The sequence below is a fragment of the Pseudomonas sp. 18173 genome, from assembly GCF_050432945.1.
Lineage (GTDB): Bacteria > Pseudomonadota > Gammaproteobacteria > Pseudomonadales > Pseudomonadaceae > Aquipseudomonas.
This window is the reverse complement of the sequence record NZ_JBKFTN010000014.1, coordinates 1-89,263: the sequence shown is the minus strand read 5'-3', so window position 1 is coordinate 89,263 and position 89,263 is coordinate 1. Positions and strand designations below refer to the sequence as shown.

Genomic DNA, 89,263 nt, shown 5'->3' with positions numbered 1-89,263 from the left:
CTGGCGCCTCTTCCCGAGCCCTGGCCCATTCGGTCGCCCCTCATTCGGGGTAGGAGAGACGCCAGAGCGAGATGCCACATGCGCCATGCGCCATGCGCCTGCAAGGTAGACCTCCATGAAAATTCCACTCACCTCACAAGGGATCAAAGTCACCTTTTGCACTGTGTCGAGTTCACTCCTCTTGTGTTCCTCCATGGAAATGCAAGCCGCCTCAGCCGAGGAAGAAACAACACCGTGGTATCGCCAGGACATCCCGACACTCAGCCTGTCTGCCCTTGCAGTAACGTACCCCGGTCAATTCAGCGCTCATCCCGATCTACGCAGTGCCAACCTGACCACCGAGGACGCCGCGCCCACGGCCTGGGACCAACTCTATGGCCAACCTTCTCGCCAGGCACAAACCGATTTCCTTTCCCTGGGCCTGGCCGTTCCTGGCACCCACGAATTCAAAGGCCCGGCGATCCTCACCCTGCAAAGCGCCAGTGGCCATACGCAAAGGGTCGGCCTGGTCGGCGGCACGAACCAGTTTCATCTCAACAACAACGGCGCGCAGATCACCCCGGTAATGTCCAACCCCAATAGCGACACGCTCAACCTCCAGGGGCAAAGCCTCGGCGCCTATTGGAGCCTGACCGGACCACAAGGCTGGCACGTCGACCTGACCGCCAGCGGTGGCCGGGTCAGCGGCTTCAGCCGCAACGAGCAAGGGACCCGAAGAGCCACCGAGGGCAGCGCGGTCACGCTGTCGGTAGAAGGTGGCATTCCCATCGGCCTTGGCGAAAAATGGGTGATTGAACCCCAGGCACAGTTGATCAATCAGCGCATCACCCTGGACACCCCGTATGCCGGTTCGGGCAATGCGTCTTCCACTGACCTGACTTCGTGGAGCGGCCGGGTCGGGGCGCACTTGAAAGGCAGTTACGACATCAACGGCCTGCCAGTCGAACCTTACGTGCGCACCAACTTGTGGCACACGGTGTACACCGGCAACAGCGTGACCCTTGATCAGGTCGACAAGATCAGCAGCAGCCGCAACTCCACGACCGTCGAACTGGGCCTTGGCCTGGTCGCCAGAGTCACGCCGACCGTGAGTTTTTACGTCAGCGCCGACTACAGCAGTGACGTGGACGACAACGACCTGAACGGGTTGATCGGTAGCCTGGGTGTGCGGATGCGCTGGTGAAAACTGGTATTTCTTACAGTATCCACGGCTCTGCGGGTGATGCATTGTGATGGCGGATCACTCTGATCGAGACCACTACGAATGCCATTGAATTCTGCACACCGCGGCACACCGGTCCTTGCGGTTTCAGATCCGCGCGGCTTGGCGATCAGGGCCATTCAATACCATCGGCGGCTAGCGGCCGATCCGGTTGAGGCGCGGGTGACGCATCAACGGTTCGATGCCGCCGGCCGGGCGGTGGCCAGCCGTGATCCGTATCTGTTTGCCCTGGCGCAGAACGACGCGTCGGTGCCGGCGAACTTGAGCCAGGTGTACAACCTGTCTGGCGCACCCTTGTCGAGCGACAGCGTGGACGCGAGTTGGCGGGTGGCGTTGCACGGAGCGGCCGGGCAACGCGTCGAGGCTTGGGACGGCCGTGGCAGCCATTCCCGGACTGAGCTTGATGAACGGCTGCGGCCGGTGGCCGTGCATGAACGTGGTGAAAATGTCGCTGAGCACGTGCTTGAGCGTTTTACGTATGCGACAGTCAATGCCGACGCGGCCTCACACAATCTCTGCGGCCAATTGATTCGCCATGATGACCCCGCCGGCACCTTGCACCTGCGCGAACTCGGGATCGCAGGCGCGGTGCTGCAACAGACCCGGCATTTCTTGCGCGAGACCGCTCCAGTGAATTGGCCAGATGGCGTGCCTGCTCGCGATGCGTTGCTTGAGCCCAACGAGGGCGCCACCACCGCGCTGCACCATGCCGCCAGCGGTGAACTGCTCCGGCAAATCGATGCGCTGGGCAATCGTCAACGTTTGGCCTACACCGTCGCCGGCGAATTGAAGGGCACGCACCTGACCCTGGCCGGAGCAGGCCAGACAGAACGGACGCTGGTCAGCGATCTTCACTACAGCGCCTCCGCTCAGATCGAGTCGGAAACCGCCGGTAACGGCGTCGTCACCCGCCACTGCTACGATCCGGCGAATGCCCGCCTCATCGGCCTCAGCGCACACAAAGCCAACGGCACGCCGCTGCAAGACCTGAAATATAGCTACGATGCGGTCGGAAACGTATTGAGCCTCGATGACACCGCGCAACCGATCCGCTACTTCAACAACCAGCGCATTGAACCGATCAAGACCTATCGCTACGACACCCTCGATCAGTTGATCGAAGCCACGGGCTGGGAAGCCAGGACCGGCCATGGCGGCCCTGCCCTGCCCGACTTACAGCCCACGCCACTTGATCCTAATCAGGTTGCCAATTACACACAGACTTACCACTACGACGCTGGCGGTAATCTGCTGGATCTGACGCACATCGGGGCTCAGGCCCACAGCCGCACCCTGACCCGCCATAGGTACAGCAACCGCTGCCTGCCCGAACGCAACGGCCGGCCGCCGACTGAAGCTGAACTGGTCGCCGGTTTTGACGCCAACGGCAATTTGCGTGAGTTGCAAGCGGTCCAATCGCTTGACTGGGACCTGCGCAATCAACTGTCCACGGTGTGTCCGGTGGTCCGCGAAGACGGCAATGACGACTATGAACGCTACCTCTACGACGGCCGCGGGCAACGGATGCGCAAGCTGCGTTCAAGTCAGACCAACGCCCGCACCCTGATCAGCGAAGTACGCTACCTGCCCGGAGTGGAAATCCGCAGTCACGATGACACCGGTGAAATCCTTCATGTGATCAATGCCAGCGCCGGCAGCAACAGCGTGCAGTTGCTGCATTGGGTCACCCGGAAGCCGGATGACATCGCCAACAACCAGGTGCGTTACAGCCTCAATGACCACCTCAAATCCAGCGCACTGGAACTGGACCAGTACGCCGACCTGATCAGCCAGGAATGGTATTACCCGTTTGGGGGTACGGCTTGTTTCACGGCCCGGTCGGCCATAGAAGCCAGGTACAAAACGGTGCGCTATTCGGGCAAGGAGCGGGATGCGGCGGGGCTTTATTATTACGGGTTCCGCTATTACGCACCGTGGCTGCAGCGGTGGATTAATCCGGATCCGGCGGGAGCAATTGATGGCCTTAATTTATTTCGAATGGTGAGAAACAACCCTATTGCACTGTATGACAAAAATGGATTGTCGCCCGAGGGGAAGTTATTAAGATTAATGCTGAAAGAACCGGGCTTTCGCGAAGGATATGCAGAAGATCCAAAGATTGCGTTAAGGACACTGAAACGGCTTTTCAGAGACCAGCCCAAGGATATACTTAAACTCGCAATAAAGAGAGTTCAGGAGGAAATGGATGATTCATTAGAAACTGTGACCGACAAAATGAATAACCTGGCAATCACCGAACCACAAAAAAAACTTCAAAAACCCTCGCAAGAATATGCCTACATGAAGGAGTTCAAAGCCATCTATTCCACAAACCGTGGATCAACAGCAATCAATAGCGCCATGAGAGCAGGAGTCCAGATTTCCATTGATGGTAGAAAAATGCTACGTGAATTAACAGAGCGAGTTGGAGACCAGGAATTTTCTGGAAAAGAAGGTAAAGAAAGAGCAAGGTTCATCGAAATTATCGCCGGCGGCTTTAACTTTCATAACACAGAACAAATCAGCTACCAACTTTACAATCAAACCAACGCAACAATAACCACCTATTTTCGCGGTCAAGACATATCAGCTAAAGGCCTAGACGAACTTATCTCTGCAAAGGAAGAGGGAACTGTCTTTCATTCAACGAGTTTTCTTTCGGTATCCAAGGAAAAAAGCGTTGCTGAAGGATTCATGCATGGGACTACGCCACTCCTAATCGAGATAAAAGGGTTTAGCGCCGCAAACGTAATTTCACAATATTCGGTGCAAAGTGAAAAAGATCTAATATTTACGCCGCACGCAGATTTTATAGTGTCCGGAATCGGAACACGCGCGAGTAACAAGAACCAATACATTGTTAGCCTTAAAGAAATAAGAGGACACACTGGCACGCGCAGCGCTATGCCATATTAAGTTCTCTAATGCAGCGCTGGAGTGTGGCACAGGGTTGTAGGCCCACTCCAGAGCTTCTACTTCAGAACTAGATCACCCCTGCGGCCTTAACATCAACACCGCCAACGGCGGCAAATTCAACACCAGCGACAATGCCTGCCCATGGCTCGGCGTTTCCTCGGCTACCGCCCCGCCGCTATTGCCGTAATTGGAACCGGCATAAATCGACGAATCGCTGTTGAGCACCTCGTTCCACTGCCCGGCAAACGGTACCCCGACGCGATAAGCCTCGCGTGGCACCGGGGTGAAGTTGGCCACCACCAGCAGCGGCTTGCCGTCCTTGCTCCAGCGCAGCCACGCATAAACGCTGTTGATCGCGTCATCGCCGATCAGCCACTGGAAACCCTGCGGCACATCGTCCTGCTCATGCAGCGCCGGCTCTTCGCGGTACAGACGATTGAGGTCGGCCACCAGTTTCTGCACGCCCTTGTGCTCGGAGTATTGCAGCAGGTACCAGTCCAGTTGCTGGTCATGGTTCCACTCGCGCCACTGGCCGAACTCGCAGCCCATGAACAGCAGCTTCTTGCCCGGATGGGCCCACATGAAACTCAGGTAGGCCCGCAGGTTGGCAAATTTCTGCCAGCGGTCACCGGGCATCTTGTCGATCAGCGAGTGTTTGCCGTGTACCACTTCGTCGTGGGAGATCGGCAGGATGAAACGCTCGGACCAGGCGTACACCAGGCCGAAACTCAACTCGTTGTGATGATGCGCGCGGTAGACCGGGTCTTGCTGGATGTAATGCAGCGAATCGTGCATCCAGCCCATGTTCCATTTGTAGGCGAAGCCCAGGCCGCCCTGTTGCGTGCCCTGGCTGACGCCCGGCCATGCGGTGGACTCTTCGGCGATCACCAGTGCACCGGGCGCTTCCAGGGCCACCACATCGTTGAGGTGGCGCAGGAAGTCGATGGCTTCCAGGTTCTCCCGCCCGCCATGGCGGTTCGGCACCCACTCGCCGGCCTTGCGCGAGTAGTCGCGGTACAGCATCGAGGCCACCGCATCGACCCGCAGGCCGTCGACATGGAAATGCTTGAGCCAGTGCAACGCCGACGCCAGCATGTAGCCGTGCACCTCGGTGCGCCCCAGGTTGTAGATCAGCGTGTCCCAATCCTGGTGGAAGCCCTCCTGCGGGTTGCCGTACTCGTACAGCGCCGTGCCGTCGAACTGGGCCAGGCCGTGGGTGTCGGTGGGGAAATGCGCCGGCACCCAGTCGAGGATCACCCCGAGCCCGGCCACATGGCAGGCGTTGACGAAGGCAGCGAACTCGTCCGGCGTGCCATATCGCGCACTCGGCGCGAACTGCGACAACAGCTGATAACCCCACGAACCACCGAACGGGTGCTCCATGATCGGCATCAGTTCGATGTGGGTGAAGCCCAGGTCTTTTACGTAGGGAATCAGCCGCTCGGTCAGTTCAGGCCAGGTGTACTGGCGGGCCACTTCGCCCAGATCGTCCAGCTCGCATTGCCACGAGCCGGCGTGCAATTCGTAGATCGACAATGGCGCCGTCACCTGCTGGCGGTCGCTGCGGGCCATCATCCAGTCCTGATCCTGCCAGTCGACTTTCAAGGGTGAAGCGACTTTCGAGGCGGTGTCCGGTGGCAGGCTGGTTGCCAGCGCCATGGGGTCGGCCTTCAACGGCAGAATGCCGTGGGCGCCGAGAATCTCGTATTTGTAGGCGTCGCCCGCTTGCAGGCGCGGGATGAACAACTCCCAGACACCCGTGGGATGACGCAGGCGCATCGGATGCCGGCGCCCGTCCCAGACGTTGAAATCGCCGACCACCGACACTCGCCGGGCATTGGGCGCCCACACGGCGAAACGCACGCCATCGACGCCTTCCACCGTCTTGAGCTGTGCACCCAGGCACGCGCTGAGGTCGCGGTGATTGCCTTCGGCAAACAGGTACAAGTCCATTTCGCCCAGCAACGGGCCGAAGCTGTAGGGGTCCTCGGCCGTTTGCTCGCCGCAGGCCCAACGGGTGCGCAGCAAATACCCTTGCACGCGGTCGAAATGCCCGACAAACAACCCCGGTGTCTCTGTGGCTTGAAGACCTCCAAGCGCTTCGCCCGAGTCCCTGGCCAGCACTTCTACACTCAGGGCGCCCGGCAGATAAGCGCGAATGAACTGCCCGCCGACGCCATCACCATGGGGGCCGAGAATGGCGAAAGGATCGATATGTTCGGCGCGCACCAATGCGTCGATATCCCGCGCGCTCGGCAGTAGCGCTTCTTTGTGATGACCCTGTTCCTTGTTCGAGACACTCATGACTACTCTCCACCAAGATCGGAAAAGGGTTTAAGCCCACTCAATAATCCATATAAACCGTGCAACGGCACGGGCAACCAGGTGGGGCGATTTTCCGCCTCATAGGCCACTTCATACGCTGCCTTCTCCAGTCCGAACAACGCCAGCGCGGCGTCCTCGCCTTCGGGATCTTGCCATGCATGGGCAAGACTAGCTGCCGCCAGCCGATAAGCGTCGACAAATGCTCGCCGTGCCTCTCTCAGGTAGCGCTCGGTGACCCGCAAACGCGCAGCATCGGCGGCACCCGTGCTGTCGATGCCCTGCACATTGAGCGCCATCGCCGCCGCATAGTCGAAGGAACGCAGCACGCCGCTGACATCCTTGTACGGGCTGTGCTTGCCCCGTCTTTCGTGCAATGGCCGTGCCGGCTCACCTTCAAAATCGATCAGATAGGCATCGCCCTTGATCACCAGTACCTGCCCCAGATGCAGGTCGCCGTGCACACGAATGCGCAAGCCGCCCGCCGTCTTTTTGCCCAACGCTTGCACATGAGCAAGGATGGTTTTTTTGTTGTCCAGCAAATGGCTGACCAGCGTCTGGTCCGCCGTATCCAGTTGATGTTCATGTTGCTTGAGCAAGTTCAGCGCCTGCTCGATTTGCGCCGCGACATCCCTGGCCGAGGCCAGCGCCTCCTTCTGCGTGGTGACCTGCGGCAAGAAGTCCTTGTGGGTGCCCGGCACTGCCAGTAACTGATGCATTTCCCCCAGGCGCTGACCGAGCATAGCGGCGAAATCTTTCAGTTCGCCGAGCGCGTTGTAATGTTGTTCCTGCTCGGACACGGCGTCGGCCAGCTCATCGCGAAGTGCTCGTTCAAGGTTGTTCCGGGTCCACTCCCAGGCGTCCCCCTGATTGCTCAGGTAGCCTTGAGCAATCATCAGCAAGTTGTCTTGGCCCGCTGCATCCCGACGCACCACGGCACCCAGCAACGGCGAAATATTGCCGAACCCGGCTTGCGTCAGATAGGCGCTCATTTCAAGTTCAGGGTGCACCCCGGAGGCGACCTTGCGGATCAACTTCAGCACCAGGCTGTTGCCGATCACCACTGAGCTATTGGACTGTTCGGCAGACAGGTAACGTACCGGCGACTCGGCATTGAGGCCGAGTTTTTCAAGCTCCGCGGTGGACTCGAAACGGATGTCGCCATCGCTGCAGACCAACACCGTGCCGGCCTGAATGCCCTGCAACACGGCATGCACAAAAGTTTCCAGGCTGAAGGCATCGGTGATCAGGCCGACCTGGCGTCCACGCCGTACCCGCGACAGTGCCAATTGCTGCGGCAGCGGCGTACCGACCTGGTCTTCCGGGATAAAGCCGAACGGCAACTGGTAGCGGCTGCTCTGGTCAGCGCTGGTGACCTTGATCTCGCTGAACAGCACCGGATGCTGCGGATCGCCGAAACGCACGCCATAGACCAGATCGACCTGTTCGATGGCGGCGTCCTTGCCGGCGAACCAGCGGCGGTTCTGCAGCCAGTTCGGCAGGATGCTTTGCTCCAGCGTGGTCCTTGACGGCGCTTCAAGCAGTTCTTCCATGCGTTTTTTCAGCACCAGCGTGGTGAAGTCCGGCAGGCTTTGTGCGGGCTCCACGTGCCAGCTTGGCATCTGGTTTTCCGCGGCGAGGCCGAACCAGTAGAAGCCGTAAGGCGCCAGGGTCAGGAGGAAATTCAGTTGGCCGATGGGCGGGAATGCATTACCCCCGAGCATTTCCACCGGCACCATGCCGACGTAGGCCGACAAATCCAGCTCGGCGGCCTGGGCGCTGCGCGACACGTTGGCCACGCACAGAATGACTTCGTGCTTGCCGTCCACCCCGGTGTATTCACGGGTGTAGGCCAGAATCCGCCGGTTGCTGGGCGACAGCATCTTCAACGTACCGCGCCCGAAGGCCTTGGATTGCTTGCGCACGGCCAGCAGGCGCCGGGTCCAGTTGAGCAGCGAATGCGGGTCGCCGGCCTGGGTTTCGACGTTGACCGACTGATAACCGTATTGCGGGTCCATGATCGGCGGCAGCACCAGGCTGGCCGGGTTGGCGCGGGAGAAACCGCCGTTGCGGTCGATGGACCATTGCATCGGCGTGCGCACACCGTCGCGGTCGCCGAGGTAGATGTTGTCGCCCATGCCGATTTCGTCGCCGTAATACAGGGTCGGCGTGCCGGGCATGGACAGCAGCAGGCTGTTGAGCAGTTCGACCCGCCGGCGGTCGCGCTCCACCAATGGTGCCAGGCGACGGCGAATCCCCAGGTTGATCCGCGCGCGACGGTCGGCGGCATAGTAATTCCACAGGTAGTCGCGCTCCTTGTCGGTGACCATTTCCAGGGTCAGCTCATCGTGATTGCGCAGGAAGATCGCCCATTGGCAGTTGGCGGGAATATCCGGGGTCTGGCGCAGAATATCGGTGATCGGGAAGCGATCCTCCTGGGCCAGCGCCATGTACATGCGCGGCATCAGCGGGAAGTGAAAGGCCATGTGGCATTCGTCGCCGTTCAGGCCCTTTTTATCGGTTTCGCCGAAGTACAGCCGGGTGTCTTCCGGCCACTGATTGGCCTCGGCCAGCAACATGCGGTCGGGGTAATTGGCGTCGATTTCGGCGCGGATCCTTTTCAGGACGTCGTGGGTTTCCGGCAGGTTCTCGTTGTTGGTGCCGTCGCGTTCGATCAGGTAGGGAATCGCGTCCAGGCGCAAGCCGTCGATGCCCATGTCGAGCCAGTAGCGCATCACCGACAGCACCGCTTTCATGACTTGCGGATTATCGAAATTCAGGTCCGGCTGGTGGGAGTAGAAACGGTGCCAGAAGTATTGGCCGGCGACCGGGTCCCAGGTCCAGTTGGACTTTTCGGTGTCGAGGAAAATGATGCGGGTGCCGTCGTATTTCTGATCGTCATCGGACCACACGTAGAAGTCCCGCGCTGCCGAACCGGCCTTGGCCTTGCGTGCGCGCTGGAACCACGGGTGCTGGTCGGACGTGTGGTTGATGACCAGCTCGGTGATCACCCGCAGGCCGCGCTTGTGCGCCTCGGCAATGAAACGCCGGGCATCGGCCATGGTGCCGTAGTCACTGTGCACGCCGCGGTATTCGGCGATGTCATAACCGTCGTCACGCCGTGGCGAGGGATAGAACGGCAACAGCCAGATGGTGTTGACGCCCAGGTCGGCGATGTAGTCGAGCTTGGCGATGAGGCCGGGAAAGTCGCCGATCCCGTCGTTGTTGGAGTCGAAATACGATTTGACGTGAACTTGATAGATCACCGCGTCCTTGTACCAGAGCGGGTCGTTGATGAACGTGGCTGCCTTGGGTTTCTTCGCCATGTGAAACTCCTGGTCGATTCGACTTGGCCAAAGGGTGAGACGCTCTGTGGCGCGGGGCCTTTCTGGCCTATGCGGTGATTCTCCAGATCCCGAATGGCTGGTAAGCCGGGTCGATGCGCATGAACTGGTTTTTGCCGTGCCAGGTCCAGCGATGGCCGTTCATCAAGTCTTCGCCCCGGGTGCTGGCGTCATCGGGCAGGCCCAACTCCCATAATGGCAACTCGAAGTTCGCCTCCTGCACGTTGTGCGGATCGAGACTGACCGCGACCAGAATGAAGTTGCTGCCGTCAGAGCTGCGTTTACCGAAATACAGGATGTTGTCGTTCCAGGCGTTGTAGACCTTCAGGCCCAGATGCGTGTGCAACGCCGGGTTTTGCCGGCGGATGCGGTTGAGCTGGGCGATCTCGGCGATGATGTTGCCCGGCGCATTGAAGTCCCTGGGGCGGATTTCATACTTCTCGGAATCGAGGTATTCCTCCTTGCCCGGCACCGGAGCCGACTCGCACAACTCAAACCCCGAATACATGCCCCACAAGCCCGAGCCCATGGCCGCCAGCACGGCGCGAATGAGGAACCCGGGACGCCCGCAGTCATGGAGGAACGCCGGGTTGATGTCCGGTGTATTGACGAAAAAATTCGGCCGGTAGCACTCGCGCCAGGGCGATTCGTTGAGTTCGCTGAAGTAGCTCGCCAGTTCGGCCTTGGTGTTGCGCCAGGTGAAATAGGTGTAGCTCTGGGAGTAACCGACCTTGCCCAGGCGCGCCATCATTGCCGGGGTGGTAAAGGCTTCGGCGAGGAAGATCACCTCGGGGTACAACGCCCGTACATCGGCGATCAACCATTGCCAGAACGGCAACGGCTTGGTGTGCGGGTTATCGACGCGAAAGATCTTCACGCCCTCCTCGACCCAGCCCACCACGATATCGCGCAACTCCACCCACAGGCTCGGAATCGCCTCGGGGGTATAGAAGTCGACGTTGACGATGTCCTGGTACTTCTTCGGCGGGTTCTCGGCGTACTTGATCGTGCCGTCAGGCCGCCAGTTGAACCAGCCAGGGTGCTGCTTGAGCCAGGGATGGTCCTGGGAACACTGGATGGCGAAATCGAGGGCGATTTCCAGGCCATGGGCGGCGGCGGCGGCCACCAGTCGCCGGAAGTCGTCGCGGGTACCCAACTGCGAGTGAATCGCCTCGTGCCCGCCCTCCTCGCTGCCGATCGCATAGGGGCTGCCCGGATCATCGGGTCCCGCCGTCAGGGCATTGTTCGGCCCTTTGCGATAACTGCGCCCGATCGGATGGATAGGCGGGAAATACAGCACATCGAAACCCATGTCCTGGATCATCGCCAGCCGTGAATGCACGTCATTGAAAGTGCCATGGCGCGCCGGATCGTCGGTGATCGAACGCGGGAACAACTCGTACCAACTGGCGAACTGCGCCAGCTCGCGTTCCACATCCACCGGGTACTCCGGGCTCAGGCTCAAATACGCACGGTGTTCGACACGGGCCATGAGCTCGGCACTACGCTGGTGCAAAAACAGTGCGACCTGCTCGGCTTCAAGCAGTCCTGACAGTTCATGGTGCAAGGCCGCCAGTTGCTCGCTGAGTTGCCCTTCGCTGCGTTCGGCGGCCTGTTGCACGTGAATCCGCCCTTCCTGCAGTTCCAGGCTGACCGGAACGGCAGCCGCATGTTTCTTTTCCAGCTCATACCGAAAACTGGCGAACTGATCGATCCAGGCTTCGATACAGAACAGATAGCGGCCCTGACTGACGACACGGAACTGCCCCTGCCAACCGTTGTTGCCCAGGTCGAGCATGACCGCGCTTTGCCAGACGTCCTCGTCGTCGGCCCGCCAGCGCACGCGAACCGCCAGCTTGTCGTGCCCGTCGGCAAACACCTTGGCCGTCACCAGCACATCCTGCCCCACCACGGCCTTGACCGCGAACTGCCCGCCTTCAAGGGTCGGCATGATGTTTTCGATGACGATACGCGGCAGCAACAGCGCCTGCGACAGCGGCATGTGCGGGTTGTAGCTCAACTCAGTCGGTTTTTCAGCCGTCATCGAGCCTCTCTCCTTTACGCCCCATGGACGCGCTTGTGTCTGGTTGTCATCCACATCGGCAGATCCTTCGCCGAATGAACTCACTTAGGTTCCGAGCGATGGACATCGGCAAAGTTCAGCGTAATTGGCAGGAATCAAATCCCACACGCTGTGGTCAACCAACTTAAGCACGACTCACGCCATGTGCCACTGTCGACTGGACCAATGACCAATTCATTACCGGGAAAAGCTCCCTATCCGGAATTCGCCAATCCAACTCTGCTACCCACAGGATCCGGAACCGAAACAGGCCCCTAACGCAGTTCGGGGTCAACGAAAGGCTGGTTCCCCCTACAAGTCAAGAACCTCCAGTCAAGGTTATAGGCAACCTTGGCAATAAATTCAGGGTAGGCATCTTCATTGAAGGGGCGCTCCAGTTGATCAGTCTCATTATTTCGACTACCGCCTGTCGCCTTTTTTCAGAAAAATTTCCCCGCCACAAAAATTCTCGCATGTTTAGTCCTACAGACGAGTTTGCCTACCACAGACTCATACATGTGACATTTACAAAAACTAAAGCAAAGTTTTCTAATAGAAAATTCTAGACATCATTTAGCTGCGCCCTCTCTCAGAAATTAAACGACCAAAAGAAACATCCAAAAAGCTTGTAAGACCGTTCTTTGACACGCGAGCGACTATTCCTACATGCAATTTCTCGCAGACTTGCAGTACCGGCTACAACCTTCTAAATCTAACAACGCCACTCAATTCCGAGCGGCAACTACGACGAGTAAAAACAAATGAAAAACGAAAAACTTGGCGAAGTGCTTTTTAACTTCAAAAATGAATTTGGCTCAAACACCCATCCACAGATGGCTGGTGGATCTGGGGGACAAGGAGGTTGTGGTGGCAGTGGAGGGTGTGGCGGTGGTGGTGGTTGCAGTGGCGGGAGCGGTGGAGGTAATGGTGGTTGTGGAGGCGCGGGAGGGACAGGTGGTGGCGGAACAGGCGGCTGCAGGGCGATGTAATTCACCGTGATATTAAACCGTCTGTCTTTCAGGCAGAAAGGATCTTCCAAAAATGGAAGATCCTTCAGGAGAAAATTTAATGAATCTTATTTATTCAGAATTCGACATTATAAACCTTCCCAACGAGTCGCTAATCATATCAAGCTACGGAGTTTCCAAAACAGCCTCCACGAAATTATTAAGCGTCTTGCAAGAGTTAAAAAAACAGAATAAAACATCCATAACAGAGACACTACTCAACGATACAATCTCAAAACAAAAACTACAAAAAAAAGCGGCACACCTATTCTTACAAAGTGCGATAGGACTAAAGCCTGAACCTTCAGAAATATACTTCAAAAAAGCACTAATAGCACATGACTGCATAGAGAGCGAAGACTTAAAAACAATAATAAGCCAAGAGCTAACGTGCGAGCACATAATAAGCGAGAACATTGAAAGCCTGACAGAGCAAGCTAAGGGTAACTCGTATTTCATCATCATAATTTGTATGCAGTATGACTACATCAAGTTGAAGAAACTGTATTTCAGCCTGGCAGACGCGGCTCCATGTAGCGCAATCTCTCTGGCATATTTAAATGGGAATATTTTTCATATCGACCAGCCGTACGTTCCCAGCATAGGAAACCCCTGTCACTTTTGCATGATAGATCGACAATTAAACTACGAAAAATGCATCAACTCTCAAAACTCTTGGACGACGCTCTTGAGATTCTGCATAGAACGCAACGTCACTCTACCGTCGCAGAAACTAAGTGCATTGCAAAGAAGCATGGCGATTGGTGCAATAGTTAAAAAAATAAAACTTCACACTGAGCATGGCAGTGAATTCAGATACCAAGACAATGTATTCACTTCGACGACAGTAGACTTAATTAAAGGATCCATTACCGAGGAATCGAGCCCACATTGGCACTCCTGTAACTGCCTGAGATCAAAAAATGAAAAATATACCGCATGACCATTATATGAAATTTCTCGACCCGCGAGTGTACGAGGATACATTGGAATTCCATAACAAGGGTAATTTCACCATCCATGATTGCGTTAAAAATATTTCCCGTCTGCACAATTTACAATCAAAGCTACTTGCCAACTTGACAGGCAACGAACTACAACTATACCCAGATATGGATATTACAGTCGACGGACCACCGCTAGAAGTTCTTGACGTTACAAGCCAGCTACATAGAGAATCTTCATGCGATTTTTTTGATGGCGGCGCCGCCACATTTGAATCAATAAAGAAGCTTATAAGTCCGTTGTTAAGCAAGGATAAAAAAACCCATAAACGTGGCTACCCAAGCGCAGGCGCCCTGTACCCTGTAGAAGTTTTTATTTGCTCTTTATCGACGTCAAATATATGGCCAAGTCGCGAAAAAATATTGCATCTTCTTCCTAACTCGAGAAAGCTCGAAATACTGCAAGACAGCCATGACATCACCCCCCTGATAGAAGCAATATTGCCAACCGGAAACAATATAGGCAACCCTAGTCACGCCATAATTTACATGATGTATTTGCCGAAGACGTTATTCAAGTATCGCTATCGCGGCTACAGATTAGCCTTAATGGAAACCGGGTCAATGTATATGTTAATCGACCTTCAGTGTAAAACGTTAAAGCTAAAAACCCGTCAATGGTCAGGATACACCGACACTATGGTGTGCAAGGCAATGGGGGTGAACCCTACTCTTTTCTATCCTTCATGCGTACAACTGATAGGAGGCACAAAATGAATATCTTCAGTAAAGATACGAATTCGGCGCTGCCAAGAGAAATTTTTATTCAACCCCCCTGCGTATTTAATTTCCCTTTTTGTGTTGAGGTTGGAGATCAATGGCAAACCGTTGGGTCAGGAGTTGGTAATAGCTCAGAATCAATAACAACTGCCTTGGGAGAGTATTTTGAACGTCGTCATTTTTATTTGGAGGTATTACGTGATTGCTCATCCAGCCTGGAAAAATGCTTGAGACCTGCCGAGGTAAAAAAATTCATAAAAGCCTTTGACCAAACTGCCTCATCGGAAGCGAACCTGAGTAACCTGGCGTGCAGAAAATTTAATATGAGCTCTGTAGTTCGCATTTCTGACTTTTCAAAATGCGCCATACCCACCATCTGCATTTCACTGTCTCATCACGGCAATGAGGACGACAATAGTATCTATCCGAGTAGAGACACTTGTGGGTGTAGTTTTCATAAAAGCTACGAATCTGCCATTTTTGGCTCCATCAAAGAATTATTGGAGCGACAGTTTCTGACTCGGTTCTGGCTAACCAAACAATGCATTGGATTAGTAACTCCCAATCAAATATCAAAAATGATAAAGGCAACATCCGCATATGGCTTATATAACGCCCTCCTGAAGTCTGGAAAGCTCGCAATAATTGATATTTCCGACGACAGTTTTCCTGGCGTATGTTTACTCACCGTTTACGGCAGCGATAATCCGAGTAGAAATATTCATTATTGCGCAGGAATGTCCTATGCAATAAACCAAACCGCCGCGCTGGAAAAATCCATTTTAGAGTTGTGGCAAACGTTTAGATTCATGAACTTGTTCAGAGTTTTTCGACGAAACCCAGATTCTCTACAGGACCCATATATTCGTCACTTTATGAAATGTGATACTTACACAACATTTAAGGAAATAACATCAAACATAAAACCTTCGAACTCCACCCCCAATAAACAGACAGCTTTCGGGTTCGACACACAAGGATTGATACAGGCTTTAAAATCACAAAATATTGAAGCATATCTATATATTAAAACGACCAAAATAGGAAACACTGGCTATACATTTTGCAAATCCGTCTCCCCGTCTTTATTTATGCACATGGACAATTCAAAGAACATAAATCTGGCCAACGATTACTCGGCACGTTTTTCAACATCAATTGATAAAGCCCGAAAAGAACAAATGGTTCCATTCCCTTAAGGTTATCAATCATGAAAAATCATTTACATTCGAGAGTTTTCACCTTAACTGGCATCTTCATAAAAGAGCAATTCAAAGAACCTATTGCGTTGTTTTGGATAATGCTTTCCCCCTGCGCACTTTTCTATTTCTTCGCGACTACAAAGCAGGACGCGAACTATTTTCAAAGTGAGTATATTGAGGCATCAGCATGGTTTTATGCATACGTTTCATCAAGCGTAGCGCTATTTGGATTTACGCTTTATATAATCGGAAGAAGAGAAAGTGGATTCATTCGATCATTTATTTATTCAAAACAGTCAAAAATCATATTTTTATACTCGCACTTTTTTGCTTACTCATTAATTTCAATTGCGTACTGCTCCATTTTTTACCTGGCGACAAAGGTCCCGTTTGGCAGCTATGATCTCGAAGAATTACTGAGGATTACTTTACGCTTTTATACTTGCTTTATCATGTTTTGTAGCCTTGGCGTCGCATTTACGCTGCTTCCAATCAACTTTCAAAACTCAAATACACTACTGTCAATCTGTTCGTTTTTCATGCTTATCCTGGGAGTACTTGGGGCTAGCAAAACAAACGACATCGTGGACATCATAAACCTTGCAAACCCGCTGACAACTGCAACAAATTTAATGATAAATGACTTGAATCATAACAAGTCAGCGGTCGCCATAATAGCATTTTTCGCTATTGTATCGGCTTTAGCGCTGCTAAAGCACTTAAGAATCAACCCAATTTGGAGCAGATACTAATGCGTCGATTTAGTGCAAAATGCATTGATTTTTCCTATGACGACAAAGCGATTTTAACCCGAGCATCTCTTGAGATTCCTCAGGGCTCCATCGTAGGCATTTTAGGCCCGAACGGATCAGGAAAAACCACGTTTTTCGATATCGTCTGCGAACTGAAAAAAATAAAATCCGGTTATATTGAAAATGACTTCCACGATTTCTCTTACCTGTCTCAAATAATCACAACCCCTCCGACTCTGCGCATGCGTGATATCTTCAAAATGGTCATCGCACTATCCTCTGATAAAAAAATGACACAGTCACGAGCTCTGGAAAAGCTAAGTTACTGGAGCCCCTCTATCGTTAGTCGATACAAAGACATATGGAACAAAAAATCGTCATTGTGCAGCTATGGAGAGACACGCTGGTTCTTTGCCCTTTCTCTTCTATCAATTTCCACTGACTTCATTATTCTCGATGAGCCTACTGCCGGTGTAGACCCTGAATTTCGCCATTATATCTGGGAGTGCCTTCATGGCGCGGCTAATGATGGCATGGCGATCCTGGTGTCATCACATAACGTCGATGAAATAGTAAACAACTGTACTTATTTCTACATGATCAGTCAGCAACGCTTTCATCGTTTTGCCAGCGGGTCGGAGTTCATTCAGCGCTATCGAGCAAAAACGGTAGATGACGCATTTATCCGCGCTGTATCCGAGCCGATATTTGCGGAGCATCCTGGATGAATAAAGCTTGATGCGTAGCGCAGACAGTAACTGCTACATATATAAGCCTCCCACCCCACCGCCACAGAAAGAGCCACCGACGACTATGCCGCCGGTGATCGCCAATCCCTGATGCCCCGCCCCAGCCCGGTCGTAACCATTAATCGGTTGCACAGAACGATGACCGGCGGTCGCGGCCTGAAACTTCAGTTTCCACTGAAAAAGGATTCCGCCATGACCGTGCGCATCGAGAACCAGACCTGCTTTCTCACCTCCGCCAATGGCGAACAGATTCGTCTGTGTCCCGACGTGACCATCGTCACCGACGGTGCCAAGGCCATGTCGGCTGTGGCCATCGAAGGCCAGCGTATCTACATCACCGAAGCAGAGGCCGATGCCTTGACCGTCGCAGGCGCGGCGAATGGACGCCGGCACCTGAAGGCCACCAATAGTGATTCGGTGATTTGACCGGGATTGATCTGCACCTGTCGCTACTGTTTCGGTCAGTCCCTTTGACCCGGCCGCGGCGGGTGCTTCAAGTTGTCGCATGTCGTGCAAACACTGCCATCTGATCCGCTTTTTATCGCAATACCTGAGTCTGTTATGCAAACAGATCAGCGCTCATAGTGCTCATGCCTGATGGAGGCTGATGAGCGAAAGACCATGAGCGAAAGAATCCCCGTCCGAACCGTAGAAACATTCGAGCCTTCGCGTCCAAAGACGAAAGCCAAAACCAGTGACAACCTGATCCACACCCGCAGCTTCACCGGGCTGTTCCGCAACCTGCGCATCGGTGGCGCGGGTTTTCTGTTTCTGCTGTTCTTCGGCACCGTGTGGTTGAACTGGGGCGGTCGCCAGGCGGTGCTCTGGGATCTTTCGGAAAGCAAGTTCCATATCTTCGGTGCGACCTTCTGGCCGCAGGATTTCATCCTGCTGTCGGCGCTGTTGATCATTGCCGCGTTCGGTCTGTTTGCGATCACCGTGTTCGCGGGACGGGTCTGGTGCGGCTACACCTGCCCGCAAAGTTCGTGGACCTGGATCTTCATGTGGTGCGAGAGGATCACCGAAGGCGAACGCAACCAGCGGATCAAGTTGCAAGCCGCGCCCTGGGGCCTGAACAAACTGATGCGTCGAGCGGCCAAGCACACCTTGTGGCTGGCCATCAGCCTGCTGACCGGCCTGACCTTCGTCGGTTACTTCACACCGATCCGGCCGCTGGCCGAAGAGTTGCTGACCTTTCAAATGAGCGGCGTCAGCCTGTTCTGGGTGCTGTTCTTTACCGGCGCCACGTACATCAATGCCGGCTGGCTGCGTGAAGCGGTGTGCATGCACATGTGCCCCTACGCCCGGTTCCAGAGCGTGATGTTCGACAAGGACACCCTGACCATTTCCTACGATGTGGCCCGAGGTGAAAACCGTGGCCCGCGCAAACGCGAGGTCAAGCCCGCCGAAGTCGGCCTGGGCGACTGCATCGATTGCCAGCTGTGCGTACAGGTCTGCCCGACCGGCATCGACATTCGCGATGGCTTGCAGATGGAGTGCATCGGTTGCGCCGCCTGCATCGACGCCTGCGATTCGATCATGGACAAGATGGGCTACGCCCGCGGATTGATCAGCTACACCTCCGAGCACCAGTTGCAGGGTGGCAAGACACACCTGTTGCGCCCACGCCTGATCGGCTACACCGCCGTACTGCTGGTGATGATCGCTGCGCTGGTAGTGGCGCTGGTGGAACGGCCGATGGTCTCCCTCGACGTTAGCAAGGACCGGGGCCTGTTCCGCGAGAACAGCCAGGGGCAGATCGAAAACATCTACAGTCTGAAGGTGATCAACAAGACCCAGCAGCGTCAGGACTATCAATTGCAACTGGTCGATGCCGAGGGTTTCGAGTTGCAGGGCAAGACCTTGTTGAGCCTGGCACCGGGCGAGATCGTCGATGTGCCGGTGTCGGTGGTGATGCTCACGGAGCGCCCGGCCAGCAGTTCGCAGAGCCTCGGCTTCAAGGTGGTCGACAGCGATGAACCTGGCGTCTACAGCGTGGCGAAGAGCCGGTTTGTTGCGCCGATGAATCGCTAAGGCTTTAGACTGCGGTGCGCCATTCGCGAGCAGGCTCGCTCCCACAAAAAACAGCGCAGTGTCTGTAGGAGCGAGCCTGCTCGCGATGAAGTCACCTCGATTTCCTGTCAGACCTCAATCGGGCTATTGATGAAACGCTACGAAAAATTCGCCGACGACATCGCAGAACTGATCCGCTCCGGCGTCCTCGGCCCCGGCCAGCGTGTGCCATCGGTGCGCTACGCCAGCCAGACCTACGGCGTCAGCCCGTCGACAGTGTTCCAGGCCTACTACCTGCTGGAACGTCGCGGGCTGATCCGCGCCCGTCCGCGCTCTGGCTACTTCGTCAATGCCCATGCGCCACGGCCGTTTTCCGAACCGGAGATCAGCCATCAGGTCAACGAGTCCACCGAAGTCGACGTCAGCGAACTGGTGTTCTCGGTACTCGATTCCATCAAGGACCCGAACACCGTGCCCTTCGGCTCGGCGTTCCCCAGCCCGACGCTGTTTCCCCTGCAACGCCTGTCCCGCTCACTGGCCAGCGCCAGCCGCGAAATGGACCCACGCATGGTCGTCACCGACATGTCGCCGGGCAACCCGCAACTGCGCCGGCAGATCGCCCTGCGCTACATGGTCGGCGGGCTGATGCTGCCCATGGAAGAACTGCTGATCACCAACGGTGCGCTGGAAGCCCTCAACCTGTGCCTGCAAGCAGTGACACAGCCCGGTGATCTGGTGGCCATCGAAGCTCCGGCGTTCTACGCCTGTCTGCAAGTGCTTGAACGGCTGAAACTCAAAGCCGTGGAAATCCCCGTACACCCGCGCGACGGCATCGATCTGGGCGTGCTCGAACAAACCCTGGAGCGCCATCCGATCAAGGCCTGCTGGTGCATGACCAGCTTCCAGAACCCCATGGGCGCGACCCTGCCTGAGGCAAAGAAACAGGCGCTGGTGGAGCTATTGCGCCGCCATCAGGTGCCGCTGATCGAAGACGATGTCTACGCCGAACTGTATTACGGCCAACAGGCTCCGAAACCGGCCAAGGCCTTCGATACCGAAGGCCTGGTGATGCATTGCGGCTCGTTCGCCAAGAGCCTGGCCCCCGGTTACCGCATCGGCTGGGTCGCCGCCGGGCGTTATGCGCAGAAAATCGAACGGCTGAAACTCATGACCTCGCTGTGCGCGTCGATGCCGGCCCAGGCGGCTATCGCCGACTACCTGCAACACGGCGGCTACGACCGACACCTGCGCAAACTGCGCCACGCGCTGGAAGACCAGCAAAGCGCCATGCTTGCCGCCATCGCCCGTTATTTCCCGGCACAGACGCGGGTCAGCCAGCCGGCGGGTGGGTATTTCTTGTGGCTGGAGTTGCCGGAGCAGATGGATTCGCTGAAGTTGTTCCAGATGGCACTGGCGCAGGGGATCAGCATTGCACCGGGACCGATCTTTTCGCCGACGCAGCGGTTCAGGAATTGTATTCGGTTGAACTATGGCAGCCCTTGGACCGAAGACGCCGAAAAGGCAATGGAGACACTGGGGCGGATTGTGCGGTCGTTTTGAGGGTTAGATGTTGTCAGTGCTGACCTCTTCGCGGGCAAGCCCGCTCCCACAGGATTTGTGTCGTTCACAAGTTTTTTGATCAACACAGTTCATTGTGGGAGCGGGCTTGCCCGCGAAGGGGCCAGCCAGGACAACGAAAATTTTGAAAATTAACGCCCACCACCCAGATCAACAAACGTCCCCGTCGCATAAGACGCCTTGTCCGACAGCAACCAGACAATCGCCTCCGCCACTTCATCCGGCCGCCCTCCCCGCGCCATCGGGATCGCTGATTCCAGTTTGCTGACCCGATCCGGGTCACCGCTCAAGGCATGGAAATCGGTATGGATGTAGCCGGGGCGCACGGCGTTGACGCGAATCCCCTCGCCCGCCACTTCCTTGGACAGGCCAATGGTGAAGGTGTCCAGCGCGCCTTTGGAGGCGGCGTAGTCGACATACTCGTTGGGCGAGCCCAGACGCGCGGCCACCGAGGACACGTTGACGATGCTGCCGCCCTGCCCGCCGTGCTTGGGCGACATGCGCAGGATCGCGTGCTTGGCGCAGAGGATCGGCGCCAGGACGTTGGTTTTCATGATCTTGAGAATGCGGAACTCGGACATCTCGTCGACCCGGGACTTTTGCCCGACGGTACCGGCGTTGTTCACCAGCGCGGTGACCCGGCCCAGTTCACTGTCTACCCGATGGAACAGTGCGATGACTTCGTCTTCGATGCTGACGTCGGCCCGTACCGCAATGGCTTGCGCACCGAGGGCGCGGACCTGCTCCAGCACGCCGATTGCAGCCTGTTCATCGGCCTGGTAGTTGATGCAGATCCGATAGCCCTGCGCGGCGGCCAACAGTGCGGTGGCGGCGCCAATGCCGCGGCTGCCGCCGGTGATGACGATGACTTTGTCCATGCGAGCTTTCCCCCAATCAAAGCTTTAGCGATCGGGGGCAAGAATAACCGTCATTGGCAGTTTTTGCATGGCCTCACATCAGCTGTCACGTCAGCGACATCTCGCGCCCGGCACCGGCTTTCAATTGCTCGACCAATTGCTCGCCACGATGGATTTCCACCATGAAACCCGCGGCCGGCAGCGGATGCCCCAGCAGGTAGCCCTGCAACGAATCGCAACCGAGTTGAGTCAGGAAATCCTGCTGCACACCCGTTTCCACGCCTTCGGCGACGATGCGCAACCCCAGTGCCTGGCCGAGGGCCACGATGGCCGAAACGATGGCGGCGTCATCGCTGTCGCGCTCCAGGTCGCGGACAAAGCCGCGGTCGATCTTCAGCTCGTTGGCCGGCAGACGCTTGAGGTACATCAAACTCGAATAGCCAGTACCAAAATCGTCGATGGACAGGTCGACGCCCATTTCCGACAGTTCCTGAAGCACCGTCATGCTCGCATCGGCATCGCTCATGGCGGTGGTTTCAGTGATTTCCAGGGTCAGGCTGTTGGCCGGCAGATGATGAGTCGCCAGGGCCTTGGCGACGCTCTGGACCAGCCCGGAGTGACAGAACTGAATGGCTGAAAGGTTCACCGCGATGCGCCATTGGGTGTAGCCCAGCACGTACCACTCGCGCATCTGGCGGCACGCTTCGTTGAGCACCCACTCGCCGATCGGAATGATCAACCCGGTTTTTTCCGCCAGCTCGATGAACTTGTCCGGCAACAGCATCCCTTGCGTCGGGTGCTCCCAGCGCAACAAGGCTTCGGCGCCGACCGGCCGACCATTGGCGGCATCGAACTTGGGCTGGTAATGCAGGCTGAATTCGTGATGTTCCAGGGCATTGCGCAGGTCCTGCAGCAATTGCAGCTGTTTGCGGGCGTTGCTGTTCATCGAGGCATCGAAAAAGCTGTAGCCGTTTTTCCCCGCGCCCTTGGCGTGATACATCGCCGCGTCGGCGTTCATCAGCAATTCCTCGGCGGACTGTCCGTTACCCGGGTAGAGCGCGATGCCGACACTGGCGGAGATGTGCAAATCATGTTCGGCAACACGGAATGCACGCGCAATCAAGCCGACCTGGCGGGCCGCGAGGTTCAAGGCGTCGTTCTGTTCGGTCAATTGCACCAGCAACACGAACTCGTCGCCGCCGATCCGCGCCAGGGTGTCCTGGCTGCGCAGGTCTTCGCGCAGGCGCTGGGCCACTTCACGCAACAGCAAATCACCCATATGGTGGCCGAAGGCATCGTTGACCGGTTTGAAGCCGTCCAGATCGATGAACATCAGGGCAAAGCAGCCACCCTCCTCCCGGACCCGTGACATGGCCTGATCGATTCGATCGGCGAGCAACGTCCGGTTCGGCAACCCGGTGAGGGTGTCGTGCAGCGCCAGTTGGGTCAACTCACGGTTGGCCTCGGTCAGCGACTCGGCCAGGCTCGCGGTGCGGGCTTCCAGGCGTGCATCGAGGATCGAGGTCAGCAAGGCGATGCTCAGCACCGCCAGCGTGGTGATCAGCACCAGGTTGTCCAGGCCCTTGCCGTTCAGGCCATCGGCCGACGCCCCGCAAAAACTGCCATCGGCAAAGCGCGCGGCGGCCATCCCGGTGTAGTGCATGCCGACGATGGCGATGCCCATGATCACGGCGGCCCCGCCACGGATCAGACGGACATAAGGCGTATGCTGGCGTAAATGGAAAGCGATCCACAATGCCGCGCCCGATGCACCGACCGCGATCAGAAGCGAGGCGCCGAACAACGTCGGATCGTAGTCGATGCCCGGTTGCATGCGCATGGCGGCCATGCCGGTGTAGTGCATCGCGCTGATACCGGCGCCCATGACCAACGCGCCAAAGGCCAGTTGCCAGGCCGGCAATTGCGGTTGGCTGACCAGCCACAGCGCAAAACCGCTGGAGAGCACTCCGATCAGCAGCGACAACAGGGTGATCGCGCCGTCGTACCCCAGGTCGATCGGCAACTTGAAGGCGAGCATGCCGATAAAGTGCATCGACCAGATGCCGATGCCCATGGCAATGGCCCCGCCCGCGGTCCACAGATGCACGGCGCGGCCTTTGGCGGTGGCAATGCGTCCGGTGAGGTCGAGCGCGGTATAGGACGCGAGAATCGCTACGCAGAGCGAAATGACAACCAGGGTGGGGGAATAGCTACCGATGAGCATGGGGACTTCTCGCGAATGCCCCCTTTAATGGTATTGATTCTCGCTGGGGGGCAAATGCGGCGATTGTACTGATTCCAGATGAGAACGCACTCAGAAAATAAGCAAAAGGCCAGCAGTCCGATGAAACGCTTGTTTTAAGGTTTTACATTAACTGGTCTCTGGCCTGGAATTACCGAGCCAAAGCCTCTGTGGAAGTTATTACACCGCCCACTGTGGCGAGGGGGCTTGCCCCCGTTGGGTCGCGAAGCGGCCCTGGGTTCATGCGCCCACATTCCTGCAGAATGATCACGGTCGCATTTTTTGCGAGCGCTTCGCGCTCGAACGGGGGCAAGCCCCCTCGCCACAGTTAGCGCTCTGAGCCTCTGATCCGGGTTATCGGCTTTCGCTCACCTGAAGCTGCCCATCCCAGCCTCCCCCCAACGCGGCAATCAATTGCACGCTGGCAAGCAGGCGGCTTTGCAACAGGTCGAGGTTGCTGCGCTCATTGCTCAGCGCCGCCGCCTGGGTGACCACCACATCGATGTACGCGATCAAACCGGCCTTGTACTGGTTCTGGGTCAGGCGCAACGATTCACGGGCGGCGTCCAGTGCCTGCTGGCGCACGACGGCTTCATCCTGAAGCACCTTGAGCTGCACCAGGAAGTTTTCCACCTCGCGAAATCCATCCAGCACGGTCTGGCGATATTTGGCCACCGTTTCGTCATAGGCCGCCACACTGCGGTCGACCTCTGCCGAGCGCTGTCCGCCGTCGAACAGGGTCATGGCCAATTGCGGCCCGACCGACCAGAAACGGTTCGGCAGGCTGATCCAGTTGGCATAGGTGCTGCTGCTGTAACCGCCGTTCATGTTCAATGTCAGGTCGGGGTAATAGGCGGCCTTGGCCACGCCGATGTTGGCGTTGGCGGCCATCACCGAGCGCTCGGCGGAGGCAATGTCCGGGCGACGCTCCAGCAACTGCGAAGGCAGCGCCGGCGGCACTTGCGGCAACTGCGGGATGTTCTGGCTTTCCGCCAGGCTGAACTCCGCGGGCGGCAAGCCGATCAACACGGCGATGGCGTTCTCGAACTGGGCGCGTTGCCAGATCAGGTCGACCATATCCGCTTCGGTGCTCTTGAGCTGCGTCTGGGCCTGGGCCACGGCGTCCTTGCCGGATACGCCCGCACGGTACTGGTTCTCGGTCATCTTCAGCGATCGCTGATAAGCCTCGACCGTGTCCTGGAGCAGGCGCTTCTGGCCATCGATCACACGCAATTGCAGGTAGTTCTGCACCAGTTCCGACTGCTGGCTCAGGCGCATCGCCGCCAGATCGGCAAAGCTGGCCTGGGCATTCGCGGTATCGGCTTCAAGGCCGCGGCGCAGCTTGCCCCATACGTCGGCCTCCCAACTGACGCCGACCTGGGCGGAATAAGTGTTGCGAATACCGCTGGACGAACTGCTCAGGCTGGAGCTGCTGCTGCCGGTACCCTGGCTTGAACGGTTCTTGCTGACGTTCAGGTCGACCGTCGGGAAAAACGCCCCGCGTGCGCTGCGCACCAAGGCCTGGGCCTGACGATACTGGGCTTCGGACTGGGCAACGGTCTGGTTGGAGCTATTGAGTTTTTCGACCAGGTCATTGAGCTGCCGGTCGCCATACAACTCCCACCACGCGCCCCGCGCCAAGGCATCGCTCGGGTTGGCCTGGCGCCAGCCCTCTGCCGCCTTGTACTGCGCCGGCTCTGCAGTTTGCGGGCGCTGGTAATCCGGGCCGACGGCGCAGGCACTGAGCATCGCCACGCACAGTGACAGGCTCAACAGACGCGAGCCTCGAGCCGTGATCAGCGGTGCAGCCAGGTTGAAAAGCGAACGTTCAGTCATAGCGGAGTTTCCAGAGCAGCATCGGTACGCACCCCACGCCATTTATTGAAGCGATGGCGCAGTTTGTCGAGATAGAGGTAAACCACCGGGGTGGTGTAAAGCGTCAGCACCTGGCTGAAGATCAGCCCGCCAATGATGGTCAGGCCCAGCGGCTGACGCATTTCCGCCCCTTCGGCGCGGCTCAGCAACAACGGCAAGGCCCCGAGGATCGCCGCCAGGGTGGTCATCAGGATAGGTCGCAAACGTTGCAGGCAGGCGTTGCGAATCGACTCCAGCGGTGCCATGCCCTGGTGACGCTCCAGTTGCAGCGCCAGGTCGATCATCAGAATGGCGTTTTTCTTCACCACGCCGATCAACAGAAACAGCCCCAGCAAGGAAATCAGGCTGAACTCACCGCCCAGCGCATAGATCGACAGCAACGCGCCGACCCCGGCCGACGGCAGGGTGGACAGGATGGTCAGCGGATGAATGTAGCTTTCGTACAGCACCCCCAGCACCAGGTACACCGCCACCAGCGCGCCGAGTATCATGAACGGCTGGCTTTTCTGCGTGGCGGCAAAGGCATCGGCGGTGCCGGCCATTTTCACGATCACGTCTTCCGGCAAGCCTACCTTGGCAATCGCCCGTTCGATGGCGGCGGTGCCCTGCTCCACCGTCACGCCTTCGGCCATGTCAAAGGCAATGCTTTCCGAAGCAAACTGGCCTTCGTGGCTGACCCGATCGTTTTCCAGGCTGTTTTCGTAATGCGCGATGGTCGACAGCGGGATCCGCGCGCCGTCAGCGGTGATCACCTGGACCTGCTTGAGGGTGATCGGGTCCTGGGCATACTTCGGATTGACCTCCATCACCACCTGATACTGGTTGAGGCTGTCGTAGATGGTTGAAATCTGCCGCTGGCTGTAGGCGTTGTTCAGCACCGCTGTGACCATGTCCATGTCGACCCCCAGGCGCTTGGCCTGGTCACGGTCGACGATCAGGGTCACCTGCCGGGCGCCCCGGCCTTCCCGTGCATCGATCGCCGTCAGCTCCGGCAAGGCCCTGAGCGCGGTGACGACTTTCGGGTACCACTCGCGCAACGCCCCCAGGTCCCCGCTTTGCAGGATGTACGAGTATTGCGAGGTGGTCTGCTCACGGCCGCCACCGAATTGCAGGTCCTGGTCCGCCATGAGCATCAGTTGTGCGCCCGGCACCTTGGGCATTTCCTTGCGCAGGCGTTCGATGACTTTCTGCGCGGATATGTTGCGTTCCTTGATGGGCTTGAGGCGCACCAGCATGAACGCATTGTTGGTGCCGTTGGTGCCGCCGATGAACCCGGCGACGCTTTCGACCGCCTCATCCTTCAACACGGCCCGACGGAAAATCTCCATCTTCGGCTGCATCACACTGAAGGACAGGCCGTCGTCACCGCGCACGAAACCGATCAGTTGGCCGGTATCCTGTTGCGGCATAAACGTTTTAGGAACAACGACATACAACGCAATGTTCACCCCGATTGTCACGAACAGACTGAGCAAGGTCAGGCGCTTGTAACGCAGCACCCAGTCGAGGCTGGTGGCGTATTTGCCGACCATCCAGTCGTTGGTCCGCCGGCTCCAGCGTTGCAGGCGGTTCTCCTGCCCGGGCGTATGTGGCTTGAGCCAGCGCGCGCAGAGCATCGGGGTCAGGGTCAGGGAAACCACCAGCGAGACCACGATGGCCGCCGCCAGGGTGATGGAGAATTCGCGGAACAGGCTTTCAATGATCCCGCCCATGAACAGGATCGACAGGAACACCGCCACCAGCGACACGTTCATCGACAACAAGGTAAAACCGACTTCCTGGGCACCGAGGTACGCGGCCCGCATCGGCCGCACGCCTTCGTCGATGTGCCGAGAGATGTTCTCCAGCACCACGATGGCATCGTCCACCACCAGCCCGGTGGCCAGGATCAGCGCCATCAGCGACAGGTTGTTCAGCGAAAAACCGTAGAGGTACATCACGGCAAAGGTGCCGACCAGCGACACCGGCACCGCCAGGGTCGGGATCAACGAGGCACGGAAGTTACCAAGGAACAGGAACACCACCAGAATCACCAGCGCCACGGCGATCAGCAGGGTCATTTCCGCTTCGTGCAGCGTTGCCTTGATGACAGGCGAGCGGTCCATGGCCAGGTTCAGCTTGACGCTGGCCGGCAACACCGCCTGCAACGCCGGCAACTGGGCCTTGATCTCGTTGACCGTCTCGATGATGTTGGCGCCGGCCTGGCGGTTGATCACCAGCAGCACCGCCGCGTCGTCGTTGAAGAAACCGCTGTTGTAGCGGTCCTCGACGCCATCGCTGACCTTCGCCACATCCTTCAGGCGCAGGGCCGCGCCGCCGTTGTAGTGGATGATCAGCGATTCGTAGTCCTTGGCTTTTTCCAGCTGGTCATTGGCCTGGACCTGCCACAGCCGTTGATCGTCTTCCACCGAGCCCTTGGGCCGGCGCACGTTGGCATTGGCGATGGTGTTGCGCACATCGTCCAGGGCCACGCCGTACTGGTTCAGCGACTGCGGTTCGAGCTCGATACGGACCGCCGGCAGGGAGCTGCCGCCGATCTGCACCTCGCCGACGCCCTGCACCTGGGACAGGCTCTGGGACAGAATCGTCGAGGCGAGGTCATAGAGCTGGCCTTTTTCCAGCACATCCGACGTCAGCGACAGCACCATGATCGGCGCCTGGGACGGGTTGACCTTCTTGTAGGTCGGCATGCTGCGCATCCCGCTCGGCAGCAGGTTGCGCGAAGCGTTGATGGCCGCCTGCACTTCCCGCGCCGCACCATTGATGTCGCGGTCGAGGTCGAACTGCAGGATCACCCGGGTCGATCCCTGGCTGGACCGGCTGCTCATGGTGTTAACCCCGGCAATGGCGCCGAAGGAACGCTCCAGCGGCGTGGCCACCGTCGACGCCATCACCTCGGGGCTGGCCCCGGGCAGGCTGGCCTGGACCACGATCACCGGAAAGTCCATTTGCGGCAGCGGCGACACGGGCAACAGGCCAAAGCTCACGCCGCCCAGCAGCATGATGGCCAATGAAAGCAGCATGGTTGCCACGGGGCGCTTAATGAACGGACCGGAAAGGTTCATCGATGATTGCCCCCGGCACCAACCCACGAGCCCTGCTGCCCCCCTGTGGGAGCGGGCTTGCTCGCGAAGAGGGCCTTGCATTCAACATCCCTGTCGACTGACCGGACGCCTTCGCGAGCAAGCCCGCTCCCACAGGTTATGCACGCCGTCATACCGCCATCTCCTGAGCGCCGGTCTTGCCAAAGCGTCGACCGAGGCGGTCGAAGTACAGGTAGATCACTGGCGTGGTGAACAGTGTCAGAATCTGGCTCAGCAACAGGCCGCCGACCATCACCAGACCCAGCGGCTGGCGCAGTTCCGCGCCGGATCCGGTGGCCAGCATCAACGGCACGGCACCGAACAAGGCCGCCAGGGTGGTCATCAGGATCGGCCGGAAACGCAACAAGGCCGCCTGGTAGATCGCCGTCTGCGGGTCCATGCCCTGATTGCGTTCGGCGTCGAGGGCGAAGTCGATCATCATGATCGCGTTCTTCTTCACGATGCCGATCAACAGGATGATGCCGATGATCGCGATCATGCCCAGGTCATTGCCGCTGAGGATCAACGCCAGCAAGGCACCCACCGCCGCCGAAGGCAAGGTCGACAGAATGGTGATCGGGTGGATATAGCTCTCGTAGAGCACCCCCAGCACGATGTACATGGTCACCACCGCCGCCAGGATCAGCAGCAAAGTGCTCGACAACGAGGCCTGGAAGGCTTCGGCCGCGCCCTGGAACTGGGTCTGCACGCCAATCGGCATGCCGATGTCTTTCTGAACTTGCTCGATGATCTGCACCGCATGGCCCAGCGCCACGCCGGGGGCCAGGTTGAACGACATCATCACCGCCGGGAACTGGCCGATGTGGGTGATCGCCAGTTGCGCCTGGCGCTCTTCGATGTGCGCCAGGCTGGACAGGCGCACCTGACCGCCGTCGGTGGTCTTGACGTGAATCTGGTTCAACGCATCCGGGCCGATTTTCTCGCCGGACTGCGATTGCAGGACCACGCGGTACTGGCTGGCCTGGGTGTAGATGGTGGATATCTGCCGCTGGCCGAAGGCGTCGTACAAGGCATCGGTGATGTTCGACACCGACACCCCGACCCGCGACGCCGCATCGCGGTCGATCACCAGGTAGACCTGCAGGCCCTTGTCCTGCAAATCACTGGCTACGTCGGTCAGTTCCGGCCGGCCGGCCAAGGCTTCGACCAGACGCCCGCTCCACAGGCTCAGCAATTCCGAGTCCGGCGACGACATGCTGAACTGGTACTGCGTGCGGCTGACCCGGTCCTCAATGGTCAGGTCCTGCACCGGCTGCATGAACAGACGGATGCCCACCAGCTTGTCCAGCTCTGGTTGCAGGCGGGCAATCACCTGCGTTGCGCTGAGGTCGCGATCGTGATGCGACTTGAGGTTGATCAGCAACCGACCGCTGTTGAGGGTCGAATTGTCGCCATCCACGCCGATGTAGGAGGACAGGCTCTCGACAGCCGGATCGGCCAGGATGACCTTGGCCAGTTCCTGCTGACGTTCGCTCATGGCCGCGAAGGAAATCGACTGCGGCGCTTCGGAAATACCCTGGATGACGCCGGTGTCCTGCACCGGGAAGAAGCCCTTGGGCACCACCATGTACAGGAATACCGTCAGCGCCAAGGTGCCGATGGCGACCATCAGGGTCAGTGGCTGGTGCTTGAGCACCCACTGCAACTTGCGCCCGTAGGCGGCGATCATCCAGTCGATGAACGCACCGCTGGCCCGGTAGAAACGGCCCTGCTCGGCTTCCTTGGGTTCACGCTTGAGCAACCGCGCGCACATCATCGGCGTCAGGGTCAGGGAAACCACCAGGGAAATCAGGATCGCCACCGCCAGGGTGATGGCGAACTCGCGGAACAAGCGCCCGACCACATCCGCCATGAACAGCAGCGGGATCAGCACGGCGATCAGCGACAAGGTCAGGGAGATCAGGGTGAAACCGATCTGCCTGGCGCCTTTGAGTGCCGCGTTCAGCGGGCTGTCACCCTCCTCGATATAACGCGCAATGTTCTCCAGCATGACGATCGCATCGTCCACCACGAAACCGGTGGCGATGGTCAGGGCCATCAGGGTCAGGTTGTTGACCGAGAACCCTGCCAGGTACATCACGCCGAACGTACCGATCAGCGACAACGGCACGGCCACCGACGGAATGATCGTGGCGCTGGCGCGACGCAGGAACAGGAAGGTGACCATGACCACCAGGGCGATGGCGATCAGCAATTCGTGCTGCACGTCCTTGACCGAGGCGCGGATGGTCTGGGTGCGGTCGGTCAGCACGGTCACGTCGAGGCCGGCCGGCAGGTTATCGGTAATGCTCGGCAGCAGGGCCTTGATCCGGTCCACCACCTCGATCACGTTGGCGCCGGGCTGGCGCTGGATGTTCAGCAAGACCGCCTGGTTCTCGTTGGCCCACGCAGCGAGCCGCTCGTTCTCGGCGCCGTCGACGATTTCCGCCACGTCCTTGAGCCGCAACGGCGCGCCGTTGGCGTAGGCCAGGATCAGGTTGGCGTAGTCCTTGGGCGACGTCAGCTGATCGTTGGCATCGAGCATCGAGACCCGGGTCGGGCCGTCGAAGTTGCCCTTGGGCTGGTTGACGTTGGAGGCGCCTATCAGTGTGCGCACATCCGACAGGTTCAAGCCGTTGGCCGCCAGGGCCTCGGGGTTGACCTTGATCCGCACGGCCTGGCGCTGGCCGCCGGCAATACTGACCATGCCGACACCGCTGATCTGCGCGATTTTCTGCGCCATGCGCGTATCGACCAGATCGTTGAGCTTGGGCAGCAGCATGGTCTTGGAGGTGATGGCCAGCGTCAGCACCGGCGTATCGGCCGGGTTGACCTTGTTGTACACCGGCGGTGCCGGCAAGTCCTTGGGCAACAGGTTGGTGGCGGCGTTGATCGCGGCCTGCACCTGCTGCTCGGCGACGTCCATGTTGATGTCGAGGCTGAAGCGCAGGGTCAGCACCGAGGCACCGCCCGAACTGGTCGAGGCCATTTGCGTCAGGCCGGGCATCTGCCCGAACTGGCGCTCAAGCGGTGCGGTCACCGCGCTGGTCATGACGTCCGGGCTGGCGCCGGGATACAGGGTCATGACGCGAATGGTCGGGTAATCGACCTGGGGCAACGCCGAAACCGGCAGCAACCGATAGGCGATCAAACCGGCCAGAACAATGGCCAGCATGCTCAGTGTGGTGGCTACCGGGCGAAGGATGAACAGCCGCGAGAGATTCATGCGCCGCCCTTTTTCGCCTTGTCAGTGGTCACGGGAGCTGCCGCGTCGGCCGCCGACTTGCCTTGCAGGTGTTCGGTCGGCGTGGCCGGCACCTCCTGACTGTCGTTGACCACCTCCACGTCACTGCCATCTTTCAGGCGGTCGGTACCTTCCAGGACAACCCGGTCACCCGCCGACAGGCCTTCGGTAACCACGGTGTTCAGGCCATCGCTGGCGCCGACTTTCAACTGACGGATCTTGACCTTCTTGTCACCGTCCAGGGCATAGACGAACGTGCCGTTGGTGCCGAACTGGATCGCGGCGGAAGGCGCGAGCACTACGCCTCTGAGGGTGTCGGCCAACAGGCGCACATTGACGAACTGGTTGGGGAACAGCGACTGATCGCGGTTCTCGTAGCGGGCCTTGAATTTCAGGGTACCGGTGGTGACGTCGATCTGGTTGTCCAGGCTCTGCAACACGCCGGTGGCTTGCAATTTGGTATCACCGCGATCCCAGGCTTCAGCCGGCAGCGTGGCGCCACTGCGATAACGGGCGAGCACGGTGTCGAGGCTGTTTTCCGGGAGGGTGAAGGCCACGCTGATCGGCTGGGTCTGGGTAATGATCGCCAATGCGGTGGTGTCGTTGGCGGCGACCAGGTTGCCGACGTCCAGTTGACGCAGGCCGACGCGCCCGGTGATCGGGGCGCGGATCCTGGTGAATTCGAGGTTGAGCCTGGCGTCGTTGACCGCGGCCTGATTGGTCTTGACCGTGCCCTGGAACTGACCGACCAGCGCTTCGGCGGTGTCCAGGGTCTGTTTGGCAATACTGTCTTCGCGGTACAGGCCGCGATAGCGCTCGACGTCGACCTGGGCGTTTTTCAACTGCGCCTGATTCTGCAGCAAGGTGCCTTCAGCCTGGAGCAAGGCGTTCTGGTAAGGACGCGGGTCGATTTCGGCCAGCAGGTCGCCCGCCTTGACCATCTGCCCTTCTTCGAAATAGATCTTGACCAGCTCACCGCCGACACGGCTGCGGACATTGATGGTGTTGAGCGCCGTGACCGTGCCCAGCGCCTTGAAATACAGCGGGAAATCACCGGTGACGGCCGGAGCCACTCGCACCGGTACAGGCCCGGACGCACCGCCGAAACCCGGACGCATCCCCCCGGCCCGGCCGGTATGCCCGGCAACGGCTTTCTGCCCCACGGCCTCCTTGGGTGCAGCGCTGCCGGGCCAGAACTTCCAGCACAGGGCGGCGATGACCAACAGGACAAGCAGGCCGAACAGCCAGCGACGGGGACTACGGGAAGCGGAGGATTGCATTGAGTGACCAACCATTGGGCGCGTGGGCTTTTATTGCATGAGACTGAACGATAAGCACTGGCGGGTTTTAAGCAAAGCGCCTTTACCGGCAATTTACCTTTGGCTTACGTAGCAGGTGTTTTATCCAAGACACTGAATCACAAATGAAAACGGCCTGGACAGAGGGCAATGCTGCTGTAGGAGCGAGCTTGCTCGCGATGGACGTCAACGAAAACGCGAGTTCCTTGGATAAACGCGTCGTCTGTAACTCCATCGCGAGCAAGCTCGCTCCTACAAGTCTTTAAATGAACAGCATTTTTGACAGCGGGGTGTTAACAATTGTAAAGCTGCTTACTTACTTCAGAACGGCAAGTGCCGCTTCATAGTTCGGCTCGTCAGCGATTTCGCCAACCAGTTCGCTGTGCAGCACGTTGTCGTTTTCGTCCAGTACGACCACGGCACGGGCGGTCAGGCCCTTGAGCGGGCCTTCAGCGATAGCCACGCCGTAGTTCTGGATGAACTCGGCACCGCGCAGGGTCGACAGGTTCTGTACGTTTTCCAGGCCTTCGGCACCGCAGAAACGCGCCTGGGCGAACGGCAGGTCAGCCGAGATGCACAGTACAACGGTATTGGCGACTTCATTGGCCTTGGCGTTGAACTGGCGCACGGAGGTGGCGCAGGTCGGGGTGTCGATGCTTGGGAAGATGTTCAGCACTTTGCGCTTGCCGGCAAAGTCTTTCAGGGTGACGTCGGACAGATTGCCGGCAACCAGGGAAAAGGCTGGCGCCTTGGAACCGGCTTGTGGCAGTTGGCCGTTGACTTGAACCGGATTGCCTTTGAGAGTGACTTGAGCCATGAACGGAGTCCTTCTGAACGTTGTTGTAGAGAATTTTGACGAGGCCGAAGTTAACCACGAAATTGTCCGACGACCTATGGTCAAACATAAATTGTCATGCAACAGGACACAAAACTGGATACAACCCACAAATCCGTGGGTGCGGGCTTGCCCGCGATGACAGCAGCAAGCCCAGCATGCATGCCGATTGATCCACCGCCATCGCGAGCAAGCTCGCTCCCACAGGGGTCATATGTTTCGTGAGTGATCACAAACCAGCGTACCCCCCTCACCCGCTGCTACCCGATGTTCATGACGAAAGGCACACGACAGGTCATCGACGAAAACTTTTGTTAACACTCTGTCGAATTGCTCCACCGTCGTTCGACTATAAATCGAACCACTCAACTGCAATGGAGACGACAACATGCGATTCATGATCATCATCAAGGCCAGCCAGGACTCAGAAGCCGGCGTCATGCCCAGCCAGGAACTGCTGACGGCCATGGGCAATTACAACGAAGAACTGGCCAAGGCCGGCATTCTCCTCTCCGGCGACGGCCTGCAGCCGAGCAGCAAAGGTGCCCGCGTGCGATTCTCGGGTGACAAGCGCACCGTCATCGACGGCCCCTTCATTGAGACCAAGGAATTGATCGCCGGCTTCTGGTTATGGCAGGTGAAGTCAAAAGAAGAAGCCATCGAATGGGTCAAGCGCTGCCCCAACCCGATGCCCGGCACCGAAGCCGAGATCGAGATTCGCCAGGTATTTGAAATGGAAGATTTTGGCGCCGAGCTCACCCCGGAACTGCGTGAGCAGGAAGAGCGAGCGTTCGGGAAAGCGAAAAAGTGCTGAGTGTCACGTACAAGGGATCAAGTCCTGAGTCTGCAGGGAAAACCAGGATGTAATCGTCGTACCTGGCTGCATCAGCATCACCGGCCATGGGCTCGATCAACGGTACAGGCAAAGATTGCAAAAAACCCAAGCGGCGCGACGAGGATTGGGCTGCGGGCGCAGTGGTTTCGAGAGTGGCCGGGGCAGACCAGCAAAGGGTGATCGGGGCGGCACCATCTGTGGTGAAACTGAATGTGTTCGATTGCTGGTCGTGCCGCACCGATCTCACTCTGACGCTATCGCCGGCGGCCGGAGCGATGTACACCTGCGCCAGTGATTTCACCTCGCGCGCACCTTGGAACATCGCTCCAGGTTTGGCGGGCACGACTGTCGTGCCCATTCTGAAAGGAAGCTCGACCTGCGCCCGACACGTCGCCAACGACAGCCAATCCTGCCCTTCAAGTGGCATGAGTTCGACCAAGGGAACGCTGAGAGCGTAGACCTGACTATCGGCGCGACTGGAAAAGTCGAACCGCAGAACAGCGGCGCACTGGCTTTCACCGGTTGGTTCGCTTGAAAGGTTCCTCCAGATAAACTCGGCAACCGCAGAGCGAATCGATTTCTGCAAGTCGATCTGTAGACTCAATGACAGATGCGATGGACCACTTTCCAGCAAAACTTCGGGGCGCTTGTGGGCATAGGCCAATGACGCGGTGATCGTATTGCCGACCTTCGCCAGGTTACGGCTACGAACCAGTTGGTTCTGCGCCCTGATCAACAACGCTTCTGCCTGGTGACTCAAGAAAAGATTACGCTGCGTCAATGCCTCCAATCGCCTGAGGTAGTGTTCTTGCGTTGCCTTGACTTGCTCAAGGACACTGAGCCACTGCGCTTGATCGGACCGTGCATAGGTCAGGTTACGCTGAGCATCGCTCTTGGCGAATTCCACTTTCATTTTCCAGAAGCCCAGCTTCCTGACGGCGATGAGCGCGGCATTCTGAGTTTGTTCAAGTGCGAGGATGGTTTGCGTTTGTGCGGCAATACCTGCGTCGGTTGTCAGCTGGCCTTGCAGTTGCTGGATCCCCTGTTCGAACAGGCCGACTGCAGTTTCAACGTCCCTATCCGAGATCGCCACGTCTGCAGCGATTTTTTTTACTTGCGCAAGGCTGCGCGCAAGAGGTGTCATGGGTGTCGATGGCGCGGAAACGGGCGCGGGAATCGCCTCTTGTTTGAACGCGGCCCTACCTTTCCCGTGATGCCAGTTCCTTATGTGATGCACAACTGATCCCGCGGAGTTGGCGTTGACCATGTCGTCAGGATAAAACAACAAATCCGCGCCTTTGGGATGTCCGGAAATTCGGTCGAAATGTTCGATCAGCCGGTCATGGTCCTGCTTGGGTAAACCAACGGCCCAGATTATGTTGACCAGTGCCTGGAATTCCGACTGTGTGTAATCCTGGAGTGTGGCTTTAAGTTCCATCTTGGGTTTTTCCTTGTTTTTACTGGACGTACAGCTGAAAAACTGTGACACCTGCCCACTAAGTGAAGAGCAGGTGCCTTTCAATTACTGAAATCAGCCTCTAGGTGTTGAGTTCGGTTTTTTGTGAAAAAACTGTGTTATACACTGACCGATAATTATCAATGGTTGTTAGCCATTCCACCTTGGACAACTGAACATGCAACCTTGCTTTATACAAACACTTTAATCGTGCCCTTTATCAATCAACGTAAAGACCAGCGTCTTAACTTCCATTGCCGCGGTGTATTGAAAGACAACCTTCTTGCCTGGGTAAACAGCAGGATCCAGGGGGTAGGACTCCCATCCGCCCGTCTGGCCCATCGGCTGAGGCATTTTGATTGGGCCTCTGGATTCCATTGGTTTGCCGAAGAGCGCATGCACGTCAGACTGGGTCTTCATCGACATATATGGCATTGGCAAATCACTTCCATACACAATGATTCCAGGCATTGTCTCCACTAGCGTGACAAAAACCTTTTCCAGCCGACTCGTTTCAGCCCAGAAGCTAAGTTCCACACCTGAAATCGGTTCAATATCAAGCCAATTTCTACCTTCGTAAAGTTGCTGAAGAGCCTGACGTGAAACAACTCCCTCAGAAACTAACGCTTCGTAAGACTTACCAAGCCCTGCGATCCATCGCTCGATCATCACTGCGCTCATCAGTACCACCCCTGCTCTCTGCTTAACGAATGTAACTGCTCAAGGACTCTTTCAATTTCAGCTTCCGAAACACCTTCTGCCAACAACCCATCCTCTATTGCTGAAACATTACTTTCAATTGCACTGAAAATATCAGAGGAATCTTCAACGCGCTTCTGCTTAGAGTTTCGTCCTCCATAAGTCTCACTGAATTTTTGGTGGACTTTCGCAGGAATTGTAACGCTCGGCGCACGATTAAGAACGAGTAACGATATATGGCTTCGCAAGTGGGGACGTCATTATTCAACATGCAACCGTTCACTCTTCAACGACCGCATATATAGCACTACCCAACAAACCAATTACTTACTCACGACCTTTGTCGACCAACGTAAAAACCAGCGTTTTGACTTTCATTTCGGCCGTGTATTGAAAAACAACTTTTTTACCTGGATAAATATTTTGATCCAGTAGATAAGACTCCCACCCTCCTGTCTGTCCCATTGGGTGAGGCATTTTTATGGGACCTCTTGAATCCATTGGATTGCCAAAAATCGCTTGGACGTCGGCCTGCGTCATATCCAGAGTGTACGGTAGTGGAAGATCTCCTTTGTATTCGAGGATTCCCGGCATTGTTTTTTTCAGTGTTATAAACAGCGTTTCCAGCCGATTGGATTCCGCCCAAAATGAGAGGCTCACACCAACTTCAAGATCAAGATCCAATAAATCTGCTTCTGGATACAACGCCTGCGGCTCTTCATTAAAAACAACGCCTCGCGCTATCAACTCATCAGAACTCAAGCCCAAATTAAGTATCCAGCTTTCTATTTTTTCCGCGTTCATTGGTACCACCCTTGTTCAATGTGTAGTTTGTGCAACTTCAAGCGAGCCGCTTCGATTTCGCTCTCACCTAGTCCTTGTTCAAGTAAGCCTGCTTTGACCGCACCAACGTTTCTATCCACCGCTAAACGCAGATCATCTGCATCTTCCAATTGCTTGGATACATGGTTCCGCCCACCATAGGTTTCGCTGAACCTCCGATGAACCTCAGAGGGAATTGCAATACTTGGAGCCCTCTTCAAAAAAACTGCTCGCTCGTGCGAGTCAAACTCTGGAAATCTGTGTCTGATATACAGATCTAGTGCCTTCCTAGAAGGAATATGATCAATATCCAACCCATCCCCCCTACTCCGCCCACTCAGCTCGTTATACGGCCCTACCTCCAATGGCTCAACCGGCGGACCAACGAAAACCAGTCCGGGCGAAGGTAGATCCCCATCTCTCGGAAACCCAGGAATACTCGCACCAATCTCCCCCTCGTCAACAGCCGGAAACGTCTCGTTATGCGGCAGGACCGGGATGGCCGGGTTGCCGGGATATACCGCCGGGGACACTGGTGTGCCGGGTAGCGTCGTCGACCCAAGGTGTTCGCTGCCCGGTGGCACCAAGGGTTTCCAGGAAGAGGCAGGCGGGATCGGCCAGGGCACCACTGCAGGTTCGATCCCCAGCCACCCCCCGGCACTGTTTGGTGTCTTGATGCTGATCTGATCGAGGTTGAAAGGATCGGACCAGAAATCCGCCCGTTCCTTGTAACGCAGTTCGAATTCACGGTTTTCACCCACCCAGGTGTTTTTCGGCGCGTAGGGGGCGAAGCCTTGTTCGATACGGGTTTTGTTCACCTCATCGAATTGGCTGGTGAGCGATGGGTGTTCACCCAGGGTCCGCCACAGCGCCTCGTCAAAGGCGGCGAACGACTTGAATTCGCGTCCGCGAAACTGGTCACCGACCTGGGTCGGGATGGCTACGCCGCTGGCCTGGGTGGCCGCTTTCCACCAATCGACCGGCGCCGGTTGCCCCGTCCCGCTTACGGTGCCCGTACCCAGGGGTGGCACGCTGAAAGATACGTACGTTGGCGGCAACCCCGGCACGCAGACAATGCAATCGTGGATGCGCAAATCGACGCCGGCCGGGATGTCCTGAATCTGCGGCTCGGTCACCGTCAATGGCGCCTGAACGGGTGTCACCGCCTGCGGCATGGCCTCTGGCGCGAACTGCAAATGCCTGGCCGGTGAACCCGGGATCTCGGCGCTGTAGAGGCCGGTGAGGGGGTCGAGGGCGGCATTCACCACCGCAACCCGGGAATCTATCTCGCCTCCGGTAGGGACAACGACGATCGCAGTGCCTTGCGGTACGGCGACGGGTTTGAGCCGTTGCTCCAGCTCTACCGTGCCGCCCGCGTCCGCAGCGGTTTGCAACTCGTGCCTGTCGTACAGATCCAGCGCCTGCGCCGGGACTGCAACGGCGTGGAACAAACGAGCCCGTTGTTCGGGCGTCAACTCGCCGTTACCCAACTCGGAGGGATAGGTCATTCCCGCGATAAATATCGCAGCTTGACCAACGGTGAGCGTACCCAGGACGCTGCCCACTTCGACCAGCGATCGCGACACGGCCAACGCCAATCCATCTGCCGCTCCGGCAATCCACACCCCATTGGGATTGAAAAGCACCGATGCGGCAGCCATCGACGCCGTGGCGGGAATATGGAGGGTATTGGCCTGTCTGGCCCGCTCGATCCGCGCGTCGGCGTCGGACAATTGCTTGAAACGAACACGCGCCTCACGCTGCTCCACGAACTGACGCTGCTTTTCCCACGCCGCCAGCCGCTGAACCCCAATGGCATGGTCGCGGGCCAGCGCATTGGATTTTTCGTTGAGCGCATTGAGTTGGGCTCTTAGCAGGCTCGCTTCATGGGCGGCGTTATAAGCGTTTTCCCAGAGCTGGTGGCCATGTCCCAAGGCTTCGCCGAACTGCTCCAGCCGCAGCAGGTAATCATTTAAAGAGCGTGTTAATGGATCGAGCCCGTCGAAGGATAGAGCGGTGGCATTTTTTTCATTGAGCTGTGCGGTTTTGTGCGCAATCAATCCGTCGATTTCGCTTTTGTCCTTACTGACGGAGTAAAGGATCCAGCGCTCAACCGGCACATCCATTGCGTAGGGTTTGCGTACCGCCTGGATTTCCCGCTCGAGTGCTTGCGTGTCTTGCGTGATCCTTGCAGCAAAGCTGCGGTCAAGCTCAGCCCTCACGGTGCCATGACGCTGCCCCAGCGCTGCGAGGTGTTGCTGCCGCGTCTGAATCCGGGCCTGTTCCCGCGCCGCAGCGGCGTCATCTGCTTCGGCCTGTGCCACTTCTGCTCTGTGTTGCTGAAGCGCCCTTTTCCTGGCATTTTTTTTCTTGGCGCTAAGGCCGCCAAAATTGCCTGACGCGCCGACCCGATTACCTGCGCCACCACCCCATCCGCCACCCGAACCACCGCCAGAGGCGGGCGGCCCGGACCTGATGACTACGCTTCCTGACGATCCATCGTTGAATATGTGTTGTGCCATACAGTTCTCCTTGTCTGTAGGGCACAGCATGTCGAGGGTGCGATGGTCAGGTGCGGTACATATTTATAGGCCTGGCATGGTTTCCGAAATCTGTACTTCCTCTGTATGGATTAAATCAATGAAAGGCTTTGCGACGTTTGTCGAACTAACTTTGTAGTACACATACTGCATGCCAACTTGCACACAAAACCAAAGAATCCGCCCCTTAGACTGGCTAAACGGTAGTTAGCTGCTAGGGTCTTCAGATGTGTCCTACAGGCTTGATAAGAAAGGGATTACGCCGTAACGGCTGCCAAGTGCCGAGTCGCCCAGAAGGAGCCACCAGGGAACAGGGGGAATCATGTTGAACAGTAGAGGATGCACGCCGCTTTTCTGGCGACTTCGGTTGCGCCTGTTGTTTCGGCCTGCACGGCCAATACAGGCAATCACCCGCACGACTCCCGGCACCCTCCAGGTACTCCGAGTATCCGCCCCAAAGACGCCCCACTCCGATCGGGTGGTGACTACGCCTGGCAATCTGCGCCCAATAGCGTCAACGCCTTTAGCGAACCGCAAAAAAACGGCCGGGTACATTACAAGTTCGTCGAGCCCAAACCGAAAGCCGCCAACGGCCAATGGAACAAGTCGCTATTGAGGCCTGTTGCCACAAGACAATAAACGGAGTCAGTCATGATCAGGCCTTACGTAGTGCGCCCCCTGTTGGCGCTGTGCATGGTCGGGGCCACCCCCTTTGCACTGGCCGCCGAAGGTGGTGTCGGCCGGCCGATTACCGGCTTGCAGGTGTTCTCCAATGCCGGGGTAGTGCCGCCGGCACCCGGCTGGGTGATGTCGTTGACCAGTTTCTGGTACGACGGCGACCTCAAGGGCAACGTACAGGTGCCGATCGGGGGCGACTTGAGCACAGGCGTGGGCATGAAGGTTTCCTACACCATCGCCAACTTCACCCATGTCTGGGATACGGGCCCGGGAGACTGGAACTACGCGTCAGCCATCGGCGTGCCAGTGCAGTACACCGACGTGACCGCGAGCATCACCGGCCCCCGTGGCAGGACGCTGGGCACCGAGGACACCGGCACCCAATTCGCCGACATCCTGGTGACACCGATTGCCGCCGGCTACCACTTCGATGAACTCAACCACATTTCGTTTTCACTGCCGATCTACGTGCCGACCGGCGCCTACAACGTCGATCGCCTGGCCAACCCCGGGCAGAACAACTACACCTTCATGCCCACCGTGGCGTTCTCGCACCTGGACGGCAAGGGTGGCGAGTTCACCTTGATGAGCAGTCTTGAGTTCTATACCGAAAACAACGAAACGGATTATCGCAACGGCAACATTTTCACCCTCGATGCACTCTGGACCCACGGTTTCGGCAATGGCTGGAACGCCGGCATGGCAGCCGGTTACATCCAGCAGGTCACCGATGACTCGGGAAGCGGCGCCAACAGCGGCTTTCGCGGACGCTCCGTCGGCGCCGGCCCCGCGGTGGGCTGGAGCGGCAAATTTGCCGACGCCCAGGCCAACCTGAGCGCGCGCTGGATACCGGAGTTCGACACCAAGAACCGTCCTGAAGGCAACGGTTTCAGCATCAACATGACACTGGCGTTTTTCTGAGAGGAAGCCACGGATGGCGATTGCCCCTGCCGACTTCCATTTGTCATTCATTCCGGTCATTGCGACCTCCATGTTTAGAGCGAGGGGTATCCCATGACCGCACTCAGTGACCTCAATGCCCTGCAAGCCAGCATCGCCGAAGCGGTGCTCGGCCAGGACCAGGTGATCCGGCAAATTCTCCTGGGCCTGCTGGCCAACGGGCACCTGCTGCTGGAGAGCTTGCCGGGGCTGGCGAAGACTCGCACGGTCAAGGCGCTGTCCAGGCATCTGGACGCGAAAATGAGCCGCATCCAGTTCACCCCGGACCTGTTGCCGTCGGACATCACCGGCGCCGAGGTGCTGCACCAGGTCGAGGGCAAAAATGAGATCCGTTTCCAGCCCGGGCCGCTGTTCGGCAACCTGATTCTGGCCGACGAAATCAACCGCGCCCCGGCCAAGGTCCAGGCAGCGCTGCTCGAAGCCATGGAGGAACGGCAGATCACCGTGGCCGGCAACAGTCACGCGCTGCCGCCACTGTTTATCGTGGTCGCGACCCAGAACCCCATCGAGCAGGAAGGCACTTACCCGCTGCCGGAAGCGCAGATGGACCGTTTCCTGATGAAGGTGCTGCTGGACTACCCGAGTGCAGACAACGAAAGCCAGGTACTGCGCCTGTTGCGAGAAGAGGAACAGGCGCTCGGCACCAACACCTCGGCCGTTCCGGGCTTTGCATTGGCCCAGGACGTGATCTTCGCCGCACGCCGTGAAGTCAGCGCCGTGCATGTCTCTCCAGCCATCGACCGCTACCTGATCGACCTGATCAACGCCACGCGCCACCCGGCCGACTACGACGCCGATCTCGGTCGCTGGATCGCTTTGGGCGCCAGCCCACGGGGCGGCATCGGCCTGGACCGGTGCGCGCGGGCCGATGCCTGGTTGCAGGGCCAGGATTTCGTGTCGCCGGACAACGTGCGGGCCGTGGTCCATCCCGTGCTGCGCCATCGCCTGCAATTGAGCTATGACGCGGTGGCCGACGGCGTGACGGCCGATCAGGTGCTCGACCGCCTGCTGGACAAAGTGGCCATACCAGCATGAGCGACGACGGCCTGGTCTACGTCTCCCTGGCGCAGTTGATGGCCCTGGAGTTCAAGGCCCGTGACCTGAGTTTTCTCGCGCGCCAGCCTCAAGGCAGCATCCTCGCCGGCAACCATGCTTCGCGCCTGCGCGGTCGTGGCTTGAACTTCGACGAACTGCGGCGCTACCAGCCAGGGGACGATCTGCGCCACCTCGATTGGCGCGCCTCCCTGCGCGCCGGCAAACCGGTGGTGCGCACCTTCACCGAAGAGCGCGACCGCCCGGCGCTGATACTCGTGGATCAGCGCATGTCGATGTTCTTCGGCTCGCAACGCAGCTTCAAATCCGCGGTCGCCGCCGAACTCGGCGCTCTCGCGGCGTGGATGGTGTTCAACGCCGGTGACCGGGTGGGCGGGCTGGTGTTCAACGACCAGCGTATCGACAGCGTGGCCCCGTTGCGCAGCCGCAAGCGGATCGAGGCGCTGTACAGCCGCATCGTCGAGCAGAACCGGGAGCTGAACGCAGCCAACCCCGACGCCGAGGGCGAAGACCAGCTCGACAAGGTCTTGCAACGTTGCCTGGCCCTGGCGGGGCACGATCACCTGATCTGCATCATCAGCGACTTCGCCGGTGCCGGGGAACGCACCTTGCAGTTGATGCGGCAGTTGGCGGCACACAATGACGTGATCGCCATGCAGGTCTACGACCCCCTGGCGCTGAACCTGCCGAAAAATGGTCGGCTGTTGATCACTCAGGGACAGCTGCAGGTGGAGCTGGCCGTGGAGCGTCGTCAGGTGCACCAGCCATTGGGCGATTTTCTCAGCGGCCGGCTCAAGGACGTTGCCACGTTGCTGCGACGCAGTCAGGTGCCGTTGATGATGTTCAGCACCGCCACGCCAGCCCATGAACAGCTTCGGGCCGAGTTGGGCAAGCGGGCGGGAGCACAGCGATGAACCCGAACATCCCGAGCATCGAACAGCTCAAGGAGATGGCGCTACCGGCGCCCGTCAGTTATGCACCGCAGACCTGGGGCTGGTGGCTGCTGCTCGGTTTGCTGGTGATGACGTCGATGATCGTCGCCGCCCGACGCTATTGGCAGTGGCGGCGTGATCGCTACCGGCGCGAAGCGCTGGCAAGGCTGGCGCAGTTGCAGCAGCGCAGCGGTGACCTGAATGCGTTGCGCGAACTTCCAGAACTCCTGAAGCGGGTCGCTATCTCGATGCCAGCCAAGCCCCCTGTGGGAGCGAGCCTGCTCGCGAAGGCGGCTCGACATTCAACAAAGGAGGTGACTGACACTCTGCTTTCGCGAGCTGGCTCGCTCCCACAGGCTACCGCGCTGGGCGGGAAGGACTGGCAAGATTTTCTGCAAGCGCACACCGAACACCCGTTACCCAACGACTTCAGCCAGCAGTTGGCACTGCTGGCCTACGCCCCGGACGAAACGCTGCAAGCCCTGCCCAACGAACACCGCCAGCACCTGTTCCAGACCTGCAAACACTGGGTGGAGCATCACCATGTGGCAGTTTGATTACCCCTGGCTGTTACTGCTGCTGCCGTTGCCATGGCTCGGTTATCGCTACCTGCCCGACTATCGCGAGGCCCGCAGTGCGGTGCGCGTGCCGTTTTTCGGGGCGATGAGCCGCGCCGTCGGTCAGGCACCGAGCCAGGCTGGTGCCGGCAGCAACCATTGGCAATTGTGGTTGAGCCTGCTGGTCTGGGCGCTGTTGCTGCTGGCGGCTGCGCGACCTGTGTACGTGGAAAAACCCATTGAACGCCAGCAACCGGTGCGTGACCTGTTGCTGGCCATTGACCTGTCCCAGTCCATGGAAACCACCGACTTCACTGACGCCAGTGGCCAGAAGATCAATCGCCTGGCGGCGGTCAAGCAGGTGGTCCACGGCTTTATCGACAAGCGCAAGGACGATCGCCTGGGCCTGATCGTGTTCGGCAGCGGCGCCTATCCGCAGGCGCCGTTGACCCTCGACCATGCCAGCTTGGCGCTGTTGCTGGACGACACCGGCATCGGCATGGCCGGGCCCAACACGGCGATTGGCGATGCCATCGGTTTGAGCCTGAAGCTGCTCGAGCAGGCTCACGAACAAGAGAAAGTGGTGATACTGCTCACCGACGGCAACGACACCAGTAGCGCAATCACACCGGATCACGCGGCGGCCATGGCGGCGGCCAAGGGTGTGGTGATTCACACTATCGGCATTGGCGACCCGGAGGCCTCCGGCGAAGCCAGGGTCAATCTGCAGAGCCTGCAACAGATCGCCGAGGCCACCGGCGGCAGGTTCTTCCGTGCCGAAGACCGCACGGCACTGGATCAGGTCTACAACACCCTCGATGCACTCACCCCGCATCAAGTGAACACCCTCAGCCATCAGCCCGAACGGGATCTGTTCTGGTGGCCGCTGGGCGCGGCGCTTGTCGTGCTTGTGCTCTACCACCTGTGCGCCCTGCTGCGCCCTCGCCTGTCCCTCGCACGCCAGCGGCAGGAGGTTTGAAATGGAGATCAACCTCAGCGACTTTCATTTCCTGCGCCCGCTCTGGCTATTGCTGCTGCCCTTCGCCACCCTGCTGCCATTGATCTGGCGCCGCAGCCGCGACCTGCAACGGCGGTTGCGCAGCAATATCGCCGGGCACTTGTTGCCGCACCTGCTGGTGACCCCACAAGACCCGCATTGGCTGCGCCCGGTGCATCTGGTTTGCGCGCTGTTGCTGCTTGGCGCACTGGCCGCCGCCGGGCCGACCTGGGAACAGGATCGACCGGACTTTCTGGAAAACCGCGCACCACTGATCATTGCCGTTGATTTGTCGCCTTCGATGGACGCCACGGATGTCCAACCCAGTCGACTGGAAGCGGCCAAACACAAATTGCATGACCTGATCCAGCGCCGCAGCGGTGCGCGCAATGGGCTGATTGCCTACGCCGGCAGTGCCCATCTGGTGCTGCCGCCCACCGACGATCCGGCGTTGCTCGACACCTTCATCCAGGCCCTGGGCACCGACTTGATCGGCAAGCCGGGGAAAGATGTCGGAGCGGTCATCGATCAGGCCAAACGCATGCTTGCCGCTGAAAAATCCCCCGGCAGCCTGTTGCTGATCACCGACGGCGCCGATACCACGACACTCGCCGGCCTGGAACAGCGACTGGCCGACAGCAACCTGCAAGTGCTGATCCTGGCAGTCGGCAGCGAGGACGGCGGCATCATCCGCGATGCCAGCGGCCAGCCGCGCACCGACAGCAACGGCCGTCCGGCATTGGGCAGTTTTGATCCGGCCGCGCTCAAACAGCTTGGGTCAACGCTGGACGCCCCCCTGGGCAGCCTGACGCTCAATGACGACGACCTCGATTGGGTCGAACTGCACGCTCAACAGCATTTTCAGACGACCAGCGACGAACAGCGCGAATTGCACTGGAAAGACGCCGGCTACTGGCTGTGCTGGCCGCTGTTGCTGCTCGCATTTTTCAGCGTGCGCAAGGGCTGGAGCCTGAACTGGATGGGCGCTTTACTGCTCGCGGTGGGCCTTGGATTGCAACCGGCACCGGCCCGAGCCAATGCGCTGACCGATGCCTTTTTCACCCCGGACCAGCAAGGCCGCTGGGCCTTCGAGCATGGGCACTTCCCGCAGGCCGCCGCGCATTTTGCCGACCCTTACTGGAAAGGCATCGCCGCCTACAACGCTGCCGATTTCGACCTGGCGCTGGCCAGCTTCGCGAGGCTGCAAACGCCCGAGGCGTATTTCTATCTGGGCAACATCTACGTGCGCCGCTTCAAGTTCGACCAGGCCATCGCCGCCTACACCCAGGCGCTGAAGCTGCAACCGCAGTTCCCTGAAGCCACAGCCAACCTGGCCCTGGCCATCGCCTTGCAGAAAGACACCGAAAGCGCCGAACAGAACGCCCCGGAAACCAAGCCCGACGACATCAAGATGGACAAGGCACCGGGCAAGGGCCAGAGCAAAGCGCTGCAGACCGAACAGGCAGCGTCGGATGAACAGTGGTTGCAGAACCTGAGCACATCGCCGGCGAAATTCCTCAAGCAGAAGTTCAGTTTGCAGGATCGGGCGGGAGGTCAACCATGATCAGCCTGACAGACCGCGTCACGGCCTTCGCGAGCAAGCCCGCTCCCACAGTTGAACTGTGTACATCCTGTGGGAGCGGGCTTGCTCGCGAAGACGCCAGATCAATCACCACAAAGCTCGGCACTCTGCTCCTTGTTTTAATCTCCACCTGCACCCTCGCCGCCGAACCCGAGCTGCGAGTCCAGGTCACCCTGCAACCCGCCGGCCAGGTCATGGTCGGCAGCCTTGTCGAGCTGCAACTCGACGTCCTCACCGACACCTGGTTCACCAGCGCCCCCACCCTGCCCGACCTCAAATTGTCGGGCGCGCTGGTGATGCCACCGGACGGCCATGCCGAACACCTGAACCAGACCCTCGACGGCAAATCCTTCAGCGGCATGCGCTACAGCTATCTCATCACCCCGAATGCAGCGCAGGCGTTCGACATCCCGGCCCTGACCGTTCGCGCCACGCCCGGCCAAGCCAGCAGCGAACTCAGCGGGCAAAGCCTGCCCGTACATTTTGTCGTGACGCAACCGCCGGGGTTCCAGCCCGGTGAACCGGTGCTCGTCGCCCAGGGGCTGCGTTTCACCCAGAAAGTCACCAACTCTGCGACACCGCTGAAAGTCGGCGACAGCCTCACCCGCCAACTGACCCTGCAAGCCGACGGCGCCCTGGCCATGTCATTGCCAACACCAGCACTGGGCGACGTCAGCGGCCTGAGCCGTTACCTGAAAAACCCGCAGGTCAGCACGCTGGACGATGGTCGCGGCCACTTTACCGGCGGCCAGCGTATCGACACGGTCACCTACCGCATCGACGCACAGGGCCATCACACCCTGCCGGCTATCGAGCTGAAATGGTGGGACGCGGGCAGTCAACAGACACGTACCGCTCAAGTGCCCGCCGTGGATTTCGACGCCGTGGCCAACAGCACTTATCAGCCGGTATTTTCCATCAGCGAAGACCTGAAAAAGCTCGGTCAGCAAAGCCGCCTGCACCTTTCGCGATACGGGTTTGGCCTGGCGACCCTGTTACTGGGCTCGGTGCTGCTGGTGTGGTTTGCCCGCCCGTTCGTCCATCGCGCCTACTTGAGCTGGCAGGCCCGACGCCAGGCAAAACGCGCCGCCTGGCTGCAATCGGCTGACTATGCCTGGCAGCAGATCCCGCCCCAGCTCGAAGGCCAGCCACCGCAGCTGAGCGCTCTGTACCTGTGGACCCGGCGCAGTCGCAAAGGCCTGCAACTGACCGGCCTCGGCACGCGCCTGCAAGCACTGTTACGCGCTTGTTACGGCCGTGAGCCAAGCAAAGACCAGGCATTGCTACAACTCAGGCAATCCTTGACTACGCTGCATAGTCAGGTCGAACACAACAGAGAATCAGTCGCTCCCACGCTACGCCCCTTGAACCCCGTTCACGAGAAGGATTTCCCATGACGAGCCCGATATCGATGCGTCAACACCACGGGTTGAAACTATTGCTGACCCTGGTCCTGAGCCTGCCGCTGTTGGCCCAGGCCGCCGAGCCGCTGCCATCGTGGAATGAGGGGCCGTCGAAAAAGAACATCATCGAGTTCGTCCAGGCCGTGACCGATCAAGGCAGCAAGGACTTCGTCAAACCCGAAGACCGCATCGCCGTGTTCGACAACGACGGCACCTTGTGGAGCGAGCAGCCGATGTACTTCGAGTTGCTGTTCTCCCTCGATGAGGTCAAGCGCAACCAGGCGCAGCACCCGGAATGGAAAACCACCCAGCCGTTCCAGGCCGTGCTGGAAAACGATCACAAGGCACTGGCCGCCACCGGCATGGACGGCCTCCTGAAGATCTTCGCCGCCACCCATACCGGCATGACCACCGAAGCCTTCGACGACTACGCCAAAACCTGGCTGGCCCAGGCCCGCCATCCGAAAACCGGCAAGCCCTACACCGAAATGATCTTCCAGCCGATGCTGGAAATGCTCGATTACCTGCGCAGCCAGGACTTCAAGACCTACATCGTTTCCGGCGGTGAAACCGGGTTCATGCGCGCCTTCGCCGAGAAGGTCTACGGCGTTCCGCCCGAGCAGGTCATCGGCACGACGTTTGTCACCTCTTTTGAATACAAGGATGGCAAGGCGTCGATCATCCGTACGCCAAAACTGGCGCACAACGATGACGGGCCGGGCAAGCCGGTCAGCATTGAAGCGGTGATCGGGCGTCGGCCGATCCTGGCCTTCGGCAACTCTGACGGCGACCTGCAAATGCTGCAGTGGACAGCCGCAGGGGCGGGCAAGCGATTCATGGGCCTGGTGCATCACACCGACGCCAAACGCGAATGGGCCTATGACCGCCAGTCACAGATCGGCCGCCTGGACAAGGCCCTGGATGAAGCGAACAAGCGTGGCTGGACCGTCGTGGACATGGCTGCCGAGTGGCGCCGGATCTACCCCTTCGATGCAACCACCACCGAGCAAGTGCAGTAAAAAGCGTTAGGCAGGACAGCAACGAACGATTGTCGCAGCACGCGACGCAAGCGAGCAAAAGGAGCAAGTCATATGACTGGCATACGCAAATGGTTACCGAAGGCGGCATTGCTGGCGGCTTCGGTGATGGCGTTTTCGGCGACTGCCGGGGCCGCCGATAAACCCAACATCCTTGTTATCTTCGGCGACGACATCGGCCAGACCAACATCAGCGCCTACTCTTTCGGCGTGGTCGGCTACAAGACCCCCAACATCGACCGCATCGCCAAAGAAGGCATGATGTTCACCGATTACTACGCGGAGAACAGTTGCACGGCGGGGCGCTCGACCTTCATTACCGGCCAGTCCGCATTGCGCACCGGCCTGTCCAAAGTCGGCATGCCGGGCGTACCGGTGGGCTTGCAGGCCAGGGACGTGACCATTGCCCAGGCGCTCAAGGCCAAGGGCTACGCAACGGGTCAATTCGGCAAGAACCACTTGGGCGACAAGGACGAATACCTGCCCACCAACCACGGCTTTGACGAATTTTTCGGCAACCTCTACCACCTCAATGCCGAGGAAGAGCCGGAGCGTCCGTATTGGCCCAAGGATGACCCCGCATTTCTCAAGGCGGCCACTCCCCGCGGCGTGATCCACAGTTTTGCCGACGGCAAGATCGAAGACACCGGTGCGTTGACCAAAAAACGCATGGAAACCATCGACGACGAAACCACGGCGGCCGCCCAGGCATTCATCGAGAAACAGGCCAAGGCGGACAAACCGTTCTTCGTCTGGATGAACACCACCCGCATGCATGCCTTCACTCATATACGTGAATCCATGCAAGGCCAGAGTGGCATGCCCGGCAACGACTATGCCGACGGCATGCTTGAGCATGACGGCGACGTGGGCAAGTTGCTCAAGACACTCGATGACCTGAAGATCACCGACAACACCATCGTGGTCTACACCACCGACAACGGCCCGAACCAATGGTCCTGGCCGGATGCGGCGACCACGCCGTTCCGCAACGAGAAGAACTCGAACTGGGAAGGGGCTTTCCGGGTACCGGCGATGATCCGCTGGCCAGGACATGTCAAACCTGGCGAAGTGTCTAACCAGATGTTCTCCGGGCTGGACTGGTTCCCGACCCTGTTGGCAGCTGTCGGCGATACCGATATCAAGGATCGCCTGCTCAAGGGGGCCGACGTTGGCGGGAAGAACTTCAAGGTGCACCTGGACGGTTACAACCAGCTGGACTACCTGACTGGCAAGGCCGACAAGAGTGCGCGTAACGAGTTCTATTATTTCAGCGATGATGGTCAGCTGGTGAATATGCGGATGGGCGACTGGAAGATCGTCTATTGCGAGCAGCGTGCACCAGGCGGTCTGAAGGTGTGGAGCGAACCCTTTACCTGCCTGCGTGTACCCAAGCTCTTCAACCTGAGAATGGACCCGTACGAGCGTGCCGACGTCGTGTCTGACCAATACTATGATTGGCTGACCAAGAATGACTACTTGCTGATGCAAGCCACCCAAAAGGCCGCGGGCTTCTTGCAAACCTTCGTCGATTACCCGCCTAGCCAACGTCCGGCGAGCTTCAGCATCGACCAGATACAAAGTGAGGTTGACAAGAAAATCGAGGAAAAAATGAAAACCGCCAAGTAAGACCGCTTGACCGCCGCTCGCCCTCGTCGGCGAGCGGCCCTTTTTTTGACTTGAGACCGCATCGGCCTCAATCGCGGGCAAGCCCGCTCCCACAGTAAGTGTTGATGCGCCACAAATCCCTGTGGGAGCGGGCTTGCCCGCGATGAGGCCAGTGCAGTCACACATGTTTTCGAACCGGAACAAGGCAATCCGCAATGACCTCACGTGTCGCCAGCAAGTCGTCGGCCATACCTGTCCACCACGTCGCCTCCCCGGCGCTGTTGATCCCCGCCCTGCTGCTGTTCGTCTCCGGTGCCGCGGCGCTGGTGTACCAGGTGCTGTGGATCAAGCAGTTGTCTCTGGTAGTGGGCGTCGAGGTGTACGCCATCACGACCGGTATCAGCGCGTTTTTTGCCGGGCTGGCCCTGGGCGGGTTGCTCTTCGGTCGCTGGGCGGACCGCTTGCAACAGCCGGTGCTGCTGTACGCCGGGCTGGAAGTGTTGGTGGCGGTGCTGGGGGTTGGCGCGACTTTCGCCATGAGCCTGGCGGCCGGCCCGTTTGCCTGGCTGGAACAACAGATCGGCCTGCTGGCCTGGGTGTTGCCATTCACCCTGGTCGGCGTTCCGGCGCTGCTGATGGGCGGCACCTTGCCAGTGCTGGTTCGCTCCCTGGCCTCTGATCCGCAACACCTGGGCAAGGCCGGAGGACAGCTGTACGCCGCGAACACTGCCGGGGCCATCGCCGGCACCCTGCTCGCCGGGTTCGTGCTGATTGCCACTTTCGGTGTGCGCGGCAGTGCCCTGGCCGCCGCCATGCTCAACCTGCTGGCCGCCGCTGGCGCCCTGTGGTTCCAGCGCCGTCGTTCGCCTGCGGGCGATGCACCGGTCAAGCACCATGCCGACAAAGCACCGGATCGCCTGGCGCTGTGGCTGTATTCGATTGCCGGTGGCGTGGCCCTCGGTTACGAAGTGGTCTGGTCGCAATCGATCGTACAGTTCATGAGCACCCGCACCTATGCCTTCGCCGTGGTGCTGGCGACCTATCTGACCGGGCTGTTTCTCGGCAGCGCCCTGCTCGCCCGTCGGGTCGATCGCCTGCGCGATCCCTGGGGTGTGTTCGGTTTGCTGATTGCCGGTGCCGGCTTGATCGCCCTGCTGGAAATCGCTGTGCTCGGGCGCTGGCTGGTGTTTGCCCAGAGCGTGGTTGAAGCATGGGTACTGTCGCTGGGTTCCAGTGAGTTGCTCGGCATGAGTGCACGCTTCGCCGTGGCAGCGTTGAGCATCGTGTTTGTGCCGACCCTGTTGCTTGGCGCAGCGTTTCCCGTGGCCCTGCGCTTGTGCGTCGGTCGTGACCATGTGGGGCGCAATGTCGGTGAAGTCGTGGCGTTCAATACCCTGGGCGGGATCATTGGCGTGATGCTCTGCGGCTTCGTGCTCATCCCGCTGCTGGGGCTGGTGCGTACGTTGGGGCTGCTGGCGATCATCGCTGCCGGAATTGGCTACCTGGCGGTGCGCAAGGGCCATGGGGTCAAGAAAGGACGCCGTCAAGGCGTCATCGCGGTCGGCCTGTTGTCGGTGGCCGTGGCACTGCTGACGCCGCTGGACAAACTGGCCAGCCTGCTGCCCGGCGCGCGCAACGGCACCCTGGCCTTCTACGAGGAAGGACGTGGCGGCACCGTCGCCGTGGTCACCCAAGGCAAGGGGCAGAAGGCATTCCAGCGCTTGTACATTCAGGGCGTATCGAATACCGGCGATGCCATGCCTTCGCTGCGTTACATGCGGATTCAGGCGCTCCTGCCGCTGTTGATACACAACGGTGAACCGCGCTCGGCGCTGGTGATCGGTTTTGGCACCGGCATCACGGCCGGCGCCCTGACCCGCTATCCGGGCCTGGAGCATCGCGTGGTCGCCGAACTGCTGCCCTCGGTGGTCAAGGCCGCGCCGCTGTTCAAGGGCAACTTCAATGCCGCCACCGATCCCGGCGTAGACGTGCGCCTGCGCGACGGCCGCCAGGAACTGCTGCGCAACCCGCAACGCTACGACCTGATCACCCTCGAACCGCCGCCGCCCTCCGCCGCCGGCGTGGTCAACCTGTATTCCCGGGACTTCTACCAATTGGCGGCCAGTCGCTTGCAGAAACAGGGCCTGGTCGCCCAGTGGCTGCCACTACCTACGCAAAACATCGACGATTCGCGCTCGCTGGTGCGCAGTTTCCTCGATGCCTTCCCCTACGCCAGCGTGTGGACCAGCGAGTTCCACGAGATGCTGCTGGTGGGCTCGCTCGAACCGATCGAACTGGACGCGGCAAAAATCAGCCAACGCTTCCAGCAGGACACGGTTCGCAGCACCTTGCAGGATGTCGGCGTTGGCTCGGCCGCAGCGCTGCTCGCGACCTGGGTAACCGATCGCAACGGCCTGGAACGCTTCGCCGCAGACGCACAACCGGTGACCGACGATCAACCGCGCATCGAATACGCACCCTGGGTGCGGGCCAGGGAGATCACCCGGGTACTGCCGGCGCTGCTGGACTTGCACATCGCCCCGCCGCTGGTGAATGCCGACCCCGCGTTCATCGAAAGGATGAACACGCACCAGCAACGCCTGATGCAGTTCTACCGGGCGAGCCTGCATGCCTATGATGGCGACCGTGAGGCCTGGGCCAGGGACATGCGTGAGGTCATGCGCGGGGATGGCGGGAATCCGTACTTCCGGTGGTTTGGCGGGGAATGATTTGACGCCATCGCGGGCAAGTCGGATCGCCGCACCGCCGCTCCCACAGGGTTTGTGTAGAGCCCAAATGTTGTGATCGACACCGAACCTGTGGGAGCGGCGGTGCGGCGATCCGACTTGCCCGCGAAGGGGTCATCAGCTTCGAAACAATGCCATTTGACACACACCCGCCATCCGGCAAAGCTGCATCGAGCTTCAACGCGCGCCGCAAGGCAATCGCACATGGACCATGGAAGTCGTAATGCCGAACCATAAAAACAAAGCTGCAAGCCCAGACCCTGATTCGCAACCGACCCTGATCAACCGTTATCTGTTCCCCGTCACCATCGGCATCCTGCTGCTGGCGGTCGTGGGCATCGGCTGGTTTTTGTTCAGCAGCAAGCCAGCCCCCGTGCCCTACGCGCCGGCGACTGCACCCGTCGTTCAACCGGCCAAACCACAACCCCAACCGGTTGCCATGGCACCGGCGGAAATGGTCGACGAGCAACAGTGCCAGGGCTGCCACAGTGCGCAGGTCAAGGACTGGCAAGGCTCCCATCACCAATTGGCGATGCAGGAGGCCAACGCCGAAACAATGCTGGGCGACTTCAACAACGTCACCTTCAAGGCGGAAAACGAAACCACCCGTTTCTCGCGCAAGGACGACGGCTTCTGGGTCAACACCCCCGGCATCGACGGTAAAAACGCGGATTTCAAAGTCGCCTACACCTTTGGCATCGCCCCCTTGCAGCAATACCTGATCGAAATAGGCGATGGTCGCTTGCAAGCCCTGGGCGTGGCCTGGGATACCGAGAAGCAGCGCTGGTTTCACCTCTATCCGGGCCAGGGCGTGACCTTCAAGGACCCGCTGCACTGGAGCAAACCGAGCCAGAACGCCAACTTCATGTGCGTCGAATGCCATACCACCGGCTACAAGCGCAATTTCGACGCGACGAAAAACACCTTCGACAGTCAATGGAACAGCCTCGGCGTCGGTTGCCAGGCCTGCCACGGTCCGGCCTCCAACCACCTGGAATGGACAGCGAAGAAAGGCGATCTGGTCCATGCCGGATTTGCCGTCGATCTCAAGGACAAGAACGCCACCGTCGAAATCGAAACCTGTGCCCGCTGCCACTCGCGCCGCGCGCCGCTGGGGGACGGATTCACCGTCGGCAAACGCCTGATGGATGACTACCTGCCAAGCACCCTGACCCGTGAGTTGTACGCGCTGGACGGCAAGATCAAGGACGAGGTGTTCGAGCACGGTTCCTTCGCCCAGAGCAAAATGTTCGACAAGGGTGTGCGCTGCAGCAACTGCCACAACCCCCATAGCACAGCGTTGAAGGCACCTGGCAACGGCGTTTGCCTGCAATGCCACAACACCGCCGGCAAGACGACGGTGGAAGGCGTCGACGGCAAGGGCCTGCAAGCGAAGAACTACGATTCCGTCGAACACACCCGCCACACCATGGGCCAACCGGGTTCGCAGTGCGTGGATTGCCACATGCCCGGCAAGTTCTACATGGGCAACGACTTTCGGCATGACCACAGTTTCAGCATTCCCAACCCCGAGCGGGCGAAAAAACTCGGCACGCCTGATGCCTGCCTGACCTGCCATCAGGGCAAGACGGGCGACAAGGTCACCGAGCAGTTCAAGCTGTGGAACACCGCCAACGCCAGCGCCGTTCAAGCTCCTCGCTACGACGAAAACCTGTGGCTGATTCGCACCGGTCAAGCCGGTGCGGCGCAGGCGTTGTTCGAGCAACTGCAACGCAGCAACCTGCCGGCGATCCAGCGCGCGACACTGCTCGGCGAATTGTCGCTGTATCCGAGCGAACAGGCATTGAAACTGGCCACCAGGGACCTGAACAACCCGGCGCCTCAAGTACGCGAGAGCGCCATACGCGCGCTCAGCGCATTCCTGCCGCCAGGGGAACGCGCGCCGCTGCTGACACCATTGTTGAGCGACCCGGTGAAAGCCGTGCGCATTGCCGCCGCCCGGGACCTGCTCAGTGTGGCGCGCAACGGCCTGGGCACGGCCCAGGACAGCTGGAATGCCGCCATCACCGAATACGAGACCGTACAGAAAAACCTGCTCGAACGCGCCGAAGCCAACCTCAATCTGGCGATGCTGTACCAGGCCAGCGGCCGCAATGCAGAAGTCGAAGGATTGCTACGCACAGCCCTGCAACGCGATCCGGATTTCCTCCCGGCGCTGGTCACCCTGGTGCAATGGCTGGAGGCCAACGGACGCAGCCAGGAAGGCCACGCCCTGCTGGCGCAAAGCCTCAAGGACCACCCCGGTTCAGGCCTGCTGCAACACACCCAGGGCCTGGCATTGATTCGTGCGGGCCAGGCCGCGCAAGCCATGCCATACCTGCGCAAGGCCGCGCAACTGGAACCGCAGAGCGGGCAGTTCGGCTATGTACTGGCGGTGGCCCTGCATGACAGCGGCAAGATTGACCAAGCGTGCGCAGAACTGGAACGGCTGTTGATAGAGCAACCGGCCAACCGCAATGCACGGCTGTCGCTGATCCAGTACTACCTCGACAGCGGCCAGGAACCCAAGGCGCAAGTGCTGTTGCAGGGCTGGAAGAAAATGAACATGGGGGACCCGGCGCTGAAGTGACGGGAGATTGCTGCAGGAACGAGCTTGCTCTCGATGAGGGACTGATCTTCAACATCCATGGTGACTGACAGCTATCGCGAGCAAACTCGTTCCCGCGGGGTTCGGGTTATCCGCGCTCCCGAGGAATCAGGCTCTGCAACTGCTGCGCCAGAAAATCCCCATCGAAGACAAAGGTGTCCGGATCCTTCAAGCCGTTGGTCTTGCGCCACTGCCAGGCATTGGACGGTGGCAGGCACACCAGCGAAACACTGCCATAGCGCGCAGCCGTAAAGCCCATCACGGCCACCGAGATCTGCCCGCCGGGCCCCATCACATCCGGCACGAACTCCACCGGTTTGCCGACAATCACAATGGACAGCTTCTCGGTCTTGAATGTCGATGTCTCGACAGGCAGGCTAGGGCCCGAGGCGACATACGCCTCGCGGCTCACCTCCAGCAGGTTCGGCGCCTGCACCGGTTCCAGCCACTGCTGGATCTGATCGAACAGGTCAGCAATGCGCGTCGCCCATTCAGCCGATTGCGACTCGAACACTTGCTTCTTGTGGGCTTCGCTTTCTGCATAGTGGCGAAGCATTTCGCCCAGTTGCCGTACGTCATCCATTGTGGTGTTCCTTTGATTGCAGCGGTACTACGGACATTGAGCATGGCAGATGCGTGATGCCGGTGTACGACTAGCAGCCGGGAGGTACGACGGGGGGTTTACGCAATGGCCTGTTCGCGGGCACTGTGGTCACCCGTCTGCCCTGAACAGGAGCACAGCATGCGCATCATCGGCCTAATCGGCGGCATGAGCTGGGAATCCAGCGCCGAGTATTACCGCCTGATCAACCAGCAGGTTCGCGACCGCCTCGGGCCGTTGCGTTCAGCGAAATTGCTCATGTACAGCGTCGACTTCGGCCCTGTCGAACAGGCCCAGCACGCCGGTCGCTGGGACGATGCGGCGCTGATCCTGGTGGATGCCGCGCAGCGCTTGCAGGCAGGCGGAGCCGATTGCGTGGTGTTGTGCACCAACACCATGCACAAGGTCGCCGGGCAGATTCAGGCCGCCATCGACATCCCCTTCCTGCACATCGCCGATCCGGCCGCAAAGGCAGCGGTCGAGGCCGATGCATTGAAGGTGGGTTTGCTGGGCACCGCGTTCACCATGGAACAGGACTTCCTCAAGGAACGCCTCGAGGCCCGGGGCTTGACCGTACTGGTGCCAGAAGCCGGCGAACGTCAGGCCGTGCACCGGATCATCTACGACGAGCTGTGCGTCGGCGTCATCAGCGAAGCCTCACGCCGGGTGTATCAACAGGTCATCGCGTCGCTGGAGCAACGTGGTGCCCAGGCGATCATCCTCGGCTGCACGGAGATCGGCATGCTGATCAAGCCCGAACACAGCCCCCTGCCCTTGCTTGACACCACCGAACTGCATGCGCAGGCGGCGGTGGCGTTCGCCTTGGGCGAGTGACTCAACCGGCCTTGGGCGGGCGACGCAGGCGCGCCATGCTCAAGGTGTCCACCAGCACGCCGTCGCGTACGGCGTAATCACGGAACAGGCCCTCGGTTTCGAAGCCGAACTTGCGATACAACGCAATGGCCGCTTCGTTGTCGGCATACACCGAAAGCTCGATGCGCTGCAGATTCATCCAGTTGTCGGCGATATCCAGCGCCGTCGCGAGCAGCTTCGAGCCCACGCCCTTGCCCTGCCACGCCACCGCAACGCCCATGCCGAAACTGCCGGCATGGCTGCGACGAATGCGTGAGAACTGCTCCAGGCCGATGTTGCCGATGACCGTGCCCTGATGCAGGGCCACTACTTTCACCAGGCGCTCGTTATCCAGCGCCAGGCGACTGCGCCAGAGTTCACTGGACTGAAACGGCATCTGCAGGGTCTGCCGGGCAATCTGCGGGTCGTTGTACAGCGCCGTGATGCCTTCGATGTGGGACTCATTGAAGCGTTCGAACGTGAAGACAGGTTCAGTGGCTGGCATGGGTGAATCATCCTTGAAGCAGACATGGCCGTTCACTCTATAACGCTACCTTCCGGTGTGGCGAGTACCAATGTGGGAGCGACGGTGCGGCGATCCCATAGTTGGATCTCGCTCAGCTTTCGAACCACTCCCGGCGCCCGCTGAAGGCGTTTTCAATCAACTCGACAAGCATCCGTACCTGTGTGTCGCCCTCGGACCGGGCGTTGACCGCCATCCACACCTGACGCTGCATCGGCTGGCCAAACAGGCCTGGCAAGGCAATCAGCCCGCGATCGAAGTGGCTCATGTAGTGCGGCAGCAGGCCGATGCACGCACTGCTGCGAATCATCTCCCGCATCAGCTCGTAGGAATGCAGCTGCACCGCACCGGCCAGGCGCTGATCGACCAGTGCATTCCACGGCCGAAAGCTTTCAACCTGGCAGTCCTGCTGCCATTGCACCAGGAGAAAATCGGCCAGGTCCTCCAGGCACTCCGGCCTGGAAGCAACCCGCGAGTAGCGTTTGGCAATGTGCGGCAGGTAATCCAGTTGCGCCAGAAGCCGTGGTTCAGTGATGGCAAAGCTCGGCCCCGGTAACGGCGATCCGCCCTCGCCCAGCCACACCACCACGTCGGCACTGACCGCTTGCAATGACAATTCGCTGTCGAGCGTGATGATGTCCAGCCGCACGCTGGCATTGCGTCGCAACAGGGCCACCAGGTCACGCCCGAGAATGTCATGCAGGATCGAATCCGCCACGGCCAGCCGAATCAACGGCTGCTCGATCACCGGCAACTCGCGCTCATGGGCCAGGGCGAGCAATTGTGCGTGCAAGCGCAAGCCATCACGGCTGAGGCTCAAGCCATTGTCTGAAAGATTGAACAGTGAACACTGGAGTTGCGTCTCCAGCAGCACCAGTTGCCTGCGCAGGCGGGTGGCCTTGATATTGAGGCTGCGGGCAGCCTGCATGAAGCAACCGCAACGGGCACTGACGATAAAACACTGCGCCAGCTCAGGGTCGACAGCCGCTGCCAACTGGCGCCAGGACGTGGTTTTATCAATGACTGCACGATACTCGGCAGCCTCCTGGTGGGCGCTGGTTTCCATGAATGACATCGAGGACTCCCTGTCGATCTGACACTGACAGCTCTATCCTGCGGATCGTTCATGAACCTGCTGTGACAAGGACTCAGGCGCTGGGTGTCTGGCGAAAGCTCACTGCCAGGCGATTCCAGCTGTTGATGGTGGTGACGGCGATCGTCAGGTCGACCATTTCGCCTTCATTGAACTGCTCCCGGGCCTGGGCGTAGACATCGTCCGGCACGTGGCTTTCGCAGAGCAAGGTGACCGCCTCGGTCCAGGCCAGCGCGGCTCTTTCCCGCGGATTGAAAAAATTGCTATTGCGCCAGACCACAATGGAATAAAGGCGCCGGTCGCTTTCGCCCAGGCGCCGTGCATCCACCGAGTGCATGTCGGTGCAGAACGCGCAGCCATTGAGCTGCGAAGCGCGGATCTTGATCAGGTGCAGCAGCGCCGGTTCGATGCTCAAACTGCTGGTCAGGGCCTCCATGGCGATCATGGCTTTCATCGCTTTGGGGGAAGCGCTGTAGTAATCCAGACGGGGGGTCATGGCGCGGCCTCAGGGATCGGACAGGTTTGTCCACGGTAGGGGTTGGCACAGCAACGTTACAGATCCAATTCAGCGAAAAATCCGTGGACCAACCAAAAGCACACCAATTGGCGGTTTTTGTGCCACGCAACTTCTGCGCGGCGGCTCATGCGGGTAATCTGGCGCACAGTCTTTGCCTCGTTCACCCAAGGAGCCGTGCCGGTATGGAACTACATGTTGTCATCAACGGCCGCAAGGATCTGGCGGGCCAGTTGTACAACCAACTGCGCAGCGCCATTGAATCCGGTCGTCTGGCAGCAGGGACACAGCTTCCACCGAGCCGCTTGCTGGCCGAACAGCTGGGCATTTCGCGCAAGACCATTTCCGATACCTACGCCCAACTGACCTACGAAAACTTCCTCACCGGGGTGATTGGCAAAGGCACCTACGTCAACGCCCGGGTGTCGAAAGTCGAGCGCAAGCAGAACCCTTCGGAGCTGGCCGGTTACGAGGTGATCGAATCCTGGCGCAACCTGCCGGTGTTCCTGCGTCACCCGACACTGGAAGGCTCGCTGCGCTACGACTTCATCGGCGGCGCCACCAGCAAGGGCCAGTTCCCCCAGGACGACTGGCGGCGCTGCACTTCCCACGCCTTGCGCCAGATCGCCGCGTCCAAGGGCTTCTACAGCCTGCCAGAGGGTTTACCGGCCCTGCGCAATGCCATCGCCCGGCATATCGCGTTCTCTCGCGGGGTCAACTGCCAGGACGAAGACGTGGTGGTGTGCAACGGTGCACAGCAAGCCCTGGACCTGATTTCCCGGGTGCTGACCCGCCCGGGCAGCATCGTCGCCATGGAAGATCCCGGTTATCCGCCGGCACGCCTGTTGTTCGGCACCCACGGTGCCACGGTGATCGGAGTGCCGGTAGACGCCGAGGGCATCCAGGTGGACAGGATTCCCCTTGGGACACGGCTGATCTACGTCACCCCTTCCCACCAGTTCCCGCTGGGCATGCCGATGAGCCAGGAGCGCCGCATTGCGCTGCTGGCCAGGGCCCATGAACTGGGCGCGATCATCATAGAGGACGACTACGACAGCGAATTCCGCTACGAAGGGCGCCCCACGGACTCGCTGCAAAGCATGGATGAGCGCGGGATTGTCGCCTACGTCGGGACTTTCTCGAAAACCCTGCTGCCGGAGCTGCGCCTGGGCTACGCAATCCTTCCGCCGGCCATTCTCGATGCAGTGGTGCGCGCCAAGCAGCTCACTGACCTGCACACCTCCACCCTGCCCCAATGGGCACTGGCCAAATTCATCGCCGAAGGCTGCCTGCTCAAGCACATCCGGCGCTGCCACACGATTTACGCCGGTCGACGCGAACGAATCCTGGCACGCATGGCCGATGATCTATCGCCATGGTTTGAAGCGGTTCCGACCATGGCCGGTTTTCACATGGTGGTGTTGTGCAAAGTGCCGATGGATATTCCATTGGTGATCGAACTGGCGAAAAAAGTCGAAGTCGGGCTCTATGCCATCGACAGCTTTTTCTATCAGCAAACCCCGCAGGCCGGGTTTTTCCTCGGTTTCGGCGCCATTGAAACCCTGGACATCGACATCGCCCTGGATCGTTTGCGGGATATTTTGCAACAAGTCGCCTGACAGATTGGTCTGCGGCTTTATCCGGCGATTGGCTATTGGTGGTCCCGGGGTGCAGGCCTATCCTGCATAGGCGTTATCTCTCAATGAGCAGGATACGTCCGGCCTGATTCAGGAGTGTGAGCAATGTTCAACAAAGCGATCAATACCGTAGAGGTGCAGGCCGTCGCCGGCCGCTCGGACGAACTGGGCAAGCAATTGCAAAAGATTGTCGAAACCCTGCGCGAACTGCCGGGGTGCGAGTCCTATATGGTCGACCGCTGCCCCGAGGACAGCAATCGCTGGACGGTCAGTGCCCACTGGCAGTCGGAAGCGGCCATGCAATCGCATTTCAACAATCCCCGGGCTCAGGGCTTCATCGACTTGATCGATTGCCAATTGGCCAGCGCCGTCGATTTCAACAGCTTCCCCATCCGTTAAGCCCCCCTCTGTAGGAGCGAGCCCGCTCGCGATGGTCGTCAACGATAACGCGCGCCTACTGAGAAAACGCGGCGTATCTGAATCCATCGCGAGCAAGCTCGCTCCTCCATTGGTAGCCCACCGAATGCCCCTTCCCCTGTAGGAGCGAGCTCGCTCGCGATGGTCGTCAACGATAACGCGCGCCTACTGATAAAACGCGGCGTATCTGAATCCATCGCGAGCAAGCTCGCTCCTACATTGGTAGCCCACCGAATACCCCTTCCCCTGTAGGAGCGAGCTCGCTCGCGATGGTCGTCAACGATAACGCGCGCCTACTGATAAAACGCGGCGTATCTGAATCCATCGCGAGCAAGCTCGCTCCTCCATTGGTAGCCCACCGAATGCCCCTTCCCCTGTAGGAGCGAGCTCGCTCGCGATGGTCGTGAACGATAACGTGTGCTTGCTGGGTGCACGCGGCGCCTTCGCGTCCATCGCGAGCGAGCTCGCTCCTACATTCATTGGTCACCTGGTCTTCGCGAATATTGGCTGTTTGTTTGTCACCCGCAGCGGACTAGATTTGTCCCTGACAACTCATCCAACGCAGGTAATGAACATGAACGTTTTGCGCTTCTGTGCCGCTCCCCTTGTTGCCCTGACCCTGACCGCTTCCGCTTCGGCATTTGCCCACGACCCTTCGGAAAAGGTCACGGTGCTGCAGGACCAGATGTTGAAAAACGTCCCGGGCAAAAAAGCCTTGATGATCGAAGTCGACTACAAGCCCGGCCAGTCGTCCATCGCTCACAAGCACGAGGGCACGGCCATGGCCTACGTTCTTTCGGGGGCAATCACCTCCCAGGTAAAAGGTGAAAAAGCGGTCACCTACAAGGCGGGTCAGTATTGGTACGAGCCTGCCGGCTCGGAGCACCTGGTCTCGAAAAACGCCAGCGCCACCAAGCCTGCCAGGCTGCTGGTGTTCATGGTGCTGTCGCCGGACGAGAAAGTGCTGATCCCATTGGAAAACTGATGGCTGAAGGTATATCCATAAATAAAAACGCCCGAATCATTGAATCGGGCGTTTTTATTTCTCGCGGCAATTAACCGCACACATTTAAACCCAATAAAACTATTGGCCACCCGACAACTACGGAAATTGGCTATTTCAATCGGGCATTCGAGGTTTAGTCTTTAGCAACTGCCGAACACTCCGGCAACTATAACTTCCCGACTCAAGTTGTTTCACTGGAGAAACACCATGAAACTTGCGCTTGCCAGTACCTTGACGATGACTGTCTTGATCACCGGTTGCTCGATTCCCACCGCGCCTTCATCCGTATCTTCATTGAATGGCCTCTTCACCGAACCCGTTGGCCGCAGCAGTGCCACGAGTGTTCCCAATGGCAGCCATGTCTCACTGGGGGTTGTCTACAGCCAGAACACCCAGGCCAACCGTGCCTACCTGCAGGATTACCGGGCCAATGCCGGCACCGGTTTCGGCCAGAGCCTGCTGGTTCAGCCGATTCACGATGCCTACGTCGCCACCTCTAAACCGGACCTGGCCGTGGATTGGGTCAAGGCCTCGCTGCAACGCCAGTTCGGCTCGGTCACGGTGTATCCGGACATGCAAAGCCTCAAGGCGGCCAGGCCGGATGTGGTCGCGATCGTCGACAGCCGAAGTCAATTGATCACATCACGCAGTTCAGACATCCAGGCCGATGTCAGTGCCGACTTTTATGACAGCCATTTCAATTACATCGGTACCGCACAAGGGCATGACGCCCGCGCACTCAGCCCGGTGTGGGCGGACTTTAAACGTAGCGAAGAGATAGTTGCCGACATTAACGAACAGCAGAATGTGCAAGTAAGGGCGCTACAGAAGTTTGACCAGTCGCTCAGTAATTTATTGACCAGCCCGACAAGTAATGTGTCGATGAACACTGAAAGAACTTCAGCCTTCAAGTAATTGTTGGTGCATATGCCCCCTTCGCGGGCAAGCCCGCTCCCACAGTGATTTGAGCCGTACACACCACTTATGTACACCCAATCAATTGTGGGAGCGGGCTTGCCCGCGATGGGGCCTGAACAGGCGACACAAAAACATCAGGCGAAAAAAAACCCCGCATCTCTCGATGCGGGGCTTTTTCATTCAACGCCTGATCAGGCAGCCGGTTCCAGCTCGGCGGCGGCAGCGGCAGGCACCACCGCTTGACCGCTCAACGCCAGGTCCAGCAGTTCGCGGTTGGCCACCGCGTACATGGCGTAGTCGGTGCCGCTGGCGGCACGGATTTCCACCAGCATGGCGCGCCAACGCTCGATCATGCCTTCGTGCTGCTCCATCCACAGTTCCAGGCGTGTTTCGACGTCCTGGGAGCCGTTGCCCTGTTGCAGGACCGAGATGGTGATCGCACGTTGCTGCCAGTCGACGTCATCACGGAACGCTTCACGGGCCAGGGCCTGCCAGTTGTTTTCAACCGGCAGGGCACTGATCTGTTGCAGGTACCAGGTGATATCCAGCGCACTGCCCACGGCGAAGTACGCCTTGGCCACGTCGGCAGGATCCTGGCCGGTCACATCGGAAGCCTCGATGATCGGCAGCAGCGTATACAGGTGCGTGGTGCCAGCCACCATGCGCGCCAGCAACTCTGGCACACCGGCTTCGACGTACGCCTGGTAACGGGTCTGCCAGGTTTCGCGGATCTCGCCACTGAGCAATTCGTCGAGCTTGAGGCCCAACGCCGCCAGATGCGGACCGAAGTGCGCAACGTCACGGGCAGCGTTCTGCTCGTTGCGACGGGCACGCAGGAACCAGCGTGTGGCGCGACGACCGAGGCGCATCAGCTCGTCCATCAGCTCCAGTTGCACGTCGGCGGAAACCTTGTAGTCGAGGTTTTCGATCTGACGGAACCAGTGCGGGAGGTGGAAAATGTCACGCACGATCACGTAGGCGCCAGCCACGTTCGCCGGGCTCATGCCGGTCGACTCTTTGAGTCGTTGAACGAAGGTGATGCCCATGTGGTTGACCAGATCGTTGGCGATCTGGGTGCTGACGATTTCGCGCTTCAGACGGTGACGACGCATCGCCGCGGAGAACTTGCTCACCAGGGTCGGCGGGAAAGCGGTTTCCATGTCGCGGGTCAGGTAGTCGTCGTCCGGCACCAGGGAGCCCAGCAACTGCTCCTTGAGGTCGATCTTGCTGTACGAGATCAGCACCGACAGCTCGGGACGCGTCAGGCCATGGCCTTCAGCGATACGCTCGTTGATCGCGTCTTCAGCCGGCAGGAACTCGATGGCACGATCCAGCTTGCCACGGCCTTCCAGGTCGTTCATCAGGCGCTTGTATTCGGCAATCCGCGGCAAGGCACGACGGGCTGCCAGGGACAGGGCCTGAGTCTGCTTGTAGTTGTTGCCCAACACCAGGCCACCGACTTCGTCGGTCATGCTCGCCAGCAACTCGTTGCGTTGCTTGGCGGTCATGTCGCCGGCCTGGACCACTTCGTTGAGCAGGATCTTGATGTTCACTTCGTGGTCGGAGCAGTCCACGCCACCGGCGTTGTCGATGAAGTCGGTGTTGGAACCGCCGCCATTGAGGCCGAACTCCACACGACCCAGTTGGGTCATGCCGAGGTTACCGCCCTCGCCCACCACTTTGCAGCGCAGTTCGTTGCCGTTCACGCGCAGTGCATCGTTGGCCTTGTCGCCGACATCGGCGTGGCTTTCGCTGCTGGCCTTGACGTAAGTACCGATACCGCCGTTCCACAGCAGATCCACCGGCGCCTTGAGCAAGGCGTTCAGCAGTTCGGTCGGGGTCAGCTTGTCAGCCTCGATGTCGAAGCGCTCTTGCATCTGCGGGGAAATCGCGATGCTCTTCGCGCTGCGCGAGAAGATGCCGCCGCCTTCGGACATGATGCTGGTGTCGTAGTCGGACCAGGCCGAACGCGGCAGGTCGAACATGCGTTGGCGCTCGGCGAAGCTCGATGCCGGATCCGGGTTCGGGTCGATGAAGATGTGCAGGTGGTTGAAAGCCGCAACCAGTTGCAGCTTGTCGGACATCAGCAAGCCGTTACCGAACACGTCACCGGCCATGTCGCCGACACCGACCACGGTGATGCTGTCTTCCTGGACGTTGATGCCGCGCTCGCGGAAGTGGCGCTGTACACCGACCCACGCGCCCTTGGCGGTGATGCCCATTTTCTTGTGGTCGTAACCGGCCGAACCGCCGGACGCGAACGCGTCACCCAGCCAGAAGCCGTAATCGATGGCGATGCCGTTGGCGATGTCGGAGAAGGTCGCGGTGCCTTTGTCGGCGGCCACTACCAGGTACGGGTCATCGTCGTCATGACGCACGACATTGGCCGGAGGCACCAGGGCGCCGTCTTTCAGGTTGTCGGTGATGTCCAGCAGGCCCGAGATGAAGATGCGGTAGCAGGCGATGCCCTCGGCCGCGATCTCGTCACGGCTGCCGCCCAGCGGCAGGCGACGCGGCAGGAAGCCGCCCTTGGCACCCACCGGCACGATGACCGAGTTCTTCACTTGCTGGGCTTTTACCAGGCCCAGGACTTCGGTACGGAAGTCTTCTTCACGGTCGGACCAGCGCAGGCCGCCACGCGCAACGTTGCCGAAGCGCAGGTGCACGCCTTCGACACGCGGCGAGTACACGAAGATTTCAAACTTCGGTACCGGCTTTGGCAGCTCGGGAATCAAGTGCGGGTTGAACTTGAAGCTGAAGTACGACTTGTTATGGCCGTTGGCGTCAGTCTGGTAGAAGTTGGTGCGCAGGGTGGCCTTGATCAGGTCCAGGTAGCGACGCAGGATGCGGTCTTCGTTGAGTACCTGTACGTCGTCCAGGGCACTGTGGATCGCCTGTTCCAGACGTTGCTGCTTGTCTTCCAGATCGTCGCCGGACAGCTTGCGCGCCAGGTAGAAGCGGGTCTTGAACAACCGCGTCAGTTCGCGGGCGATGTCGGTGTGGTTGTTCAGGGTGCTGGCGATGTAGCCCAGGTCGAAGCCCAGACGGATCTGCTTCATGTAGCGGGCGTAGGCACGCAGCAGCGCCACGTCGCGCCATGGCAGGCCGGCGGTCAGTACCAGGCGGTTGAACGCATCGTTCTCGGCTTCGCCACGCACGATGTGGACAAAGGCGTCCTGCAGGGTGTCGTTAAGCTGCTGGATGTCGAGTTCCAGGCCTTCGGCGGCGGTGAACGCGAAGTCGTGAATCCAGAACTCGCGGCCACTGTTGTGACGCAGGCGATACGGGAACTCACCCAGCACGCGCAGGCCAAGGTTTTCCAGGATCGGCAGGACATCGGACAGCGCCAGCGGCGTATCGGCGTGATACAGCTTGCAGTGCAGCATGCGCTGGCCGGAAACCTGGCCCAGCGGCTGGTAGAAGCTCATTACCAGCGGGTTTTTTTCGTTCAGGCTCAGCAGGTGCTGCATGTCGACCACAGCCGAGTGGGCTGCGAAACGTTCGCGGTAACCGGCCGGGAAGCCTTTCGGGAAGTCGGCCAGTACGTTGGTGCCGTGGGCTTCGCCGAAGCTTTCAACGGTCAGGGCAGCGTAATCGTCCTGCCAGCTGCGGCAGGCCTGCACCACTTCTTTTTCCAGCAGCAGCGGGTCGATGTCGAGGCGGTTTTTCGGGTCGACTCGCAGGATCAACTGCACGCGGGCCAGCACGGACTCGGAGAAGAAAGTCCAGAACTCGCAATCGGTCGCTTTCAGGCGATCCATCAGCACTTGCTGGATCTTCTGGCGTACTTCAGTGGAATAGATGTCACGCGGCACGTAGGCCAGGCAGTAGCAGAAACGGCCATACGGGTCTTTGCGCAGGAACACGCGAATCTTGTTGCGTTCCTGGATCTGCACGATCGACATCACGGTGCTGAACAGCTCGTCCACCGGGGTCTGGAACAGATCGTCGCGCGGCAGCACTTCAAGCACCTGCGCCAGTTCCTTGCCCAGGTGAGCCTTGGCCTGGAAGCCGGAACGGCGCTCGATTTCTTCGACCTTGCGGCGGATGTACGGGATCACCCGCACGCTCTCGCCATACACCGACGAGGTGTACAGGCCCATGAAACGGCATTCCTTGATGACCTTGCCGTTGGCGTCGATTTCGCGGATCGACACGTAGTCAGGGTAAGCCGGACGGTGTACACGGCTTGGGTGCGCGGCCTTGGCGAACGACAACAGGGTCGGTTCGCGCAGGTAGTTCACGGCGTAGTCTTCGATGCGCAGGTCATCGTAGGTCAGGCCGGCACGCAGCAGCTTGGTCAGGCCAAGGAAGGAGTCCTTGTCGTAGGCGATGTGGCCGCCATCGGCTTCGTCGCTGACCACGAACTCTTCGTAGCCGAGGAAGGTGAAGTGGTTGCCCACCAGCCATTCCAGGAAGCTCTTGATTTCGTTCTTCTCGTCGGCATCGACGGCGAACTGGCTGTTGTCCAGCTTGGTCAGGATGTCCTGGACCTTGGCCTTCATCGGCTCGAAATCGCCGACGGCAACGCGAACTTCACCGAGCACCTGCTCCAGCTCTTTGCTCAGGACATTGAGCTCGGCGGTGTTGGCGCAGCGGTCGATTTCCAGGTACATCAGCGACTCTTGCAGAATGTCGTCGCCCTGAGTGCCCTTCGGCAGGATTTCCAGCAACTCGCCCTTGCTGCCACGGCGCACGCTGAGCACAGTGGTTTGCAGGGTATGGATGCTGTAGCCACGGCGATTGAGCTCGGTACGCACCGAGTCCACCAGGAATGGCAGGTCGTGGTGCAGCACTTCGACCGCGGTGTGGGTCGACTGCCAGCCGTGGCGTTCGTAATCGGGGTTGAAGACGCGCACTTGCGGTTGCGCGTGATCGAAGCGCTCAAGCAGGCGCCATGCAGAAAGGGTGCAGCCAGCGAGGTCGGACAACCGACGCTGGGTCAGCTCGTCAAGGGAAATGATGCCGAAGAATTGTTCAGCGAACAGCGCCACTTGTGGCAGTGCCTGTTCACTGATGTGCTGCGCCAGTGCCGCTTGCAGTTGGTGCTGGAAGTCGGCTTTGCTGGCTGCGGTGAAGAACGCCATCTGTGGTACTCCGCTTGGGCTTGTTATTGATGAAAGCGTCGCGTGCAAAACCCCTCTTGGGGCTACCCGTCACCCTGCTCCTGATTCTCGGGCAGAGGAAACAGGGTGACAGGTGGGTGAAGCTGGACGGGACACTCAGGTCACATTCACCTTCCGTGAATGGGCATCTGCAAAAACGACTGGGCTGCGTGCAGCGCAATGCCTTTACGGGTGCTCATCCGTTGCGCAGCTTAACGAGTGCGGCAAGGCCCGTGCTTGCGGTGCTGCGACATATTCGGTCAACGGTACGCTGCTCTTGGCGGGCGCATCGAACAACACTAGCATCCACACAGAAAAACGACGGTTATCCATCCGGTTTTACGGGACATTCGTACCAGAAATGACCAGTAACACTCTGCCCGTTCACGACCGGGTCATTGACACTCACACGAGCAGAAATGTGCGCGGGCTGGCAGAATCGCCCTTTATTGCGTTTCTCACGCCCGTCGAGCCAGGAATTCCCCATGAAAATGAAAACCGCCCTCTTGATCGTCAACCCTTGTGATGATGAAGAAGACAACATGGCCATGCTCTGCTGCCACAGCGAACAGGGCGAAATGTTCCTGATGAGCCGCTACCCCGATGAAGACGAGCTGGAAATTACCCTCGACGGCGAACCGTCGACCCTGGACGGCGTGAAAGTCACGCTCAGCCCTTCCCTGCTGAAGATCGAAATTGCTGCGGCAGATGCTGATGCACTCAACGGCGACGATGTGCTGGAGATCACCTTTGATGCCGACATGACCGATCTGGCCGAGCTGGAAGAGACCTTGCAGAACATTCTTGAAGGTACTGGCACTTATATCAGCCAGCTCTAAATCTCGGCGTCTGCGCAGACGCCTTCGCGAGCAAGCCCGCTCCCACATTTGATCGCATTCTTACTGGAAGAACATGGTCGACTGTGGGAGCGGGCTTGCTCGCGAAGGCGTCTGCGCAGACGCCTTCGCGAGCAAGCCCGCTCCCACATTTGATCGCATTCTTACTGGAAGAACATGGTCGACTGTGGGAGCGGGCTTGCTCGCGAAGGCGTCTGCGCAGACGCCTTCGCGAGCAAGCCCGCTCCCACATTTGATCGCATTCTTACTGGAAGAACATGGTCGACTGTGGGAGCGGGCTTGCTCGCGAAGAGGCCCGAGAGAGCACCGCCACCCTGTGACCTGTAGAAAATTCCTACAAGCATTGCCAATCATTTCCTGCACTTTGCACAAAATGCCGTTAGTCGCCGCCCCCCGCGATGGATTAAAGTAACGCCCCCAGCCCTGGCGTATTTCGAACGTCCTCGGCCACCCTTTTGCAGGAACAGTCATCGATGGAACATCGTGAAGCGCTACTCGCGCTGCGAACCTTTCTTTCAACGCAGATTCTCGGCCAGGAAAAACTCATCGAGCGCTTGCTCATCGCCCTGCTCGCCGACGGCCACATGCTGGTCGAGGGTGCTCCTGGCCTGGCCAAGACCAAGGCCATCAAAGAACTCGCCGAAGGCATCGAAGCCCAGTTCCACCGCATCCAGTTCACCCCTGACCTGTTGCCGGCCGACATTACCGGTACGGAAATCTATCGCCCGGAAACCGGCAGTTTCGTGTTCCAGCAAGGGCCTATCTTCCACAACCTGGTATTGGCGGACGAAATCAACCGCGCCCCGGCCAAGGTCCAGTCGGCACTGCTCGAGGCCATGGCCGAGCGCCAGGTCAGTGTCGGGCGCAGCACCTACGAGCTGTCGCCCCTGTTTCTGGTGATGGCCACGCAGAACCCGATCGAGCAGGAAGGCACCTACCCGCTGCCGGAAGCCCAGCTCGACCGCTTCCTGATGCACGTGAAAATCGGCTTCCCGGACGCGACGGTAGAGCGCAAGATCCTGCAACAGGCCCGTGGCGAAGCGCTCAATGGCGAAACCAAGCCAGAGCGCCGGGTCAGCCAGCAGGCCATTTTTGCAGCGCGCAAGGAAATCCTCGGCCTGTACATGGCCGACGCCGTGGAGGAATACCTGGTGCAACTGGTCATGGCCACCCGCACCCCCGCCAAGTTCGATCCGGAAATGGCCGAATGGATCGCCTACGGCGCCAGCCCGCGCGGCTCGATTGCCCTGGACCGCTGCGCCCGTGCCCACGCCTGGCTCGCCGGCCGTGATTTCGTCAGCCCCGAAGATATCCAGGCCGTGCTGTTCGACGTGCTGCGCCACCGCATCATTCTTTCCTTTGAAGCTGAAGCCGCCGGTATCGATCAGGACCGGGTGGTCCAGCGGATTCTCGACGTCGTAGCCGTCGCTTGACCCCGATGAACGCCAGCCTGCCGCCCGAGCCGGGCATCCGTGTCAGCCTCGCCGACCTGATCGAGATGCGTCATCGCGTGCGCGAAGTGCAGCTGTTTTCCACGCCGAGCCAGCGCAGCCCGCTGATTGGCCTGCACCACTCCAAATTGCGCGGCCGCGGCGTCGACTTCGACCAGGTGCGGGTCTATCAGGCCGGCGACGATGTGCGCACCATTGACTGGCGCGTCACGGCGCGCACCCAGGAGCCACACACCAAGCTGTTCCACGAAGAACGCGAGCGGCCGATTTTCATCATGGTCGAACAAAGCCGCCGGCTGTTTTTCGGCTCGGGCCAGATGTTCAAGTCGGTACTCGCCGCACAGGCCGCGAGCCTGATCGGTTGGGCAGCCCTGGGCCACAACGATCGGGTCGGCGGGCTGGTGTACGGCGACAACGTGCACTACGAAATCAAGCCTCGGCGCAGCAAGCAAAGCCTGCTGCAGTTGCTCAATCGGCTGGTGCGGGTCAATCAGTCGCTCAACAGTGAAGTCGAGCCGGACCGTGACGCCTTCGGTATCGCCCTGCGCCGCGCCCGGGAAGTGTCACGCCCGGGCAGCCTGGTGATCGTGATCTGCGACGAACGCGCCCTTTCGGCAAGTGCCGAGCAGCAGCTGAGCCTGCTATCGCGCCATTGCGACCTGTTGCTGCTGCCGTTGTCCGATCCGCTGGATCATGCCTTGCCCGCCGCTGGCCTGTTGCGTTTCGCCGAACGCGGTGCGCAACTGGAGCTCGACACGCTGAATTTCGAACTGCGCCAGACTTACCGGGCCCAGGCCGAAGCACGCATCGCACGCTGGGAGCTGCTCGCGCAGAAGCTGGGCGTCTTGCTGATGCCCCTGAGTACCCAGAGCGAGATGGTCGAACAACTGCGCGAGTACCTGAACCCACAGAAACCGGGGAAAGGTCGATGAACGGGCTGGAACAACTGCAACCGCTGATTTCTCCGCCGCCGGTCGAGTTTTGGCCGCCTGCGCCGGGCTGGTGGTTACTGTTGCTGTTGCTGCCGCTGCTCGGCTTCGGGCTGTGGAACCTGCGCCGTTTCATTCCCCGCAAACGCCCCGTGGTGCGCGCCGAACAGCCGCTGGACCCGGTTCGCCTGGCCGCACTGGCCGAATTGGCGCTGATGCCCAAGCCGTACGACGGCGCGCCGGCCGGTGCCTGGCTGCAGCAACTCAACGGCTTGCTCAAGCGCCTGTGCCGCAACCACTATCCCTACAGCCAGAGCCATACCCTCAACGGCCGCAAATGGCTGGCGTTCCTCGACAACCGCTGCCCGGCAGCCGGCCTGACCCGCTGGATGGTGCTCGTCGAAGGCGCCTACAAACCCGAATGCAAACTCGATGACAAGGCCATCGCCGGCCTGACCCAGTCCGTCGAAACATGGATTCGCAAGCATGTTTGAGTTCGCCTGGCCGTGGATCTTCGCCCTGTTGCCCTTGCCGTGGTTGATGCGCCTCGTCTTGCCGGTCGCCGACAGTGGCGAACCGGCGCTCAAGGTCAGTTTTCTAAGCGACCTGGAGGGCCTCGCCGGCCGCCGCGCCCGCGCCAACCTGCCGGCCTGGCGCCAACAGTCGCCGTTCATTCTGCTGTGGTTGCTGCTGCTGATGGCCGCCGCGCGCCCGCAGTGGCTGGGTGAACCGTTACCGATCGCCGCCAGTGGCCGCGACTTGCTGGTCGCGGTGGACGTTTCGGGCTCGATGGATTTTCCCGACATGCAGTGGCAGGACGAAGACGTCAGTCGCCTTTCGCTGGTCCAGCATCTGCTCGGAGACTTTCTCGAAAGTCGCGAAGGTGACCGGGTCGGCCTGATCCTGTTCGGCAGCCAGGCCTACGTGCAGGCGCCGCTGACCTTCGACCGCCACACCGTGCGCGTCTGGCTCGACGAGGCACGCATCGGCATTGCCGGCAAAAACACCGCCATCGGCGATGCCATCGGCCTTGCCCTCAAGCGCCTGCGCCAACGCCCGGCGCAGAGCCGCGTGCTGATCCTGGTCACCGACGGGGCCAACAATGCCGGTGAAATCGATCCGCTCACCGCCGCCCGACTGGCGGCCAGGGAAGACGTGAAAATCTACCCGATCGGCATCGGTGCCGATCCGGAGCAAAGCGGCACCGTGGGTTTCCTCGGCGTCAATCCGAGCCTGGACCTGGACGAGCCGTCCCTGAAGGCCATCGCCGAAGCCACCGGCGGCCGGTATTTCCGCGCCCACGATGGCAAGGAACTGCAAGCGATCAAGCAAACCCTCGATCAACTGGAACCCGTGGCCCAGCAACCGACCCAGGCCCGTCCGGCCCAGGCGCTGTATCAATGGCCCCTGGCGCTGGCACTGCTGTTGAGCATGCTGCTGGTGGCCCCGGTTCTCTGGCCGGACAACCCGTTGCAACGCCTGTTTACCAAGGATCTGTTTTTGCAAACCCAATTGCTGCCGGACTGGCGCCAGCGTCTCAAGCGCCTGCGTCTGCGGAGGCGCCGATGAGTGCGCTGTGGCCTTACTGGTTCCGCCCCTGGTGGCTGCTGTTGCTGCCGGTGCTTGGCTGGTTGCTCTGGCACCTCTGGCACCGCAAGAAGCGCGCCGGGCGCTGGCAGATGATTCTGCCTCCAGCCTTTCATGCCGCACTGCTCAGCGGTGGCAGCGGACGTGACAGTAAATTGCCCTGGGTCGCGCTCGGCGTGGCGTGGCTGTTGGCCGTGCTCGCGTTGCTGGGCCCGGGTTGGGAGCGCATCGAACAAACCAGCCAGAAGCCCGCCGACCCGCTGGTGGTGATCCTTGAACTGACCCCGCAAATGCTCGCCACCGACGTCGCGCCCAATCGGCTGGAACAGGCCCGGCGCAAGCTGTTCGACCTGCTGCAGGTGCGCAGCGATGCCCAGACGGCGATCGTCGTCTACGCCGGCAGTGCGCATACGCTGGTGCCGCTCTCCGACGACCTGTCCACCAGCCGCAACCTGCTCGATGCCCTCAAGCCGTCGTTGATGCCCGAGGCCGGCCAGCGCGCCGACCTGGCAGTAGCCAAGGCCTTGGCCCTGCTGGAGCAAGGCGCACTCGGTGACGGGCGGATCCTGCTGATCGGCTCGTCCCTGACGGAAGAGGAACGCCTGGGGATTCGTCGTGCAATGGCGGGCAAATCCACGCAATGGCTGATGCTCGGCATCGGCACCGCCGAAGGCTCGCCGATCACCCAGGAGGACGGCAGCTTCCTCAAGGACGAACAAGGCGCGATCCTCGTACCGCGCCTGGACGAGCCCGGCCTGAAAGGCTTCGCCCACGACCTCGACGGACGCTATCGCAACGCCCGCCTGGACGACAGCGACCTGCGCGCCCTTGGCCTGCTCGACGGCCCGCGTCACTTGCGTAATGACGGCCAGACGCTGATCCTCGACGCCTGGGCCGACCAGGGTTACTGGCTGCTGCTACCACTGTTGCTGCTCGCGGCCTGCGCGGGACGTCGCGGCTGGCTGCTCTGCCTGCCGCTACTGCTGCTGGCGTTGCCTCAACCCGGCTACGCCTTCGACCTCGCCGACCTGTGGCTGCGTCCTGATCAGCAAGGTGTGCAATTACTCAAACTCAAGCGTCCGGCCGAGGCCGCGCGGCGCTTCGAAGACCATCAGTGGCAAGGCCTGGCGCTCTACGAAGCCGGAGACTACGCCGGCGCCGCCGAGCGGTTTGCCGAAGGCAACGATGCCCATGCCCACTACAATCGAGGCAATGCCCTGGCCAAAAGTGGAGAGTTGGAGGCCGCCCTGGACGCCTATGAACAGGCACTGGAACGCCAACCGGATTTGCGCCCGGCACTGACCAACAAGGCGCTGGTGGAAGAATTGCTCAAGCAGAAGAACACCCCGCCCGCCCCGGAGCCGGCCGCCAGCGAAGAACCCCAGGCCAACGAGCAGCAAACACCGCCCGGGGCCACGACGCAGCCTTCGGACAACGGCGAGCCGCAGGCGCAGGAACCGCAGGCGGGTACCGACGCCGAGCACCCGCCAACGTCGCCACACAAGTCCGGAACCAACGAAGTGCCGGGCAGCGAACTGGGTGACGAGCAGCACACGACGCCGCCCCTGCGCCCGGCCACCGACAGCATCGAAGGTGAGCAGCGTCAGGCACTGGAGCAGTGGTTGCGGCAGATCCCGGACGACCCGGGCGAACTGCTGCGGCGCAAATTCTGGTACGAACAGCAACAACATCAGGATCAGGAAAAAACTCGATGACCCGCTTCACCGTATTATTGCTCGCGCTGTTGCACGGCCTGTTGTTCTGCACCGCTCAAGTGCAGGCAGCAGAGCTGGTCGCCAGTGTGGACCGCAGTCGCCTGAGCTCCGGCGAAACGGTCGAGCTGACCCTGGAATCCACCGACGTGACACAGTTCGGTAAACCCGACATGACACCGCTGGAGCCGCTGTTCGAAGTGCGCGGCACACGCCAGGTCAACCAGTTGAACACCCTCAGCGGCGAAAACCGGGCCACCACCCGCTGGATCGTCACCCTCCTGCCCCGGCAAAACGGCAGCGTGGTGATTCCGCCACTGCAACTGGGCGAACTGCAGAGCCAGCCGATCACCCTGCAAGTGGTCGAGAGCGAAACACCGGACAACCCGAACAAACGGGCCGCAGTGTTCATCGATGCCAGCCTCGATCAATCCAGCGTGTACGTTCAGGCCCAGGCGATCCTGACCCTGCGTATCTACCATTCGGTGTCGCTGTACGACGACAGCAGCCTGCCGCCCTTGCAGATAGCTGATGCGCGTATCGAACAATTGGGCGACTCACGCACCTACGAGAAAGACATCGATGGCCTGCGTCATGGCGTGATCGAAATGCGCTACGCGATCTACCCGCAACACAGCGGCGAACTGATCATTCCGGCGCAGGTCTTCAACGCCGCACTGGTCGATGCACAACCGGTACAGGACACCGCCCAGGGGCCAAAATCCGGCAAGCTGATGCGCGTGACCTCCGCCGAACTGCTGTTGACGGTCAAGGCCAAGCCCATCACCTATCCGACCGACGCCCCCTGGCTGCCTGCGCGCAGCCTGACCCTGAGCGAAAGCTGGAACCCGGAGCCGGATCATGCCCTGGTTGGCGATTCGTTGACCCGCAGCCTGACGGTGAAGGCCGAAGGCTTGTCCAGCAGCCAACTGCCACCGCTGGCCGGCACCGAAGTCGGCGGTCTGCGCCGCTACCCGGATCAACCGGTGCTCGGTAACCAGAACAGCGACCGCGGCCTGGTCGGCAGTCGTGAAGACCGCGAGGCCCTGGTGCCGACAAGGACCGGTGCCATCGAGTTGCCCACCGTCGACGTGGTCTGGTGGAACACCTTCGAAGACCATCTGGAACACAGCAGCCTGCCCGCACGCACGCTGCACGTAGCGACCAATCCAAGCCTGGTGGTCGATACCCCGGCCGGTGCGTTACCGGTCGATGCCAGCGCCGACAGCCAGGCACTCTGGCACTGGAAGCTCAGCACCCTGATTCTGGCCTGCACCACCCTGCTCGGCTTCGGCCTCTGGTGGCGCGGCCGCTGGCAACCGGCGGTGATGCGTGTCACTCAACCCGGCCCGAGCCCGCGCACCGTGCTCGACGACCTCAAGCGCGCCTGCCACGCCAACGACTCCCACGCCACCCGCCAGGCCCTCGACGCCTGGGCCCGCCAACAGCCGGAAACCCTGGCCGACATGGCCGCCCGCTTCGTGCCGCTGTCCGACGCCCTCGACGGCCTGAACGGCGCGCTGTACAGCGAAACCGGCCAGCATTGGCAAGGCGACGAATTGTGGCGGGCGATCAAGGCGATCCCGATGGCCGAACGGGTTCAGGATCCGGTCGGCGACAGTGGGTTGCCGCCGCTTTATCCGAAGTAAGGAAAGCTGGCATGTATGCAGGATCACCAGTAACGATCGAAGTGGGTCATATCGATAGATCCTCTGCGGAATGACCCTTTTAACGGCTCGAATCCGAAGAACTCAAATCTTGCCGCTACGTCATCGCGATCTGGCGACCCCCTTTGCGGGCTCGCCGTGAATTCTTTCGGTTCCGCTCGCTGAATACTTTTAGGCTGCACATGAATCAGGAAATCAATTGCCCCACCTGACCTTTTGATTTTTTCCACACTGACGGCTTCCAGATCGAAATCTTCGATTATTCGACTTGTACTTTTTCCGTTCGGTGTTTTAGTGAAAAAAACGGCACTTAAATCTTCCATTTCATTTGCACTGCTTACCGTATTGGCGAGTGCTTTATAATTCAGAACATTCTCCCTTTTTATAATCGAGGGCAACCTACCGAAAAAACCAAGCTGATTAGCGACAATCTCATACTGATACCGCGCAACATCATTAGCATAAAATTCAACCGCACGACCAGCGCTTGCATTGTCATTCCCCGGCGGCGTGGTCTTATAGTTTTCCTTGAAAACCCAGATTTCTTCGCGAAACTCATTTACAAACCAACTTTCATAGCGTTGGCCACCCTCATAATGGAAGTATGTAGAACTGATCAAATGAGATTCAGGGTCGAAGTCCGGCGGCTCAAATTTTTCCTGTATGAAGCGGCGCGCGGCTTGACTTTTTTGATCCAACCGGTCAAACCTCGCCTTCAGATTCGTATGTTGAAAAGAATGACTCACAGCATCCGCAATGCCCGGCTTCAAACCATCGACATCAGTGAGTGAAGTAGGTCGATTTTCAACCATCGCATAGAGGTTTTGACCATACACCGTACCGGACGGATCCGGACTTATCCAGCGACATAACCAAGTGGCGTAATATCTGAAACCATAATAATAAAGCCCTGTAGCATCGCGTTCCTTGCCCGAGTACCGGATTGCTTTGTACTTTGATGCTTCCTCACTTCTACTGCTATGCCATGCAGTCCCACCAAACGGATAGTAACTTTCCTGACTACTCAGCCCGCCACACCCGTCAAGCTCGAGAGTGCTTGACCCTAGATGATCTTTCAAGCAATAGGTTATTTGATCGTTAGTGACTCCAACTGGTGGATCTTGCGCCCACTGCATTATCCGAGCACGACATCTTCCTAGATCGATATCCACCACATGATGTTCGCGACGTTCACATCTATGGATCTCAAGGCCAGGAAGATAAAACACCTGAGCCAACATGATCCGGTCTCCGACCTGCGTCATGTGCACTTTCCTCACACGTCGCCCCGTACCATCGTAATAATATCGTTCTTCGTCATTACTACCACTCTCACGCTTGACCAGAGTAACCTTTTGCAGTTGATTACGAACATTCCACGACATTCGTTGGCCACGAGTAAGCTCATGCTGGTTCCCGTTTGCGTCAAATCCCTGAGCGATTTCCTGCTCGGCCGGCAGTGAGCCATCCTCGTATTGACCCAAGCTCCGATTGCCAAACTCGGAAACCGCCATCCTGACTGTTGGCGAATTGCTGTGATATCGAACTCGCTGATTTCCCGATTTGTCATATTCGAAACTTTGCGTGTAACTGCGCAAACAATTCGGATCAATAGGCACTTTTTGCCACGCCGGCAATTGAGGTCCAAACATTGGGGAACCTATTTCACGACCTATTGCTAAAATAAGTTGGTAGAGGCTGTCGTACTGATAAAAGCTAACCCGCTCTACTTTCTGATTTTTATAAAAGCTTATCGGCTGAGCAGCGTTTTCTATATGCAAGATATTGCCAACCGGATCATAGACATATCGTAAGTCTTGCAAGATCCTCGAGAAGCCGCGACCGACGACAAGTCGACTCAGTCGGCTGTTTTCAGGATCATATTCAGCGACGACATTTGCACCGCACCCTAAGTGCTCACTCTCAATCTGCCCTTGGGCGTTATAGCGCATATCACTAACTAAAGTGCATGTTTTTCGATCACCACCAGACGTTTGAAGCTGTACATTTCGCAACTCACCAGATTCCGTATAATCGAAATTTTGCGTATTGCCCAACGCATCAACTTTAGCGCGCAACTCACCCGACGCAAAATAACGAAACGTTGAGATAAAGCATTCATCCGCCAATAACTTGTCACGCAAAGACAAGTCGGACGACCAATCGGAGGTATCCAGGCTCGCCATAAATTGCCTGGATTCTTCCAGCAGGTGGCCATTCAGTGAATATCGGGTGAAACGCAACGTGCCTGCCTCATCATCATGGCAAACAAGACGGCCGCCCTGATTTCGAAATATTTCGCCCTCCCCCGTACCCCCATAAAAAAACCGCTCAACTATTTTTTCTTGTTCATCTTTTGTGGACGCCCGCACTGCAATCAGTCGAAGTAGAAAATCGTAGGAGTACTGAAATTCACTACTGCGACTATCCCAAAGATGGTACTCCCTGCAAGCACTCCCAAACAATGTCACACGCCAACCTGCATCAACACTATCTGTAAGCAGTTCGGCGCCGGACAAACTGCGGACCCGAATTAAATTGGCCGCGAGTGTATTCCCCAACTCTACTTTCGCCCATAGCCTAGGATCCCAACTGGTGATTTCACGCCCCATCAAATCGCAACAAAAACGTGTGATTCGTCGTTCTGGCACCTGATTGGCTTGCGAGCGGCAGTAGCCAATTTCACGGCAAACACCACCACGAGGATCAATGGCCCTCAACTTGGGTGTGGCACGGTCCAAAAAGGTATTGTTCATGCGCACTTCTATAGCATGAGTATAAATACTGCCGCTACTGTCAGAAATAACAGGTCGCCTGGGGCCAAAAATCACAAAACGGCGAAACCATCGCCCCCTCCGTACTTCGAACGCATCGCAAAAGACTTTCTGCTCAAACATTTGGTTGATCCCGTCAAGCGCTTTTGCCAGTAAACTCCCCCCCTTCGCCGCCTTCATTTTTCACGCGGCCATTACCTATTTTGTAGCGGAGTCCGCCTTGCGCTTGTTTCACACCTCCGACTGGCACCTTGGGCAGAACCTGCACGGCCAGGATCGCGATTTCGAACACGGCTGTTTTCTCGACTGGCTGCTGCGTCAATTGAAGCTCGATCAGCCGGATGTGCTGTTGATTGCCGGCGATATCTTCGACACGGTCAATCCGCCGGTCAAAGCCCAGGAACGCCTCTACGACTTCATCGTCAGCGCCCATGAACAGCAGCCGTTGCTGACCATCGTGATGATTGCCGGCAACCACGATTCCGGCTCGCGGATCGAGCTGCCCGCGCCGTTGATGCGCCGCCTGCGCACCCATGCGCTCGGTCGTGTGCTGTGGCTCGATGACGGGCAACTGGATGCCGAGCGCCTGCTGTTGCCGCTGCCGGACGCCAAGGGCAAAACCGTCGCCTGGTGCCTGGCGCTGCCGTTCCTGCGCCCAGCCGAAGTCACCGGCGCGCATCTGGGCGACAACTACCTGCGTGGCATTGGCCAGGTCCATGAATGGCTGATCGAGGCAGCGAACGCAAAGCGCAAGAAAGGCCAGGCGCTGATCGCCATCAGCCACGCGCACATGGCGGGCGGATCGGTGTCGGAAGACTCCGAGCGCAGCCTGATCATCGGCAACGCCGAAGCCCTGCCTGCCAGCCTGTTCGGACCGAGTATCAGCTACGTTGCCCTCGGCCACCTGCACAAACCGCAGAAGGTCAACGGCGAGGAGCGCATCCGCTACAGCGGTTCGCCGATTCCGCTGTCGTTCTCCGAGATCAGCTATCAGCACCAGATTCTCGACATCACACTCGACGGCGAAACCCTGGTCAGCGTCGAGCCGAAGCTGATCCCCCGTTCGGTCAACCTGCAACGCATCGGCCCGGCGCCGTTGAGCGAGATCCTGCTGCAGCTGGCGGATCTGCCGGACATCGATCTGCTGGCCGACATCCAGCGCCAGCCGTGGCTGGAGGTGCGGGTGCGCCTCGATGAACCGCAACCCGACCTGCGCAACCAAGTGGAAACCGCCCTGCAAGGCAAGGCCGTGCGCCTGGTGCGCATCGCCGCGGAATACGCAGGTAATGGCCGCCGTGACGGCGTCGAGGACGGCAACACACTGATCGAGCTGGACCAGCTCACGCCTCATGAACTGTTCAGTCGCGCCTGGCAGGACAACTATGGGAGCGAGGTCGACGAGCAGACCCTCAAGGACTTCGCCGAGCTGTTGCAGGACGTGCAGATGGAGAGCGAACAGCCATGAAAATCCTCGCGATCCGCCTGAAGAACCTCGCCTCGCTGGCCGGGCCGTTTGAAATCGACTTTACCGCCGAACCCCTGGCCAGTGCCGGACTGTTCGCCATCACCGGGCCGACCGGTGCCGGAAAAAGCACCCTGCTCGATGCCCTGTGCCTGGCGCTGTTTGGTGCCGTGCCACGACTGAACAACACCGGCCGCGATGCCAAGGTACCGGACGCCGACGGCGAAATCGGCACCGGCGACCCGCGCACCCTGCTGCGTCGTGGCACAGGTGAAGGGTATGCGGAAGTGGATTTCGTCGGCGTCGACGGCCGTCGTTATCGCGCCCGCTGGGAAGCCAATCGCGCTCGGGACAAGGCCGCCGGCAAGCTGCAGGCCAGCCGCCAGAGCTTGCGTGACATCGATCAGGATCAATTGCTCGCCAGCCAGAAAGGCGAATACAAGACTCAGCTCGAAGCCGCGCTGGGGCTGAACTTCGAACAATTCACCCGCGCCGTGCTGCTGGCGCAAAGCGAGTTCAGCGCATTCCTCAAGGCCGACGACAACGACCGTAGCGAGCTGCTGGAAAAACTCACTGACACGGCGCTCTACACGCGTCTGGGTCGTCGGGCCTTCGACAAGACCAAGGAGGCTCGCGAGGCTCACAAGTTGCTGCAGGACCAGGCCAGCGGGGTGACGCCACTGTCGCCTGAAGCCCGAGCCGAGCTCGATGAGCGCTTCAATGAAGCCCAGCGGCAACTTAAAACCCGACAGGCGCAGCTCAAACAGGTGGAGCTGCAACACACCTGGCTCAAGGTCTTGCAGCAGTTGCAGGACGCACAACAGAGCGCAACCGAACAATTGCAATCGGCCCAACAACATTGGGACGGCCTGACCGGCGAGCGCTTGAAGCTGACACGCCTGGAGCAACTGGCCCCGCAGCGGCACCAGTTCGCGCGTAAAGCCGAACTGTCCGCCCAGCTCACACCGCTGGCTGCACACATTCAACAGCATGTTCAACAGCAATCCGGACTGAATGAGCGTCAGGTTCAGCTCGAACACAGCCTGAGCGCGGCGAAAACAGCACTGGCCGCGGCACAGGGCCAACACAGCCACAGCGCGCCGTTGCTGCGCCAGGCCTTCGAAGAGCAGAGCAGCCTCGCCCGCCTGGTCAAGGAAGCCAGCCTTGGCGCCGAGCTCAAGCAGCAGGCAGAACTGGCCTGCACTCAGGGGCAAAGCACGATCCAGGGTTTGCTCGACCAGCAGACCCAAGTCGCCGAGCGTTTGCAACGGATTGCCGGTGAACTTGAACAGAGCACTCATCTGGCGCCGCTGAGCGATGCCTGGAACGCCTACCGTGATCGTCTGCAACAACTGATGCTGATCGGTAATCGCTTGAACAAGGGCCAGGTCGAACTGGCCACCCTGGAGCAAAACGCCGCACGCGCCGCCGAAGAACTGACCGCACAGCGTCAGAGCCTCGAGGTGCTGTACAAAGAGGCCGGGGCCGAGCCCGAAGCGGTGGCCGAGCAGATCCGGATTCTCGGCAGCCTGCTACAGGACAACCGCAAACAACTGCGGGCCGTGGAAGAGCTGACGCGGCTTTGGGCCAGCCAGCAGGATCTGGACAAGCTCGGTGCCGAGCTACAGCAGCGCCAGCTCGCGGCGCAGCAAGAGCGGGAGCGTCTGACCCAGGACGGTGTGAAGGCCAAGACTGAACTGACCGTCGCCGAACAGACCCTGACCGTCACCCGCGAACTGCTGGAACGTCAGCGTCTGGCGCGCAGTGAGAGCGTCGAGGAACTGCGTGCGCAGTTGCAGGACGATCAGCCGTGCCCGGTTTGCGGCAGTCCGGACCATCCTTATCACCAGCCCGAAGCCTTGCTGCAAAGCCTGGGCCGCCACGATGAAAGCGAACAGGCCAATGCCCAGAAAGCCGTGGACCTGCTCAAGGAAAAACTCACCGATTTGCGTGCCGAAGTCGGCGGCGTGATTGCCCAGCAAAAAGAACTGCTGCGCCAGCAGGAACAGCTCGCGACTCAGCAACAAAGCCTGGCGCCGAGCCTTGAGACACACCCGCTGTCCCCGCAACTGTTGGTCCACGATGCAGACAAGCGCGATGCCTGGCTGGCGCAACAAAGCAGCCAGTTGAACCAGAGCATTGCACAGGACGAACAACGGCAAACCGCCCTGCTCACCCTGCAACAGGATGCTGCGCGCCTGACGCAGCAACTGCGCAGCGCCGAAACGGCCAACCAGCAGGCGACACAGCACCTGCTCGACCAGCAACGGGAATTGAGCAGCGACCGCCAACGCCTGGACGAAGAACTGACGGCGTTCAGCACCCTGCTGCCAGCCGAGACGCTGCAAGCACTGCGCAATGAACCCGCCGCGACCTTCATGCAGCTCGACCGGCAGATCGCCCAGCGCCTGCAACAACTCGACCAGCAGCGCGATGAACTCGGCGAACAGCAACAGCGCCAGCAGACGCTGGACAAAGAACAGTACCAACAGCAGACCCGCGCCCAACAACTGGACATTGCGCAGCAGCAATTCACCGCGCTGGCAGTACAGCAACAGGCTTGCCAGGAAAAACTGGCGCAACTGCTGGGCGAACACGCCAGCGCTGAACAATGGCAACAGCAACTGGATCAAGCCGTCGAGCAGGCACGCAATGCCGAAGCAACCGCCAGTCAGGAACTGCAAAGCGTGCGTACGGAGCTGGTGCAACTGGCCGCCGAACTCAAGGCGCAACAGGAGCGCGCGCAAGCCCTGGAAAGCGAAGACCGCGAGCTGAGCGCCAGGATCGCCGACTGGCGCGCGCAACATCCGGAACTGGACGACGACGGACTGCACGAGCTGTTGAGCGTCAGCGAGCAACAGCTCAGCGAACTGCGCCAACGCTTGCAGCAGAGCGAAAAAGCCATCGAGCAATCCAGGGTGCTGTTGCAGGAACGGGATCAGCGTCTGCTCGAACATCAAGCACAGCACAACGGCAACCTTGACGCAGAACAACTGGCTGGCGCACTGGTCGACCTGCAAAACCTGGCGGCCACCAGCGAGCAACACTGTGCCGAACTGCGCGCCGAACAGGCCGAGGACCAGCGCCGGCAGAACGCCAATCAGGCCCTGGCGCAGCAAATCGCCGACGCCTACAACGAGTATCAACGCTGGGCACGCTTGAATGCGCTGATCGGCTCCGCCACCGGCGACACCTTCCGCAAGATCGCCCAGGCCTACAACCTCGACCTGCTGGTGCACCACGCCAACGTGCAATTGCGCCAACTGGTGCGCCGCTATCGCCTCAAACGCGGCGGCAGCATGCTCGGGTTGCTGGTGATGGACACCGAGATGGGCGACGAATTGCGTTCGGTGCACTCGCTGTCCGGTGGCGAGACCTTCCTGGTATCGCTGGCGCTGGCCCTGGGCCTGGCGTCGATGGCGTCCAGCACGTTGAAAATCGAGTCGCTGTTCATTGACGAAGGCTTTGGCAGCCTCGATCCGGAATCCCTGCAACTGGCCATGGACGCCCTCGACGGCTTGCAAGCCCAGGGCCGCAAGGTCGCGGTGATTTCCCACGTACAGGAAATGCATGAACGGATTCCGGTGCAGATCCAGGTCCGCCGCCAGGGCAACGGCCTGAGCACCCTGGAGGTGAAATGAACAGGCTGTATTCCTTCCGCCGCTGCCCGTACGCCATACGCGCACGCATGGCCGTGCGTTATTCGGGAGTGGCCGTGGACATCGTCGAAGTCAGCCTGAAGGCCAAGCCCGCCGAGATGCTTGCACTGTCGGGCAAAGGCACGGTGCCGGTCCTGAACGCCGATGGCCGGGTGATCGACGAAAGCCTCGACATCATGCGCTGGGCGCTGGCGCAGAACGATCCGCAGGACTGGTTGCTCAAGGCTGATCCAGACGCAGCGGCACAGATCGCCCCTCTGCTCGAACACAACGATCAGGTGTTCAAGGTGCACCTGAATCGCTACAAGTACGCCGAACGTTATCCCGAGCAGCCGATGGAGGTTTATCGCGCTGAAGGCGAGGTGTTTTTACAAAGGTTGGAAGCGTTACTGGAGGGCCGTGACTACCTGCTGGCGAGCCATCCAAGCCTGGCTGATATCGCATTGATGCCCTTCGTACGGCAGTTTGCACATGTGGATCGCGAATGGTTCGGGCAGACGCCTTACCTGCGCTTGCAAGCGTGGCTACAGCGGCTCTTGGACTCGGATCTGTTCACATCAATCATGAAGAAATAAGCGCCCCCCCTGTAGGAGCCAGCTTGCTGGCGATGGTGTGTCAGTTGACGCTGTGGTGCCTGACCCACCATCGCCAGCAGGCTGGCTCCTACAAGGGTCAGCGGTGTATCCGACGACTCAGGCCAGCACCCCACACATCCCGAGGGCCGAGCAATCGAGCTGGAACGGCCCGAAAGCCACGCCCTCACTCCTGATCGGCGGATTGCCGGCCAGCATGCCCTGGGCATTGGCGTTTTCGATGTTGCGGGCAATGTTGTGGTTGGCTTCGATGGCCCGTGCCACTGAACCCGCCGAGCCCTGTCCGATCCCCAACAGGGAGGATCCGTTGGTCATGAATGCCAGGAAAGCGATGACCCAAAGTCTGTGCCCTTTCATGCGCCGACGACTCCCGCGAGTTCAGCCTGATCAACGCTCGCGCTTGGCGCACGGTGTTCAAACTGGATGCCGGGATGAGCGACCTGGATCGGTGCTTCGAAATTGGTTTGCGACTGGGCTGAAAGGCTGACCAGCAGCACCATGGCAAGGTAAAGACCGATCGCCACATAGGCGCCGTGTTTGGCAGAAGTGAGAATTGCGCTGGCCATGATGTTCTCCGCAGGCATGTTTCAATGCCCACAGAATCGATCAAAAAAGCCTGGGTAACCACTCAGGGTTATCCATAGTGACCATCAGCCTCGTTGATCATTAAGCCAGACTATTTCAGTCATCAACAAAACTCATCAAGCGTTCGCGGGCAGCATCCGGCTCACCCGGAACAGGGTCGGCTGCCGACAAAATGGGGGTGGAATAGAGAAACAGAAGAACCAATGCCAGACGCGTCACCATGCTGCCGATCCTTGCCGTGAGAAGGAGTCAAAAAATCAGCGTCAATTTAAACTCGTGGCGATGTGATATCAAGCGCGGCATTGATAGCAATTTGATGCTGTCGCAAATGCGTTATGCAGGAGCGACATCACTCTGATCGTTTTCGACACTCAGGTTTTCAACAGGAGGGTCTTCGATCAACAGTGACTTCGCTCCTGCATAAAGGCAGGGGGTGAACGTTCAGGCTTGGGTCTTGTGATCCAGCGCGGCGTAGAAGTTGGCGCTCTGTTGCAGATACTTCTGGGTGTAGCTCTGGGTGTGGGCTTTTTTGTCGCTGATTTCAACGTTGGCACTGGCTGGCAGCGCAACGGTGGCAGAAATGGCGGATGCGGCGATGACAGAGAAGATGTTGAAGTTCATGGCGGTATTCCTCGGATTCAGTTGGCTTGCTTGCCCGGTGGGGCCGTGAAGCAAACTTAACCCTCGAGGGTTGATGCCTTGAAATGCTTTGTAGCATTACCAAATATCAGCGTCATTGATAAAAGCAGACAGGCCCCATGAACCGGGGCCTGCGGCTTATTGACGCAGCAGAAACCCGAGGTCGCTCGGTGCGTCCATCGGCAGTTTTTGCACGGTCTTGCCCAGCAAGCCGGTCTTGGCATCGCGTTCGACGACGACAATCCGGTTGCTCTTCTGGTTGGCGATCAACAGGAAACGGCCGCTCGGATCGAGGCTGAACTCCCGCGGATGATCGCCCTCCACCGCCCGGCGCTGCAGCTCGTTGAGGTGGCCGGTGGCCGGATCAATGGCAAACACCAGCAGTTGATTGGCCGTGCCACGGTTGCTGACGTAGAGGTATTTGCCGTCGGCCGAGGCATGCAGCGCTGCCGCAGCCTTGTCTGATACCGGTTGCCCGGCGGCCAGATCGACCATCTGCGTCTGCTCGAGTGTGCCGTCGTGGTAATCGAACACCGCCACCTGGGCGCTCATTTCCATGGTCAGCCAAGCGTGTTTGCCATCGGCGCTGAACAGCAGATGACGGGGTCCGCTACCAGGCGGCAGCTGCACGAATGCCGGGGTGGCCGGGGTCAATGGCAGCTCCGGGTTGGCCTTGGGGTCGAAGCGGTACGCAAACACCTTGTCGGCGCCCAGGTCGTTGGAGAACACGTATCTGCCGTCCGGCGACGGGATCGTCGAATGCACGTGGGCCGAGGCCTGGCGCTCGGGATTGACACGGCTCGCCGGGTGGCTGCTCATCTGCACCACCGGTTTGAGCTTGCCATCGGCCGCCACCGGCACGACCGCGAGGGTGCCGCCCGGGTCTTCGGCCACCGAGTAATTGCTGACAAACAGATAGCTGCCATCGACGCTGAGACTGGAATGAGTCGGCTCGTTGCCCAGGCTTTGCACCTGGTTGATCAGGCTCAGTGCATGGGTCTTGGGATCGATGGCGTAGCTGCTGACGCGCCCCACCGGATCCGCCTGGCCGGGGCCGTTTTCGTTGACCACGAACAGGCGTCGCTGGTCCTTCGACAGGGTCAGCCACGAAGGGTTTTGGCTTTTGATCACTTGCAGGGGCCGGGCATCGATCTGCCCGGTGCGGCTGTCGAAAGCCAGGCGGTAGATGCCCTGGCTTTGACCCGCGGTGTAGGAACCCACAAGCAGTTGATGGTCGTCGGCGGACGCAGCCTGAACGCCCATCGCACCGATACTGCCGGCCATCAGCAGCGGCCAGAGTTTATTCATCCTCAGCTTCATCGTCATCGTTGTCACCGCTGACGACGTCGCCCAGGCAGACCAAACGGTGTTCACCCGAATCACCGATGATCAACCAGCTTTGCAGCGAGGCGTCGTATGTCGCAGCCTGAACCTGCGCCGGGGTGAACTCCCAGTGCTTGGCCGCGCGGCCGTCCATGCATTCGATATGCAGGTTGTCTTCGACATCGAGGGCGAATTCGAAGGCATGCAGCCCGTCGATTTCCACCATTCCACAGTGTTCGAGGGCATTGAGCAGGGTGTCGGTTACGGCAGTCATGGCAGTCAATCTTTGGGTGGGAAAACCGCAATGATAGCTCATGCGCCACATTCCCTGTGGGAGCGAGCTTGCTCGCGATGGCGGACTACCCGTCAACATCTATATTGACTGGACTACCGTCATCGCGAGCAGGCTCGCTGCCACAGTTTTTTTGCCTGGCCTCCCGACTGACCGTGGACTTCACGGAATGGCTTGTGCCATCGCTGCACTTCCCTCCCCCACAAAGATCTGCGTCGGCAACTTGAA

At 59.3% G+C, this 89,263-nt stretch carries 62 protein-coding genes; 36 read left to right on the top strand and 26 right to left on the bottom strand.

Annotation, left to right across the window (positions count from 1 at the left end; genetic code table 11):
* The first annotated feature begins 115 nt into the window (after positions 1-115).
* Together ACLD1X_RS16975 and ACLD1X_RS16970 are read left to right on the top strand one after the other, a co-directional pair.
* Complete coding sequence (locus ACLD1X_RS16975; RefSeq protein ID WP_429369559.1) at positions 116-1,183, top strand: autotransporter domain-containing protein; 1,068 nt, start codon at positions 116-118, stop codon at positions 1,181-1,183.
* A gap of 81 nt (positions 1,184-1,264) precedes the next feature.
* Positions 1,265-4,138, top strand: coding sequence for an RHS repeat-associated core domain-containing protein (locus tag ACLD1X_RS16970; protein ID WP_429369557.1), 2,874 nt, complete (start codon positions 1,265-1,267; stop codon positions 4,136-4,138).
* Positions 4,139-4,210: 72 nt separating this feature from the next.
* On the opposite strand, the gene glgB is transcribed toward ACLD1X_RS16970, so the two are convergent.
* The 3 genes from glgB to ACLD1X_RS16955 form a co-directional block, all read right to left on the bottom strand.
* A complete protein-coding gene (gene glgB / locus ACLD1X_RS16965) occupies positions 4,211-6,442 on the bottom strand; it encodes a 1,4-alpha-glucan branching protein GlgB (RefSeq protein WP_429369555.1) in 2,232 nt (743 codons plus the stop codon).
* A gap of 2 nt (positions 6,443-6,444) precedes the next feature.
* A complete protein-coding gene (treS, locus tag ACLD1X_RS16960; protein ID WP_429369553.1) occupies positions 6,445-9,786 on the bottom strand; it encodes a maltose alpha-D-glucosyltransferase in 3,342 nt (1,113 codons plus the stop codon).
* Between the two features lie 67 nt (positions 9,787-9,853).
* Positions 9,854-11,848: an alpha-1,4-glucan--maltose-1-phosphate maltosyltransferase gene (locus ACLD1X_RS16955; RefSeq protein WP_429369551.1), complete on the bottom strand. Its 1,995-nt coding sequence runs from the start codon at positions 11,846-11,848 to the stop codon at positions 9,854-9,856.
* A 1,059-nt stretch (positions 11,849-12,907) separates the two neighbouring features.
* On the opposite strand from ACLD1X_RS16955, the gene ACLD1X_RS16950 reads away from it, so the two are divergent.
* From ACLD1X_RS16950 to mapR, 7 genes are all read left to right on the top strand, one after another.
* Entirely contained in the window at positions 12,908-13,816 is a 909-nt protein-coding gene (locus ACLD1X_RS16950) for an McbB family protein (protein WP_429369549.1), read from the top strand.
* Positions 13,817-13,823: 7 nt separating this feature from the next.
* Positions 13,824-14,594 (top strand): SagB/ThcOx family dehydrogenase, encoded by a 771-nt coding sequence (locus tag ACLD1X_RS16945; protein ID WP_429369547.1) that lies wholly within the window; start codon positions 13,824-13,826, stop codon positions 14,592-14,594.
* Positions 14,591-15,796: a YcaO-like family protein gene (locus ACLD1X_RS16940; RefSeq protein ID WP_429369545.1), complete on the top strand. Its 1,206-nt coding sequence runs from the start codon at positions 14,591-14,593 to the stop codon at positions 15,794-15,796. Before ACLD1X_RS16945 ends, ACLD1X_RS16940 begins: the two co-directional genes overlap by 4 nt.
* A gap of 754 nt (positions 15,797-16,550) precedes the next feature.
* Positions 16,551-17,279, top strand: coding sequence for an ATP-binding cassette domain-containing protein (locus ACLD1X_RS16935; RefSeq protein ID WP_429369543.1), 729 nt, complete (start codon positions 16,551-16,553; stop codon positions 17,277-17,279).
* Positions 17,280-17,492: 213 nt separating this feature from the next.
* The gene (locus tag ACLD1X_RS16930) at positions 17,493-17,726 is read left to right on the top strand and encodes a DUF3203 family protein (RefSeq protein WP_429369541.1); all 234 of its coding nucleotides are present in this window, start codon (positions 17,493-17,495) and stop codon (positions 17,724-17,726) included.
* A 195-nt stretch (positions 17,727-17,921) separates the two neighbouring features.
* Positions 17,922-19,334 carry a cytochrome c oxidase accessory protein CcoG gene (gene ccoG / locus ACLD1X_RS16925; protein ID WP_429369539.1) on the top strand — a complete coding sequence of 471 codons (1,413 nt, stop codon included), beginning with the start codon at positions 17,922-17,924 and terminating at the stop codon, positions 19,332-19,334.
* 129 nt (positions 19,335-19,463) lie between these two features.
* Positions 19,464-20,873: a GntR family transcriptional regulator MpaR gene (gene mapR / locus ACLD1X_RS16920; protein WP_429369537.1), complete on the top strand. Its 1,410-nt coding sequence runs from the start codon at positions 19,464-19,466 to the stop codon at positions 20,871-20,873.
* 149 nt (positions 20,874-21,022) lie between these two features.
* Here the strand turns inward: mapR and ACLD1X_RS16915 are convergent, their stop codons facing one another.
* From ACLD1X_RS16915 to tpx, 7 genes are all read right to left on the bottom strand, one after another.
* Positions 21,023-21,769 (bottom strand): SDR family oxidoreductase, encoded by a 747-nt coding sequence (locus ACLD1X_RS16915; protein WP_429369535.1) that lies wholly within the window; start codon positions 21,767-21,769, stop codon positions 21,023-21,025.
* A gap of 85 nt (positions 21,770-21,854) precedes the next feature.
* Positions 21,855-23,972 carry a putative bifunctional diguanylate cyclase/phosphodiesterase gene (locus ACLD1X_RS16910; protein WP_429369533.1) on the bottom strand — a complete coding sequence of 706 codons (2,118 nt, stop codon included), beginning with the start codon at positions 23,970-23,972 and terminating at the stop codon, positions 21,855-21,857.
* A gap of 372 nt (positions 23,973-24,344) precedes the next feature.
* Positions 24,345-25,826 (bottom strand): efflux transporter outer membrane subunit, encoded by a 1,482-nt coding sequence (locus tag ACLD1X_RS16905; protein ID WP_429369531.1) that lies wholly within the window; start codon positions 25,824-25,826, stop codon positions 24,345-24,347.
* Entirely contained in the window at positions 25,823-28,930 is a 3,108-nt protein-coding gene (locus tag ACLD1X_RS16900; RefSeq protein WP_429369529.1) for an efflux RND transporter permease subunit, read from the bottom strand. Before ACLD1X_RS16900 ends, ACLD1X_RS16905 begins: the two co-directional genes overlap by 4 nt.
* Before the next feature lie 148 nt (positions 28,931-29,078).
* Positions 29,079-32,174 (bottom strand): MdtB/MuxB family multidrug efflux RND transporter permease subunit, encoded by a 3,096-nt coding sequence (locus tag ACLD1X_RS16895; RefSeq protein ID WP_429369527.1) that lies wholly within the window; start codon positions 32,172-32,174, stop codon positions 29,079-29,081.
* On the bottom strand, positions 32,171-33,487 hold the full coding sequence (locus tag ACLD1X_RS16890) for an MdtA/MuxA family multidrug efflux RND transporter periplasmic adaptor subunit (RefSeq protein WP_429369525.1): 1,317 nt from the start codon (positions 33,485-33,487) through the stop codon (positions 32,171-32,173). Before ACLD1X_RS16890 ends, ACLD1X_RS16895 begins: the two co-directional genes overlap by 4 nt.
* A gap of 319 nt (positions 33,488-33,806) precedes the next feature.
* Entirely contained in the window at positions 33,807-34,307 is a 501-nt protein-coding gene (gene tpx / locus ACLD1X_RS16885; RefSeq protein WP_429369523.1) for a thiol peroxidase, read from the bottom strand.
* Between the two features lie 406 nt (positions 34,308-34,713).
* On the opposite strand from tpx, the gene ACLD1X_RS16880 reads away from it, so the two are divergent.
* Positions 34,714-35,139, top strand: coding sequence for a YciI family protein (locus ACLD1X_RS16880; RefSeq protein WP_429369521.1), 426 nt, complete (start codon positions 34,714-34,716; stop codon positions 35,137-35,139).
* Here the strand turns inward: ACLD1X_RS16880 and ACLD1X_RS16875 are convergent.
* The 4 genes from ACLD1X_RS16875 to ACLD1X_RS16860 form a co-directional block, all read right to left on the bottom strand.
* A complete protein-coding gene (locus tag ACLD1X_RS16875; protein WP_429369519.1) occupies positions 35,081-36,598 on the bottom strand; it encodes a bacteriocin immunity protein in 1,518 nt (505 codons plus the stop codon). The two genes, ACLD1X_RS16880 and ACLD1X_RS16875, sit on opposite strands and share 59 nt — an antisense overlap.
* A gap of 222 nt (positions 36,599-36,820) precedes the next feature.
* Positions 36,821-37,297 carry a DUF6392 family protein gene (locus ACLD1X_RS16870; protein WP_429369517.1) on the bottom strand — a complete coding sequence of 159 codons (477 nt, stop codon included), beginning with the start codon at positions 37,295-37,297 and terminating at the stop codon, positions 36,821-36,823.
* A 345-nt stretch (positions 37,298-37,642) separates the two neighbouring features.
* Positions 37,643-38,119, bottom strand: coding sequence for a DUF6392 family protein (locus ACLD1X_RS16865; protein WP_429369515.1), 477 nt, complete (start codon positions 38,117-38,119; stop codon positions 37,643-37,645).
* Positions 38,116-40,659 (bottom strand): S-type pyocin domain-containing protein, encoded by a 2,544-nt coding sequence (locus ACLD1X_RS16860; protein ID WP_429369513.1) that lies wholly within the window; start codon positions 40,657-40,659, stop codon positions 38,116-38,118. The genes ACLD1X_RS16865 and ACLD1X_RS16860 overlap by 4 nt, the downstream gene beginning before the upstream one ends.
* A gap of 669 nt (positions 40,660-41,328) precedes the next feature.
* On the opposite strand from ACLD1X_RS16860, the gene ACLD1X_RS16855 reads away from it, so the two are divergent.
* From ACLD1X_RS16855 to ACLD1X_RS16805, 11 genes are all read left to right on the top strand, one after another.
* Entirely contained in the window at positions 41,329-42,276 is a 948-nt protein-coding gene (locus tag ACLD1X_RS16855) for a SphA family protein (RefSeq protein WP_429369511.1), read from the top strand.
* 93 nt (positions 42,277-42,369) lie between these two features.
* A complete protein-coding gene (locus ACLD1X_RS16850; RefSeq protein WP_429369509.1) occupies positions 42,370-43,350 on the top strand; it encodes an AAA family ATPase in 981 nt (326 codons plus the stop codon).
* A complete protein-coding gene (locus ACLD1X_RS16845) occupies positions 43,347-44,282 on the top strand; it encodes a DUF58 domain-containing protein (RefSeq protein ID WP_429369507.1) in 936 nt (311 codons plus the stop codon). The genes ACLD1X_RS16850 and ACLD1X_RS16845 overlap by 4 nt, the downstream gene beginning before the upstream one ends.
* Positions 44,279-44,857: a DUF4381 domain-containing protein gene (locus tag ACLD1X_RS16840; protein WP_429369505.1), complete on the top strand. Its 579-nt coding sequence runs from the start codon at positions 44,279-44,281 to the stop codon at positions 44,855-44,857. The genes ACLD1X_RS16845 and ACLD1X_RS16840 overlap by 4 nt, the downstream gene beginning before the upstream one ends.
* Positions 44,844-45,836 carry a vWA domain-containing protein gene (locus tag ACLD1X_RS16835; RefSeq protein ID WP_429369503.1) on the top strand — a complete coding sequence of 331 codons (993 nt, stop codon included), beginning with the start codon at positions 44,844-44,846 and terminating at the stop codon, positions 45,834-45,836. Before ACLD1X_RS16840 ends, ACLD1X_RS16835 begins: the two co-directional genes overlap by 14 nt.
* A 1-nt stretch (position 45,837) precedes the next feature.
* Complete coding sequence (locus tag ACLD1X_RS16830; protein WP_429369501.1) at positions 45,838-47,418, top strand: VWA domain-containing protein; 1,581 nt, start codon at positions 45,838-45,840, stop codon at positions 47,416-47,418.
* Positions 47,415-48,833 carry a hypothetical protein gene (locus ACLD1X_RS16825; protein ID WP_429369499.1) on the top strand — a complete coding sequence of 473 codons (1,419 nt, stop codon included), beginning with the start codon at positions 47,415-47,417 and terminating at the stop codon, positions 48,831-48,833. The genes ACLD1X_RS16830 and ACLD1X_RS16825 overlap by 4 nt, the downstream gene beginning before the upstream one ends.
* Complete coding sequence (locus ACLD1X_RS16820; RefSeq protein ID WP_429369497.1) at positions 48,830-49,858, top strand: HAD family hydrolase; 1,029 nt, start codon at positions 48,830-48,832, stop codon at positions 49,856-49,858. The genes ACLD1X_RS16825 and ACLD1X_RS16820 overlap by 4 nt, the downstream gene beginning before the upstream one ends.
* A 72-nt stretch (positions 49,859-49,930) precedes the next feature.
* Positions 49,931-51,505, top strand: a complete 1,575-nt coding sequence (locus tag ACLD1X_RS16815; RefSeq protein ID WP_429369495.1) for an arylsulfatase — start codon at positions 49,931-49,933, stop codon at positions 51,503-51,505.
* Positions 51,506-51,699: 194 nt separating this feature from the next.
* The gene (locus ACLD1X_RS16810) at positions 51,700-54,213 is read left to right on the top strand and encodes a fused MFS/spermidine synthase (RefSeq protein WP_429369493.1); all 2,514 of its coding nucleotides are present in this window, start codon (positions 51,700-51,702) and stop codon (positions 54,211-54,213) included.
* Positions 54,214-54,454: 241 nt separating this feature from the next.
* On the top strand, positions 54,455-56,821 hold the full coding sequence (locus ACLD1X_RS16805; protein WP_429369491.1) for a tetratricopeptide repeat protein: 2,367 nt from the start codon (positions 54,455-54,457) through the stop codon (positions 56,819-56,821).
* A 106-nt stretch (positions 56,822-56,927) separates the two neighbouring features.
* On the opposite strand, the gene ACLD1X_RS16800 is transcribed toward ACLD1X_RS16805, so the two are convergent.
* On the bottom strand, positions 56,928-57,422 hold the full coding sequence (locus tag ACLD1X_RS16800) for a hypothetical protein (protein ID WP_429369489.1): 495 nt from the start codon (positions 57,420-57,422) through the stop codon (positions 56,928-56,930).
* A gap of 159 nt (positions 57,423-57,581) precedes the next feature.
* Here ACLD1X_RS16800 and ACLD1X_RS16795 point away from each other — a divergent pair, with 159 nt between their 5' ends.
* A complete protein-coding gene (locus ACLD1X_RS16795; protein ID WP_429369487.1) occupies positions 57,582-58,274 on the top strand; it encodes an aspartate/glutamate racemase family protein in 693 nt (230 codons plus the stop codon).
* Position 58,275: 1 nt separating this feature from the next.
* On the opposite strand, the gene ACLD1X_RS16790 is transcribed toward ACLD1X_RS16795, so the two are convergent.
* From ACLD1X_RS16790 to ACLD1X_RS16780, 3 genes are all read right to left on the bottom strand, one after another.
* Positions 58,276-58,797 (bottom strand): GNAT family N-acetyltransferase, encoded by a 522-nt coding sequence (locus ACLD1X_RS16790; RefSeq protein ID WP_429369485.1) that lies wholly within the window; start codon positions 58,795-58,797, stop codon positions 58,276-58,278.
* Between the two features lie 112 nt (positions 58,798-58,909).
* Positions 58,910-59,890 carry a LysR substrate-binding domain-containing protein gene (locus tag ACLD1X_RS16785; RefSeq protein WP_429369483.1) on the bottom strand — a complete coding sequence of 327 codons (981 nt, stop codon included), beginning with the start codon at positions 59,888-59,890 and terminating at the stop codon, positions 58,910-58,912.
* Between the two features lie 73 nt (positions 59,891-59,963).
* Positions 59,964-60,404, bottom strand: a complete 441-nt coding sequence (locus ACLD1X_RS16780; RefSeq protein ID WP_429369481.1) for a carboxymuconolactone decarboxylase family protein — start codon at positions 60,402-60,404, stop codon at positions 59,964-59,966.
* A gap of 203 nt (positions 60,405-60,607) precedes the next feature.
* On the opposite strand from ACLD1X_RS16780, the gene ACLD1X_RS16775 reads away from it, so the two are divergent.
* The 4 genes from ACLD1X_RS16775 (at position 60,608) to ACLD1X_RS16760 (ending at position 64,397) form a co-directional block, all read left to right on the top strand.
* Positions 60,608-62,041: a PLP-dependent aminotransferase family protein gene (locus tag ACLD1X_RS16775; RefSeq protein WP_429369479.1), complete on the top strand. Its 1,434-nt coding sequence runs from the start codon at positions 60,608-60,610 to the stop codon at positions 62,039-62,041.
* 123 nt (positions 62,042-62,164) lie between these two features.
* Positions 62,165-62,458 carry a putative quinol monooxygenase gene (locus ACLD1X_RS16770; RefSeq protein ID WP_429369477.1) on the top strand — a complete coding sequence of 98 codons (294 nt, stop codon included), beginning with the start codon at positions 62,165-62,167 and terminating at the stop codon, positions 62,456-62,458.
* Positions 62,459-63,050: 592 nt separating this feature from the next.
* Positions 63,051-63,461: a cupin domain-containing protein gene (locus tag ACLD1X_RS16765; RefSeq protein WP_429369475.1), complete on the top strand. Its 411-nt coding sequence runs from the start codon at positions 63,051-63,053 to the stop codon at positions 63,459-63,461.
* Positions 63,462-63,689: 228 nt separating this feature from the next.
* Positions 63,690-64,397 (top strand): ATPase, encoded by a 708-nt coding sequence (locus ACLD1X_RS16760; RefSeq protein WP_429369473.1) that lies wholly within the window; start codon positions 63,690-63,692, stop codon positions 64,395-64,397.
* A 194-nt stretch (positions 64,398-64,591) separates the two neighbouring features.
* Here ACLD1X_RS16760 and ACLD1X_RS16755 read toward each other — a convergent pair whose 3' ends face one another.
* A complete protein-coding gene (locus ACLD1X_RS16755; RefSeq protein ID WP_429369471.1) occupies positions 64,592-69,487 on the bottom strand; it encodes an NAD-glutamate dehydrogenase in 4,896 nt (1,631 codons plus the stop codon).
* Between the two features lie 503 nt (positions 69,488-69,990).
* On the opposite strand from ACLD1X_RS16755, the gene ACLD1X_RS16750 reads away from it, so the two are divergent.
* The 7 genes from ACLD1X_RS16750 to ACLD1X_RS16720 all read left to right on the top strand — a co-directional run bounded on the left by ACLD1X_RS16750 (position 69,991) and on the right by ACLD1X_RS16720 (position 77,690).
* Complete coding sequence (locus tag ACLD1X_RS16750) at positions 69,991-70,344, top strand: hypothetical protein (RefSeq protein WP_429369469.1); 354 nt, start codon at positions 69,991-69,993, stop codon at positions 70,342-70,344.
* A 491-nt stretch (positions 70,345-70,835) separates the two neighbouring features.
* A complete protein-coding gene (locus ACLD1X_RS16745; RefSeq protein ID WP_421140906.1) occupies positions 70,836-71,795 on the top strand; it encodes an AAA family ATPase in 960 nt (319 codons plus the stop codon).
* 5 nt (positions 71,796-71,800) lie between these two features.
* Positions 71,801-72,745, top strand: a complete 945-nt coding sequence (locus ACLD1X_RS16740; RefSeq protein ID WP_429369694.1) for a DUF58 domain-containing protein — start codon at positions 71,801-71,803, stop codon at positions 72,743-72,745.
* Positions 72,742-73,236, top strand: coding sequence for a DUF4381 domain-containing protein (locus tag ACLD1X_RS16735; protein WP_429369467.1), 495 nt, complete (start codon positions 72,742-72,744; stop codon positions 73,234-73,236). Before ACLD1X_RS16740 ends, ACLD1X_RS16735 begins: the two co-directional genes overlap by 4 nt.
* Positions 73,229-74,311: a vWA domain-containing protein gene (locus ACLD1X_RS16730; RefSeq protein WP_429369465.1), complete on the top strand. Its 1,083-nt coding sequence runs from the start codon at positions 73,229-73,231 to the stop codon at positions 74,309-74,311. Before ACLD1X_RS16735 ends, ACLD1X_RS16730 begins: the two co-directional genes overlap by 8 nt.
* Positions 74,308-76,044, top strand: a complete 1,737-nt coding sequence (locus tag ACLD1X_RS16725) for a VWA domain-containing protein (RefSeq protein ID WP_429369463.1) — start codon at positions 74,308-74,310, stop codon at positions 76,042-76,044. The genes ACLD1X_RS16730 and ACLD1X_RS16725 overlap by 4 nt, the downstream gene beginning before the upstream one ends.
* Complete coding sequence (locus ACLD1X_RS16720; RefSeq protein WP_429369461.1) at positions 76,041-77,690, top strand: BatD family protein; 1,650 nt, start codon at positions 76,041-76,043, stop codon at positions 77,688-77,690. Before ACLD1X_RS16725 ends, ACLD1X_RS16720 begins: the two co-directional genes overlap by 4 nt.
* A 23-nt stretch (positions 77,691-77,713) precedes the next feature.
* Here the strand turns inward: ACLD1X_RS16720 and ACLD1X_RS16715 are convergent, their stop codons facing one another.
* Complete coding sequence (locus ACLD1X_RS16715) at positions 77,714-80,605, bottom strand: RHS repeat-associated core domain-containing protein (RefSeq protein ID WP_429369459.1); 2,892 nt, start codon at positions 80,603-80,605, stop codon at positions 77,714-77,716.
* A 97-nt stretch (positions 80,606-80,702) separates the two neighbouring features.
* On the opposite strand from ACLD1X_RS16715, the gene ACLD1X_RS16710 reads away from it, so the two are divergent.
* Genes ACLD1X_RS16710 through ACLD1X_RS16700 form a run of 3 tightly spaced genes read left to right on the top strand, consistent with a single transcriptional unit; the run spans position 80,703 to position 86,178 of the window.
* The gene (locus ACLD1X_RS16710) at positions 80,703-81,947 is read left to right on the top strand and encodes an exonuclease SbcCD subunit D C-terminal domain-containing protein (RefSeq protein WP_429369458.1); all 1,245 of its coding nucleotides are present in this window, start codon (positions 80,703-80,705) and stop codon (positions 81,945-81,947) included.
* On the top strand, positions 81,944-85,585 hold the full coding sequence (locus ACLD1X_RS16705) for an AAA family ATPase (protein ID WP_429369456.1): 3,642 nt from the start codon (positions 81,944-81,946) through the stop codon (positions 85,583-85,585). Before ACLD1X_RS16710 ends, ACLD1X_RS16705 begins: the two co-directional genes overlap by 4 nt.
* Positions 85,582-86,178, top strand: a complete 597-nt coding sequence (locus ACLD1X_RS16700) for a glutathione S-transferase (RefSeq protein WP_429369454.1) — start codon at positions 85,582-85,584, stop codon at positions 86,176-86,178. The genes ACLD1X_RS16705 and ACLD1X_RS16700 overlap by 4 nt, the downstream gene beginning before the upstream one ends.
* A gap of 117 nt (positions 86,179-86,295) precedes the next feature.
* On the opposite strand, the gene ACLD1X_RS16695 is transcribed toward ACLD1X_RS16700, so the two are convergent.
* The 6 genes from ACLD1X_RS16695 to ACLD1X_RS16670 form a co-directional block, all read right to left on the bottom strand.
* Positions 86,296-86,553, bottom strand: a complete 258-nt coding sequence (locus ACLD1X_RS16695) for a hypothetical protein (protein ID WP_429369452.1) — start codon at positions 86,551-86,553, stop codon at positions 86,296-86,298.
* A complete protein-coding gene (locus ACLD1X_RS16690) occupies positions 86,550-86,762 on the bottom strand; it encodes a hypothetical protein (RefSeq protein WP_429369450.1) in 213 nt (70 codons plus the stop codon). Before ACLD1X_RS16690 ends, ACLD1X_RS16695 begins: the two co-directional genes overlap by 4 nt.
* Before the next feature lie 115 nt (positions 86,763-86,877).
* Positions 86,878-87,003 carry a hypothetical protein gene (locus ACLD1X_RS16685; protein WP_429369448.1) on the bottom strand — a complete coding sequence of 42 codons (126 nt, stop codon included), beginning with the start codon at positions 87,001-87,003 and terminating at the stop codon, positions 86,878-86,880.
* Positions 87,004-87,222: 219 nt separating this feature from the next.
* Positions 87,223-87,402: a hypothetical protein gene (locus ACLD1X_RS16680; RefSeq protein WP_007979950.1), complete on the bottom strand. Its 180-nt coding sequence runs from the start codon at positions 87,400-87,402 to the stop codon at positions 87,223-87,225.
* A 156-nt stretch (positions 87,403-87,558) separates the two neighbouring features.
* Positions 87,559-88,728, bottom strand: coding sequence for a lactonase family protein (locus tag ACLD1X_RS16675; RefSeq protein WP_429369446.1), 1,170 nt, complete (start codon positions 88,726-88,728; stop codon positions 87,559-87,561).
* Positions 88,721-89,059, bottom strand: a complete 339-nt coding sequence (locus ACLD1X_RS16670; RefSeq protein ID WP_429369444.1) for a DUF5629 family protein — start codon at positions 89,057-89,059, stop codon at positions 88,721-88,723. Before ACLD1X_RS16670 ends, ACLD1X_RS16675 begins: the two co-directional genes overlap by 8 nt.
* Positions 89,060-89,263: the final 204 nt, after the last annotated feature.

Coding starts and splice junctions, on each gene's coding strand:
- ACLD1X_RS16930 (WP_429369541.1), top strand. CDS start 17,493: ATGACCGTGCGCATCGAGAACCAGACCTGCTTTCTCACCTCCGCCAAT.
- ACLD1X_RS16890 (WP_429369525.1), bottom strand. CDS start 33,487: ATGGTTGGTCACTCAATGCAATCCTCCGCTTCCCGTAGTCCCCGTCGC.
- ACLD1X_RS16810 (WP_429369493.1), top strand. CDS start 51,700: ATGACCTCACGTGTCGCCAGCAAGTCGTCGGCCATACCTGTCCACCAC.
- ACLD1X_RS16860 (WP_429369513.1), bottom strand. CDS start 40,659: ATGGCACAACACATATTCAACGATGGATCGTCAGGAAGCGTAGTCATC.
- ACLD1X_RS16690 (WP_429369450.1), bottom strand. CDS start 86,762: ATGGCCAGCGCAATTCTCACTTCTGCCAAACACGGCGCCTATGTGGCG.
- ACLD1X_RS16700 (WP_429369454.1), top strand. CDS start 85,582: ATGAACAGGCTGTATTCCTTCCGCCGCTGCCCGTACGCCATACGCGCA.
- ACLD1X_RS16795 (WP_429369487.1), top strand. CDS start 57,582: ATGCGCATCATCGGCCTAATCGGCGGCATGAGCTGGGAATCCAGCGCC.
- ACLD1X_RS16745 (WP_421140906.1), top strand. CDS start 70,836: ATGGAACATCGTGAAGCGCTACTCGCGCTGCGAACCTTTCTTTCAACG.
- ACLD1X_RS16800 (WP_429369489.1), bottom strand. CDS start 57,422: ATGGATGACGTACGGCAACTGGGCGAAATGCTTCGCCACTATGCAGAA.
- ACLD1X_RS16695 (WP_429369452.1), bottom strand. CDS start 86,553: ATGAAAGGGCACAGACTTTGGGTCATCGCTTTCCTGGCATTCATGACC.
- ACLD1X_RS16955 (WP_429369551.1), bottom strand. CDS start 11,848: ATGACGGCTGAAAAACCGACTGAGTTGAGCTACAACCCGCACATGCCG.
- ACLD1X_RS16755 (WP_429369471.1), bottom strand. CDS start 69,487: ATGGCGTTCTTCACCGCAGCCAGCAAAGCCGACTTCCAGCACCAACTG.
- ACLD1X_RS16815 (WP_429369495.1), top strand. CDS start 49,931: ATGACTGGCATACGCAAATGGTTACCGAAGGCGGCATTGCTGGCGGCT.
- ACLD1X_RS16950 (WP_429369549.1), top strand. CDS start 12,908: ATGGAAGATCCTTCAGGAGAAAATTTAATGAATCTTATTTATTCAGAA.
- ACLD1X_RS16685 (WP_429369448.1), bottom strand. CDS start 87,003: ATGGTGACGCGTCTGGCATTGGTTCTTCTGTTTCTCTATTCCACCCCC.
- ACLD1X_RS16870 (WP_429369517.1), bottom strand. CDS start 37,297: ATGAGCGCAGTGATGATCGAGCGATGGATCGCAGGGCTTGGTAAGTCT.
- ACLD1X_RS16805 (WP_429369491.1), top strand. CDS start 54,455: ATGCCGAACCATAAAAACAAAGCTGCAAGCCCAGACCCTGATTCGCAA.
- ACLD1X_RS16750 (WP_429369469.1), top strand. CDS start 69,991: ATGAAAATGAAAACCGCCCTCTTGATCGTCAACCCTTGTGATGATGAA.
- ACLD1X_RS16855 (WP_429369511.1), top strand. CDS start 41,329: ATGATCAGGCCTTACGTAGTGCGCCCCCTGTTGGCGCTGTGCATGGTC.
- treS (WP_429369553.1), bottom strand. CDS start 9,786: ATGGCGAAGAAACCCAAGGCAGCCACGTTCATCAACGACCCGCTCTGG.
- ACLD1X_RS16790 (WP_429369485.1), bottom strand. CDS start 58,797: ATGCCAGCCACTGAACCTGTCTTCACGTTCGAACGCTTCAATGAGTCC.
- ACLD1X_RS16715 (WP_429369459.1), bottom strand. CDS start 80,605: ATGTTTGAGCAGAAAGTCTTTTGCGATGCGTTCGAAGTACGGAGGGGG.
- ACLD1X_RS16680 (WP_007979950.1), bottom strand. CDS start 87,402: ATGAACTTCAACATCTTCTCTGTCATCGCCGCATCCGCCATTTCTGCC.
- ACLD1X_RS16705 (WP_429369456.1), top strand. CDS start 81,944: ATGAAAATCCTCGCGATCCGCCTGAAGAACCTCGCCTCGCTGGCCGGG.
- ACLD1X_RS16830 (WP_429369501.1), top strand. CDS start 45,838: ATGGAGATCAACCTCAGCGACTTTCATTTCCTGCGCCCGCTCTGGCTA.
- ACLD1X_RS16735 (WP_429369467.1), top strand. CDS start 72,742: ATGAACGGGCTGGAACAACTGCAACCGCTGATTTCTCCGCCGCCGGTC.
- ACLD1X_RS16825 (WP_429369499.1), top strand. CDS start 47,415: ATGATCAGCCTGACAGACCGCGTCACGGCCTTCGCGAGCAAGCCCGCT.
- ACLD1X_RS16725 (WP_429369463.1), top strand. CDS start 74,308: ATGAGTGCGCTGTGGCCTTACTGGTTCCGCCCCTGGTGGCTGCTGTTG.
- ACLD1X_RS16765 (WP_429369475.1), top strand. CDS start 63,051: ATGAACGTTTTGCGCTTCTGTGCCGCTCCCCTTGTTGCCCTGACCCTG.
- ACLD1X_RS16935 (WP_429369543.1), top strand. CDS start 16,551: ATGCGTCGATTTAGTGCAAAATGCATTGATTTTTCCTATGACGACAAA.
- ACLD1X_RS16940 (WP_429369545.1), top strand. CDS start 14,591: ATGAATATCTTCAGTAAAGATACGAATTCGGCGCTGCCAAGAGAAATT.
- ACLD1X_RS16780 (WP_429369481.1), bottom strand. CDS start 60,404: ATGACCCCCCGTCTGGATTACTACAGCGCTTCCCCCAAAGCGATGAAA.
- ACLD1X_RS16785 (WP_429369483.1), bottom strand. CDS start 59,890: ATGTCATTCATGGAAACCAGCGCCCACCAGGAGGCTGCCGAGTATCGT.
- ACLD1X_RS16880 (WP_429369521.1), top strand. CDS start 34,714: ATGCGATTCATGATCATCATCAAGGCCAGCCAGGACTCAGAAGCCGGC.
- ACLD1X_RS16675 (WP_429369446.1), bottom strand. CDS start 88,728: ATGAATAAACTCTGGCCGCTGCTGATGGCCGGCAGTATCGGTGCGATG.
- ACLD1X_RS16720 (WP_429369461.1), top strand. CDS start 76,041: ATGACCCGCTTCACCGTATTATTGCTCGCGCTGTTGCACGGCCTGTTG.
- ACLD1X_RS16670 (WP_429369444.1), bottom strand. CDS start 89,059: ATGAGCTATCATTGCGGTTTTCCCACCCAAAGATTGACTGCCATGACT.
- ACLD1X_RS16835 (WP_429369503.1), top strand. CDS start 44,844: ATGTGGCAGTTTGATTACCCCTGGCTGTTACTGCTGCTGCCGTTGCCA.
- ACLD1X_RS16845 (WP_429369507.1), top strand. CDS start 43,347: ATGAGCGACGACGGCCTGGTCTACGTCTCCCTGGCGCAGTTGATGGCC.
- ccoG (WP_429369539.1), top strand. CDS start 17,922: ATGAGCGAAAGAATCCCCGTCCGAACCGTAGAAACATTCGAGCCTTCG.
- ACLD1X_RS16850 (WP_429369509.1), top strand. CDS start 42,370: ATGACCGCACTCAGTGACCTCAATGCCCTGCAAGCCAGCATCGCCGAA.
- ACLD1X_RS16975 (WP_429369559.1), top strand. CDS start 116: ATGAAAATTCCACTCACCTCACAAGGGATCAAAGTCACCTTTTGCACT.
- ACLD1X_RS16760 (WP_429369473.1), top strand. CDS start 63,690: ATGAAACTTGCGCTTGCCAGTACCTTGACGATGACTGTCTTGATCACC.
- ACLD1X_RS16770 (WP_429369477.1), top strand. CDS start 62,165: ATGTTCAACAAAGCGATCAATACCGTAGAGGTGCAGGCCGTCGCCGGC.
- ACLD1X_RS16905 (WP_429369531.1), bottom strand. CDS start 25,826: ATGACTGAACGTTCGCTTTTCAACCTGGCTGCACCGCTGATCACGGCT.
- tpx (WP_429369523.1), bottom strand. CDS start 34,307: ATGGCTCAAGTCACTCTCAAAGGCAATCCGGTTCAAGTCAACGGCCAA.
- ACLD1X_RS16840 (WP_429369505.1), top strand. CDS start 44,279: ATGAACCCGAACATCCCGAGCATCGAACAGCTCAAGGAGATGGCGCTA.
- ACLD1X_RS16820 (WP_429369497.1), top strand. CDS start 48,830: ATGACGAGCCCGATATCGATGCGTCAACACCACGGGTTGAAACTATTG.
- ACLD1X_RS16910 (WP_429369533.1), bottom strand. CDS start 23,972: ATGCTCATCGGTAGCTATTCCCCCACCCTGGTTGTCATTTCGCTCTGC.
- mapR (WP_429369537.1), top strand. CDS start 19,464: ATGAAACGCTACGAAAAATTCGCCGACGACATCGCAGAACTGATCCGC.
- glgB (WP_429369555.1), bottom strand. CDS start 6,442: ATGAGTGTCTCGAACAAGGAACAGGGTCATCACAAAGAAGCGCTACTG.
- ACLD1X_RS16915 (WP_429369535.1), bottom strand. CDS start 21,769: ATGGACAAAGTCATCGTCATCACCGGCGGCAGCCGCGGCATTGGCGCC.
- ACLD1X_RS16945 (WP_429369547.1), top strand. CDS start 13,824: ATGAAATTTCTCGACCCGCGAGTGTACGAGGATACATTGGAATTCCAT.
- ACLD1X_RS16900 (WP_429369529.1), bottom strand. CDS start 28,930: ATGAACCTTTCCGGTCCGTTCATTAAGCGCCCCGTGGCAACCATGCTG.
- ACLD1X_RS16970 (WP_429369557.1), top strand. CDS start 1,265: ATGCCATTGAATTCTGCACACCGCGGCACACCGGTCCTTGCGGTTTCA.
- ACLD1X_RS16740 (WP_429369694.1), top strand. CDS start 71,801: ATGAACGCCAGCCTGCCGCCCGAGCCGGGCATCCGTGTCAGCCTCGCC.
- ACLD1X_RS16865 (WP_429369515.1), bottom strand. CDS start 38,119: ATGAACGCGGAAAAAATAGAAAGCTGGATACTTAATTTGGGCTTGAGT.
- ACLD1X_RS16730 (WP_429369465.1), top strand. CDS start 73,229: ATGTTTGAGTTCGCCTGGCCGTGGATCTTCGCCCTGTTGCCCTTGCCG.
- ACLD1X_RS16875 (WP_429369519.1), bottom strand. CDS start 36,598: ATGGAACTTAAAGCCACACTCCAGGATTACACACAGTCGGAATTCCAG.
- ACLD1X_RS16775 (WP_429369479.1), top strand. CDS start 60,608: ATGGAACTACATGTTGTCATCAACGGCCGCAAGGATCTGGCGGGCCAG.
- ACLD1X_RS16895 (WP_429369527.1), bottom strand. CDS start 32,174: ATGAATCTCTCGCGGCTGTTCATCCTTCGCCCGGTAGCCACCACACTG.